The 115,343-nt window shown below is 68.1% G+C and carries 102 protein-coding genes and 1 pseudogene (2 of these 103 running past the window's edge); 50 read left to right on the forward strand and 53 right to left on the reverse strand.

The window, feature by feature from the left end; translation table 11 throughout:
• The 6 genes from HDA44_RS21895 to HDA44_RS21920 form a co-directional block, all read right to left on the reverse strand.
• Positions 1-205: the start of a DUF47 domain-containing protein gene (locus HDA44_RS21895; protein WP_184837287.1), read on the reverse strand. Its footprint begins 428 nt before the window's first position; 205 of the gene's 633 nt are visible here — the first part of the coding sequence; its start codon is at positions 203-205; its stop codon lies beyond the left edge, outside the window.
• A gap of 140 nt (positions 206-345) precedes the next feature.
• Complete coding sequence (locus tag HDA44_RS21900; RefSeq protein WP_184837289.1) at positions 346-654, reverse strand: DUF202 domain-containing protein; 309 nt, start codon at positions 652-654, stop codon at positions 346-348.
• 8 nt (positions 655-662) lie between these two features.
• The gene (locus HDA44_RS21905; RefSeq protein ID WP_184837292.1) at positions 663-1,010 is read right to left on the reverse strand and encodes a YidH family protein; all 348 of its coding nucleotides are present in this window, start codon (positions 1,008-1,010) and stop codon (positions 663-665) included.
• The gene (locus HDA44_RS21910; RefSeq protein ID WP_202887489.1) at positions 1,007-2,230 is read right to left on the reverse strand and encodes a glycoside hydrolase family 3 N-terminal domain-containing protein; all 1,224 of its coding nucleotides are present in this window, start codon (positions 2,228-2,230) and stop codon (positions 1,007-1,009) included. Before HDA44_RS21910 ends, HDA44_RS21905 begins: the two co-directional genes overlap by 4 nt.
• Position 2,231: 1 nt before the next feature.
• Entirely contained in the window at positions 2,232-2,645 is a 414-nt protein-coding gene (locus HDA44_RS21915; RefSeq protein WP_337906236.1) for a MarR family winged helix-turn-helix transcriptional regulator, read from the reverse strand.
• Positions 2,533-3,597: a DMT family transporter gene (locus HDA44_RS21920; protein WP_184837294.1), complete on the reverse strand. Its 1,065-nt coding sequence runs from the start codon at positions 3,595-3,597 to the stop codon at positions 2,533-2,535. The genes HDA44_RS21915 and HDA44_RS21920 overlap by 113 nt, the downstream gene beginning before the upstream one ends.
• 39 nt (positions 3,598-3,636) lie before the next feature.
• On the opposite strand from HDA44_RS21920, the gene HDA44_RS21925 reads away from it, so the two are divergent.
• Positions 3,637-4,257 (forward strand): TetR/AcrR family transcriptional regulator, encoded by a 621-nt coding sequence (locus HDA44_RS21925; protein ID WP_184837296.1) that lies wholly within the window; start codon positions 3,637-3,639, stop codon positions 4,255-4,257.
• Here the strand turns inward: HDA44_RS21925 and HDA44_RS21930 are convergent.
• The gene (locus HDA44_RS21930) at positions 4,254-4,799 is read right to left on the reverse strand and encodes an acyl-CoA thioesterase (RefSeq protein WP_184837298.1); all 546 of its coding nucleotides are present in this window, start codon (positions 4,797-4,799) and stop codon (positions 4,254-4,256) included. The genes HDA44_RS21925 and HDA44_RS21930 overlap by 4 nt on opposite strands.
• Positions 4,800-4,939: 140 nt before the next feature.
• On the opposite strand from HDA44_RS21930, the gene HDA44_RS21935 reads away from it, so the two are divergent.
• Complete coding sequence (locus tag HDA44_RS21935; RefSeq protein WP_184837300.1) at positions 4,940-5,935, forward strand: DUF1444 domain-containing protein; 996 nt, start codon at positions 4,940-4,942, stop codon at positions 5,933-5,935.
• Here the strand turns inward: HDA44_RS21935 and HDA44_RS21940 are convergent.
• The gene (locus HDA44_RS21940) at positions 5,916-6,539 is read right to left on the reverse strand and encodes a flavin reductase (protein WP_184837302.1); all 624 of its coding nucleotides are present in this window, start codon (positions 6,537-6,539) and stop codon (positions 5,916-5,918) included. The two genes, HDA44_RS21935 and HDA44_RS21940, sit on opposite strands and share 20 nt — an antisense overlap.
• Positions 6,540-6,608: 69 nt before the next feature.
• Here HDA44_RS21940 and HDA44_RS21945 point away from each other — a divergent pair, with 69 nt between their 5' ends.
• Both HDA44_RS21945 and mgrA read left to right on the forward strand, forming a co-directional pair.
• Entirely contained in the window at positions 6,609-7,889 is a 1,281-nt protein-coding gene (locus HDA44_RS21945; protein WP_184837304.1) for a phosphotransferase family protein, read from the forward strand.
• Between the two features lie 73 nt (positions 7,890-7,962).
• The gene (gene mgrA / locus HDA44_RS21950) at positions 7,963-9,027 is read left to right on the forward strand and encodes an L-glyceraldehyde 3-phosphate reductase (protein ID WP_184837306.1); all 1,065 of its coding nucleotides are present in this window, start codon (positions 7,963-7,965) and stop codon (positions 9,025-9,027) included.
• Between the two features lie 142 nt (positions 9,028-9,169).
• Here the strand turns inward: mgrA and HDA44_RS21955 are convergent, their stop codons facing one another.
• Both HDA44_RS21955 and HDA44_RS21960 read right to left on the reverse strand, forming a co-directional pair.
• Positions 9,170-10,027: a phosphotransferase gene (locus HDA44_RS21955; protein WP_184837308.1), complete on the reverse strand. Its 858-nt coding sequence runs from the start codon at positions 10,025-10,027 to the stop codon at positions 9,170-9,172.
• 72 nt (positions 10,028-10,099) lie between these two features.
• Positions 10,100-10,555, reverse strand: coding sequence for a P-loop NTPase family protein (locus HDA44_RS21960; RefSeq protein ID WP_184837310.1), 456 nt, complete (start codon positions 10,553-10,555; stop codon positions 10,100-10,102).
• Between the two features lie 4 nt (positions 10,556-10,559).
• Between HDA44_RS21960 and HDA44_RS21965 the strand changes: the two genes are divergently transcribed.
• Complete coding sequence (locus HDA44_RS21965; protein ID WP_184837312.1) at positions 10,560-10,832, forward strand: hypothetical protein; 273 nt, start codon at positions 10,560-10,562, stop codon at positions 10,830-10,832.
• Between the two features lie 252 nt (positions 10,833-11,084).
• Positions 11,085-11,738: a hypothetical protein gene (locus HDA44_RS21970; protein WP_184837314.1), complete on the forward strand. Its 654-nt coding sequence runs from the start codon at positions 11,085-11,087 to the stop codon at positions 11,736-11,738.
• A gap of 256 nt (positions 11,739-11,994) precedes the next feature.
• On the opposite strand, the gene HDA44_RS21975 is transcribed toward HDA44_RS21970, so the two are convergent.
• Together HDA44_RS21975 and HDA44_RS21980 are read right to left on the reverse strand one after the other, a co-directional pair.
• Entirely contained in the window at positions 11,995-12,972 is a 978-nt protein-coding gene (locus HDA44_RS21975; protein ID WP_184837316.1) for a TAXI family TRAP transporter solute-binding subunit, read from the reverse strand.
• The gene (locus HDA44_RS21980; protein ID WP_184837318.1) at positions 12,969-14,993 is read right to left on the reverse strand and encodes a TRAP transporter permease; all 2,025 of its coding nucleotides are present in this window, start codon (positions 14,991-14,993) and stop codon (positions 12,969-12,971) included. The genes HDA44_RS21975 and HDA44_RS21980 overlap by 4 nt, the downstream gene beginning before the upstream one ends.
• A gap of 118 nt (positions 14,994-15,111) precedes the next feature.
• On the opposite strand from HDA44_RS21980, the gene HDA44_RS21985 reads away from it, so the two are divergent.
• Both HDA44_RS21985 and HDA44_RS21990 read left to right on the forward strand, forming a co-directional pair.
• Positions 15,112-15,777, forward strand: coding sequence for a response regulator transcription factor (locus HDA44_RS21985; protein ID WP_012918592.1), 666 nt, complete (start codon positions 15,112-15,114; stop codon positions 15,775-15,777).
• A gap of 36 nt (positions 15,778-15,813) precedes the next feature.
• Complete coding sequence (locus tag HDA44_RS21990; protein WP_184837320.1) at positions 15,814-17,154, forward strand: sensor histidine kinase; 1,341 nt, start codon at positions 15,814-15,816, stop codon at positions 17,152-17,154.
• A 91-nt stretch (positions 17,155-17,245) separates the two neighbouring features.
• Here the strand turns inward: HDA44_RS21990 and HDA44_RS21995 are convergent, their stop codons facing one another.
• Positions 17,246-18,286, reverse strand: a complete 1,041-nt coding sequence (locus HDA44_RS21995) for a TAXI family TRAP transporter solute-binding subunit (protein WP_184837322.1) — start codon at positions 18,284-18,286, stop codon at positions 17,246-17,248.
• 180 nt (positions 18,287-18,466) lie between these two features.
• On the opposite strand from HDA44_RS21995, the gene HDA44_RS22000 reads away from it, so the two are divergent.
• A complete protein-coding gene (locus tag HDA44_RS22000) occupies positions 18,467-21,481 on the forward strand; it encodes a glycoside hydrolase family 38 N-terminal domain-containing protein (protein ID WP_184837323.1) in 3,015 nt (1,004 codons plus the stop codon).
• Positions 21,482-21,575: 94 nt separating this feature from the next.
• Positions 21,576-22,922, forward strand: a complete 1,347-nt coding sequence (locus HDA44_RS22005) for a cytochrome P450 (protein WP_184837325.1) — start codon at positions 21,576-21,578, stop codon at positions 22,920-22,922.
• A gap of 107 nt (positions 22,923-23,029) precedes the next feature.
• Here the strand turns inward: HDA44_RS22005 and HDA44_RS22010 are convergent, their stop codons facing one another.
• Entirely contained in the window at positions 23,030-23,476 is a 447-nt protein-coding gene (locus HDA44_RS22010; protein ID WP_184837327.1) for a DUF5709 domain-containing protein, read from the reverse strand.
• Positions 23,477-23,532: 56 nt separating this feature from the next.
• Between HDA44_RS22010 and HDA44_RS22015 the strand changes: the two genes are divergently transcribed.
• Together HDA44_RS22015 and HDA44_RS38180 are read left to right on the forward strand one after the other, a co-directional pair.
• On the forward strand, positions 23,533-24,687 hold the full coding sequence (locus HDA44_RS22015) for an FUSC family protein (protein WP_184837329.1): 1,155 nt from the start codon (positions 23,533-23,535) through the stop codon (positions 24,685-24,687).
• A gap of 59 nt (positions 24,688-24,746) precedes the next feature.
• Positions 24,747-24,869 (forward strand): hypothetical protein, encoded by a 123-nt coding sequence (locus HDA44_RS38180; protein WP_272956430.1) that lies wholly within the window; start codon positions 24,747-24,749, stop codon positions 24,867-24,869.
• A gap of 217 nt (positions 24,870-25,086) precedes the next feature.
• Here the strand turns inward: HDA44_RS38180 and HDA44_RS22020 are convergent, their stop codons facing one another.
• Together HDA44_RS22020 and HDA44_RS22025 are read right to left on the reverse strand one after the other, a co-directional pair.
• Positions 25,087-25,536 carry an OsmC family protein gene (locus HDA44_RS22020; protein WP_184837331.1) on the reverse strand — a complete coding sequence of 150 codons (450 nt, stop codon included), beginning with the start codon at positions 25,534-25,536 and terminating at the stop codon, positions 25,087-25,089.
• Between the two features lie 4 nt (positions 25,537-25,540).
• Positions 25,541-26,683 (reverse strand): phosphatidylinositol-specific phospholipase C1-like protein, encoded by a 1,143-nt coding sequence (locus tag HDA44_RS22025; RefSeq protein WP_184837333.1) that lies wholly within the window; start codon positions 26,681-26,683, stop codon positions 25,541-25,543.
• Positions 26,684-26,765: 82 nt separating this feature from the next.
• Between HDA44_RS22025 and HDA44_RS22030 the strand changes: the two genes are divergently transcribed.
• Entirely contained in the window at positions 26,766-27,383 is a 618-nt protein-coding gene (locus HDA44_RS22030) for a TetR/AcrR family transcriptional regulator (protein WP_184837335.1), read from the forward strand.
• Positions 27,384-27,422: 39 nt separating this feature from the next.
• Here HDA44_RS22030 and HDA44_RS22035 read toward each other — a convergent pair whose 3' ends face one another.
• Both HDA44_RS22035 and HDA44_RS22040 read right to left on the reverse strand, forming a co-directional pair.
• Positions 27,423-27,824, reverse strand: coding sequence for a DUF3592 domain-containing protein (locus HDA44_RS22035; protein ID WP_238352512.1), 402 nt, complete (start codon positions 27,822-27,824; stop codon positions 27,423-27,425).
• A gap of 195 nt (positions 27,825-28,019) precedes the next feature.
• Positions 28,020-29,888, reverse strand: a complete 1,869-nt coding sequence (locus tag HDA44_RS22040) for a DUF5107 domain-containing protein (protein WP_184837337.1) — start codon at positions 29,886-29,888, stop codon at positions 28,020-28,022.
• A gap of 36 nt (positions 29,889-29,924) precedes the next feature.
• On the opposite strand from HDA44_RS22040, the gene HDA44_RS22045 reads away from it, so the two are divergent.
• Positions 29,925-31,583: an FAD-binding dehydrogenase gene (locus HDA44_RS22045; RefSeq protein ID WP_184837339.1), complete on the forward strand. Its 1,659-nt coding sequence runs from the start codon at positions 29,925-29,927 to the stop codon at positions 31,581-31,583.
• A 10-nt stretch (positions 31,584-31,593) separates the two neighbouring features.
• Here the strand turns inward: HDA44_RS22045 and HDA44_RS22050 are convergent, their stop codons facing one another.
• Together HDA44_RS22050 and HDA44_RS22055 are read right to left on the reverse strand one after the other, a co-directional pair.
• Positions 31,594-32,514 carry a serine protein kinase RIO gene (locus HDA44_RS22050; RefSeq protein ID WP_238352513.1) on the reverse strand — a complete coding sequence of 307 codons (921 nt, stop codon included), beginning with the start codon at positions 32,512-32,514 and terminating at the stop codon, positions 31,594-31,596.
• 228 nt (positions 32,515-32,742) lie between these two features.
• Positions 32,743-33,456, reverse strand: a complete 714-nt coding sequence (locus tag HDA44_RS22055) for an NIPSNAP family protein (protein ID WP_184837343.1) — start codon at positions 33,454-33,456, stop codon at positions 32,743-32,745.
• Between the two features lie 193 nt (positions 33,457-33,649).
• Here HDA44_RS22055 and HDA44_RS22060 point away from each other — a divergent pair, with 193 nt between their 5' ends.
• Positions 33,650-34,447, forward strand: coding sequence for a sigma-70 family RNA polymerase sigma factor (locus tag HDA44_RS22060; protein ID WP_184837345.1), 798 nt, complete (start codon positions 33,650-33,652; stop codon positions 34,445-34,447).
• Between the two features lie 94 nt (positions 34,448-34,541).
• The gene (locus tag HDA44_RS22065; protein WP_184837347.1) at positions 34,542-35,507 is read left to right on the forward strand and encodes a hypothetical protein; all 966 of its coding nucleotides are present in this window, start codon (positions 34,542-34,544) and stop codon (positions 35,505-35,507) included.
• A gap of 101 nt (positions 35,508-35,608) precedes the next feature.
• On the opposite strand, the gene HDA44_RS22070 is transcribed toward HDA44_RS22065, so the two are convergent.
• Positions 35,609-36,280, reverse strand: a complete 672-nt coding sequence (locus tag HDA44_RS22070; RefSeq protein WP_202887491.1) for a hypothetical protein — start codon at positions 36,278-36,280, stop codon at positions 35,609-35,611.
• A gap of 293 nt (positions 36,281-36,573) precedes the next feature.
• On the opposite strand from HDA44_RS22070, the gene HDA44_RS22075 reads away from it, so the two are divergent.
• Positions 36,574-38,664: a thiamine pyrophosphate-dependent enzyme gene (locus HDA44_RS22075; protein WP_184837349.1), complete on the forward strand. Its 2,091-nt coding sequence runs from the start codon at positions 36,574-36,576 to the stop codon at positions 38,662-38,664.
• Here HDA44_RS22075 and HDA44_RS22080 read toward each other — a convergent pair.
• Positions 38,657-39,133 carry a DnaJ family domain-containing protein gene (locus HDA44_RS22080; RefSeq protein WP_184837351.1) on the reverse strand — a complete coding sequence of 159 codons (477 nt, stop codon included), beginning with the start codon at positions 39,131-39,133 and terminating at the stop codon, positions 38,657-38,659. The genes HDA44_RS22075 and HDA44_RS22080 overlap by 8 nt on opposite strands.
• Positions 39,134-39,222: 89 nt before the next feature.
• On the opposite strand from HDA44_RS22080, the gene HDA44_RS22085 reads away from it, so the two are divergent.
• The 3 genes from HDA44_RS22085 to HDA44_RS22095 are packed head-to-tail and all read left to right on the forward strand — an operon-like array spanning position 39,223 to position 42,595.
• On the forward strand, positions 39,223-39,804 hold the full coding sequence (locus tag HDA44_RS22085; protein ID WP_202887492.1) for a hypothetical protein: 582 nt from the start codon (positions 39,223-39,225) through the stop codon (positions 39,802-39,804).
• Positions 39,805-39,833: 29 nt separating this feature from the next.
• A complete protein-coding gene (locus HDA44_RS22090; protein WP_238352514.1) occupies positions 39,834-41,408 on the forward strand; it encodes an aldehyde dehydrogenase family protein in 1,575 nt (524 codons plus the stop codon).
• The gene (locus tag HDA44_RS22095; RefSeq protein ID WP_184837355.1) at positions 41,408-42,595 is read left to right on the forward strand and encodes an NAD(P)/FAD-dependent oxidoreductase; all 1,188 of its coding nucleotides are present in this window, start codon (positions 41,408-41,410) and stop codon (positions 42,593-42,595) included. Before HDA44_RS22090 ends, HDA44_RS22095 begins: the two co-directional genes overlap by 1 nt.
• A gap of 9 nt (positions 42,596-42,604) precedes the next feature.
• On the opposite strand, the gene HDA44_RS22100 is transcribed toward HDA44_RS22095, so the two are convergent.
• Complete coding sequence (locus tag HDA44_RS22100) at positions 42,605-43,333, reverse strand: PT domain-containing protein (protein WP_184837357.1); 729 nt, start codon at positions 43,331-43,333, stop codon at positions 42,605-42,607.
• 179 nt (positions 43,334-43,512) lie between these two features.
• On the opposite strand from HDA44_RS22100, the gene HDA44_RS22105 reads away from it, so the two are divergent.
• The gene (locus HDA44_RS22105) at positions 43,513-44,547 is read left to right on the forward strand and encodes an iron-siderophore ABC transporter substrate-binding protein (RefSeq protein ID WP_184837359.1); all 1,035 of its coding nucleotides are present in this window, start codon (positions 43,513-43,515) and stop codon (positions 44,545-44,547) included.
• Here the strand turns inward: HDA44_RS22105 and HDA44_RS22110 are convergent.
• Complete coding sequence (locus HDA44_RS22110; RefSeq protein ID WP_184837361.1) at positions 44,544-45,950, reverse strand: aromatic amino acid lyase; 1,407 nt, start codon at positions 45,948-45,950, stop codon at positions 44,544-44,546. The two genes, HDA44_RS22105 and HDA44_RS22110, sit on opposite strands and share 4 nt — an antisense overlap.
• Before the next feature lie 158 nt (positions 45,951-46,108).
• Between HDA44_RS22110 and HDA44_RS22115 the strand changes: the two genes are divergently transcribed.
• Complete coding sequence (locus HDA44_RS22115) at positions 46,109-46,822, forward strand: YqeB family protein (RefSeq protein WP_184837362.1); 714 nt, start codon at positions 46,109-46,111, stop codon at positions 46,820-46,822.
• Positions 46,823-46,831: 9 nt separating this feature from the next.
• On the opposite strand, the gene HDA44_RS22120 is transcribed toward HDA44_RS22115, so the two are convergent.
• The 3 genes from HDA44_RS22120 to HDA44_RS22130 form a co-directional block, all read right to left on the reverse strand.
• Entirely contained in the window at positions 46,832-47,218 is a 387-nt protein-coding gene (locus HDA44_RS22120) for a pilus assembly protein CpaE (protein WP_184837364.1), read from the reverse strand.
• A 596-nt stretch (positions 47,219-47,814) separates the two neighbouring features.
• On the reverse strand, positions 47,815-48,186 hold the full coding sequence (locus HDA44_RS22125) for a hypothetical protein (RefSeq protein WP_184837366.1): 372 nt from the start codon (positions 48,184-48,186) through the stop codon (positions 47,815-47,817).
• Positions 48,187-48,204: 18 nt separating this feature from the next.
• Positions 48,205-48,915, reverse strand: coding sequence for a M15 family metallopeptidase (locus HDA44_RS22130; protein ID WP_184837368.1), 711 nt, complete (start codon positions 48,913-48,915; stop codon positions 48,205-48,207).
• Between the two features lie 463 nt (positions 48,916-49,378).
• On the opposite strand from HDA44_RS22130, the gene HDA44_RS37455 reads away from it, so the two are divergent.
• Both HDA44_RS37455 and HDA44_RS22145 read left to right on the forward strand, forming a co-directional pair.
• Entirely contained in the window at positions 49,379-51,148 is a 1,770-nt protein-coding gene (locus HDA44_RS37455) for a sensor histidine kinase (RefSeq protein ID WP_337906245.1), read from the forward strand.
• A 326-nt stretch (positions 51,149-51,474) separates the two neighbouring features.
• Positions 51,475-52,200, forward strand: coding sequence for a response regulator transcription factor (locus tag HDA44_RS22145; protein ID WP_319038537.1), 726 nt, complete (start codon positions 51,475-51,477; stop codon positions 52,198-52,200).
• Between the two features lie 244 nt (positions 52,201-52,444).
• Here the strand turns inward: HDA44_RS22145 and HDA44_RS22150 are convergent, their stop codons facing one another.
• The 4 genes from HDA44_RS22150 to HDA44_RS38185 form a co-directional block, all read right to left on the reverse strand.
• A complete protein-coding gene (locus tag HDA44_RS22150) occupies positions 52,445-55,258 on the reverse strand; it encodes a type 1 periplasmic-binding domain-containing protein (RefSeq protein ID WP_184837373.1) in 2,814 nt (937 codons plus the stop codon).
• Between the two features lie 125 nt (positions 55,259-55,383).
• Complete coding sequence (locus HDA44_RS22155) at positions 55,384-55,728, reverse strand: MmcQ/YjbR family DNA-binding protein (protein ID WP_184837376.1); 345 nt, start codon at positions 55,726-55,728, stop codon at positions 55,384-55,386.
• A gap of 25 nt (positions 55,729-55,753) precedes the next feature.
• Positions 55,754-56,410, reverse strand: coding sequence for a response regulator (locus HDA44_RS22160; protein WP_184837378.1), 657 nt, complete (start codon positions 56,408-56,410; stop codon positions 55,754-55,756).
• On the reverse strand, positions 56,407-57,528 hold the full coding sequence (locus HDA44_RS38185) for an ATP-binding protein (protein ID WP_202887495.1): 1,122 nt from the start codon (positions 57,526-57,528) through the stop codon (positions 56,407-56,409). Before HDA44_RS38185 ends, HDA44_RS22160 begins: the two co-directional genes overlap by 4 nt.
• Between HDA44_RS38185 and HDA44_RS22170 the strand changes: the two genes are divergently transcribed.
• The 7 genes from HDA44_RS22170 to HDA44_RS38650 all read left to right on the forward strand — a co-directional run bounded on the left by HDA44_RS22170 (position 57,517) and on the right by HDA44_RS38650 (position 64,918).
• Positions 57,517-59,325: a protein-arginine deiminase family protein gene (locus tag HDA44_RS22170; RefSeq protein WP_184837380.1), complete on the forward strand. Its 1,809-nt coding sequence runs from the start codon at positions 57,517-57,519 to the stop codon at positions 59,323-59,325. The two genes, HDA44_RS38185 and HDA44_RS22170, sit on opposite strands and share 12 nt — an antisense overlap.
• 147 nt (positions 59,326-59,472) lie before the next feature.
• Positions 59,473-60,513, forward strand: coding sequence for an alpha/beta hydrolase (locus HDA44_RS22175; RefSeq protein WP_337906247.1), 1,041 nt, complete (start codon positions 59,473-59,475; stop codon positions 60,511-60,513).
• Positions 60,473-61,219: an esterase family protein gene (locus HDA44_RS22180; protein WP_184837382.1), complete on the forward strand. Its 747-nt coding sequence runs from the start codon at positions 60,473-60,475 to the stop codon at positions 61,217-61,219. The genes HDA44_RS22175 and HDA44_RS22180 overlap by 41 nt, the downstream gene beginning before the upstream one ends.
• A 9-nt stretch (positions 61,220-61,228) precedes the next feature.
• Positions 61,229-62,467, forward strand: coding sequence for an ATP-grasp domain-containing protein (locus HDA44_RS22185; RefSeq protein WP_184837384.1), 1,239 nt, complete (start codon positions 61,229-61,231; stop codon positions 62,465-62,467).
• A gap of 4 nt (positions 62,468-62,471) precedes the next feature.
• Positions 62,472-63,344, forward strand: a complete 873-nt coding sequence (locus tag HDA44_RS22190; RefSeq protein WP_184837386.1) for an amidohydrolase family protein — start codon at positions 62,472-62,474, stop codon at positions 63,342-63,344.
• Between the two features lie 71 nt (positions 63,345-63,415).
• On the forward strand, positions 63,416-63,814 hold the full coding sequence (locus HDA44_RS22195) for an excisionase family DNA-binding protein (RefSeq protein WP_184837389.1): 399 nt from the start codon (positions 63,416-63,418) through the stop codon (positions 63,812-63,814).
• 99 nt (positions 63,815-63,913) lie between these two features.
• Positions 63,914-64,918: a DUF3039 domain-containing protein gene (locus HDA44_RS38650; RefSeq protein WP_184837391.1), complete on the forward strand. Its 1,005-nt coding sequence runs from the start codon at positions 63,914-63,916 to the stop codon at positions 64,916-64,918.
• Positions 64,919-64,923: 5 nt separating this feature from the next.
• On the opposite strand, the gene HDA44_RS22205 is transcribed toward HDA44_RS38650, so the two are convergent.
• Positions 64,924-65,589 (reverse strand): cation diffusion facilitator family transporter, encoded by a 666-nt coding sequence (locus HDA44_RS22205; protein WP_184837393.1) that lies wholly within the window; start codon positions 65,587-65,589, stop codon positions 64,924-64,926.
• On the reverse strand, positions 65,582-65,935 hold the full coding sequence (locus tag HDA44_RS22210) for an ArsR/SmtB family transcription factor (protein ID WP_184837395.1): 354 nt from the start codon (positions 65,933-65,935) through the stop codon (positions 65,582-65,584). Before HDA44_RS22210 ends, HDA44_RS22205 begins: the two co-directional genes overlap by 8 nt.
• A gap of 309 nt (positions 65,936-66,244) precedes the next feature.
• Here HDA44_RS22210 and HDA44_RS22215 point away from each other — a divergent pair, with 309 nt between their 5' ends.
• The 3 genes from HDA44_RS22215 (at position 66,245) to HDA44_RS22225 (ending at position 69,817) form a co-directional block, all read left to right on the forward strand.
• On the forward strand, positions 66,245-66,508 hold the full coding sequence (locus HDA44_RS22215) for a hypothetical protein (RefSeq protein ID WP_184837397.1): 264 nt from the start codon (positions 66,245-66,247) through the stop codon (positions 66,506-66,508).
• Positions 66,509-66,610: 102 nt separating this feature from the next.
• On the forward strand, positions 66,611-67,921 hold the full coding sequence (locus HDA44_RS22220) for an ankyrin repeat domain-containing protein (RefSeq protein ID WP_184837399.1): 1,311 nt from the start codon (positions 66,611-66,613) through the stop codon (positions 67,919-67,921).
• Between the two features lie 147 nt (positions 67,922-68,068).
• On the forward strand, positions 68,069-69,817 hold the full coding sequence (locus tag HDA44_RS22225; protein WP_337906249.1) for a glycoside hydrolase family 2 protein: 1,749 nt from the start codon (positions 68,069-68,071) through the stop codon (positions 69,815-69,817).
• A gap of 48 nt (positions 69,818-69,865) precedes the next feature.
• Here HDA44_RS22225 and HDA44_RS22230 read toward each other — a convergent pair whose 3' ends face one another.
• A complete protein-coding gene (locus HDA44_RS22230; protein ID WP_184837403.1) occupies positions 69,866-71,029 on the reverse strand; it encodes a YeiH family protein in 1,164 nt (387 codons plus the stop codon).
• Positions 71,030-71,076: 47 nt separating this feature from the next.
• Between HDA44_RS22230 and HDA44_RS22235 the strand changes: the two genes are divergently transcribed.
• The 3 genes from HDA44_RS22235 to HDA44_RS22245 all read left to right on the forward strand — a co-directional run bounded on the left by HDA44_RS22235 (position 71,077) and on the right by HDA44_RS22245 (position 73,145).
• Positions 71,077-71,862 (forward strand): GntR family transcriptional regulator, encoded by a 786-nt coding sequence (locus tag HDA44_RS22235; protein ID WP_184837405.1) that lies wholly within the window; start codon positions 71,077-71,079, stop codon positions 71,860-71,862.
• A gap of 77 nt (positions 71,863-71,939) precedes the next feature.
• On the forward strand, positions 71,940-72,335 hold the full coding sequence (locus HDA44_RS22240; protein WP_184837407.1) for a VOC family protein: 396 nt from the start codon (positions 71,940-71,942) through the stop codon (positions 72,333-72,335).
• A 24-nt stretch (positions 72,336-72,359) separates the two neighbouring features.
• Complete coding sequence (locus HDA44_RS22245; RefSeq protein WP_184837409.1) at positions 72,360-73,145, forward strand: arylamine N-acetyltransferase family protein; 786 nt, start codon at positions 72,360-72,362, stop codon at positions 73,143-73,145.
• 63 nt (positions 73,146-73,208) lie between these two features.
• Here the strand turns inward: HDA44_RS22245 and HDA44_RS22250 are convergent, their stop codons facing one another.
• Positions 73,209-73,361 carry a hypothetical protein gene (locus HDA44_RS22250; protein WP_184837411.1) on the reverse strand — a complete coding sequence of 51 codons (153 nt, stop codon included), beginning with the start codon at positions 73,359-73,361 and terminating at the stop codon, positions 73,209-73,211.
• A 9-nt stretch (positions 73,362-73,370) separates the two neighbouring features.
• On the opposite strand from HDA44_RS22250, the gene HDA44_RS22255 reads away from it, so the two are divergent.
• Positions 73,371-74,069: an ArsR/SmtB family transcription factor gene (locus tag HDA44_RS22255; protein WP_184837413.1), complete on the forward strand. Its 699-nt coding sequence runs from the start codon at positions 73,371-73,373 to the stop codon at positions 74,067-74,069.
• Between the two features lie 53 nt (positions 74,070-74,122).
• Positions 74,123-74,362 carry a hypothetical protein gene (locus HDA44_RS22260; protein WP_184837415.1) on the forward strand — a complete coding sequence of 80 codons (240 nt, stop codon included), beginning with the start codon at positions 74,123-74,125 and terminating at the stop codon, positions 74,360-74,362.
• 374 nt (positions 74,363-74,736) lie between these two features.
• Here the strand turns inward: HDA44_RS22260 and HDA44_RS22265 are convergent, their stop codons facing one another.
• The 5 genes from HDA44_RS22265 to HDA44_RS22285 form a co-directional block, all read right to left on the reverse strand.
• Positions 74,737-75,399, reverse strand: coding sequence for a zf-HC2 domain-containing protein (locus tag HDA44_RS22265; protein ID WP_184837417.1), 663 nt, complete (start codon positions 75,397-75,399; stop codon positions 74,737-74,739).
• Positions 75,396-75,905 (reverse strand): sigma-70 family RNA polymerase sigma factor, encoded by a 510-nt coding sequence (locus HDA44_RS22270; RefSeq protein WP_184837419.1) that lies wholly within the window; start codon positions 75,903-75,905, stop codon positions 75,396-75,398. Before HDA44_RS22270 ends, HDA44_RS22265 begins: the two co-directional genes overlap by 4 nt.
• 39 nt (positions 75,906-75,944) lie before the next feature.
• Positions 75,945-76,346 carry a DoxX family membrane protein gene (locus HDA44_RS22275; RefSeq protein ID WP_184837421.1) on the reverse strand — a complete coding sequence of 134 codons (402 nt, stop codon included), beginning with the start codon at positions 76,344-76,346 and terminating at the stop codon, positions 75,945-75,947.
• 67 nt (positions 76,347-76,413) lie between these two features.
• The gene (locus HDA44_RS22280; RefSeq protein WP_184837423.1) at positions 76,414-77,241 is read right to left on the reverse strand and encodes a hypothetical protein; all 828 of its coding nucleotides are present in this window, start codon (positions 77,239-77,241) and stop codon (positions 76,414-76,416) included.
• A gap of 106 nt (positions 77,242-77,347) precedes the next feature.
• The gene (locus tag HDA44_RS22285; protein WP_184837425.1) at positions 77,348-77,767 is read right to left on the reverse strand and encodes a MarR family winged helix-turn-helix transcriptional regulator; all 420 of its coding nucleotides are present in this window, start codon (positions 77,765-77,767) and stop codon (positions 77,348-77,350) included.
• Positions 77,768-77,819: 52 nt separating this feature from the next.
• Here HDA44_RS22285 and HDA44_RS22290 point away from each other — a divergent pair, with 52 nt between their 5' ends.
• Positions 77,820-78,413 (forward strand): TIGR03086 family metal-binding protein, encoded by a 594-nt coding sequence (locus HDA44_RS22290; RefSeq protein ID WP_184837427.1) that lies wholly within the window; start codon positions 77,820-77,822, stop codon positions 78,411-78,413.
• Positions 78,414-78,467: 54 nt separating this feature from the next.
• On the opposite strand, the gene HDA44_RS22295 is transcribed toward HDA44_RS22290, so the two are convergent.
• Genes HDA44_RS22295 through HDA44_RS22305 form a run of 3 tightly spaced genes read right to left on the reverse strand, consistent with a single transcriptional unit; the run spans position 78,468 to position 91,387 of the window.
• Positions 78,468-90,689 carry a hypothetical protein gene (locus tag HDA44_RS22295; RefSeq protein WP_184837429.1) on the reverse strand — a complete coding sequence of 4,074 codons (12,222 nt, stop codon included), beginning with the start codon at positions 90,687-90,689 and terminating at the stop codon, positions 78,468-78,470.
• Position 90,690: 1 nt separating this feature from the next.
• Positions 90,691-91,071 (reverse strand): hypothetical protein, encoded by a 381-nt coding sequence (locus tag HDA44_RS22300; protein ID WP_184837431.1) that lies wholly within the window; start codon positions 91,069-91,071, stop codon positions 90,691-90,693.
• The gene (locus HDA44_RS22305; RefSeq protein WP_184837433.1) at positions 91,064-91,387 is read right to left on the reverse strand and encodes a YbaB/EbfC family nucleoid-associated protein; all 324 of its coding nucleotides are present in this window, start codon (positions 91,385-91,387) and stop codon (positions 91,064-91,066) included. Before HDA44_RS22305 ends, HDA44_RS22300 begins: the two co-directional genes overlap by 8 nt.
• Before the next feature lie 108 nt (positions 91,388-91,495).
• Here HDA44_RS22305 and mycP point away from each other — a divergent pair, with 108 nt between their 5' ends.
• Positions 91,496-92,680 (forward strand): type VII secretion-associated serine protease mycosin, encoded by a 1,185-nt coding sequence (mycP, locus tag HDA44_RS22310; RefSeq protein WP_337906252.1) that lies wholly within the window; start codon positions 91,496-91,498, stop codon positions 92,678-92,680.
• 43 nt (positions 92,681-92,723) lie between these two features.
• On the opposite strand, the gene HDA44_RS22315 is transcribed toward mycP, so the two are convergent.
• The 5 genes from HDA44_RS22315 to eccCa form a co-directional block, all read right to left on the reverse strand.
• Positions 92,724-93,023, reverse strand: a complete 300-nt coding sequence (locus tag HDA44_RS22315; RefSeq protein WP_184837437.1) for a WXG100 family type VII secretion target — start codon at positions 93,021-93,023, stop codon at positions 92,724-92,726.
• 13 nt (positions 93,024-93,036) lie between these two features.
• Complete coding sequence (locus HDA44_RS22320) at positions 93,037-93,363, reverse strand: WXG100 family type VII secretion target (protein ID WP_184837439.1); 327 nt, start codon at positions 93,361-93,363, stop codon at positions 93,037-93,039.
• A gap of 118 nt (positions 93,364-93,481) precedes the next feature.
• Complete coding sequence (locus tag HDA44_RS22325) at positions 93,482-94,936, reverse strand: hypothetical protein (protein ID WP_184837441.1); 1,455 nt, start codon at positions 94,934-94,936, stop codon at positions 93,482-93,484.
• A 9-nt stretch (positions 94,937-94,945) separates the two neighbouring features.
• The gene (locus HDA44_RS22330) at positions 94,946-95,434 is read right to left on the reverse strand and encodes a hypothetical protein (RefSeq protein ID WP_184837443.1); all 489 of its coding nucleotides are present in this window, start codon (positions 95,432-95,434) and stop codon (positions 94,946-94,948) included.
• A gap of 30 nt (positions 95,435-95,464) precedes the next feature.
• Complete coding sequence (gene eccCa, locus HDA44_RS22335; protein WP_184837445.1) at positions 95,465-99,313, reverse strand: type VII secretion protein EccCa; 3,849 nt, start codon at positions 99,311-99,313, stop codon at positions 95,465-95,467.
• A gap of 114 nt (positions 99,314-99,427) precedes the next feature.
• Here eccCa and eccD point away from each other — a divergent pair, with 114 nt between their 5' ends.
• From eccD to HDA44_RS22370, 7 genes are all read left to right on the forward strand, one after another.
• Entirely contained in the window at positions 99,428-100,768 is a 1,341-nt protein-coding gene (gene eccD / locus HDA44_RS22340) for a type VII secretion integral membrane protein EccD (RefSeq protein ID WP_184837447.1), read from the forward strand.
• A 3-nt stretch (positions 100,769-100,771) separates the two neighbouring features.
• A complete protein-coding gene (eccB, locus tag HDA44_RS22345) occupies positions 100,772-102,187 on the forward strand; it encodes a type VII secretion protein EccB (protein ID WP_184837449.1) in 1,416 nt (471 codons plus the stop codon).
• Positions 102,188-102,273: 86 nt separating this feature from the next.
• Positions 102,274-102,597, forward strand: coding sequence for a hypothetical protein (locus HDA44_RS22350; RefSeq protein ID WP_184837451.1), 324 nt, complete (start codon positions 102,274-102,276; stop codon positions 102,595-102,597).
• A 6-nt stretch (positions 102,598-102,603) separates the two neighbouring features.
• The gene (locus HDA44_RS22355; protein WP_184837453.1) at positions 102,604-103,851 is read left to right on the forward strand and encodes a hypothetical protein; all 1,248 of its coding nucleotides are present in this window, start codon (positions 102,604-102,606) and stop codon (positions 103,849-103,851) included.
• A gap of 509 nt (positions 103,852-104,360) precedes the next feature.
• Positions 104,361-105,083, forward strand: a complete 723-nt coding sequence (locus tag HDA44_RS22360; RefSeq protein ID WP_184837455.1) for a type VII secretion protein EccE — start codon at positions 104,361-104,363, stop codon at positions 105,081-105,083.
• Between the two features lie 247 nt (positions 105,084-105,330).
• Complete coding sequence (locus HDA44_RS38655; RefSeq protein WP_184837458.1) at positions 105,331-106,428, forward strand: LuxR C-terminal-related transcriptional regulator; 1,098 nt, start codon at positions 105,331-105,333, stop codon at positions 106,426-106,428.
• Positions 106,425-108,068, forward strand: coding sequence for an AAA family ATPase (locus tag HDA44_RS22370; RefSeq protein ID WP_184837460.1), 1,644 nt, complete (start codon positions 106,425-106,427; stop codon positions 108,066-108,068). Before HDA44_RS38655 ends, HDA44_RS22370 begins: the two co-directional genes overlap by 4 nt.
• A gap of 27 nt (positions 108,069-108,095) precedes the next feature.
• On the opposite strand, the gene HDA44_RS22375 is transcribed toward HDA44_RS22370, so the two are convergent.
• Positions 108,096-108,653 (reverse strand): hypothetical protein, encoded by a 558-nt coding sequence (locus HDA44_RS22375; RefSeq protein ID WP_184837462.1) that lies wholly within the window; start codon positions 108,651-108,653, stop codon positions 108,096-108,098.
• Positions 108,650-109,210, reverse strand: a complete 561-nt coding sequence (locus HDA44_RS22380) for a hypothetical protein (protein WP_184837464.1) — start codon at positions 109,208-109,210, stop codon at positions 108,650-108,652. Before HDA44_RS22380 ends, HDA44_RS22375 begins: the two co-directional genes overlap by 4 nt.
• A 212-nt stretch (positions 109,211-109,422) precedes the next feature.
• Between HDA44_RS22380 and HDA44_RS38970 the strand changes: the two are divergent.
• Both HDA44_RS38970 and HDA44_RS37475 read left to right on the forward strand, forming a co-directional pair.
• Positions 109,423-110,082 (forward strand): annotated as a pseudogene (locus tag HDA44_RS38970) (protein kinase domain-containing protein); the annotation flags it as partial.
• Positions 110,083-110,775: 693 nt separating this feature from the next.
• Positions 110,776-111,141 carry a hypothetical protein gene (locus HDA44_RS37475; protein ID WP_238352517.1) on the forward strand — a complete coding sequence of 122 codons (366 nt, stop codon included), beginning with the start codon at positions 110,776-110,778 and terminating at the stop codon, positions 111,139-111,141.
• 101 nt (positions 111,142-111,242) lie between these two features.
• Here the strand turns inward: HDA44_RS37475 and HDA44_RS22390 are convergent, their stop codons facing one another.
• The 3 genes in view from HDA44_RS22390 to HDA44_RS22400 are tightly spaced (each overlapping or abutting the next) and all read right to left on the reverse strand, a layout consistent with a single transcriptional unit that may run on beyond the window.
• Positions 111,243-113,279 carry a transglutaminase TgpA family protein gene (locus tag HDA44_RS22390; protein ID WP_184837468.1) on the reverse strand — a complete coding sequence of 679 codons (2,037 nt, stop codon included), beginning with the start codon at positions 113,277-113,279 and terminating at the stop codon, positions 111,243-111,245.
• Positions 113,276-114,403: a DUF58 domain-containing protein gene (locus tag HDA44_RS22395; RefSeq protein WP_184837470.1), complete on the reverse strand. Its 1,128-nt coding sequence runs from the start codon at positions 114,401-114,403 to the stop codon at positions 113,276-113,278. Before HDA44_RS22395 ends, HDA44_RS22390 begins: the two co-directional genes overlap by 4 nt.
• Positions 114,400-115,343, reverse strand: partial view of an AAA family ATPase gene (locus HDA44_RS22400; protein WP_337906260.1) — the 3' portion only. 49 nt of this gene lie beyond the right edge of the window; 944 of the gene's 993 nt are visible here — the last part of the coding sequence; the start codon falls outside the window, past its right edge; it ends in the stop codon at positions 114,400-114,402. Before HDA44_RS22400 ends, HDA44_RS22395 begins: the two co-directional genes overlap by 4 nt.

Consider the following 115,343-nt stretch of genomic DNA (forward strand, 5'->3'; position numbering starts at 1 on the left):
GCCGGATGATCGAGTGCGTGGTCTCGTCGGCCGCGTGTTCCGCGTCCTTCATCTGGGCGGCGATCTGATGGCTGTTGGACAGCCCGGTACCGGCCGTACTGCCGAGCAGCTCCGCCAGAATCCGGGATCCGTCCACGAGGTGGTTGGCGGACTCGGTGAAAAGGTCGTAGAACGTCGGGTCGTTCGGACGCAGACGTAACGGCACTTCAAGCTCCGGATGAACGAGGGACAAACCGTGAACATGCTAGAGGGAACCTGCGGTTGACGTGGCACCCGCGGGGGTCAACGTAGCGCGTCGGGGTGAATTGGTCAGTCAGGGGTTATACAGTCGGTAACTGATCGGTTTCATCGCGTGATCACCGCGTAGAGGTCGAACAGCCCGACGACCAGGACCAGACCGGCAGCCACCCGGAGTACGTGCTCGTGGCCGAGGGCATGCACCGCGCCGCCCTTCGTACGCCGGTAAACGGCGCTCACCGCGGCCCAGCAGCCCAGCGAGAGCACCAGGACGACGATCCCGAGGCCGGTCCGGACATCCGACGAGCCGTGGCCGGAGGCAAGCAGCAGGGCGCTGTTGGCGATCAGCCCGAGCGCCGTACGCCGCCACGCGAGCAGAGTCCGCTCTGGCTGGCGACCCGGATCCGGTGTGCTCATCGCCACAGTTATCGCCACACGGAGAACAGCAGGCCGATCAGGCCGACCACCGCGATGGTTGCCCCCAGCATCAGCGGCAACCTGGTCACCGGGAGCGCGCCGCCGCGCCGGATCGCGCTCTGGTTCTGCTGCCAACGACGGAACGCACCGGCGGTAGTGACGACGCCGGCACAGACCAGAACGATGCCGATGATCCGGGCCGGCCAGCGGTCCGGTCCGAGGTCGAGAAACTGCACCGCCGACAGCCCACCGGCGTAGCAGGCCAGTGAGGTCCGCAGGTACGCCAGGTAGGTACGCTCGTTCGCCAGTGTGAAGCGGTAGTCGGGCTCCTGCTCCTCCGGCCCCGACTCGGTCATCCGCAGCTCACCAGACCGTGGTCCTGCTTCAGTGTCAGCACACGTCGCACGCTACCGGTCAGCTTCACGGCGAAGGCCGGCTCCTGCTGGGCCTTGGCGACCAGCGCGTCGACCATCGGCTCGGTCAGCGCGGACTTGGCGTTGATGACGATGTCCCCGCCGGCCGCCACGAACCGGGTCGCCCGCTGACCGGCCGGGATCGACGCGACCTCCGCGGCGGCGCCGACGTCGTCGGTGATCACCACCCCGCGCCAGCCGAGGTCGCCACGAACCATGCCCTGGACGACGGTCGGCGAGAACACCGCGCGATTGTCCGGATCGATCTTGGTGTACGTGACCGTGGAGATCATCACCATCGACGTACCGGCGGCGATACCGTCCGCGAACGGCTTCAGGTCCGCGTCGCCACGGACCGTGGTGGTGTCGACGACGCCGGCCGCGAAGTCGGTGTTGCCGCGTACCCGGCCGAGCCCGGGGAAGTGCTTCACCGAGGTCGCGACACCGGCCTGGTTCATCCCCTGCACGAACGCCCGTACGGCCGGGCCGACCTGATCGGGCGTGTTGCCGTACTCCCGGTCGAGCTTGCCGATCGGCGCGTTCTGCCCCTTCAGCGACTCGGGTACGACGTCCGCGACCGGCGCCAGATCGACGTTCACGCCGGCCTGCTTGAGCTGCTTGCCCCACTGCCGCGCCTTGGCGGTCAGCTTGCCGGCGGACCATTCGCCCTGGACCGTCGCGGCGGGCATGCGGTCGAAGCCGGAGCCTTTGAGGCGCTGGATCTGACCACCTTCCTGGTCCGCGGCGATCAGCGGCCGGATGCCCTTGACCGTGGCCGCGTCAGTCACTGCGGCCATCGCGGTGCGAGTGTGGGCGAGGCTGCCACCACTGCCGACCAGCAGGATGCTGCCGGACTTCTGACCCTCGACGACCGCTCGCTGGGCCGACGTCATGCCGTCGGCGTTGATGCCGGTCATGATCAGCTGAGCGGCCTGCTCGCGCATGGTCAGCGTCTTCAGCTTCTGGTCCACGCAGCTCGGCTGCTGCGTTGCTGATGGTGTTGAAGTTGGCGTCTGGGTCGGGGCCTGGCTCGGCGTTGTGGCTTCGGTTGTCGGCACCGAGGAGGACGGGATCGTGCTCGGGCCGGCGGTCGGCTGACCGCCGTTGCTGCAACCGGCTACGGACAGGGCAGTCAGCGCGATCAGCGTGACCGGACGCCTCATCTCAGGTCCGCTCCCACGCGGCGCGGTCGACAGTGTCGCCGGAGTGCCGGGCCAGCGTCGCGCAAACGTCGTACAGGTGCTCGACCTGCTCCGCGGTGAGGGCGTCGAAGATCGACTGGCGTACTTCCTCGACGTGACCGGGCGCGGTGTCGACGAGCTTCTGCCGACCGAGCTCGGTCAGGATCGCGACCTGGCCGCGCCGGTCGGACTCGATGCCCTCGCGCTTCACCCAACCGTGCTGCTCGAGCCGGTTCACCGCGTGCGAGAGCCGGCTCCGCGAGCCCAGCGTGGCAACCGCCAGCTCACTCATCCGGAGCCGGTTGCCCGGCGCATCGGACAGCCGGACGAGGATCTCGTAGTACGTATGCGGAATTCCGGCGTCGCGTTGTAGCTGCTGCTCGATCCGGCTGCTCACTACTCGTTGCGCCGCGATGTACGCGCGCCAGGCCTGTTGTTCTCGCTGGTCCAGCCACCGGGGTTCCGCCATCCCCGCAGCGTACTTGTTCACGGCCCCTGATCAGGATCACGGCTATGGCACAAATCAGCATGCCCAGTACGGCGAGTACGCCGATCGTCTCGCCGAAGAGCAGGAAGGCGAACAGCATCGTGGTCGGCGGGACCAGATAGAGCAGCGAACTGATGCGGGTCGCGCCGGAAAGCTTGAGGTTGACGAGGTACAGACCCCAGCCGCCACCGGTCGCGAACAGTACGAGCCAGAACACCGCTCCGTAGAAGGCCGGTTCCCGCGGAACGGTCAGCTCGTTGGTCGCGGCCGCCAGCGCGGTGAACAGTACGGCCGACGCCAGGCTCTGTACGGCGAGAGCGTCGAGTGAACTCGTAGCGGGCTTTCGAAGCCGATCGAGGCACGTGCCGGCGACCAGGCCGAGAAGTCCGGCGACCGGGATCAGGAACAGAAGTGGCTGCACGTGGCCGGCGCTGAGATCGTCCGCGACGACCAGGCCGACGCCGGCGAGCCCGAGGAACAGACCGATCCATTGCCGTCGGCTCACCGTCTCGCCCAGCAGCGGTCCCGCGACGGTCGCGATCACGAGCGGTTGCAGGGAGCCGATGAGAGCGGTGACACCGGCGGTGATGCCGTGATCGATCCCGGTGAAGATCAGTCCGAGGTACACGAACTGCGTCAGCACGGCCATCCAGACCTGGGTGACGAGATCGCGGCGTGAGATCCGCGGCCGCCGTACCGCCAGCACGACCGCCGCGATCGCGCCCGCGACCAGGAACCGCCACGCGAGCAGATCGAACGCGGACGTGTACTCCGTACCCCACCGGGCGCCGATGAAGCCGCAGCTCCAGAACACGGTGAACCCGGCTCCGGCGGCCAGGGCGAGCGCCTTGTACTTGGTCATGCGAGCGAGAGTAACCACACCGGTCGGTATACTGTCAGTATGCTTGACCAGCAGCTGAGACTGATCGTGGACCGTGAACTGGCCGCCGCGCCCCGGTTGACCCCGGCCGGCGAGCGCATTCTGGCCGCCGCGTCGACCCTGTTCTACGAGCAGGGCATCCGGACCGTCGGGGTCGACTCGATCGCCGCGGCCGCGGACGTGACGAAGAAGACGCTGTACGACCGGTTCGGTTCGAAGGACCGGCTGATCGCCGCGTATCTCGAGCGCCGGAACCGGGAATGGCACCTGTTCCTCGATGAGCAGCTCGCGGCCCGGCAGCCGTCGACGCCGGAGGAGGTGATCCTGGCGTTGTTCGCCGCGCTGACCGATTGGCTGGCCGGCTCGCGGAACGGGTGCGGGTTCATCAACGCGAGCGTCGAACTGGCCGCGCCGGACCATCCGGCAATGCCGGTGATCGTCGGACAGAAGCGCTGGCTGCGGGCCGAGTTCGAGGCGCAGGCACGGCTGGCCGGGCTGTCAGACTGCGGTGAGCTGGCGGATCGACTGCTGCTACTGCACGAGGGTGCGCTGGTCAGCTACCGCGTTGCTGCGATGCCAGACGCCGCTGAAGTCGCCACGCGCGCCGCCGCCGGCCTTCTCGAGACCTGGCCTCGCGGCTAGCGGCCTTCGCCAGCTCGCTCCTGATCTGCTTGTGACTGGTCTTCCTGCCGGGAAGCGATGATCGCGGCCCGGCGGGCCAGCCGGTGACTGCGCCGGATCTCCGCCTCCCGCAACCGCCGCCGATCCTCGTCCGTCACCGGAACCACCTGCGGCACCGCGCGCGGCTGCCCAGCTTCGTCCACCGCGACGAACACCAGATACGCCGACGCCACATGCACCTGTGGACCCACCGCGTCCCACCGATCGGCGGTGATCCGGACACCGACCTCCATCGAGCTGCGACCGGTCCAGTTCACCTGCGCGCTGAAATGCACGACATCGCCGACGCGAACCGGCACCAGGAACACCATCTCGTCCATCGACGCCGTCACCGCTGGTCCACCCGAGTGCCGCGCCGCGACCACACCCGCGGCCGAGTCGACCAGCGTCATGATCACGCCACCGTGCACCGTACCGAGCAGGTTGGTCTCGTTCTGCGCGGTGATGTGCGACAACGACAGCCGGGTCTCGGAGGTCGGCCGCGACAACGGGCTGCTGGACATACGTACTCCTTGGCGGCTGCTGGGTCCGCGGCCTGCTGCCGGGACGTGCGCAGACTAACCCGCGTTTATCCACAACTTCGGATTTCCACCCTCCCGCGGCGGCCGATCCTCGTACTTTCTCTGCCGAAGGAGGACTTCCGATGCCCCTCGAAACCACCCAACATGCCCACGGCAACAATCCCGACCACGGCGACCATGCCGACCACGCCAGCCAGGTCCTGCCGCCGTTGTCCCAGCGCGAGTCCGAGCGACTCGTCCAGCTCGCGCTGTCCACTACCGCAGACCTCGGCCTCGCCCTGACCTACCAAGGCGGTTCCACCCTGGTCGCTGCCGACCCATCAGACAATCAGGTGCTCGGCCTGAGCAACCTCGCCCGGGTCCTGGCCGGTCACCCGGAGAGCTTCTGGCCTGACTTGGTGACCGAGCACTTCACCGATCTCCTGGACAAACTCGACAAAGGCACCGCGCCGCTACCCGATGATCCGCAACGCGAGCTCGTTCAACGCCTGGTACCCCGTGCCTCCCTGCCACCCGACTGGAGCATCGACCGTCCCGAATTCGTCCCCGGCCTGCTGTCCGTCCCGGCCACGGCAGCCGACGGCATCATCACCATGTACCTGAAAGCGTCCGACCTCGGCATCAGCTGGGACCAGGCCGAGGCGTACGGTCTGGCGAACCTCCGTCGCCTGACCGACCACGTCGAGTTCTTCGACCATGACGAGTTCCGCCTCGCCGCCATCACCGGAAGCCCTTTCGCGGCGTCCCGCGCGCTCGTCCTGGACACCGTGCTTCGGGAGTCGCTCAAGGTAGAGCACGCGCCCCATGGCGTACTGGCCGCCGTGCCGGCTCGCGACACCCTCATCTTGCACGTGATCAAGGACCTCAGCGTGATCCCGGCGCTCGGCTTGATGCTGAACGTGGCCGGCCGTTGCTACAGCCACGACCCGGGGCCGTTGTCACCAGAGGTCTTTCTGGTGACACCCGATCTCGACTGGCTTCCAGCCACGACCGTGCTGCCGGATCACACCCCGCTGCGAATGTCCCCGGTGCTCGAATCCCTCACCAAGCAGCTGGCCGACCACGAACTCGGAAAAGATGCCCCGAGCAACAAATGTGTCAGTGATCCGGAGGTGTGAAATGCCCAGGCCAATCGGCGTACCTGATCCGCTTGATCGAGCGGATCACGCCCAACGTACTCCACTCGTCCTTGCCGAGCCTGGCCAGCGGACGGAGCCGGCGTACTTCCGGATGGTCGCCGTCCAGCATCGCCGCATCCACCGCGATGTGCCGGACCCGGCCGATCACCAGCGTGCAGTCGCCGAGTTCGAGGGTTTGGTGCAGCGTGCATTCGATCGCCACCGGCGACTCCGCCACCCGTGGTACGCCGACGGTCCGGGACGACTCGGGGCTGACGCCGACCGCTTCGAACTCCGACACCTCCGGCGGGAAATTCGTCCCGGACGCGTTCACCTGCTCGTACAGTGGCTCGGCGGCGAAGTTCACCACGAACTCGCCGGTCGCCTCCACGTTGTTCAGGCTGTCCTTCCGCCCGACCGAGGTGAACTGCACCATCGGCGGCTGCACGCAGGACACGGTGAAGAACGAGTGCGGCGCGAGGTTCAGCACACCGTCGGCCGAGCGGCTCGACACCCACGCGATCGGGCGCGGCACGACCACGGAGTTGAGCAACGCGTAGAACTCACGCCGCCCGACCGCCTCCGGATCAACATCGACACGCACAGTGGCAGTACATCAAACTCGGTGCACGTGAACCGCACCGGTGGCCGACCTGAACGACGGAGAACCAGCTTGGGCGAGCAGCAGGACTTCCTGGACCAAATCACCGCGATCGCGCGCCGGCACGGCGTCGAGCCGTCGCAGATCGAAGAGGTCCCGGGCGGCGTGGCCAACCGCGCCTTCGTCCTCGGCGCCGACCTGTTCCTCCGAGTCTCCCGCCCCGGCTTCGAACAAGATCTCCACAAAGAAACCCAGGTCGTCCCGATCGCCTGCCAGGCCGGCGTCCTCACCCCCGCGATCGTCGACTACGACCCCACCCTCCAACTGATCCCCGCCCCCTACGCGGTAATGCAACGAGTCCACGGCACCGAACCACACACCACCCCCACCACCCTCGCCGCCGAACTGGCCCACCTCCACCAACTCCTCCCCACCACCACCCCACCGTCCCCACGCCCGCACCCGCTTTCGCCCCCGCTCTCGAGCCCGCCCCCGCAACCGCAGCCGCTTCCGCCCGCGCTCTCGGACCTGGCCCCGCAGCCGCTTCCGCCCCCACTCACGAGCCCGTCCCCGCGGCCGCTTCCGCCCCTCCTCCCGAGCCCGCCGCCGCAACCGCCCCAGCTCTCGAGCCCGCGCCCGGCTGACGAGGGAGCCGACTGCCTGCTGGCGTTCATACCCGGCCTGCCTGAGGACGACTGGGGTGATCCGCACCGCACGGTCGACGACCTCGCTACCCGGGGCTACCTGGACCCAGACACGGCCAACTGGCTCACCACCTGCTTCACCCGCCTCGCCGACCGCTTCGACCGAACCGGCCCGAAGGTCCTCATCCACGGCGACGTTGCCACCCACAACCTCCTCGTCGCCCCCGACAACACCCTCCGCGCCCTCATCGACTGGGGCGACGCCGCCTGGGCCCCACCCGCCATGGACTTCGCCAAACTCCCCCTCCCCGACGTAGCCACCCTCCTCCCGCCCTACCTCCACCACACCAACCAGTCGTCCTCGTCACCGTCCTCTTCCTTCTCCTCCACCGTCACCTCCTCCCCAACCACCACCACTTCCTCCTCCACCACTTCCTCCTCCACCACTTCCTCCTCCACCACTTCCTCCCCAACCACCTCCGCCTCCGCCACCGCCTCCGCCTCCGCCTCCGCCTCCAGCCGACCCGTATCCGAGGACGAGCTGGCCGCGGGCATTCTCTGGCTGCATCTGTCCTGGGCTCTCTCGAAACTCCCGGCCGCCCCGTGGCCGAACCAGCGGCACTGGACCGCTCCACCGGCCAGTCGGCTCCTCGGGGTTCTTCGGTTCTTCGCCGGCACCCCACCCGAACCCTGGTCCACCCTGCTCTGACCACACAGATCAAGAAGGCCGGGTTCTTGATGTCAGAGCCACGGTTTCTGCTGGAAAACAAGGGGGTTTGCACATGTTGGGACATGGGGCAGACTGTGGTTCCGTGACTGACTACGTGGCGGCTGAGGGCCGGTATGACGACCAGATGAGCTACCGCCGGACGGGACGGAGCGGGCTGCAACTGCCGGCGATCTCGCTGGGCCTGTGGCACAACTTCGGCGACGACAAGCCGTTCACGACGCAGCGCGACATCCTGCGCCGGGCGTTCGACCTCGGCGTCACGCACTTCGACCTGGCGAACAACTACGGCCCGCCGTACGGTTCGGCCGAGACGAACTTCGGCACGCACTTCGCCCGCGACTTCAAGCCGTACCGGGACGAGCTGATCATCTCGTCGAAGGCCGGATACGACATGTGGCCGGGTCCGTACGGGCAGGGCGGCGGCTCCCGCAAGTACCTGCTCGCCTCGCTCGACCAGTCCCTGAGCCGGATGGGCCTCGACTACGTCGACATCTTCTACTCGCACCGGTTCGACCCGGACACGCCGCTCGAGGAGACGATGGGCGCGCTCGACACCGCGGTCCGTTCGGGCAAGGCGCTGTACGCCGGCATCTCGTCGTACTCCGCGGACCGGACCCGGGAGGCGGCCCGCATCCTGCAGGAGCTCGGTACGCCGCTGCTGATCCACCAGCCGTCGTACTCGATGCTCAACCGCTGGATCGAGGAGGACCTGCTCGACGCGGTCGGCGAGCTGGGCGTCGGCGTGATCGCGTTCTCTCCGCTGGCGCAGGGCGTGCTCACCAACCGGTACCTGGACGGCATCCCGTCCGATTCCCGCGCGGCCCAGGGCAAGTCGCTCAACCCGGACTCGCTCACCGAAGACACCCTCAAGCACGTCCGCGCCCTGAACGAGATCGCCAGTCAGCGCGGCCAGTCGGTGGCTCAACTGGCGCTCGCCTGGACCCTCCGTGACGACCGCGTAACGAGCGCCCTGATCGGCGCCTCCAGCGTCGCCCAACTCGAAGACAACCTCGCCACCGTCCGCAACCTCCACTTCACCCCCGAAGAGCTGGAAGCCATCGACGCCGACGCCGTAGAAGCCGGCATCAACCTCTGGAAGAAGAGCTCCGACGCCTGACAACCACCTCAGGCGGCCTGTCCCGACCCAAACCCACCCGACCCCCGGCGGTGCGCCGAGAACACGCCGAGGGGCGTGGTCCGGTACGCGACGTCCTGCTGCAGGGGGTCGGGTTCGGGCACTGGTCAGTAGGAATGTTGCTTTACCAAACGACCTCATCGAGCGCCGGCCAAGGAGGCCCTTCCCGCAGTACGCGAAGAAACGCCACTCCCGATTCCCGGCCGCTCGGGTGCTGGTCGCCGACACTCCAACGATGCGTTGCGACGATCGCGAGTACGACACCCCTGCACGCGCCGACCAGATCATGATCGGCGTCGGGGTGGTGCCGGCTGACCTCACTTGGCACCCAAGCCAGGTCGTACTCGACGGGCCCGCGGGCGGTGTTCTCGAAGTCGATGAAGAGCGGGCCGCTTTTCGTGTCGAGGATGTTCAACGGGTGCGGTTCGCCGTGCAGTAGCTGTTCGGCGCCGCGCCGGTTGACGATCGACTGACCCAGATCGTGCAGCGTGTCTGCAAGCAGCGTCCGGTCCGGATCCGTGAGATCGGGCGTGATGTCACGGCTGGCAACGTCTCTTCGAGTAGACGCCACTCGATCCATGAAGTGTGGCGTCGTGACCTCGATCCGCCGCAGGCCGGCGTGAAGACGAGCGAGCGTCCGCGCGTACTCGGCCGGTGGAAGCATTCGAGACCGGACAGGTTCGACGTAGGCCCACAGGGCGATCTTGAAACCGTCACGCACGAAGACCCGTGGTTCGACCCGAGGCTCGAGTGGAGCGACCGGGCTGCCCGTACGCGCCAGCCGCCGCACGAGTTCAACCTCTTGCTCCGCGCTGGCGAAATGCGTCGTGGGGGTGACTCGGGCGACGGTGTCGCAGGGCATCAGGCGGATGACGAGCCGGTTGGAGTCGCTCAGAACGATCGCGTCATCGACGGCCAGCCCGAGATCTGAGGCGGTCGACCTCGCCGCGACCACCGCACGCCGCACGTCAGTTACCTCCATCGCCGCATCCCCTTCCCACACGCCGTACGTCAGTTACCTCCATCGCCGCATCCCCTTCCCACACGCCGTATGTCAGTTGCTTCCATCGCCGTGTCCTCTCCCCGCGACGTCGGGCGAGCCGTCCAGGAATTTCCTGATCGCCCATTTGGACTTGAGGACGTGCCGGTTCGTGTGTTGCCCGTGGCTGGCGATGATTGCTTGCTCGTGTTCGAGCTCCCCGTGCCGGTTCCGCAAGATGAGCGGGACGAGGCGCCATTCAGCACGCAGCCGTTGCCAGGCCGAGTACTCACAGCCTTCAGGCAGCGTGTCCGGCATTCGGCAGCCGCGCAGCAGCGCGCGCACGGCGCACCGCCACCACGAGGTGGCCAGGACCACCACGGTGTCGGCGCGTTCAAGCCGGAGATCGAGCGTCTCGGCGTAGTTGCCGTCGACGATCCAGGCGTTGCCGGCCAGCAGAGCGCGTTGTTTTTCGCGCCACTCGGCCTCTGAAGGTTCGGTCCAGCCTGGCTTCCAGAAATGGAGATCCAAGTGGATGAGCGGCAGTCCGGACCTGACCGCGAGCGCCCGGGAGAACGTGGACTTCCCGGCTCCGGCCATCCCGGTGACGATGATGCGGCGTTGCGTTTCGTTGGGGTACATGACACCTTCGCAGGTTTGCGGTGGTGCCAGGTTCGACTACCCGAAGGCTGTCCGCGTCGTGGTGTCGAAGCTGGCAAATGGCCATCTGCGACACGGCAAGTTCAAGGATGCCCAGCTGGCATCGCATTGCTGCATTCCCGCGCAGCACGCGACGACACGTCCGTAACTACCGTGTCAGCGCGTGCCCGGCCGGCCGGGCAGGTCGCGAAGCACCCGACCCCAAACGCCTTGCGTCATGAACAGCCTCTCCAACGAAGGTCTACGGACGGGCCGACAACCGCCAACCGTCCGTCTGCAGTGATTCTAACCGGTCGCGCGGCAGCTGCCAGTGGGTTTGAGGTTACGGAGCGGGGTGGGGTGGTTGCGGGGCCGGGCGGATGGGGGGACGCTGGGAGGAGTACCTCTGGAGGTGGTTCTCATGGCCGCTTCGACGCTGGAGATGGCGCTGGGTTATGAGCATGCGCGGATTCGGGAGTTGGCGGAGCCGGCTCATCATCCGGCGGCGGCGCATCCTGAGCGGCGGCATCAGACGGACTGGTTCTACGCGATCGCGGCGCAGCATCTGGCCGCGGCGGAGGATGTGTTGCTGCCTCGGGTGCGGGAGTTGCCGGACGGGGCCGCGATGGTGGTCAGGTACGTCGGGAACGCGAAGGAACTTGAGCGTTCGCTGCGCTTCCTGAAGGGACGGCAGTACGGTGACAGCCGGTTCCTGCATCTGCATCACGAAGATCTTTGGCAGCACATCGATCGACTACTGACCGAGCACGAGGCGATGGAAGCGTCGTGCAGCCGGCAACTGTGCGAGCACCTGGATGACTCGCGCGTGAACGCGCTGACCGAGGATCTGTTGGAGGCCGAGGAGGTCGCGCCGACCCGCGCGCACCCATCGTCGCCGCATACCGGACGGGTCGGGCGGATCGCGCACCGGATGTGGCGGATGGCGGACAGCGCCTGGGACAGCGCCGAAGGACGCGTCGTGCCGATCAAGTACCACGCCCACCCGAAACGGGATTCCGCGCTCTCCCACTACCTGTACGGAACCCCGATGCCCCGCGAAGAGGAACCCCACTAAGACCCTCAGCGGTGGTGAGAAAGGTGACCGGGCCCGCCCCTTTGGATGCCTCCGTGGGGGTGGGCCCGGTCTGCCGGCTCTCACTGCGCCTGGTTGTGGGGGCCGGCGTTGGTCCCGGCATCGCTGCGCCTGTTGTGCGATGTCGGGTCCGTCGTCCTCTCCCGCTGCGCCTGGTGTGCGGAAAAGGACGGTCTCTGGGGCGGCCGTAGAACCAGCTCCGGTACCCCGGTGCCCGTACGGTACGGCCGGTATGCGGTCATCTCAGTCCATCGATGGCCTTCTTCGCGCCGGGGTGCAGCGGCACCGGGTCGGTTTTGTCGGCGTTGTCGAGCGTGATGCCCTTGGCGGCCGCGTTCACGGCGACCAGCGCGTCCAGGTTGTCGTAGACGACCTTGGTGAGCTGCTCAGCCAGGTCGTCCTTCATGTCCTTGCGGACCAGCAGCACGTTCGGTACGACGATGGTCGGTACGTCGGCCGCCTGCTTGTACGTCGCCGCCGGGATCGGCGCCTGCGCGTAGACCGAACCGTACTTCTCCTCCAGCTTCGGCAGCAGGTCGGCGATCGGCAGCAGTTTGACGCCCTTGCCCATGCTGGTGACCAGGTCGGTGATCCCGCCGGTCGGCAGCCCGCCGGACCAGACCAGCGCGTCGATCGAGCCGGACTTCATCGCGTCCACGGACTCCGGCAGCCCGAGCCGCTGCGCGGTCACGTCCTTGGCCGGGTCGAGTCCGGCAGCCGTGAGCAGGCGGCGCGCGATCACCTCGGTCCCGGAGTTGGGCGAGCCGGTCGAGACCCGTTTGCCCTTCAGGTCCGCGATCGAGTTGATCCCGGCCGAGGTACGTACGGCGACCTGCGTGTAGTTGTTGTACAGCCGGGTCAGCGCGACCACGTCCTGCTTCGAGGTGAAGCTGTGCTCACCCTTGACCGCATCCGAGGCCGTGTCGCCGAGCGAGAACGCGATGTCGTAGTTGCCCGCCACCAGGCCCTGGATGTTCTGGACGGAGGCCCCGGTCTCGCTGGCGGTGGCGCGATAGCCGGACACCTTCTGCGAGATCACCGATGCCAGCGCGCCACCGAGCTGGTAGTAGACACCCGTCGTGTTGCCGGTCGCGATCGTCAGCCGGCCGCCGGACGCGGTACCGGACCCGGAGGGCTGGCGCTGGCCGCCACAGGCGGTGAGCGCGACGACGGCTGCGATCGCCACCGCGGCGGTGGGGAGGCGACGGAGTCTCATGAGGCAACGGTTCCTTCCACGGAAGAGGCCTGGCGCTGCCGCCGGACCAGGTTGAGGACGACGGCAACAAGTAGCAAACAGATTCCGGCCGTGATGGTTACGGGCGCGAGGTAAAGCAGTAGCGCCGCGGCCGGTACGCACACCGCTCGCTCGAGCCAACTGGCCTTCACGAACACCCATCCGCCGGTGACGACCGCGAGCGCCGCGACGGCGAGCATCGACACCAGCGTCGTCCACACCATGCCGACCAGCGAACCCTGACCGAGCAGGTACGAGCCGTTGTCCGTGAGTACGAACGCGAACGGCACCAGGAACGCCGGCAGCGTGTACTTCCACGCCTGCCACATCGTCGGCATCACCTTGCCGCCGGTGATCGCGGCGGTCGCGACGGCGGCCAGCGCGGTCGGCGGCGAGACCTCGGAGAGGACTGCGTAGTAGAAGATGAACATGTACGCCTCGGGCTGCGTGACGCCGAGGTGCACGAGCGCCGGCGAGATGATCACCGCCGCGATGATGAAGGACGCGGTCACCGGCACGGCGAGTCCGAGGATCAGTACCGCGATCGCGGACAGCAGCACGGTCAGGATCAGTACGACGGTGTGGTTGTCCGTCACTCCACGCGCGGCCCCGACGATGATCTCGGCCAGGTTCAGCCCGAGACCGGTCTGGGTGGTGACGGCGACGATGATGCCCGCGGTCGCGCAGGTCGCCGCCACCGGCAGCACCGAACGGGTGCCTTGGGCAAGCGCATTGAACAGCGGCCGCGCGGTCAACCGGTGCTCGCGGTCCAGGAAGGACAGCGCGAACTGGATCACCACCGCGTACACGACTGCCTTGAACGGCGGGATGTCGACCGCCATGAACGCGATGATCACGAACAGCGACAGGAAGTGGTACCCGAACCGCAGCAGCAACCGCCACGCGGACTGCTGCGAGGTCTCCGCCGAGGTGGTGCCGTGTTTGCGGGCGTCGATCTCGATCGCGAGCAGGATGCCCAGGTAGTACAGGATGGTCGGGATCACCGCGAACCCGAGCACCTTCAGGTACGAGACCTGCAGGAACTCCGCGATGATGAACGCCGCCGCGCCGAGCGTCGGCGGGGACAGGATCGCCCCGATCCCGGACGCGGCGAGCATGCCGCCGGCCGGTTCCGGCGGGTACCCGGCGCGGCGCAGGATCGGCCAGGACACGGTCCCGAGCGACACCGCGGTCGCCGTCCCCGATCCGGACACGCTGCCGAGCAGGAACCCGGCCAGCGTGACCGTACGCCCCGGCGCGGTCCGGCTGCGCTTGAACGCGGCGAAGGACAGCTCGATGAAGAACTTGCCCGCGCCCGAGTAGTCGAGCACCGCGCCGTAGATCGTGAACAGCACGATGTACGAGGCCGCGACGTTCAGCGGCGTCCCGTAGAACCCGGCCGTACCCATCGTGAACTGCGCGATGATCGCGTCGAAGTTGAATCCCTGATGCGCCAACGACCACGTGTACGGCAGGTAGCCGCCGTAGTACGCGTACGCGATGAACAGCAGGCTGAACGCCGGAAGCACCCAGCCGGTCGTCCGGCGGCATGCTTCGAGCAACAGGATCAGCAACAAGGCGCCGGTGATCACATCCAGCGTCGTCGGCTCCTGCCGGCGTTCGAGAAAACCGTCGAAGCCGAACAACGGGTACACGCACACCGCGAGCGCCACGATCGCGAGGATCCAGTCGATCAGCCCAGGATCATCGTGCGTACGCGCCTTGAAGGGGTTGAGCACCGCGGGCACCTTGATCCCGCGGTAGCAGAGCAGGGTGATCGGCAGGATCGCTGCGAGAAAGATCACCAGGTAGAACTGCGTGCCTTGTGGTAAAGGGAAGAACACCTGCGCGAGTACGCCGACGCTGATGATCGCGCACCAGACCGAAATCACCAGATTCAGGGCAGGGCGCAGCCGCCGAGCGGGGCGCTCCTGCTCGTACTCGGCAAGTTCCTCCGCGGAAGGCGCCGTCACGCCACTCCCGCTGTCAACACCGACAGTCATCGACCGGCTCCTTCCTGTGCCCGGAAGGCTAATGTTGCCGAACACTGCGTGGAGTCACGTGATTACGTCTTTACCAAGATCTGACACATCGGGCCGTGACCTGGCCTACGATCACCGCATGAGTGGCGCGGTCCGGATTCTGCTGGTCGAGGACGATCTCGATATCGCCAATGCGCTGATACCCGCGTTGCGGCGGTACGGCCTGATGGTGACGCACGTCCGGACGGCGGCGGACGCCCTGGCGGCGGACCCCGGCGATCTGGTCCTGCTCGACCTGGGGCTGCCGGACGGGGACGGCATCAACGTCTGCCGGCAGATCCGGACGGTCTCGGACGTACCGGTGATCGCGGTGACGGCGCGTGGCGAGGCGGCCGACCGGGTCCGCGGGCTGCGCAGCGGGGCCGACGACTATGTGGTGAAACCCTTTGCGATTTCCGAGCTGCTGGCCCGCATCGATGCTGTACTACGGCGTACCGGTCTCTTGCAGCCCCGCCCTCGGGTGACTGTCGGCGACCTGACCGTCGACATCGAGGCCCGAACGGTTCAGGTGGCGGACAAGCCCATCAGCCTGACCCGCAAGGAGTTCGACGTGCTCGCAGTGCTGGCCGCGCACCACGGCCGGGTGGTCCCCCGGGAACAGGTCGCGCTGTACGCCTGGCAGTCGGTGTTCGAGGCGTCGTCGCGGACCATGGACGTACACGTCGCCAGCCTGCGCGCCAAACTCGGCCGGCCGGAGCTGGTCCAGACCATTCGCGGCGTCGGTTACCGCCTCGGTTCGGACTGACCGTTGCGCCGTCGACTACTGCAGTCCCTCGTCCCGATGGTCGTTGCGCTGGCCATCGTCGCCGTCATCCCGCTGGCGAACTTCATCGCCACCAGCACCTCACGCACGCTCTTCCTGTCCCGCAGCAACGACGCGGACTGGTTCGCCACGATGGCGGAGTCCCCACTGCAGACCGGTGACATCGCCAACCTGCGCGAACTCGCGGTCCGGTACCACGAGCTGTACAACACCCCGGTTTTCGTCGTGGACGTCGACTCCCGGGTCGTGGCGACGTCCGAGTCCGGCGTGAACGTCAAGGAAGACGACATCGCGGCCGTACTGCACAGCTCGCTGGCCGGCCGGCTGCCACCCGAGCCGCCGGCGATGTGGCCGTGGCGGACCGGTGAGATGGTCGTGTCCCGTCCGGTCGTCAACAACGGCAGCGTGCTCGGTGCGGCCGTGCTGCGGGTGCCGACCGACAAGGCCCGCGACCAGGTACAGAGCGGGCTGTTGCTGCTCCTGGGCGGCCTGCTGATCAGCATCGGCGCCATCATCGTCGGTATCGTCCGGCCGATCACCCGCTGGGTACTACGCCCGCTGCAGGACCTGGACAACGCTACTCACCAGATCACCAGAGGCGCTCTGGACACCAGGGTGTCGACCGACGGGCGCGCACCGGAGCTCCGGCGGCTGGGCGACAGCTTCAACTCGATGGCGCTGAGCCTGCACCAGGCGAGGCAGCGCGAGCGGGAGTTCGTCGCGGACGCGTCACACCAGCTGCGTACGCCCCTGACGTCCGCGCGCATCCACATCGAGGGCCTGTCCCGGCTGTCGCCGACCGCGCGCTTCGCGCTCAGTGACATCGACCGGCTCGGCCGGATCGTGCAGCGGCTGTCCCGGCTGGCCGGTTCGGACCGTCCGTCGGCCGATGCCGACGGCAACGAAGAGCCGCTGGACCTGGCCCAGGCGGTCAAGGAGCGGCTGGTCGGCTGGAAGGCCGTGTACTCCGCCGACGACCTGGAGCTGATCATCGGCGAGATGGTTCCGGGTGGGGTCGCGCCCGAGCTCGAGGTCGACGACATCCTCGACGTGCTGCTCGACAACGCCTCCAAGTACGGCGCGCCACCGGTCGAGGTGTCGGTCACCCGGGACGGTACCGAAGTAGTGCTGTCGGTGCGTGACCACGGCCTGGGGCTCGGCTCGCGCGATCTGAAGAAGGTCGGCGAGCGGTTCTGGCGCAGCGCGCACCACCGCGAGATGCCGGGTACCGGGCTCGGCCTGGCGATCGTCCGCTCCGAGGCGGCCCGGGTCGGCGGCCGCGTGGTCGCCCGCCCACCGATCGGCGGCGGCCTAGTCATCGAGGTCCGCGTCCCCCTGATCGACGACTACGACGCCTGAGCTTCTCCACTGCTGTTGTGGGTTATCCACCGTCACACCGGTGGAGAACCCACCACACCAGTGGATATCCACCGGTGTGAGCGGCTGGGGGTCAGATGTGGTTCTGGCGGTACCAGCGTTCGGCGGCGGGGTGCAGGGGGACCGGCATGGTCGCGATGGCGGAGCGGGGGTCCAGTGCGCCGGCCTCGGGGTGCTGGGGGATCAGGTCGTTCTGGCGGCGGAAGAGGGTGTTGACCGTCCACCACGCCCAGGAGTCGGACAGGTTCGGCTTGGCGATCAGATAGTTCGGTACGGCCAAGGTAGGCACTGAACTGGCCAGGCCGTACTGCGACGGCGGGATCGACGACACCACGAAACCGCCGAACTTCTCCAGCGCGATCTTCTCCGCCACCGTGCCGATGTCCAGCAGCCGGAAGCCGGTGGACTTCTGCAGCCCGGCGATCGGCGCGGTCGGTACGCCGCCGCTCCAGATGAACGCGTCGATCCCGGACTTGGACGTACCGTCCGCCTTGTTCTGCAGGGAGGTGACCGACTGCTCGAGGGTCAGGTTCACCCGGGTCACGTCCACGCCGGCCGCGTCCAGGATCATGTCCGCGACGATCTGCGTGCCGGACTTCTTCGGGCCGACGCTGACCGTCATCTTCCGGGCCGGGGTGGCCGGGTCCGGGTTCAGGTCCTGCAGGCTCTTCGCCTTGGACGCCATCGGTACGACCACGTGCACGTAGTTGTCGTACACCCGGGCCAGCGCGCTGAACTTGAGCCGGTTGCCGCTGAACTGACCGCTGCCCTCGTACGCCGCCAAGGCCGAGTCCGACGTGCAGAATCCGAGCTCGGCCTTGCCGGTGGCGACGTCGACCAGGTTCTGTACCGAGCCGTTGCTGGGCATCGGCTTCAGCTCCATGCCGGTCACCTCGCTGACCAGCGTGCTGAGCGCCGCGCCGAACTCGTAGTACACCCCGCCCTTGTTGCCGGTCACGAACGTCGCCGCCTCGGACGGCGCGGGCTCGTCGGCGCGGCCGCGCGAGCAGCCGGGCAGCAGCAGCGCCGACGCGGCGGCCGCGCCGAGGCCGAACATGCCGCGCCGGGTCAGCCCGGGTTGCCGGTCAGGGGTCAGCAGGCGGGGGCGATCCATGCAGACAACCTAGACAACAACCGGGCCGTGGGGTAGCCAGGTCCGCGGCCCGCAACCCAACCGCTACTCACAGGCGTGCCGCAAAACTGCGTCTGGACGCATCAGGGGTAGGTGTGACAGCGTTGTCATCCATGCGGCCGAAGGCGGTCGCGGTGAGGACCTTCCCCGGAGGCTGATTTCGTGCACGACGACCGGCAACTCATCGAGGAGCGGCTCAAGCGCGCCCTGCGGGAGCGGCTCCGCCCCGCGATCTACGGCGCGGCGGTCCCGCTGGACATCGAGGTGTGGCACGCACCCGGTGAGCCGGTGTCCCCCGCCGAGGCGCTCGCCCAGACCTACGAGCCGGCCCAGATCGGCCTGCCGTGGGGCCCCGCCTGGGGCACCGCCTGGTTCAAGTTCAGCGGCCAGGTACCGGCCGAGTGGGCCGGCCGCGAGATCGAGGCGGTCATCGACCTCGGTTTCAGTGGCGGTCCCGGGTTCTCCGCGGAGGGCCTGGTGCACACCACCTCCGGCCGGCCGTTGAAGGGCCTGCACCCGCGGCAGACGTACGCGCCGCTGTCGATCCTCGGCCCGGACGGTACGCCGGCCGCGCCGGGTGACCGGATCGAGTTCTACGTCGAGGGAGCCGCCAACCCCGAGATCCCGCTCGACAACGCGTACGCGAAGGTCGACATCGGCGCCAAGCTCGGTGACACCCCGATCTACCAGCTGACCCGCGCCGACCTGGCCGTCTTCAACGCCGAGGTGTGGGACCTGATCCTGGACCTCGAGGCGCTGGACAGCCTGCAGCACGAACTGTCCGCGCAGGAGCCGCGCCGCCGGGAGATCCTGCGCGCGCTGAGCCGCGCCCTGGACGCGCTGGACTACGAGGACGTCGCCGGTACGGCCGCGGACGCCCGCGCCCAGCTGACCGACGTACTCAGCCGGCCGGCGCACGCGAGCGCGCACCAGCTGTCCGCGGTCGGGCACGCGCACATCGACTCCGCCTGGCTGTGGCCGCTCCGCGAGACCCGCCGCAAGGTGGCGCGGACGGTGTCCAACGTCGCGACGCTGGCCGAGGAGTACCCGGAGCTGGTCTTCGCGTTCTCGCAGGCGCAGCAGCACGCGTGGGTGAAGGACAACTACCCGGAGGTGTGGGAGCGGCTGAAGAAGGCCGTTGCCGAAGGCACCATCGTCCCGGTGGGCGGCATGTGGGTGGAGTCGGACACCAACCTGCCCGGCAGCGAGGCGCTGGCCCGGCAGTTCGTCCACGGCAAGAAGTTCTTCCTGGACGAGTACGGGATCGACACCCAGGAGGTGTGGCTGCCGGACTCGTTCGGCTACACCGCCGCGCTGCCGCAGCTGGTGAAGCTGTCCGGCTCGAAGTGGTTCCTGACCCAGAAGATCTCCTGGAACAAGGAGAACCGGTTCCCGCACCACACCTTCTGGTGGGAGGGCCTGGACGGTACGCGGGTGTTCACGCACTTCCCGCCGATCGACACGTACAACTCCGACCTGTCCGGCCGGGAGCTCGCGCACGCGCAGCGCAACTTCGCCGAGAACGGCGCCGCGACCCGCTCGCTGGTCCCGTTCGGGTACGGCGACGGTGGTGGCGGCCCGACCCGTGAGTTCGTCGCGACCGCGCGCCGGGTGAAGGACCTGGAGTCCTCGCCGAAGGTGACGATCGAGTCCCCGACCGAGTTCTTCAGCGCCGCCGAGGAGGAGTACTCCGAGCACGCGCCGGTCTGGTCCGGTGAGCTGTACCTGGAGATCCACCGCGCCACGTACACCTCGCAGGCCAAGACCAAGCAGGGCAACCGGCGTACGGAGCACCTGCTCCGTGAGGCCGAGTTGTGGAGCACGGCGGCTGTGGTCGCGGGCAAGCTCGACACGTACCCGTACGCGGATCTGGACCGGCTGTGGAAGGTGGCGCTGCTGCACCAGTTCCACGACATCCTGCCCGGTTCGTCGATCTCCTGGGTGCACCGTGAGGCCGAGGCGACGTACGCGCGGGTCGCCGACGAGCTGAACGCGATCATCGCCAAGGCGCAGCAGGCGCTCGCGGGTGCTGGTGACGCTCAGATCGTGTTCAACGCGGCGCCGCACTCCCGCGGCGGCGTGGCCGGGCTGGGCGCGGGCGTCGCGGCCGGCGAAGGCCAGTCGGTCACGGTCGACAACGGCGTCATCGACAACGGCCGCATCCGGGTCACCATCGACGAGCGCGGTCTGATCACCTCCCTGTACGACGTGGAGGCCGACCGCGAGGTGATCGCGCCGGGTACGACGGGCAACCTGCTGCAACTGCACGTCGACACCCCGAACCACTGGGATGCCTGGGACGTCGACTCGTTCTACAAGAACAACGTCCGCGACGTGACCGAGCTCGACAGCCTCGACTTCAGCGTGGTCGACGGGGTGGCGACCGTGGTGGTGAAACGGTCGTTCAACCGGTCGACGGTGACGCAGACGCTGCGGGTACGCCCGGGCGCGAAGCGGGTCGACATCGAGACCGAGATGGACTGGCACGAGTCGGAGAAGTTCCTGAAGGCCGCGTACCCGGTGGACGTGCACGCGGACCGGTCGGCGTCCGAGACGCAGTTCGGGCACATCTTCCGGCCGACGCACCAGAACACCTCGTGGGACGCGGCCAAGTTCGAGATCGCGGCGCACCGCTGGGTCCACGTCGGCGAGGCCGGGTACGGCGTCGCGGTCGTCAACGACTCGACGTACGGCCACGACATCAACCGGACCGCCCGGGAGGACGGTGGCACGACGACCACCATCCGTACGTCGCTGATCCGCGCGCCGCGGTTCCCCGACCCGTTGACCGACCAGGGCGTACACACGGTGAACCACGCGCTGGTGGTCGGCGCCGGTATCCCGGAGGCGATCGAGGAGGGTTACCGGATCAACCTGCCGGAGCGGGTCGTGACCGGTACCGACGGGGTCGAGCCGATCGTTGCCGTTGACAACGGCAACGTGATCGTGGAGGCGGTCAAGCTGGCCGACGACGAGTCCGGCGACGTGATCGTCCGGCTGTACGAGTCGGCCGGTGGCCGGGCCCGGGCGACGGTCACGCCGTCGTTCGCGGCCGCGTCGGTGACCGAGGTCGACCTGCTCGAGCGCCGGCTGGCGGACCGGGACCTGAACGACAACGGAGTCTCCTTCGAGCTCCGCCCGTTCCAGATCCTGACCCTGCGCTTCAAGCGGTCCTGACACGCCGGACGGGGACCTTCGCCCAAGCCGCCGCTTGGGTGAAGGTCCCCGTTCGTTGTTCGCGCGTTCATCCGGCTGACGTAGCGTGCAAAGTATGGCTCCGACACCGCTGCTCGGTTCCCGGACGCTCGATCGGCAGACGGCGCGTACGCTGCCGCCCGGTCCCAAGCTGCCCACGCTCGCCCAGACGTTCCTGTTCGCCAGTCACCGGCGGACGTTCTTCCCGCGGATGCTGGCGAAGTACGGCGACGTGTTCACGATCCGGCTGGTGCCGTCCAGCCGGGTCTGTGTCGTACTCAGCCGGCCGGATCACATCCGCGAGGTGTTCGGCGGCTCGCCCGCGGTGATGCACGCCGGCGAAGGAAACACCGTGCTGGAGCCGATCATGGGCTCGCATTCCCTGCTGCTGCTCGACGACGATGACCACGTCCGGATGCGTAAACAGTTGATGCCCGCGTTCTCCGGAGCAGCACTGCGCGGGTACGCCGGGATGGTGCACGAACTGGCCCGGGCCGAGGTGGCGAAATGGCCGATCGGGGAAACCTTCAAGGTGCATCAGCGGATGCGGAACCTGACCCTGGAGATCATCCTGCAGGTGATCTTCGGCGTCACCGACACCGACCGGTTGAAAACGTTGCGGCCGCTGCTGGACAAGATCGTGTCCGTGTCGCCGGTGATCATGCTCGGCGCGTTCTACCCCGCGCTGCTCCGGGTTCGGCCGTGGAAGAGCTACCTCGACACCCAGCGCGCCGTCGACGCCATCTTGTCCGACGAGATCGCCAAGCGCCGTGAGACGTTCGCGGGCCGCACCGACGTACTCTCGCGACTGCTTGCCGCAGGCAACTGGTCGGACCAGGAACTGCGGGACCAACTGGTCACGCTGCTGCTCGCCGGGCACGAGACGACCGCGACCGCGATGGCGTGGGCGTTCCACGAGCTGGCGCGACGGCCGGACGAGCTCGCCTTCGGGCAGCGGGCAGCGGACACCGGAGCGGACGACGAGCTGGAAGCGATCGTCAAGGAGGCGTTGCGGCTGCACCCGGTGGTGTACCAGGTCGGCCGGCGCGTTACCGAAACCACCGACCTGGCCGGCTACCGGCTCCCCCGCGGTACGACGATTATGGCCGCGATCGGCCTGGTCCACCGCGACGCCGAGCATTTCCCGGCACCACGGGACTTCCGCCCGCAACGCTTCCTGTCCGACGACCCGCCGGCGCCGGGTACCTGGATCCCCTTCGGCGGTGGCGCCCGCCGCTGCATCGGCGCCGGCTTCTCGCTGATGGAAGGCACCGAGATCCTCCGCGCGGCCCTCGCGGCGTACGACTTCCACGCCCCACACCCGGCCCCAGAACCCGCCCAGGCCAAGAACGTCACCCTGGTCCCCCGGCGCGGAGCCCAAGTGACCGTCACCCCACGCCGCCCCCACCCATCCGCCATTTGAGGGGTTCACCCCTCAAATGGCCCCTTCACACCCCGTACACCGGAGGTGAAGGGACAAGATCAGAGGTTCACCTCTCAAATGGAACAGCGCAAAACGGAGGGGGTAGGTCAGTTCTCGTCGTCGTTCAGTTCGTAGGTCTCGTCGTCGTTCACGACATGGACGGCCGCTTCTTCGGCGCCGGCCGCGGCGCCGTCGATGCCGACGTCCTCGGCGTAGAGCTCGCTGTCCTCGTCGCTGTGTGAACCCTCGTCCGGCGCGACCAGGCGGCCGGAGCGTTCGGTGCCGACCTCCGGGCCGCCGACGGCTTCACCGTCCTCCGCGTACGGGTCGACGTCGGGGTTCTCCTGGGCGATCCGCTGGTCCAGCGACTCGCCCTGGAGTGCCTCGTCGGCGGTGGTGCCGAAGCCTTCACCGGCGGACCACTTCTCCGGTGGCGAGTAGCCCTCGTCGAGCAGGTCGTCGACGCCCCGGTCGTCGAGAGTGTCGCCGGGCTGCAACTGGTCCTCGTCGTCGACCGAGTAGCTGCCGTAGTCCTCACGGTTGTCGTCGCTCATGGTGCCACCTTGGCGCGTCGCGAGCCGTGGAATCAAGCACGACGCAGAATGGGGCCGTGGATCCGGTCAGGCTGACGTTGGACCAGTTGCGGGAACTGCGGGACGACATCGCCCCGCAGGCCGCCCGGCGGTCACGTGCCTCGATCCGGAAACGGGTGAACCGCTGGCGGGACCGGTCGTTCTTCATCGCCCAGTGCGCGCTCGCCGCCGGCATCGCGTGGGCGCTGGCCCGGTACGCGCTCGGTCACAAGCAGCCGTTCTTCGCGCCGGTGGCCGCGATGGTCTGCCTCGGGTTCAGCTTCGGACAGCGGTTGCGCCGGGTCGCCGAGGTGATGGTCGGTGTCGCGGTCGGGGTCGGCGTCGGCGACCTGTTCGTCCGCGTCTTCGGTACCGGCCTCGTGCAGATCGTCTTCGTGATCGCGCTCGCGATGAGCGTCGCGGTGCTGCTCGGCGCGGGCAATCTGATGACCACCCAGGCCGGTGTCCAGGCAGCCATCGTGACCACGCTGCTGCCGAATCCGTCCGCCGGTTTCAGCCGCTGGCTGGACGCGGTGCTCGGCGGCCTGGTCGCGCTCGCCGCCGCCACGATCGCCCCGGCGGCGGCGATCAGACGCCCGCGGCAGCAGGCCACGGGCGTACTGAACGAACTGGCCGAGATCCTGGTCGAGACCGCCGACGGACTGCGTGCCCGCGACGAGGAGGCGCTCACGGACGCGCTCCGCCGCGCCCGCGCGAGCGAGTCACGGCTGGACGACCTGCGCAGTGCCGCGGCCGAGGGAGTCGCCGTCGTCCGGTTGTCCCCGTTCCGCCGCCGGCATCGCGGCCGGGTGCAGGAGATCGCGGACCTGGTCGTACCGCTGGACCGCGCGATCCGGAACATCCGCGTCCTCGTACGCCGGTGTGCCGTCTCGGTCTGGCGGGACGAGGCGATGCCGACCGAGTACCCGATGCTGTTCGAGCGCCTCGCCGACGGTACGCGGCTGATCGGCGAATCCCTGTTCGAGCCCGCCGCCGACGTGGCCGCGCAGCGTGTACTCGGCGAGCTCGGCCGGCGTACGGCGGAGCTGCCCCTGCCGAGCGGACTGTCCGCGGTCGTGGTGCTCGGCCAGCTCCGGTCCACGATCGTCGACCTGCTCGAGTTGTCCGGCACGCCGTACGAGCAGGCTCGCGAACTGGTCCCGCTCCGGCCGGACGGGCTCGACGAGAAGTAGTGACTCAGGTCACATTCCGGATTCCCGTCATACCTGGCCGACTGCCGCGTCTCACCGGCATGACGATCCACCGACTGATGAGCACGATGGCCACCGAGCAGGTTCGCCGGCTCGAGGACCTCCTCGCCATCGAGGCCCCGATGACCACCGACGACCGGACCGACGCCGCCGCCGAGCAGTAACAGGCGCCAGCCGGACGAACGAACCCGGGTGGCGCACCCGGACGGTCTCGCCCACCGAGCCAGACCGCACGGAAGTCGCACACCGAACGCAGAGGCGCCCAGTGCGAAGCGCCCCCGGATTCGTTACCGGCGTACCGCCACGGAGGTGCGCCGACCCACCACCCGCCGACCGTCCTGACGCCGCTTGCGCGAGGCTCAGGCCGGTCGGCGGGTGGTTTTATTTGCCAGTAGCAACAGTGATCTCGGTGCTCACCGAGTTCGCGATGAAACACTCCTGGTGGGCCAGGTGATGGATCCGCTCGATCGTCGCGGCGTCCGGCTCGGTACCGCCCCAGCCGATCTCCGGGTGCAGGGTCACTTCGGTGATCGCCAGCCGGCCGGCCGCGTTCTTCGCCATCACGCCGACCGCGTGGTCGTCGTACGAGTCGACCACCAGCCGCTTCCGGGCCGCGATCGCCAGAAAGGTGAGCATGTGGCAGGACGACAGCGCCGCCACGAACGCCTCCTCCGGATCGACCGGACCCGGATTCCCGCGGTACGCGGGGTTGGCCGAGCCGGGCACCGTGACGCCGCCGTCGAAGCGCCACTCGTGGTCGCGGTCGTAGTTCTCGTACGTGAACTCGTGCTCGCCGCGGCTCCAGCTGACGTCAACCACATGCTCCGACATCGGATCATCCCTCCGAAACAGCCGCCTTCGCGGACGTTGTCACCGGGTTGGAGCGTACCGGCGTGTGCCCAGGCAGCTTGGCAACGTAGTCACTGTCGTACCGAGCCGCCATGCCCGCGACCGGGAAGTCGGTGGTCACGAACTGGGCGCCACTGGCCAAGGCGATCCCGAGCCGGGTGTAGTCCTTGTCCCGGATCGTCGACATCGGTTCGTCCGAACGGGTCCGGACCAGGTACCCCTTCTTCACCAGGCGCTGGATCTCGGCCTGGTTCGTACCGCGCGGATCGTTCACCTGGGTGATCGCCGCGTCCGGCGCGCCCTCCGGACCGCGAGTGAAGACCGCGCGCCCTTCCAGGCTCGGCCGGCCGGCCGTGTACGTGTCCCGGATCGCGCCCGGCCCACCGTTGTCGAAGTAGAACATCACCTGACCGCGGGCCTGCTTCAGCGTCGGCCAGCCCTTGGTCAGTACGGACTGCTCAAGGGTGAGGCCGGGCTTGCGTACGTCGTCGGGTGTCAGGATCTCGTCCTCGGCGAACACCGACCGGATCTCGGTGTCGACGCTGTCGAGGTTCGCGGCGTCCCACGGCGGCGCCTTCACCCCACCGGCGGCGACCACGTTCGGGTCGGACTGCTTGAGTTCGAGGTTGATCGCGATCGGTACGTGCGACGGGTGCGCGTCCGACCAGGTCTTCACCTGCTGCAGGCACAGTACGAAGGTGTCGCAGGTCGTGTTGTAGTCGAAGTCCGGAATGTGCAGGACCTTGATCCCCGGCTTCGCCATCGCCGGATCGGTCAGCGGTCCCTGCCCGGTCAGCTTCCGGATCAGTGGGTACGTGTACAGGCCACCCTGTGGATCGGGCAGCAGGTCGAGCTCGAGTGCCCGGACGTTCTGGTCCTCGAGCTGCTGCCCGATCGGCGCGTGCGAGTACCAGAGGTCCACCGAGCCGGGGTTCTGCTGCTGCTGGACCTTCTGCTCCGCCGGGCTGAGCTCGCGATGGTACGAGTTGTGCGCGCCGACGACCTGCAGCTGGTTGAGCCGTAAAGCAGACCCGGCGGGCTGCGAGTCGTGCCGGGTACCGATCGCGGTCCCCGAGGCGGCGACCGCGGCGGAAACCAGGCCGGCGACGAGCGTCTTACTGAAGCGCATAAGGAATTCCCCTCCGTCGATTGACGGCAATCTGTCACAAACGAGTGGCAACGATGTCCCGCTCAGCGTGGACAATAAGTGAATGGTGACTTCGGGTGCGTATCCGCTCCGCCGTACTCCGACCCAGGACCGGGCGAACCGCCAGGTCGAGCGCATTCTGGACGCGGCCTGCGCCGAGGTGGTCGAGCGCGGGTACGACGCGGCGTCGACGAGCGGGATCGCGAAACGGGCCGAGATCGCGGTCGGCAGCGTCTACCGGTACTTCCCGGACAAGCGCAGTCTGGTGCAGGCGATCGAGCGGCGGAACCAGGCGCGGTACACGGAGGCGGTCCGGGAGCGGCTGGCGGAGGTGACCAGCTGGCGCTCGGCGGTCGACGTCACGCTGGACACGTTCCGGGACATGCACCGGACCGACCCGGGGTTCAAGGCGGTGGTGCTGAGCGGGCTCGGCGATCCGGACCTGGAGGCGAAGCCCGGCGAGTTCGACGACCAGCATGCCGGTGAGTTCGCGGAGCTGCTGGTGCTGCGCTTCGGCGCGCGGGACACCGCCGAGCTGCCGCTGGCGGTGACGCTGTGCATCGCCATGGGCGAGGCGCTGGCCCATCTGGCCGACCGGCTGCCCGAAGCGGAGGCCGCATACGTGCTGGCACAGGGGCGCCCGGTGCTCTACAACCTGCTCGCCCCACATCTTCCTGCTTGAGCCGGAGAAGGCTCAAGCAGGACGGTCACGCCCGGCTGTTCAGGCCGCCCTGGCCGCGGACTGCGGTCCCAGGGTCGGCCAGTGGCTGACCCGCCCGGCCAGGCGGGCCCGGCGGGGCGTCCGGACGTCGTACGCGACGATCACCCGATCGCCCTTCGCGTAAGTAAGCCGGCTCCCGACCGGGAACTTGCGAGCGACCTCGTACGGTCCCTCACCCCGGCGGGTGTAGTACTCGACGATGACTTCGGTGTACACCGCCGGAGCACCACTCTCCAGTTGACCACGGACCGGGCCACGGACCCGGATCACTCGTCCCGCGGTCTTTTCCTCTGTGCCGGTAGGGAGTTCGTCCCGGCGCAGACCGGCCAGGACCTCGGTCACGACGAAAGCCGCGACCACCAGCACCAGGCCGAACCCACCTAGTACAACGATCGTCAACATGGCACTCACCCCCGACGCGCCGCCCGCAAGCAGCGCGGTCGTCGTTGTCGTAACTGCCTTGCGCGGCCCTTGCCGCACACCGGTGAGACGCCACCGGACTCCACTTGGTTCCACTCGGGTACGGATTCTTTTCTACAGCACCATGGTAGAGCCCGGTGGAGCGGTGTTACTAGAGGTAGAGTTGACCTGAAGTTGTCAGTTTCCGCCCATTCCGAACTGATACCGGGCCGGCACCGGCCGGTTGGTGCCAAGTGCCTCCTCGGCGGCCAGCCAGTAGTCGGCGAGTGGATTCGCCCCTTCACGGACGGTGGCCAACTGGATACCCGCAGCCAGAAGTTGGTGCGCTGCCGCCGGGTCGCCGGTCTCCAGCGCGTACCGAACCCGGAGCAACTGGACGCGCGGGTCGTCCGGCGCGTGCTCGAACATCGGCTCCGCCCGGGTCGCGTCGGTGTCCAGCGCGGCCGTGATCGCCTCCACCACCAAGGGCACGAGATCGGGCCGAAGTTCTACCGCACGCTCGTAGTACGACAGCTCGCCGGTGACTGTTCCGAGGTTGCGCAGTGCCCAGGCGTTGTCGCCTGATCGCTTCCACGCCTCCACAGCACCGGCCTCGTCACCGTCGTAGTGCCGTGCGACGCCACGGTGGTACCAGACGAGCCAGTTGTCCTCCGCTGCCTCCAACAGCTCGCGCCAGGCGACTAGCGTCCCGTCCGGTACGTCTAGCGTCGCCGGCAGCTGTCCGTCGAGCAGCGGCAGCCATGCGCGTTCGCGGGCGGTCATCGTGTCCGCGGTGAACGGTGTACCGGCTGACACCGCCCAACCGGTCCGGGCGAGCTCCAGCGCACCCCAGCCAGAGCCAACCGCCAGTACCTCCGCTGGTGCCGCGTCGGCGATCTGCTGCCATTGCTGTTCCCGGTCACCCAGTCCGTCCAGCAGTGGGCTCAGTGCGGTCGCCCCGGCGGTACGGGCGGTGTGCCAGTCATCTGCATGCGCTGCAGCCGGATCCACGGTCAGCCGGCCGTACGCCTCCAACCAGTGCCAGTCTGTTGCCGCAGGCAGTCGCAAGTGCTCCATCTGCGTACGGGCGAGACCAGCCTGGATCTCGGCGTACCCACCGGCTTCGAGGCCAGGCGACAGCCACTCCTGCCACCGGTGGCCGCCATCGCCCTGACCCCAGACGAACAGCTTCCGGCCCTGTAGCCGTTCGGTCGACGCCTGCACCAGGCCTGTACCCGAGCCGTCAACTGAAGCGATCCACGGCTGTTCGTCCGCACGTGGTTCGAAGAAGAAGTCCACTGCGCGCAGGTGCCGCGCCGGGTAGGTCAGGTCGGTGCCCTCGTAGTGCGGTACGTCGATCAGGTCGAGCCGGCTGCCGTACCCGTACCGCCACGCCTGGTCGGCCGGCACTAGTACCCGCCTGTCCGCTGACTCCGGTACGGCGATGTTCGACCACCAGTACGCAGGTACGTCAGCGTCTGACGGGTTCTGCAGCCGGACACCCACGTACAGGAACTCCGAGTCAGCGGGCAGCCAGAAGTCCAGCTGGGTGACGAGGTTGCGCGTCCGCTCAAGCTCCCACAGCCGCAGTACGGGCGTACCGTCCGGACCGTCTACCCGGGCGGCATGCATCGGCGCGCACGTACCTGTCCAGTGACCAGTGCTACCGAGGTTCCACTCGACGCCACCGGCGAACCAGGCATTGCGCAGCGCGAGGTTCGCGGGCTGGAACACCGGGTTGCGGTAGAGCAGCTCGGTCCCGTGGTGGATCAGCGAGTACAGCCGACCACCCAGACTTGGCAGCACGGTCGCACGGACATGGTCGTTCTCCAGTACGAGCGCGGGCAACGCCGTCTCGACGAGCGTGCGGTCGTACCCGTCCTGGTTCAGGCACGGCAGCGGACTGTGCAGTTGCCCGTACTCGATGTTCGTCCGCAGGTCGGCCGGAAGTTCGGCGAGGTTCTCCACCCGATGCAGTTCACGTTGCGTACGCAACGGCGCGAGCGGGTTCTCCGGACCGAGCGAAGCTGCGGGAAGCACGACGTTTTGCGCAGAAAGAATCGTCACCGCCACATCTTCGCAAGTGCGCTATACATGGTCGACATGGACGCTGATGTGATTGTCGTCGGGGCGGGGCTGGCCGGGCTGGCCGCGACCGCCGAACTGGCCGACGCGGGCCGGAAGGTGCTGCTGCTCGACCAGGAACCCGAGGCATCGCTCGGCGGACAGGCGTTCTGGTCGTTCGGTGGGCTGATGTTCGTCGACTCCCCCGAACAGCGCCGGATGGGAATCAAGGACTCCCGCGACCTCGCCCTGCAGGACTGGCTCGGCTCGGCCGGGTTCGACCGGCTGGACGACGAGGACAAGTGGGCCCGGCAGTGGGCCGAGGCGTACGTCGACTGGGCCGCCGGTGAGAAGCGCCCCTGGCTGCATGCCCAGGGCGTGCGGTTCTTCCCGGTCGTCGGCTGGGCCGAGCGCGGCGGGTACAACGCCGACGGTCATGGCAACTCGGTGCCCCGGTTCCACATCACCTGGGGTACGGGACCGGGGCTGGTCGCGCCGTTCGAACGACGGGTCCGCGAGGCGGCCGCCCAAGGGCTGGTCGAGTTCCGGTTCCGGCATCGCGTCGACGAGCTGACCGTGACGAACGGCGTCGTCGATGGCGTTGCCGGCAAGGTACTCGAGCCCAGCGACGTACCGCGCGGGGTGTCGAGTTCACGCGCCGAAGTCGCGGACTTCCAGCTGACCGCACAGGCGGTGATCGTGACGTCCGGCGGGATCGGCGGCAACCACGACCTGGTCCGCTCGCAATGGCCGCGGCGGATGGGCGAGCCGCCGAAGCGGATGATCAGCGGCGTACCGGCGCACGTCGACGGCCGGATGCTCGCGATCACCGAGCAGGCCGGCGGCCGGTACGTGAACCGGGACCGGATGTGGCACTACACCGAAGGCATCCAGAACTGGGATCCGATCTGGCCGATGCACGGCATCCGGATCCTGCCCGGCCCGTCGTCGCTCTGGTTCGACGCGACCGGGAAGCGGCTACCGGTGCCGTTGTTTCCCGGCTTCGACACCCTGGGCACGCTCGAACACATCATGCGTACCGGGTACGACTACACCTGGTTCGTGCTCACCCAGAAGATCATCGAGAAGGAGTTCGCGCTCTCCGGCCAGGAGCAGAACCCGGATCTGACCAACAAGGACGTCAAGGGCGTACTCGGCCGGGCCCGCGGTGGCGCCACGCCTCCGGTGCAGGCCTTCATGGACAAAGGTGCCGACTTCGTTGTCCGAGGCAACCTTCCGGATCTGGTCCGGGGGATGAACGATCTGACCGGCGAGAACCTGATCAAGCTGGACGACCTGGAACGGCAGATCGTCGCCCGGGACCGGGAGCTGACCAACACCTTCACCAAGGACCTCCAGGTGACCGCACTGCGCGGCGCCCGGAACTACCGCGGCGACAAACTGATCCGGGTCGCGACGCCGCACCGGATCCTCGATCCCAAGGCCGGTCCGCTGATCGCCGTCCGGCTGAACATCCTGACCCGGAAGTCCCTCGGCGGTCTGCAGACCGACCTCGACTCCCGGGTCCTGCGCGCCGACGGCACCCCGCTGCCCGGGGTGTACGCGGCCGGCGAGGTGGCCGGCTTCGGCGGCGGCGGCGTACACGGCTACCGCTCGCTCGAAGGCACCTTCGTCGGCGGCTGCCTGTTCACCGGCCGGACGGCCGGGCGAGCGGCCGCCGCCGCCGTCGTCGGCTAACTGTGTTGATTCAGAACACCATCGATAGGAGGTCGGCGAACAGCTCCTGCTCGTCGATCTCCAGGCCGCGGTTGGTGAACCAGGTGGCCATGTTGTGGCAGTCGCGCAGCAGGAAGTCCATACCCTTGGGGTTACCAACGATATCGACCACCTGCGGGAGGTCGATCATCACGATCCGCTCCCCCTGCGCGAGCACGTTGTACGGCGACAGGTCACCGTGCGCGAGGCCGGCCCGGGCCAGCTCCCGCATCCCGCCGCGAAGCTGCTCGAAGTACTGACCGAGCAGTTCCTTCGACGGCCGTACCTGGGCGAGCCGGGGCGCGGCGCCGCCGGCACCGTCGTCGATGAACTCCATCAGCAGTTCGGTACCGTCCACCTGCACCGGGTACGGCACCGGGACACCGGCTTTCCAGAGCCGGTTCAGCGCGTCCCATTCGGCGTACGCCCATTGGCCGGCCGCGACGCTACGGCCGTGCGAACTCTTCTTCGCCATCGCCCGCGCGTCCCGGCTGTTCCGGGTCCGGCGGCCTTCGACGTACGAAGTACTGCGGTGGAAGGACCGGTGCTCTTCGGTGCGGTACCGCTTCGCGGCCAGCAGCGACGACTTCGCCGGGTTGTCGCCGATCGCCTGGACGGCACGTTCGAGCAGGAAGACGTCGGCTTCCTTGCCGGTTTTGAGGACGCCGAGCTCGGTATCGATCGCGGCCTGTTCCGTCACCACCCAATCGGGTCGTGGTTCCGGGCCGCGAGAGCCGCGCTCGACGTCCAGCCAGGTGGTCCACCGCTGATCCGGGCCCAGTTCTTCGCTGATCGACTGGAACTGGAAGACGTAGGCGTCAGCCGGATCTGGTTGGGACTCGTCGCCGGTGAATTCGGCCCAGCGGGAGTCGAGGTCGGAGAAAGAGTCAGACAGTTCGTACTCGGAAGACAACGGAGATGCTCCTGAACAGAGAGGTGGGACTGACGCGGACATGCCGCAGCACAGTGATAGCCATCCGTCAGCCCTCCTTAGTCCAGGCAGCTCGCGCCGCCGCTCGACCCCCAGAATGCCCGCTGCCGCCGAACGCCGCAACGTATTTATTCCGACCACATCACGGAGCCGCCTGCTGCTCGGCCGCCGCGTTCAGCGTCAGGATCAGCGTCGGGGTCAGCGTCGGGGTCAGCGGAACTGCGAGCGGGTCGTCGGCCGGAGGCGCAGCTCCTGCGACGGCCGTACCGTCCGGCTGACCAGCTCGGGCAGCACGTGCTGCCGCCACCCCGGCGACGCGTCCAGCTGGCGGCGATGCTCGGCGTACGCCGCGTCGTCAGCGAACCGGGCCAGCCAGACGAGCACCACCTCGTCCCGCAACGGCAGCGCAGGAAAGTTGTTCTCGGCAACCAGAGACTCCAGCACCGCGACCGGTTCCGCCCCGGTCTCGGCGAGCACCGGAACGATCTGGTCAGTGAAGAACGCCACGAAACCGTCGTCCGCCGATCCACGGTGATAGACCGCGCCGCCGATGACCGATCCCGCCGGCGCGTCAGGCCGTACCGAATCGAGGCGCGGATAGCCGGCGCCGAGGGTGAGTGGTTTGAGCAATAGTGCGTTGTCGGAGTCGACCATTGCGGCGTTCGCGGCGGCGGCGTGCGTACGCCAGCCGGGTCCGTAGTAGAACGCCTTCAGCGCGTCCGCCCGGGCGGGCAGGTCCCGGAAACCACGAATCCAGACGAACCGGTCCGGGTTGTCCAGATCGCGGAACTGCCCGGCGATATGCATCCCGGTCGCCTCCTGCCCTTCGACCAACTCGGCGTCGAAGAGCTCGATCAAGGTGTCCCGCGCACCGGAATGCAGCGTGTACTGGCGTAAGTCGATGACTGAGCAGCAATCGTTCACAGCTGCGAGCCAATCATCGAAACCTGACAGTTACTGACAGGCGACAGTCGTTTCAAACAGCCGTAACAGGCCGGCCCTTGAAACGACCGCCCGACTTTGGTCTGGTGGAGGTACGTGGTTCAGCCCCTTGCCACCAGTGTCCCGTGCACCTCCGGGCACTTGACCTGCACGACGACACGACGAGGTACCTCCCGTGACGATTGCAGCTGTCAGTACCGAAGAATCGAAGCAACGTATCGCCGATGTCACCCACGACCTGTTGTGCGAGGCCGACGAGGTGCCGGACCCGCGGCATCAGCAGTGCCTCGACGAGGTCGTGCTGCTGAACGCTCCGGTGGCCCGCTCGATCGCGTCCCGCTACCGCAGCAAAGGAGTGGACGCCGACGACCTGGAGCAGGTCGCGTACCTGGGTCTGATCAAGGCCGCCAACGGATACCGGGTGGACGCCGCGACCGCGTTCCTCTCGTACGCGGTGCCGACGATCCGCGGTGAACTGAAGCGGTACTTCCGCGACTGCGCGTGGACGATCCGGCCGCCGCGCCGGGTCCAGGAAATGCAGGGCACCATCGCTGCCGCCGAGCCGGAGCTGATCCAGCGGCTCGGGCACGTACCCAGCAACGCGGAGACCGCCGAAGCGCTGGGCACCGCGCCGGCCGAAATCGCGGAGGCCACGTCGGTCCGCGGCTGCTTCAACACGCTGTCGCTGGACGCACCCGGTACGCAAGAAGGCGGAACGAGTTTGCTGGAAACGGTCGCCGACGCCGAGAACGGGTACGACCTGGTCGAGAACGTCCACACCCTGACACCAGCGGTCGCCAACCTGGCCGACCGGGACAAACGCATCCTCGAACTGCGCTTCTGCAACGGCCTGACCCAGGAAGAAATCGGCAACGAACTCGGCGTCAGCCAGATGCAGGTCTCCCGCCTGCTCCGCGGCATCCTCGAAACCCTCCGCAGCGAGCTCGCAACCGCCCCTAACGACAGGAGGTAGTCCCGGCGACCGGGATTGCTGAGCGTGCGGTCGGTGTGGCGAAGCGTGCTGAAGCCCACTACCTCCTGTCCTTCGGTGCGGTAGCGTCGGTTTCGTGGACTTCGAGGAGGCCGCGGACGCGTTGTACGCCGCGCCGGCCGGTGACTTCATCGCCAGCCGGAACGCGCTGGCCAAGCAGCTGAAGGCCGACGGGGACGCGCTGGGGTCGACCCGGCTGAAGGCCCTCCGGAAGCCGACGGTCGCGGCCTGGGTCACGAACCTGGTCGCGCGGCAGGTGCCGGACGAGTTGGACGAGCTGCTCGCGCTCGGGGACGAGTTCCGGGAGGCGACGGCTGACCTCGATGGGGATCGGCTGCGGGAGCTGACGCCGCGACGGCATCAGCTGCTGGACAACCTGTCCAAAGTGGCGGCTCGGCTGGCTGGGGACGAAGGGCAGAAGCTCAGCGGGGATGTCGCGCAGAAGCTGCGGGAGACGCTCGACGCCGCGCTGGTGGACCCGGCCGCGGGAGCCGCCGTCCGCGAAGGCCACCTGAGCAGCGCCCTCCGTCACGTCGGCTTCGGCGTGGTGGACGAAACCGGCGAACCTTCCAACGTCACCCTCCTCACCCCCCAACGCCATTCCCCTCGTCGGGCCGCGGCGAAAACCACCTCGAAGGACGGCGGTGGGGGCGGCCGACTCACCGGGCGCGGCGCTGCCGAGGATCAGGACACCGCAGCCGAGCAGGACGAGGCAGCCGCCGCTCGTGCGGCGGCGAGCGGCGAGCAGGCTGCTCAGCGCGAGCGGGAAGAGCGGGAGGCAGCTGAGCGGGAGGCGGCTGAGCGGGAGGCGGTGGTTCGGGCTGAGGCCAAGCGGGTGTTCGAGGATGCGGTTGCGGCGGCGCAGGCTGCTGAGGCGACGGTTGAGGATCTGGATACTCAACTGGACGACGCCCGGGACACGCTGACCGAAGCTCAGGCGCTGGTCCATCGGCTCGGCACCGAACTGGACACCGCCCGTCGAGTCGCCCGCGACGCCCAGAAGGAAAGCCGAGAAGCCCGCAAACGCTACAACCGCCTCTGACCTACCGCGCGGGTGATGAACAACAACCGCCGGGCGACCCACGACTCCACGCCGGCGAACGGCCGCTCGGACGACCAACGGCAGTTGGCGGAGGGCAGCAGTTAGTTGGCGCTGGGGCCTTCGCCTGGCATGGGGAGTAAGTAGTGCCCTGGGTTGGCCGGTGCGCCGGCGTCCAGCCAGCGTTGGAAGCCGGACGGGTTTCGGCGTTCGAACTCGTCCAGACAGATTCGGCGTACTTCGGCGACCGCCTGCCGGTCGCGGATGCCGGCGCCTTGCGCGAGCTGGGTCACGGTGTCCGACCACACCCCGCACAACTCCTCGACGCTCAACGGGCACTGCAGTGACTCGATCAGCCGCTCGTCATCAGCCAACTGCGTCTCGGTCAACCGCTGCAGCCGGCGCTGCTTTCGCGACGGTCGCCGAACCACCTCGCGCTCCGGCACCAGCAGATCGATCAGCACGAACAGCAGCGCGAAGAACAGCGCCGTCGTCACACCCAGTGCACCCCACGCGAGCAGCCGCACCAGCCCCGGTAGACACAGCACAGCCCCGGCCGCGGTCGCCGCGACCAGCGCCGCAGACCCGTACGGCGCCTCGTCCGCGACATGCCGGACTACTGCCGCCAACGGCCAGACCAGCGCGAACACCGCCACAAGCAGAATCGACGCGGCCGCCGGCCCGAGCAGCATGACGCCCGCCAGCACCCCGGCCGTCCCGACTCCGAGACTGGCCGCGAGCCCGACCCGCCGAATCACCGCGGAAAGAAGTATCACCGCATCTCACTCACCGTCACCACACCCCACAAGTCCCCCTCCCGGGTTGAACGAACGTCCCGGCCACACGGTTCCCCCACCGGGAACCTCGAACCCTCACAACCTTCCCCGGCCACACCCCGACCAACCGATCAGCCGCAAGCATCACCGCACCCGCACCCGGCGGACCACCTCCGATCAGCTGCCGGAGTGCAGGCGACCTCCGCGCGAAGGGCGCGGCCGATCACCGGGCGCGGGTGTTCGAAGGGTGGGTGCTGGGTGTTCCCGGCCCGATCTTCCCGGATCATGGGCAGATGAGGACCTTCGCCGACCGCGTCCGCGGCCTCGCCCCGGTGCCGTGGGAGCACGATCCCGAGTTGCTCCGGACCCTGTTCGACGCCCAGCTGGGCAGCCGGCACGCCGATCTCGCCGCCCGCTGGATGCAGTCGCGGGGCACCGGGTTCTACACGATCGGTTCGGCCGGTCACGAGGGCAACGCGGCGGTCGCGGCCGCGGTGCAGCCGACCGACCCGGCACTGCTGCACTACCGTTCCGGCGCCTTCTACCTGACCCGCGCCGCGCAGTGCGGTTCGAAGGACGGCCTCCGCGACATCCTGCTCGGCGTCGCGGCGGCGACCACCGAACCGATCGCGGGCGGCCGGCACAAGGTGTTCGGCCGGCACGAGCTCGCGATCATCCCGCAGACGTCGACGATCGCGTCGCACCTGCCGCGGGCGATGGGCGTCGCGTTCTCGCTGGCCCGGTCGGCGAAACTCGGTGTACCGTCCCCGTGGCCGTCGGACGCGATCGTGGTGACCAGCTTCGGCGACGCGTCCGCGAATCATTCGACCGCGGCCGGCGCGATCAACGCCGCGTTGCACGCCTCGTACCAGGGCTTGCCGATGCCTTTGCTGCTGGTCTGTGAGGACAACGGCATCGGCATCAGCGTCCGTACGCCGGACGGCTGGATCCGGCAGGCGTACGGCCAGCGACCCGGCCTGCGGTACTTCGACGCGGACGGCACCGACCTGGACGCCGCCTTCGCGATGGCGACCGAGGCGGCCACCTTCGTCAGAAGGAACCGCCGCCCCGCCTTCCTCCGGCTGCGTACGGTCCGCCTGCTCGGCCACGCCGGCTCCGATGTCGAAACGGCGTACCGATCGCCCGCCGAACTCGCCGCCGACGAGGACCTCGACCCCCTGATCGGTACGGCCCGCTACCTCCTGGGTTCCGGCTACACCGCCGACGACGTGATCGAGCTGTACGAGGACAAGCACGCCGAAGCCCTCCGGATCGCCGCCGACGTCGCGGATTTGCCCCAACTGACCACGGCCGAGGCCGTCGCGGCGCCGCTGCGCTTCCCGGAGCCGGACGCGGTCGCGCGCTGCCTGCCGACACCAACCCCGACCACCGAGCCGCTGACGTTGAGCCAGTCGATCAACCGCGCGCTCGGCGACGTACTGGCGTCCTTCCCGGAGGCGATGGTCTTCGGCGAGGACGTCGGCCGCAAGGGCGGGGTGTACGGCGTGACGCGCGGTCTGCAGAAGTCCTTCGGCCCGGCCCGCGTCTTCGACACGCTGCTGGACGAGCAGTCGATCCTCGGGCTCGCGCTCGGCGCGGGTGTCTCCGGACTGCTCCCGCTGCCCGAGATCCAGTACCTCGCGTACCTGCACAACGCCGAGGATCAGCTACGCGGTGAGGCGGCGTCGCTGAAGTTCTTCTCGCAGGAGCAGTACGCGAACCCGATGGTGCTCCGGATCGCCGGGTACGGCTACCAGAAGGGTTTCGGCGGTCATTTCCACAACGACGACGCGATCGGCGTACTCCGTGACATCCCCGGAATCGTGATCGCCTCGCCGTCGCGACCGGACGACGCGGCGGCGATGCTGCACACCTGCGCGGCGGCTGCCCGTTCCGCCGGCACGGTGAGTGTCTTCCTGGAACCGATCGCGCTCTACCACCGGCGCGATCTGTACGCCGACGGTGACGAGCAATGGCTCGCCCCGTACCCGGATCAGCCGGTACCGATCGGTCGCGGCCGCACGTACGGTGAAGGCACCGAGCTCACCATCGTCACGTTCGGAAACGGCATCCCGATGAGCCTGCGCGTGGCGGCCCGGCTGCCCGGCGTACGCGTCCTGGATCTTCGTTGGCTCGCCCCACTTCCGGTCGACGATCTGTTGCGCGAGGCAACCATCACCGGACGGGTCCTGGTCGCGGACGAAACCCGCCGCTCCGGCGGCGTGTCCGAGGGCGTACTGGCCACCTTGATCGACAACGGCTACACCGGCCGGCTGGCCCGCGTGACGAGCCACGACTCGTACGTCCCGCTGGGCGCCGCCGCGCACCAGGTGCTGCTCAGCGAAGAGACGATCGAGTCCGCGGCCCGCGAACTGCTCAGCTGAACAGCCGCTGCCAGAACGACTTCTTCTTCGGCCGTGGCTCGACCGAAGGTTGCGCGACGGGTTCGCGGGCAGGCCGGTCCATCCGCCACTGGGCGATCACCGCGTCCTCGTTCACCAGACCCGTTGGCACGACCGGCCCGGTGGTATCGCGGATGCTGAGCCGAATCCGCTTGTTCAGGTCCGCCAGGTAGTCACGGACCTCGGACTCGCGACGCATCCCACGGACTTTCTCGTGGATCTGCTGTTTCTCCTTGCGGAGCTGGACCACCGAGGGCAGCAGCGCGTCGGTCTCGATGTTCTCCCGGCGGATGAAGTCCTTCACCCACCAGTCCGGGTCGTGCGAATCGGCCAGCCGCAGCGGCTTCCCGGCACCGGCCAGGTCGTCGAACTCGCCGGCTCGCTGCGCGCGCTGGAGCTGAGCCTCGACCCAGTCCTGGGTCTTCATGCCGGGTGGCTTGCGCTCGGTCATGGTCAGACACCTCGCCTGTCATCATCGACAGTTGCTTCGGAACCTCATCGTACTAGTTTGTGAATGCAATCACAAGGCATACTCGAATCGTGCAGCTGACCGATGAAGAGATCGCGGCGATGACGCCGGACGAGCGCCGGGAGTTGATCCAGCGGCTGGCGCCGCGCCCGCACGGGCTGCCGTCCGCGCGGACGATCCAGCGGCTGCGCAAGTGGCGGAGCATAGTGCTCCTGCTCTGCGCGGTCGCACTGATTCCCTGGACCGTGTACCTCGCGGCCACGTTGCCGTACCACTATGTGGCCCGAAACTGGGGCGGCACCTGGGTCGGGTTCGATCTGCTGCTGGTCACGATGCTGCTCCTGACCGCGTGGGCCGGCTGGCGGCGCAAGCAGTACGTCTTCCCGACCGGGTTCGCGACCGGTGTGCTGCTGGTCTGCGACGCCTGGTTCGACGTGATGACCAGCCAGCACGGAAGCGATCTGCTTCAGGCGATGCTGAGTGCGGTGCTGATCGAGCTCCCGCTGGCCTTCATCCTGATCGCCGGCCCGCTCCGCCTGCTCCGGTTCGTCGCGATCCGGCACGGGATGATCCACGCGGACTCGCACCTGTGGCGGATGCCGATCCCGATCCCCGACCTCTACCCGGACAACAAGGTGCCGCTCTCGCGCTGAGGAGCGAAGTCACCGGACGCGCTCTAGGGTTGGAAACCTACGACGACGAGAGGGTCCGGATGCCTGGTGACGTGGTGTCAGTGGTCGGTGGGACACGAATTGCGGACGTGGTCCGGCGGACGCCGTCGACCAACCCGGCCCGGTTGACCGAAGTCGTCGGGACCGTCGGCAGCGCGGGACCCGAGGTGTTCGTCCGGGCGGCCGAGGCGGCCCGGACCGCACAGCCGGGCTGGGCCGCGACCCCGGCGCCGCAGCGCGGTCAGGTGATCTCGAACGTCGGCCGGCTGATGACCGCCAACAAGGAACGACTCGCGGCCCTCGTCACCCAGGAGATCGGGAAGCCGATCGCCGAGGCTCGCGGCGAGGTTCAGGAGATCATCGACACCTGCGACTTCTTCCTCGGCGAGGGCCGCCGGTTGTACGGGCAGACCGTCCCGTCGGAGATGCCGGACAAGCAGCTGTTCACGTTCCGCCGGCCGGTCGGCACGGTCGCGGTGATCACGGCCGGCAACTTCCCGGTCGCGGTCCCGTCCTGGTACATCGTGCCCGCGCTGCTCTGCGGCAACACCGTGGTCTGGAAGCCGGCCGAGTACTCGGCTGTCGTGTCGGACGCGTTCTACGAGATCTTCGCGCACTCGGGCGTACCGGCCGGGGTCTTCAACGTCGTGTACGCGGACGGGCCGGACACCTTCGCCGGCCTCGAACAGGCACTTCAGGCCGGCCTGGTGAACAAGGTCGGCTTCACCGGATCGAGCGCGGTCGGGACCCGGATCGGCGAGCTGTGCGGCCGGCACCTGCAGACGCCCTGTCTGGAGCTCGGCGGCAAGAACCCGATGGTCATCACCGAGGACGCGAACCTGGACCTGGCCGTCGAGGGCGCGCTCTTCTCCGGCTTCGGTACGGCCGGCCAGCGCTGCACCTCGCTGGGTACGACAATCGTCCAACAGTCGGTGTACGACGAGTTCCTGACCCGTTTCGCCCGGGCGACCGCCGACGCGGCGATGGGCGATCCGACCAAGGACGTGCTGCTCGGGCCGTTGCTGGACGAGAAGTTCGCCGCCGGTTTCGAGAAGTCGCTGGGCTGGATCGCGGCGCACCACCAGGTGATCGGCGCGACCGGACGGGTCACGGCGGACAATCCGCGCGCCGGGTTCGTCGGTGATCCGGCCGCCGGGTTGTACTACCACCCGACGATCGTGGCCGGCGTCCGGCCGGAAGACGAACTGTTCCGGAACGAGACCTTCGGCCCGGTCGTCGGCGTCACCGCGTACACCGAGCTCGACGAAGCGATTGCGCTCGGCAACGAGTCTGGGTACGGGTTGTCGAGCTCGATCTACACCACGGAGCCGACCAAGGCGTTCCGGTTCGCGCAGGGGATCTCGGCCGGGATGGTGAGTGTGAACAACTCGACCTCCGGCGCCGAGGCGCATCTGCCGTTCGGTGGGAACGGGAAGTCCGGCAACGGGTCGCGGCAGAGCGGCATCTGGGTGCTGGATCAGTTCACCCGCTGGCAGTCGATGAACTGGGACTACTCGGGCAAGCTGCAGAAGGCCCAGCTGGATACCGGAATAGTGGAGGCGGACCTCTCGTACGAGCTGCCGTGATGTCCGGCCCGCCGCGATCGCCTTCGCCGCTGCCTCGATCGCCTTTGCCGGAGGCCGCTGACGTGGTGATCGTCGGCGGCGGCGTGATGGGGACCAGTATCGCGTTCCATCTCGCCGAGGCCGGCGTCGAGCGGGTCGTACTGGTCGAGATGAACGAGCTCGGCTCGGGTTCTACCTGCAAGGCGGCCGGCGGGGTGCGGGCCAACTTCTCCGACGCGGTGAACATCGCGCTCGGGGCGCGCAGCCTGGAGGCGTTCGCGCGGTTCCGCGTCCGCCCAGGGCAGGAAATCGACCTGCACACGGTCGGGTACCTCTTCTTGCTGGAGACGGCCGAACAGCTGGAACTGTTCCGCGAGAGCACCCGAGTGCAGAACTCGCTCGGTCAGCCGACGCGGATGATCGACGTCGACGAAGCGGTCGCGCTTGCACCGATCATTTCCCCGGAAGGGTTGGCCGGCGCCTGTTTCTCACCGACCGGCGGGCATTGCACGCCCGAGTCCGTGGTCCTCGGCTACGCGACCGCCGCCCGCCGGCTCGGGGCTCGGCTGATCACCGGCTGCGAGGTGCTGGAGATCGATGCTGCAGGCAACCAGCGTGCCGCGATCCGGACCAGCCGCGGCACGATCCGTACCAGCACGATCATCTGTGCGGCCGGCGCCTGGTCGGCGCGGATCGGTGCGATGGTCGGCGTCGACCTCCCGGTGACACCGCTGCGACGCCAGATCGTCGTGACCGAAGCGATTCCCGACCTGCCGGCCGGCCTGCCGATGACGATCGACTTCGGCAGCACGTTCTATTTCCATCGCGAAGGTCCCGGCCTGCTGGTCGGCATGTCCGATCCGGACGAGGTCCCTGGTTTCGACGTCACGCGCACCGACACGTGGATTCCACGGCTGACCAACGCGATGACGCTGCGGGCACCCGGCCTGCTGGACGTGGGTTTGACCGGCGGCTGGGCCGGTTTGTACGAGGTGACGCCGGACCACAACGCGCTGATCGGCGAAGCGGATCCGAAGCGCTTTCTGTACGCCACCGGCTTCTCCGGGCACGGTTTTCTGCAGGGCCCCGCGGTCGGCGAGACGATCCGCGACCTGTACCTCGGCCGTACGCCGCCGGTCGACATCGGTCCGCTCAGCGCCGACCGCTTCCGGTCCGCTCAGGTCCGTGCCGAGCGGAACATCGTCTGATACATCGTGCTAGTTCGGCGTCTGCCAGCGGTTCGGGTCGCAGTAGGACGGGTCGATGCCGCGGTCGATGCAGTACTGACGCATCAGCTCCGCGCGGGTCGACGGATCCATCGTCGGGTACCCAGTCGGACGTGTCGTCGGACGTGCAGTCGGACGTGCGGTCGGGCGCACGGTCGGACGGCGGGTCGGGCGAGCGGCCGGTTTCTCGCGCTCCGTCGTGGTTGTGCGGGTCGCCTTCGGACGGGTGGCTTGGGACGTTCGCGTTGAGGTCGGCCGGTGCGCCGGCGGCCGGGTCGGCCGGGCGGCGGGTGGGACGGTGGGCGCCAGCGTCGGCATCGGAACGGAGTGCACCAGCTCGGGCGGAAGCACGATGGACGGCGGCACCACAGGCGCGACTGCCGACGAAGTGCTCGCCGGGCCCGGACTTGGTGTCGCGCCGGCCAGCTTCACGGCGGCGGTGTCATCTGACTTGCCGTCGAACAGGCCGATCGTGGACGCCGCCCAGACGTTGATTCCGAGGAACAGTACGAGCGCGCCCGCACCGGCGTACACGACTCGGCGGGACGGTGCGCCGTACTGACCGAACGGGCCGCGGACCGGGTTGCCCTTGCCGTCGACCCAGAACCGCCAGCCCTCCGGCGCCGGCGGCCAGGACGGGTCGGGCCGCCACGTCTTCGGCGGCACCCAGCTGCGCCCAGGCGGGGTCGGCCAGTTCGGCGGAACGACGAACCGCTTCATCAGATGCCTCCACTTCGCCGGGACTCTCACCCAGGGCAACGACACAGCCGAGGGCAGGCTACTTGCTGCTTGCCGGCGACGGGCGGGTCGTGCCGGCTTTTCGACAAACCTGCAATGTAACGGCGACGAGTCAGGTTAGGCTTACCTAAATCAGCCGCCTGTTCGGAGGAACCACCGCCATGGTCTTGTCCCGCATCCGGTCCGTCACGGCCGCCGCGATCGCCGTCCTCGCCCTGGGCGCGGGCCTGACCGCGTGCGGCCAGGACGACACCCAGAACTCCGCCGCGAGCACCGGCGCGGGTTTCCCGGTCACGATCGACCACCTGTTCGGCTCGACCACGGTGAAGGCGAAACCCGAGCGGGTGGTGACGCTCGGCGGCGGTGACCTCGAGGCGTCGATCGCGCTCGGCGTCGTACCCGTCGCGGGCGCCGACTGGTTCGGAAACCCGCAACTCCGAGGTTGGGTGAAAGCCGCGCTCAGCGAGCGTACGCCGCCGAAACTGATCAACGCCGGCGAGCCAAAGTACGAGGAGATCGCCGCGCTGCGGCCGGATCTGATCTTGTACGTGAACACCAAGAACGACAAGTTGGAGTACGAGACGCTGAACGCGATCGCGCCGACGATCGCGGCACCGGCCAGTACGAAGAACGTGTACGGGGTGAGCTGGCAGGACCAGGTCCGTGAGATCGCGAGAGCGACCGGTACGACGAGCGTGGGCGAACAGGTCGTCAAGGACACCGAGGCGCTGCTCACCGACACGGCGAAGGCGAACCCGGAGTTCGCCGGAAAGGTCATCACCGCCGGGGTGTACTCCGCCGACAGCATGAACGCGTGGCTGCCGTCCGACCCACGGATGCGGCTGCTGACCGCGCTCGGCTTCAAGACCAACCCGCGGATCGACGCGATGGAGAACGGCGACTTCTACGTGAAGATCTCGCCTGAGCTGACGCCCAAGCTGAACGCCGACCTGATCTTCCTGGCCGCGCTGGACAGTTCAGGCAAGCTGGACCCGGCCGTTGTGAAGGACAAGCTGTTAAACGCACTGCCTGCGGTGAAGGCGGGACATGTCGCGTACTGGGGTGGCGCGCCGGTGATCAACACGCTGACGCCGAGCGGTGAGTTCTCCAGCGCGATGTCGATCGGTGGGCCGCTCGGGATCAAGTACGCGCTGCCCAAACTCGTACCCATACTGAAGGACGCGCTGGCCGGTTAGAGCACGTCGCGGAGCAGGTTGGTCAGGTCGGCACCGAACGGGCGGTCGGCGTCGATCGGGGGCACGACGGCGTCGACCTCGTCCATCAAGCCCTGCAATGCTCCTGGGAGTTGGCGGCCTGACAGGGCGACGGCTTGGCGTACGGCGAGGAGTTCGCAGGCGGTCGTCTCGCGGGTCAGCCGGATCGCTTCGGCGAGGTTACCGACGGCTTCCCAGGAGAAGGTCTGGACGTCCTCCTGACCGTTGGACGTCTCAACGGTATTGATTGCTGTAGGCAACGTCAGACGGCGGAGCTGGTGGGTGGTCGCGACGGCGCGTTTGTGGACGGCGACCAGGCCGGCCTGTGGTCCTGGATCGCGGGCCAGCTGGGCAGTGAGGCCGGTGACGGCCGGGTCGAGCAGGCGGTGGAGGCGAGCCGCGGAGACTTCCGCCGCGTGGGCCAGCGCGACGGTCAGTTGGTCGCAGTGGGCGGTGAGGTCGATGCCGTGGAATCCCGCGGTGCCGACGAATTCTCCGTCGAGGTAGGCCGGTGAGTCGGATACGCCGTCGAAAGCGCGTTGGACAGCGTCGTCGAGGTGCTGGGTCGCGCGGCGTACGTGCGCGATCACCTGCCCGGCGACGCGGAACGAGACAGGCGCTTGGAGACTCCGCGGGTTGTCTTCTGGGCCGGTCAGTTCGCGAAGGCGGGTCAGCTCGTCGGCCAGTACGTCGTCACCACGGCCGGCGAGCGGGTGGTACGGGTCGCGGTTCGCGCCGATCACCGCGATCCCCGCGGCCGCTACCGCCGTCAACCGATCGGCCAGCTTGCGGACCCGCGCGACCTGCAGCGCGGCGCGACCGGTAGCTCCAGGGATCCCGGCCAGCAAGGCGATCCCTTCCTTCACCCCGAGCTCGAACGGCGGCAGCAGCCCGGCCGCGGAAACCACTTCCGAATCTTTGGCGAGAAGCCAACCTTCCCCGATCAGCGGAGCCATCGCGTGCGCGAGGGGGATGATCTCCCCGGCCGAACCCGCGCCTTCTTCGGGGATCGCCGGAGTGTGGCCACTGTTGATCAAGGCAACCAACTGCTGAACCAGGCCGACCGAGACCGCCGCATCCCCGGTGAGAAAGGTCCGGAGCCGGCCGATCAGCACCGCGCGGGCCTCGTCGGGCGCGAGCCAGGGCGGACCGCCAACAGCCCGACCCAGAAGCAGATTACGTTGATGTACGCGTTGCTCGTCGTCGCTCAACCGGACCTTGCTGAGATTCCCCATCCCGGTGTTCACGCCGTAAACCGCCCGCCCCGCCGCGAGCGCCTCCAGCGCGCTCGTACGAACCGCGGCCACCTGCTTGAGCGACTCAGAAGCCACCCGAACCGGAGCGGCGTTCGCTGGGTCCAACGCCGGCTCGATTCCGTCAGTCACCTTTGCACCGTACCTAGCGACAGGTAGTGGTAGGCCCGATGGCCCGCGGACCGGACCGGCTGAGCGTGCGCCGGCCGGGTACGTACAGGTGTACGTCCAGTCCTTCGGTTCGCTGCATCGATACCAAAGTTCCGGGTCGGTGACGCTACGTTCGGATCATGGGTTCGATGTCTGGCACACCGGAGCGCACCGTGATCGGGCACTCGGCCGGTGACAAGCTGATTCTGTTCGGCGGGCTGCCGCTGGGCGGACTGGTGGTCGGGTTCTTCCTGCCGCGGATCGCGCACTGGGCGTCCGGGCGGCAATGGGTACCGTTCCAGGGGCCGCTGAAGCTGATCGCCGAGTGGGACAGCTGGTGGGTCGTGGTGATCTGCGTGGTGCTCGGCCTGCTCGGCGGACTGCTGCTGGCCGCGATCGCGCTCGAAGACATCCTGAAGGTGACGATCACCAACCAGTCGGTCGAGTTCCTGAAGAAGCAGAAGACAGTGAAGGTGCCGCGGGAGAAGGTGTCGGTTGCCTTCCTGGACGGGAAGGAGATCGTCCTCCAGGACTCGACGTCGCGGGAACTGGTCCGGGAGAAGCACGACGAACTGAAGTCCCAGGCGAAGAAGATCCCGGCGGCATTCCGCGCCCACGGGTACGCGTGGTCCGAGGCAGGCGATCCGCACGAGTCGGCGTTCCGGCGCTGGATCGAGGACGACCCAGAACTACCACCCGCCGTGAACGCCGTCCTCAAGGTACGAGCCCGGGCTTTCGACGACGGCGACAAAGGCAAAGCAGACCTCCGAGACCTACGAGCCGAGGCAACAAAACTCGGCTACACGGTCAAGGACAAAGACAAGAAGCAGTACTGGCGCCAGACCACGCCCTGAACTGTGTTGTCAGGCGCCGAGTAGGTGGATGACTGCGTCCGCGTACGCCTGCTCGGCGTCTGGTGCGGTGTGGGTGGTGTCGAGCAGGACGACGCGGAACCCGTCGGGGACCGTTTCCAGGGCGCGGAAGTGCGGGCCGAGGAGCGTACGCAACTGCTCCTCACGCGGCAGCCAGATCACCTCACGCTGCTCGATGCTGTCCAAGGCCCATTCAGTGGTGCCGTTGAAGCCGATCACCTTACTGCCCTGGTAGTCGTGCACCTCGACGGTCATGTCGCTCACCACGAACACGTCCTCGTCCATGTCCCGGTCCGGCACAACAAAACGATCCCCGGCCACCGGATTCCACAACACCCCAGCCTTACGCAGCCGCCCAGCCTGCTCGATCGTGATCACACCCCCATCCTCCCCACACCCCCAAACCCCCGCAGCCCCACGGCGCGCCGCGCACATGCTCCACCGCGTACTACACCCCGCGTGCTCCGCGGCCGCTAACCTCGTCGGTCCGCTCCTCAACGCATCCACCCCGCGCGCTACCCACCCAACCCCGGCTCAGCGCCGGCACATCCCTCCCAGCTACCGCTGCCACTCCCCGGCTCCCGCCGGGGATTTCGGCTCCCGCCGGGGCTGCGGCTCGCGGCGGAGGTTGCACCTCGTACCGGATCTTCCGGCTGCCGCCGGGGGCGCTGCGCACGCAGGAGGATGCAGCTCGCATCGGATCTACCGGCTCCCGCTGCAGGTTTCGGCTCATCCGCAGGTTTCGGCTACCGCCCGCCCAGTACGCGCTTGTCGCACAGGCATCCGCCAGCCCTACCGGCCGCGATCCAGGAGCAGCGATGAACTCGGCCGGGAAGACCCCCGCGCGCGTGATCGCGGCCCACGTCTCCCCAGCGCACCATCGGCCTTCTCCCAAGCACCGGCCCCGAGTGGTTCCGCTCGCCGCGTGGACTTGCGCCGGGTGAGAGATCACCCGGTGCAAGTCGGGTGTGGGTTCAGCGGTGTAGGGCGGTGCGGAGTTCTTCGGCTCGGCGGGCGATTCGGTCTCGGCACTCGGTGGTTAGGGGTAGGTCCAGTAGTGCGGTCGCCTGTAGGTGGCTGAGGGTGAACTCGGCGCGCAGTCGGCGTACGGCGGTCTCCCGATCCGCCGACGCCCGCAGCACCTCGGACACCTCGTCGCGGCGTTCGAAGGCGGTGAGGATGCCGTCGTAGATCTCCAGCTGGGTTTGGGCGGACCGGTCCGGCTCCCGCGCCGTCGTGTGCTCTCCCTTGTCGCCGGTACGGATCACCTGCCGCCACAGGCTGGGGACGGCGAGCCGGGCGCGGGTGTAGCGCCGGGTCAGCGGCTGGGCGTATGTCATGGTCATATCGGAAATCCCCCTTGTTCAGTCTGACTTGGCCACCGCGTGCGGTTCGCGCGGCGGGCACTTCTTGCCGGGCGCGGAGAGCGCCTCGAAGTGCCATGGTTCGTTGTCGTACCGGCGGCACACGCCGTACCGCCAGCCGTTCTGGTTCAGCCACGTCATCGCGGCCGTCGGGCCGATGTCCACGGCCTTGCCCTGCACGTGCGCGGAGTACTTCGGCGGCAGCACCCAGCGCGTCGCGACCTTGTACGAGCCGTACTGCTGGAGTGCCTCGTTGAACAGCCGCTGCTGCTTGGTAGAGGTACGGCGCGCGGAGGTGATCCGGATCGTCACGCCGTCCCGGTCCGCGGCCGTGATCGCCTTCTTCAGCCGCGACCGGAGCTTCGGCGACAGGCCTTCGATGCTTTCCTCACGCACCGCCGGCTTCTCCGTGGTCTCGGTCTGCTCCGATTTCTCGGTCGTCTTCGGCGACGTGGACGGCGTACGCGTCGGCTTGGGGGTCGGCTTCGGCGCCCTGGTGGCCGGTGTACTCGCGGGTGGCTCGCCAACCGCGGGCGCACCCACCGTCGACACCACCGGCTCCTTGTCCGCGGCCAGCCCGAGGAACTCCCCGAGCTGCGCGTGCCAGAGCAGCAGCGATCCGCCCACCAAACCCACCCCGGCCACACCGATCACACCCAGCAATCGGCTCCGCGCCATGCCTCGACGACGTGGCGGCAGGGGGCTGGTCATGGGGCCTCCCGGCCTGGACTGAGGAGTGGAGGGAGCAAAGCGACTGGAGTGACGAGGGAAGGCCGGGAGGCACAGCCCCATGACCCGCCGCGACGGAGTCGTGGCATGTGCAGAGTCATGGGGTACAGCCTCTCGGATCGTTTCGTACGGCGCATCGGTCCCAGGGACCGTCCTTGCCCACCACAAGTAGCCCCTGAGTATCAGTTCGGACGCCGCGCCTCCTCCAAAAGTTGGAGAGCACACCCGTCCGCGCAGATGAAGCTTGGGGAAACAGGAACTGACTACGCTGGGCGAGTGACCCCTCGACGCTGTGGCTCGAGTGATGCTCGTGTTCAGGTGCGTGCATCACGGTGCTGGGCGAGTGGCCTCGATGCGGAGCATCGTGGGCGCTCGTCCAGTGCCGGGAGGTGCGTGCCTGGGCGCGAGCAGCGCCGAGCCACAGCGTCGAGGGGTCACTGAGGTGGTGGGAATCTGGCGTCGATTGTCGCAGGGGCAGCAGGACCTGCTGCTCGCCGCGGTCATCGGGCTGGTCTGGTTCGTGTCACTGAACCTGATCAACGGCACCGGGCTGCGGCCGCACAACCCGGCCGTGTCGGTCGTGACCGGGGTGTTTCTGGTCGGCACGGTCGCGTTCGTACGGCGGATTCCGCGGTCCATGCTGGTTGTCGTCTCGGTGCTGTACCCGTTCATGTACGCGGCGGTCGGCACCGGGCTGGCCGCGCAGCTCGGTCTGACGATCTTCGGTCAGCCGGAGATCAGTGACGCCGCGCTGCAGTCGGAGATCCATCTCGTCCCGCTGCTCGTGGTCGGCTATCTCGCGGCGTCGGCGGGCGTACGCCGCTTCACCTGTCTGTTCTTCACCATGGGCAGCCTGGCCGCGCTGATGATCGGACTGCCGACCGTGGTCGCGATCGTGCTCAGCCATGTGAACCGGGACGTGCTCCGCGGCGACCGGTACCAGAGCTTGCCGCGGAACATCGGCAGTCTGTACAGCTACATCGATGTGTCACTGTTCGTGTTCGCGGAGGCACTGATCTGTGGGATGGTGCTGCTCGGCGCGGATTCGCGGCGGCGCCGGAAGTCGGTCGCGCTGCTCGAACAGCGGAACGCGGAGCTGGTCCGGCTGCGCGCGGTCGAGGCCGAGCGGGCCGTGGTCGCCGAACGCACCCGGATCGCGCGGGACCTGCACGACGTGATCTCGCATCACGTCAGCGCGGTGGTGATCCGGGCACAGGCAGCCGATCGGGTCGCGGACCAGCGACCGGAGGTACTGCGGGAGGCGATCCGCTGGATCATCACCAGCGGCAAGGAAGCCCTGACGGCGATGAGAGAAACAGTACGAGTACTGAACACCGCCTCCCCCGGCAACGGACCAGACGGCACGGGCGGGACGAACGGCGCGGGCGGGGCGGGCGGTGCAGGCGGCACTGGAGGCGCCGGCGGGACGAACGGTGCTGCGGGCGCAGGCGGTGCTGGCGCGGGCGGTGCTGCTGGCGCAGGCGGTGCTGCTGGCGCAGGCGGTGCTGCTGGCGCGGGCGGTGCTGCTGGCGCAGGCGGTGCTGCGAGCGCGGGTGGGGCTGGCGCGGGTGGGGCTGGCGCGGGTGGGGCTGGCGCGGGTGGGGCTGGCGGGGGCGGTGTTGGGGGTACTGCGCCGGCCGAGTGGGGCGCGGACGGGATGAACGGCGTGGGCGGCTCGGGTGGGACGAACGGGAACGGGTTTGCGGCGGGTGGGGTTGCGGCCGGTGGGGTTGCGGTCGGTGGGGTTGCGGTCGGTGGGGTTGCGGGTGGGCGGGCGGATTCTGGGGGTGGGCGGGCGCCGGTGCCGGATTTGGCGGATGTGGCGCGGATGGGTGAGCGGTTGAAGGCGGTCGGGATCGACGTCGCGATGGAGCTGCCACCGCGGCAGCGGCAGTTGACGACGGCGACCGATCTGACCGCCGTACGCATCATCCAGGAGGCGTTGACGAACGTGATGGTGCACGCGAAGGCGAGTGCGGCGCGGGTGACCTGGCAGAGTGGACCGCAGGGTGAGCTGCTCACCATCGACGACAACGGGACCGGCGGGCCGCCGCCGGTGAACGTGCTGGAAACCGCCCGGCGGAGCGAGAGCGGCCGCGGCAACGGACTGATCGGGATGCGGGAACGGGCCACAGCGGTCGGCGGCACCCTCGCCGTCGCGGCCGGCCCCCTGGGTGGATGGAGAGTACAAGCATGGCTACCGCCGCAGAACTGAACACCCCGAACCACCCCGGCCCCTCCGCCGGCACACCTACTACAACTGCAGGCGCCGCCACCCCCGGAACCGCCGGAGCCAGTGGAGCAGCCGCCACCCCCGGAACCGCCGGAACCAGTGGAACTGCCGCCACCCCCGGAACCGCCGGAACCAGTGGAACTGCCGCCACCCCCGGAACCGCCGGAACCAGTGGAACTGCCGCCACCCCCGGAACCGCCGGAACCGGTGTGACTGCCGCCACCCCCGGAACCGCCGGAACCGGTGTGACTGCCGCCACCCCCGGAACCGTCGGGGCTGGTGGAGTTGCTGGTACGGATGGTGGGGCGATCCGGGTTTTGGTTGTGGATGACCAGGGGGTGATTCGGATGGGGTTGGCGATGATTTTGGATCATGAAGCTGATCTGACCACGGTCGGGCAAGCGGAGAACGGGGCCGAGGCGTTGCGGCTGATCGATGAGTACGACCCCGATGTCGTCTTGATGGACATCCGGATGCCGGTGATGGACGGGCTGGTCGCGACCGAGCGCATTACCGCCGCCAAGCGCGAATCCGGTCGTGCGCGGCCGGCCGTGCTTGTCCTCACCACCTTCGACGACGAGGCGTACGTACTGGCTGCCGTCCGCGCCGGAGCATCCGGATTCCTCCTGAAGGACACCGACCCGGATCTGCTCGTCTCGGCCGTACGCGCGGTCTACCGCGGCGACTCACTCGTCGACCCCGCATCCACCCGCGTCCTACTGGAGCGCTGCATGGAGTTGGAGCGGCAGGTCGGCGGTACGGCAACAACGGCGGCCGCCCCGCCCGACGCCCGCTGGGCGGGGCTGCTCGGCCAACTGAGCGAACGCGAGCGCGAAATCCTGGTCTGGATGGCCCGCGGTCTGTCGAACCGTGATCTGGCCACGAAACTCTTCGTCAGCGAAACCACCGTCAAGACGCACGTGAGTTCGGTGCTGTCCAAACTCGGCCTGTCCAGCCGCGTCCAGGCGGTGGTCGTCGCGTACGAGGCCGGGGTGGTCCGGCCCGGCGAAGCCGACGTGCGGTGGGACTCCTAGTGTCCCGTCAAGCTACATCGCTGACGGGACACTAGAGGAACAACCAGAGCCCGACCGCCCCCACGGCAAGCAGAATCCCCACGGTCAAAGCCTGGCTGAGCGTCGACGCCTGCCGGCGTCGAGGTAGAAAGTCCCCGGTCATACTTCAAGAGTCCCTCGCGAACCGCCGCCGCCCATCGGCCGTCAGGACGGTTCTTCAGTACTACCTGAGGATGACTCCGTTGCCCGCAGCCCCGACCTTCAGCTAGTTGGGAGCGGCGTCGACCGGACACCACGCCGGCGAACCCGCCCGGGCACCACAGACCACCGTCGCCGTCGGCACCGGCCGTCCGTGCTGGAAGGTGACCACGGCGACGGGCTTGTTCACCGGCACCCGGCGCAGGACGCTGCCGCCGTAGTCGATCCGCCCGGTAACGCCCTGGTACGCACGCTGCGCGCCGGCCGCGTCCGTGATCGACTGCAGCGCGGACCAGACCGTGCCGCCGTTCACTGCGATGCTGTCCCGGCGTAAGTAGCTGACGGCGAGCACCACGGAGTACGCGGCGTCGTAGCTGAGCGCGGCGTGCCCGTCGAGGCTGCGCCCGCGATCGGTCGTCTCGTACGGGAACAGGTCGGCCAGCCGCCCGTAGAAGTCGCTCGACTCCGGGGGCGCGTCGGCCAGCAGGTCCGGCGCCAGGCTGAGTGCCAGGTACTGGAAGTCGACTGACCGGTTCCGCGCGCTCACCGACCTGTCGGCGGCCCATTTGGTGACGTCGTCGCCGGCCAGGATGTACGGCGCGTTGGTCCGGCACCGGTCCTGTACGCCGCCCAGGAACGACTCGAAGTCGACCTGGCCGCGACCGGCGAAGAACACTATCCCGCGCCGGTCGCAGGCGTCCCGCCCGGCCCGGTTCGCATCCAGCTCCGTGCCGCTGGGACTGTACGACTTCAGCGCCACCGGTACGCCGGCCGCGGTCAGCTCGAGCTGCACGTCCTTGGCCAGGTTCTGGCTGTACGTGTCATTGGGATCGTCCGACTTGTACACGGTCGCCCGCCGGGCGAGCGGACGCCCGAACGGGTCTTTGCCGGTCGCCAGCAGGTTCCGGACGTGCGCCGCGGCGACCGCTGCCTCGCGCCGGTTCAGCGGGCTGATCTGCAGGTACATCCGGCTGACGTCGACCATCGAGTCGGCGGTCAGGGTGGCCGCGACGGTCGGCAGTCCGGCCGCGGCCAGCCGCTGGATCATCTCCGCGGTGGACCGCCGGCTCTCGGTCATTCCGACCACCGCCACGATGGTCGGGTCGCCGGCCGCGAGCCGGCCGATCTGCTCCGCGACCCGGGCGGCGTGCTTGAAGCGCGGTCCGGCGTTCGCGATCAGCACCCGCAGGATCGGCTCGTACCGTTGCTGCGGCTTGTTGAGCTGGACCGCCTGCGCCACGGCCAGGCCGGCGAGCTGTTCGCGCTCGGCGGTGAAGACCCCGGCGTCCAGCGATCGGTCGTCGGCCGATGCCATGAAGATCAGCGTGGCCACCGGCCGCTCGGGCTGGGCCCGGCTGAGCTCCGCGGCCCGCTTGTTCTGCTCCAGGATCTTCGCCCGCACCGGCGCGAACGACTGGCTCGGGAACAGCAGCGCGTTGGTCCCATCGGTGACTCCGACGCAGTCCCCGTCGACCTTGGTCACGGTCGCGGTCGCGGATTCGTACAACTGCCAGCTGAGTTCGCCACCGCCACAGTGGCGGCGGTCCTGCAGTACGCCGAGCCCGAGGTAGCTGCCCGCGATCAGCATCAGTACGAGCGCAAGGGCCGGCCACCGGCCACGTGGCTTACGCAGCAGCGGACCTGGCACGTTCTCCAGCCGGTCCGGCAGCTCGAGCTGCGTGGCGGGCCGCGCATTCCGGCGCGGCCGCCGGGCGGTCCGCGGCGAGCCGATCGAGAAGATCAACAGCCACGCGCCGATCCGGCGGCGCAGGCTCTCGCGATGTTGCCGGGCCCGCCACTCGGCCAGGCTCTCGCTCGGGCTCGACTCCGGTTCACCCGCGAGCGGCGGCACCTTCCGCCCGGCCGTGACCAGCAGCAGCGGGTCGAACCGTTGGGTGTCGTTGCGTACGGCGGCCACCATGCGTACGAGCAGGTAGCCACCGTTGGTCCGGCTGATCGGCCCGACCATCAGGATCGGATGCGTCGCCCGGTACCGACCGATCCACACCGCCGGGCGGAATCCGGAGCGCAGATCCTCAAGGAACGCGCCGACCAGCAACCCGGCCAGCCATTCCGGATCCTGCTCCTCCCAATGGTCCGCGGTGAGCCGCAGCGCGAGGTCGAAGACCCCGTCGTCCCCGCGCGGGACGTACGACTGACCGCGCAGCCAGCGGTACGGGCCACTGATCAACGGCACCCGGCCGCTGTGCCGCAGCCAGAAGAACGCGGGGATCAGCCAGAGCGAGAGGACCTGGAGCCAGCCCGGCAGCTGGTCCTGCAGCTTCGCCCAGAGCCCTTCCGCGCCCTCGCCGTCTCCACCCACCGCTCGGCGGTACAACGCCCGGCGCAGTTGCGTACGCCGCCGCGGCTTGGGATCCGGGAACGACGCCCGCATCAGCCAGCGGACCAGGTCGTAGCGCGCGAAATCGTAGCCACCGGCCAGACTCACGTTCAGGCCCACGGTTGCCCGATCGAGCAGCTTCACCAGCTCGCCGAGGTCGTCGAACGACACCTCCTTCAAGGCCGTGTCCGGCCCATCCGCCGGCGACTTGTCCTCCAGCGGTACGACGGCGTGGGGCACCTGTCGTTGCGGCGCGGACTCGCCCGCGGGCTTGAGGTGGTCGGCGAGCAAGGCCAGCACCACCGGAAGCGCGTGCTGCCCCGGCTTCGCGGTCCGGTCCCGGGTACCGAGGTCGAGTGGGTCCTCGACACAGGCGAAGATCGGCAGCGCCTCGTCCCGCAGGTACCGTCGGGGCGGCAGCAGGCGCCCCGACTTCCACGACAGACCGCGCCGTCGGGTCAGGCTGCGCCGCCGGTACACGGCTGCCAGCTCACTGACCAGCCGGTCGAACCCCTGCGGCGGGCGACGTTCGTCGGCCATGTCCCCCAGCTCCTCGCCTCGGCAACCACACCCATGGCGGAAGGCGTCCGGGCGCGTGCGGTCGAAGGGCCACACCTTAGCTGCTGTCCGTACCACCGCGGCAGCAGCCCGTGAGCGCCGCGTGATCAGCTGTCGCCGAAGTACTCCGCCCGGACCTTCTTCGGGACGCACATCGACCAGGCGTCGAGGATCAGTTCGCGGAGTTCGGTGAGGTCGAGGGCCGCCAGCCGGACCTGGATCCATTGGTAGCGCTCGTCGGACGGGCGGGGTGGGAAGAACTTGTCCGGTTCGGCGGCCAGGGCGGCGGCACGTTCCTCGCGGGGGAAGCCGATGCCGATGCTCTGTTCGTCAGGCGCGACCGACAGGTACACGATCTGACCGACGCGGAACTTGATCCGGTCCCGGACCAGCACCTCGTAGCTGCGCGGGAGGTCCGCCGTTACTGCCCGGATGTCCTCTAGATCGACCACGACAGCAGGCTATCCCCGATACCTGTCATGCGATGTCAGCGTTCTTCATCCGGCCGGTCTGCCAGGCCCAGGCCGCGAGTTCGACCCGGTTGCGTACGCCGAGCTTCGTGTGCAGGTTCGCGACATGCGTCTTGGCCGTACCCGGGCTGATCACCAGCTCGGCCGCGATCTCCGCGTTGGTGAGGCCGCGCGCGACCAGGCGGATGACCTCTTCCTCGCGGTCGGTCAGTGGCGACTTGGCCGTACGCCCAGGCGCCCGCGGTGTCAGTTCGCGGAGCAGGCGGGCGGTCACGTCCGGGCTGATCAACGCATCCCCGCGTACGGCGGCGCGGACGCCTTCGACCAGTAGCGCCGGACCGGATCGCTTCAGGAGAAAACCACAGGCGCCGTTGCGCAACGCTGTGTACACGTACTCGTCCAGGTCGAAGGTGGTCACCACGACGACCCGGAGCGGGTTCGGTACGCCGGGACCGGCCAGTTGCCGGGTCACCTCCAGGCCGTCGAGCCGTGGCATCCGGATATCCGCGACCACCACGTCCGGACGCAACTCCCGAGCCAGCCGGACGGCGGTCTCCCCGTCCGCGGCCTCACCAACTACGTCGAGGTCGGGCTGCGCGTCGAGGATGATCCGGTACCCGCCGCGTACGTCGTCCTGGTCGTCCGCGATCAGCACCCGGGTCACGGGAACACCGCCACAACCCGCCAGCCGCGCCCATCCACAGGCCCAGCAGTGAGCTCGCCCCCAAGCGCATCCACCCGCTCACCCAAACCCACCAACCCCAGTCCACCACGCCGACCCCGCGGACCGCTCAGACCACCGCGCTGACCGCGCGGACCGCTCAGACCGGTCGACCCACGGCGCCGGCCGCTTGGGCCCAGTCCACTGTGCCCGTCGCGCTTCGGTTTCCGGGCGGCTGGGCCGTCGTCCGTGACGGTCAGGCGTAGGCCAGTCGAGGTTTGTGTCACCACCACCTCCACCGTGCTCGCGCCGGGCGCGTGTCGTCGGACGTTCGTCAACGCCTCCGCCACCACCCGGTACACCGTCGCCTCGATCGGCCCCGGCGCGCTGTCCACCGCCAGTTCGAGCGTCGCCCGCGGCGCGGTGAACCGTTCGGTGAGTGCACGCAGATCCGCGAACCCGTACGGCGCCTCGGCCGCGTGCAGCAGCTGTACGGTCCGATCCATCGATTCCATCGCCCGCAACCCGGCCGCCTCGATTCGCCGAAGCGCGTCCTGCGTGACGACCGGATCGGTGACCAGCAACGCCGCCTGCGCCTGCACCACCATGCCGCTCACGTCGTGGGCGACGAAGTCGTGCAGGTCCCGCGCGAGCTCCAGCCGCTGCGTCTCGCGGGCGGCCAGCACCGCGCGCGTACGCCGCACCTCGATCGACCGCAGGTACCAACCGATGCCTGCAGCAACAATCGCCAATCCACCACAGAGCGCGCACCCGATCACCACGCCCCGCGCCGACACCGCCGGTACGAGGTGCAGCGTCAACCGCAGCGGCGATGCCCCGATCGCCACGACCAGCGCGACGCCACCGGCCAACGCACCACGCCGCGCCAGTACACCGACCACACCAAGCGACACGACGAACTCAGCCAGCCACCACGCGCCCGTACCGTTGTCCGCGGGCCCGCGATAGAACATCGTCCCGATCAGCGACGCGGCAGCCAGTACTGCCGCAACGAGATCCGGTCTCTGCCGAATGGGCGACAACCAGCGCGCCGAGATCTGCCGTTCAGCCGATGCGCCGGGCAGGCGTACCCCCGTTGACTGACTGCCATGACTCACCACGCCAGCATCGTACGCATCGCCGTACTCACTCTCGCCCTGTCAGCGGGCGCCCTGCCGGCGAGTGCACTGCCGACATCCACGCCAATGCTCCGCGCCGACGCCAACCGGGACGGTGTCCTCACCGCTGCCGACGATGCCCGCCGCGCTCCGGCGATCATGATGGCCAACCTTGACGACGACCAGTCCCGCTGTACCAGCTCGGGTCCGCGCCGGCTGTCCGACGAAGTACTTGCCGCCTGCAACGATGCCGCCGACGAGGTGGTGAACGGACCCGAGGATCTGAAAGATCTGGCTCCGGTCGAGATCCGGCCGACCGTGAACAGCGCCGGCGGTACGCTCGCCGTCGACCGCCCGGACAAGGTTCGCGTCTTCGTCCAGCGGGCCGGCCGTTTCGTCGTACTCGACGGCGCCCTGACGCGGGCCGAGCTGCGGCACGGGGTCCGGCTGGCGGTCGAGGCCCGCGACATCGTCCGCGACCGCGCCGAGTGGTCCGGACAGGCCGAGCTCCGGCTCCGGGTGGGTACGCGAACCGATCGGCTCCGGCTGCAGGTGGCGCCGGTGCTGTTCGAGAACGACACGATGCCGCTCCGGCGCGTGGTCGTCGCCGATCCCGCGGCACCGGCGACGCTCGAAGGACAGCAGGGCGCGGGTACGGAGAAGCCCGGCCAGGCCGCGTACGAACGCGATCTGCGCAATGCGCTTGACGCGGAAGGGCTGACCCGGCCCTTCGTACGCTGGCCCGCGGGCGGTGATCAATGGCTCGGCGACATGTACAAGACGGCGTACATGTCGATGCCCGCGCCCGGTGGAAAGGAGCACCGGATGGCGGTGAACCTCCGCGCACCGGGCATCCCGCCGCAGCCGCCGGCGCCGGACCGCCCGCTGCGTGACGCTTCGCGACCGGTGTTCACGTTGCTCCGCGGTCCGGACGTCGCCGGCATTCAGGAGTACGACCCTGAGCGCGCCAACGACCCGGAGAGCCTGCAGTACTACGGTTCGGCCAGCTCGGCCAGCAACTTCGGCACGCTTCCGCCTGACCGCGACAATCCGCTCGGGCGCATCCTGTATGGCGGCGCGGGAAGGTTTGTTCCGGATGGGCGGTTCACCGGGATGCTGGCGGCACAGGGGTACCAGGATCCGATCATGGTCGACACGACCTGGCTGGGGGTCGGGCATCTGGACGAGTTCCTGCACTTCGTACCGTCGAACGGGCCGCGTGGCTGGTCCGCGGTCGTGGCGGATCCTGCTTTGGGTATGGGCCTCCTGCGACGGCTGGACGCGACCGGTCACGGCGGCGATCCGCTCGTACGCGGTGTGGACCCGGCGAAGACCGATCATCCTGGACTGACTGTCAGCGCGGCGCTTCGGCTGCCCGAACTTGTCGACGGCACCCGGATCGCGACGGCCGGGGTCGCGAAGGCGCTTCGGCAGTTGCGTGATCAGGCTGGTCTCACCGAGCGTGACATCGTCCGCGTGCCGGCCCTGTTCAAGCGGTTGGAGATCCCGGCGGGGTACCCGCGCGACAACCTCACCGTCACCGCGCTGCCCGACGCGGCGAACGGTGTCAGCACCGGGACCGGGGCGTACCTCGCGCCGCGGCAGCACGGGCCGCGGCGGAATGGGCGGGATGTGTTCGAGTCGGCGACGGAGCAGGCGCTGGGCCGGGCCGGGGTTCGGGTGCGCTGGATCGAGGACTGGGAGTTCGCGCATCACGTGGGCACCGCGGGCGGTGAGATCCACTGCGTCACCAACGTCGAACGGGATCTGAGCGGCACCAGGGCGTGGTGGAAGGAGTAACCGGACGTCAGCAGACGTGACTGGGGCGGTGGAAGGAAGGTGGTGCCGGCGACGAGCAGCGCGTCGCGGTGGGAGGCGTTGTGGGGCGGGGTGCGGCGGTACCGTGGGCTGGTGGTTGGGTTAGCCAGCGGGGTTGAAGGGGCTGAGGTGGTGTTTCGCCTTGGTGACACCGGGCATGCGTTTGCCGGGGTGCGGTTGTGGCAGGAGCTCGGGTTGCCGGCCGAGGTGCTGGAGTTCAAGCCGGTCGACTTCGGCTGGGAGTTGCGGTTACCCCGACCCTCGGTGTGGCGGATGGAGTACCTGTTCGACATCGCCGACCTCGGAATGCGGACCGATCCAACCAATCCACGCGTAGTCGGCGGCGCATTCGGCGACCACTCCTGGCTCCCGATGCCGGGATACGTGGAGCCCGCGTGGATCGCGGTCCCTCCGATCGCGTCCACGCTCGCCCCGCTCACGGTCGACTCCCCAGTCGGACCGGTCGACGTACACATCTGGGCTCCGGAAGGCATCGCCCCGACGTTCGAGCTCCCGTTGCTGCTCGCGCACGACGGGCCCGAGTTCGCCGCGTACGCAGGTCTGACGCACTACGCCGGCGCGATGATCACGGACGGCAACCTGCCTCCGTTCCGGCTGGCCCTGGTCCATCCGACTTCACGGAACCTCTGGTACGCGGCTAACCCCCAGTACGCCGAGGCCCTGACGCAGTACGTCGTCCCAGCCGTGCAGAGGCAGTACGCGAGCCGCCGGCCCGTGATGATGGGCGCGAGCCTCGGCGCACTGGCGGCACTGCACGCGGAGTGGCAGTACCCGGGCACCTTCGCCGGGCTGTTCGTGCAGTCCGGGTCGTTCTTCACACCGGAGACCGATCCGCAGGAGTCCCGATTCGAGTACTTCGCCCAGGTCAGCGGCTTCGTCGCGGAGATGCTGACGGCAACCACGGCACCCAGTACGCCGCTGGTCGGGATGACGGCCGGGACAACCGAGGAGAACGTGCACAACAACCGCGTACTCGCGGCCCGGCTCGCCGAACTCGGGCTGTCCGTGACGCTGAACGAAACCCCCGACATGCACAACTTCACAGCGTGGCGGGATGTACTGGATCCTGAGCTCACTGAACTACTGCGGCAGACCTGGGGTGGGGCGGATGGAACGAGTGCAGGTCGAGTTGGAGGCGCCGGGGCTTGACCGCCGCGGCACGCTGATCAGGTACGGGCACTTCGGCCGCCCGGTGCTGGTCTTCCCGAGCGAGCAGGGGCGCGCCTGGGACTACGAGAACAACGGCATGGTCGACGCGGTCGCGCACCTGATCGAGGCCGGCCGGGTGAAGCTGTACTGCGTCGACTCCTACGACCACGTCAGTTGGTCCGATCGCAGCATCCAGCTGGAGGTACGCGCCCGGCGGCACGAGTTCTACGAGTCCTGGATCGTGAACCAGGTGGTGCCGAAGATCGCGGCGGACTCGCCCGGCGTACGCGACATCATCACCACCGGCTGCAGCCTCGGGGCGTACCACGCGCTGAACTTCGCGTTCAAGCGCTCCGATCTGTTCCCGATCGCGATCTGTCAGTCCGGGAACTACGACGCGGCCAGCTGGCACGCCTGGGGCGAACGCGGCGACGCGACGTACTTCAACAACCCGGCCGACTACCTGCCGAACCTGTCCGGTGAGCACCTGGAGTGGTTGCGCAAGCGGCTGTTCATCCTGCTCACGGTCGGTCAGGGCGACTGGGAAACGCATCCGACCGGCTCCTTGCCGTCGGCCCGCGCCACCGCCGCCGTACTGGAGAAACAAGGCATCCCTCATGAACTGGACCTGTGGGGGTACGACGTAGCACACGACTGGCCCTGGTGGCGGCAGCAGCTTGCGCGCCACCTACCCCGCTTCTGCTAAGGAGATCTCGTGGCTGACCGCACCAGGCATTTGATCGGGTTGTTGCTCGGCGCCGAAGAGGACTGGCCGCGCGCGTTCGAGGCGTTGCTGCAGCGGGTCGGGCCGGTTCGGCTGGCCGACGGGCACGAGCACGAGTTCGGCTCCCGGCGGCTGACCATCGAGCCGTTCGACCTGAACGATCCGGTCCGCGTCGGGCTCGTGATCGACCGGCTCGCGTACTGGTACTACCACCCGCGCGAGTGGCTGAAGAAGGCCGCGCTGATGAACGGTACGTACCTGCTGAACTCGCCGTTCACGTTCCAGTCGATGGAGAAGCACTCGGCGTACTGCGCGATGCTCCGGCTCGGTCTGAAGATCCCGCGGACGGTGCTCGTGCCGTACAAGAACCCGGTCGACAACGTGCGCTGGGCGTACACCTCGGCGACGTACAACCGGCCGTTCGATCTGGACGCGATCGCCGACGAGCTCGGGTACCCGCTGTACATGAAGCCGTTCGACGGCGGTGGCTGGCGTGGCGTGTCCCGGATCCGGGATCGCGACGACCTGCACCGCGCGTACGACGCGTCCGGCGAGATGCTGATGCATCTGCAGGCCACGATCGAGTACGACAAGTTCGCCCGCGCGCTGTCGATCGGCGCCGAGACGATGGTGATGGACTTCCGGCCGGACGAGCCGATGCACGACCGGTACGCCGTCTCGCACGACTTCCTCTCCCCGTCGGCCGGTCACCAGGCGGTCGCGATCAGCCGGATCGTGAACGCGTTCTTCGGCTGGGAGTTCAACTCGTGCGAGATGCTGGTGAAGGGCGACTCGGTGCACCCGATCGACTACGCCAACGCCTGCCCGGACGTCGCCCTCACCTCGCTGCACTACTACTTCCCGTGGGCGATCAGCGCACTGGTGAAATGGTCGGTGTTCTCGCTGGCGACCGGCCGGCGGAGCACGGTCGACCTGAAGATGGAGCGGTACTTCGAGATCGCCGACGACGACTCACTCGACTACGACACCAAACTCAAGGCGTACCTCGCGCTGGCGGACGAGCACTTCGAGACCGCGAAGTACCACGAGTGGTGCGCTTCGTACCTGGGTGATTTCGACCTCCGCGTCCGCGACTGGGTGGCCGGCCCGGACTTCGAACGGCTGCTCCGCGAGACGGTCGCCGCCACGTACCCGGCGCACGAGCAGGAGCGGTTCCTGGCCCACTTCAAGGGCCTGACCGACCTGTGGCTGGCGGATCAGGCAGGCTAGTAGGGTGCGTGACGCGGAAGTACCGGCATGGTGGCGGCGACTCGGGCTCGACGGTTTGGTGGACGTGCATGTGCATTTCCTGCCGGACCGGGTGATGAACGCGGTCTGGGCGTACTTCGACCAGGCGGCGGAGCATTACGGAACGGAATGGCCGGTCACGTACCGTACCTCGGTCGAGGAACGGCTGAAGACCCTTGACGCGTTGGGCGTACGGGCGTTTCCGGCGCTGGTCTATCCACACAAGCCCGGGATGGCCGCATCCTTGAACTCCTGGGCCCGCGACTTCGCCGCCGGCACGCCGGGTTGCGTCACCAGCGGCACGTTCTACCCGGAACCATCGGCCGCTTCGTACGTACGCGAAGCCCTCGAACTGGGAACGCGGATCTTCAAGGTCCACGTCCAGGTCGGCGACTACGACCCGCGCTCCGGCGAACTCGACGACGTCTGGGGTCAGCTCGCCGAAGCCCAGGTCCCGGTCGTGGTGCACTGCGGCTCCGGCCCCATCCCCGGCCGCCACACCGGCCCCGGCCCGATCGGCGAGGTCCTCCGCCGGCATCCCCGTTTGACCGCCGTGATCGCCCACCTGGGCATGCCCGAGTACGCCGAACACCTCGCCCTCACGTCGTACCCCAACGTCCACCTCGACACCACGATGGCCCTGACCCCGTTCGTCGAGGCCATGGCCCCCTTCCCCCGCGACCTGATCCCCCGCCTCGCCGACCTCCAGGACCGCATCGTCCTCGGCACCGACTTCCCCAACATCCCCTACGAGTACGCCGTCCAACTCACCGCCCTGGAGTCCCTCAACCTCGGCGACCCCTGGCTCCGAGCCGTCTGCCACCACAACGGCACCCACCTCCTCGGCCTGAAGTCTTGAAGCATTCACAGCACCCAGGTAGAGTCATCTGTGACATCTGAGCTATCTATGACACCTGTCAGGTGGCAGCTATGAAAACCTTTGAGACCGCCAAGATCCCCTCCGAGCAACTGGACGCACTCGAGCAGTTCGCCGAGTCCGAGACCGGACCAGAGCTGCGTGCTGTCCTCTTGAGTCTGAGCCACTACGCTCGCGAAGCCGACGCGCTGATCGTCGGCGACAACACCGCGACAGTTACACCTACTCAAGCCGCCGAGCGACTCGGCATGAGCCGTACGCATCTGTACAAACTGCTCGATCGTGGCGAAATCGCCTCTCATCGCGTTGGCCGGGACCGCCGGATTCGGCTGCGCGACCTGGCCGCCTTCGACGCACAGCGCGACCGTGATCGCAGCGAGCTCGCCGAGCGTTTCGCGCATCAGCACAAGACCACCGCCGACGCGGCCAACGAGATCGCCGACCTGCTCTGACCACCGGGCCGACCGGCCAATATCGACAACAGAGCGTCCGTTCATCGGGTGATTCCGGCCGATTCCGGACATCATCCGGCGTACGGGCATCATTGGCTGGTGCACAGCCGTCGCGCCCGTCCCACCCTTCGCGTTCTCGTCGAGGACCTCACCAGCAACTGGGCCTCGCCCTATGCCCCGCGTGAGCTGGCCAAGGGCGAGTACGACAACCTCCACCCATTGAGCGAGTTGCCGCACCCAATCATCGCCAAGGCAGCGGAGTCGTTCGGCGCCGACGCATCCAACGACAACTACGTCGGACAGATCGCCAGTTCGACCGAGCTCCGTCTGTTGGAGATCAAGAACTCACAATGGCGCGGCGGCGTCTGGGAAGATCCCGATACAGGCGTGTGCTGGTTGCTGGTGGCCGGGCTCGCCAAGGGTGGCCACGAAGATCGAGACGACTTCTACCGACGAATCCAGCGTGAGAACACCGCCGGAGCGTCAAGCCGCTGGCTGCCGACCGACGACGATCGCCGTCTGTTGCGGAGGGAGACCGCGGCTCGCCTCCTGACCGAATGGGAGCTCAGAGTTCAGCGACAGGTTTTCGAAGCCCTTCGGGCCGTCCAGGCCGGCGGGAACCATCGAAGCGCGATCACTCATCCGGTACGCACGCGCGGAACGCTCGCTGAACTGGACCTGGCCGTCGTCGCCGTACGCGAGGACGGGTACGAGGCCGACGAGATCCTCCTCGAAGTCATCCCAGCCCTGGGGTGCGCCGGCACGGAGTTGCTCTGGCAGCTGAGCGTGCGAGCCCTGATCACGCTCAACCCGCCGGAACAAGGCTGGGACCGCTTCAAGGACACGTACTCGAACATCGCCGAGCCAGGTTTCTGGACCGCCCGCGTCGACCAACTCGCAAAGCTCATCGACCTCAACGAACTGGCGGTATCCCAGCCGGGAACCACCAGCCATTACGCACACCGCGAGCATCTTGCCGGACGCACCATCGAAGGTCGCGCGGTCCGCGGGCTGTGTGGCGTCTACTTCGTACCGCGGCAAGACCACGCCTCACTCGAACCATGCACCGTCTGCGCGGCGCGCTACTCGAAGCTCCCCGGATAAGACGCCTACGTCGCGGCGTCGCAGGAGCTGCCGGGTGTGCAGCATGCCTTGCCGTGCCAGGCTTGCAGGCCTTCTTTGGTGGCTGCGGCGGCTATGACTAGGCCGGCTAGGGGGTCGGCCCAGGTCCAGCCGAGGGTGGTGTTCAGGAGGAGGCCGGCCAGGAGGATGGCGGAGAGGTAGGTGCAGAGGAGGGTTTGGGTGGAGTCGGCGACGACCGCGTTGGAGCCGAGGGCCTTGCCGGTGCGGCGCTGGGCCCAGGAAAGGAAGGGCATCACTGCCAGCGAGGCGATGGCGATGCCGATCCCGACCGGGGAGGTTTCGGGATGGGCGCCGGTGATCAGGGCGCGGATCGATTCGAAGCCTACGTACGCGGCGAGGGCGAAGAAGGAGAACGCCAGCATTTTAAGGGCTTTGCGTTCGCGGGACTCCGGGAGCGGGTGCCGGAACTGCCAGAGGATGATCAGGCCGCTGGACACCTCGACCACCGAGTCCAGCCCGAATCCCACCAGTGCAACCGAGCCCGCGACCAGGCCGGCGGAGACGGCGACCACGGCCTCGATCACGTTGTACGCAACCGAAGCGCCCGCCAGCAACTGAGCCCGCCGCCCGAGCCGGGCGCGCTTTGCCGGATCGACCACCCACGTGCTGCCGAGGTGCAATCCTTCACTCATCCGCGTTCCCGTTCGGGAGGCCGTACACCGGGCAGAGCGCGACCGCGTCGCCGGTGAGGGACAGCAGGCGTTCGGCGGCCGCGAGCAGGTCCATGGTCGCCTCGGGATAGGTGAGGCGGAACAGCGAAGCGCGGCCCTGAGGGCGGGAGTCAACCAGACCGCAGTCCCGCAGGCAGGCGAGATGCTTCGACACCGTCGACTGCGCCAGCCCGAGATGCTCGGTCAGCTCCACGACCCGGTGCTCGCCGAGCGCCAGATGCCGCACGATCGCCAGCCGCGAAGCATCACTGAATCCATGGAACAGACACCCGGCCACGGCCAGCGCCTCAGCCTCTTTGATCGCCATTCAGCGATGTTATCGCGATTTGGCTCGCTTGGATATCCGAGTCAGCACGTACGCGGTCGGCGCCGCGCCGCTGTACCCGAGCAGCCGCTCCCGCACGACCTTCAACCCACGCTCCCGTTCGACCACCGCACCCAAACCCGGAACCCCGAACGCATCCGGGTTTCCGGCTGCGGTCTTCGCCCGGCCGCATAGGCTGGTTTTATGACGGGTGATCGGACGCTTCGGTTGGATGTTTTGTACTGTGCGGTGGCGGCTGTGGGGTTGGTGGGGTTTGCGGGGCCGTTGGCTGAGTTGGCTGGGGTGCCGGTGGTGGCTCTGGTGGTGGCGGGGGGTGGCGTGCTTGGGTGGGCCGGTTTCCTGGCGTACTTGACCGCGAAGGCGCCTCGGCGGGAGGCGCTTCGGGTGGTGCTCGGGGTCAACCTGGTTGCTACCGCGGGGATCGCGGTTGCGGCGGTGACGAGTCAGCAGGTTGTGCTCACGGTGCTGCTGGCGGCTGTTGCCGTGGAGGTCGGCGCGTTCGCGGTCAGCCAGGCACTCGCGCTCAAGGCAATCAGCCGGCAACCCGCCAACTGACCGCCCCGACGACGCCGGCAGCCCTGGAGGGATGCACCGACGGAGGGCCAACGCCTGAAGTGATCCACCGGCGGGGGCCAGGGTTCCTGCAGGGATGCAGCGGTGGATGGCTGGCGTTTCACCAGGGATGCGGTGGCGGATGTGGGTGTGGCATGCTCCGCCGTCATGAATCTTGACGGTTTGCTGCAGTGCTTGATTGAGGCTGACTCCGGACAACTGCGTCCCGAACTGTGCGGTGGTTCGTACGCCGCGGTTGTCTATGACCCTGAAAGTGACGCGGCGCTTCTGGTCGGCGAGGCCTCATCCGTCTATGCGGCACTCGACCTGTTCGCTGATGACATGGCTACTGCGTACGAGGACGACGTCGCCGAAGAGATTTTTGAAGAGTACTGGGATGAGGCTCTCGAGGACGCGCCGCGAGTTGACGAGATCCAGGCGGTCGGCCGGCGTCTGCTGGCGCTCGCGCTGCTCGGGCACATCTCGTTGCTGGACATCGTGACCGTTGATCACAGCAACGACCACTACCTCGGCGAAGCGCCTGCTCTCTTTCCAGGCGCACGCTTCGTGTGCCTCGCCAGCGCGGCTCCGCCGAACCATGATGAGGCGTACGCCGTACTGGAAATGCAGCCGATCGGCGACCCGACGCCCGCGGATCGTGCGCTCCTGGGCGCGGCCGACGAGGCGGCCGTTGTCGCGGCTCTCGACGGCGGCGCCACGATCGGTGTACTCGACGAGCGTGGCATGGCCCCGCTGCACCATGCCGTCGCGCATCGTCGCGTCGACGTCGTCACGGCCCTTCTCGCCGCCGGCGCGGACCCCAGCCAGCAGGCCGATTTCGGCAACGCCCCGCAGTTCGCCACGCTCGATCCCGACGGGACCGTCAGGGCCGCGGCCGACTGCATTGGTGACGAAACCCACTGGCAGATCATCCGCGTACTGCTTGCGGCGGGGGCACCGGTGAACGCCGGCGATCTCACCGGAGCGACCCTGCTCGACCTCGCAGCCGCCGTGCGCCCGTACCCCGAGGAAGCGATCCGTTTTCTGATCGCGCGCGGGGGTCGCGTGTCCCGTCGTACTGGAGATCTGCCCGAGCTGCTCCAGACGCTGCCCATCGGCTCCATCGATGACCTGCAGATCCGGGTCAATGAGGTGGGGCTCCTGCTCGACGCGGGCGCCAGGGCCGACGACCGTGCCATGTACGCACTGCTGGGTACCCGCGGGTACTCCGAGCATGAGGTGCCCAGCGAAATTCTCGTCTCGCTGGTCGACCAGCTGCTGCGGCACGGCGCCGGCGATTCCTCCGGCGGCGGCCGGACGCCTCTCGACCTGGCCGAATCCTGGCTCGCCGACGACAAGCACCCCAACTACGTGCCGGTCGTCGAACATCTGCGCGCCTTCCAGCAGCAACCGTGAGTCCGGCGCTCGGCGTGAACAACCCGTTGCCCACGTCATTTCAACGTTGTAAAGTGCTGCTGCCACTACCAGATCAGCAGCACGGGAGAGAGCATGTCGCAACCTCGGGCCGAGTATCCGCGTCCGCAGTTCGTTCGATCGCGGTGGGTGAATCTGAACGGTGAGTGGGGGTTCGAGATCGATCGTTCGGACTCGGGGCTGGAGCGTGGGCTCCGGGAGCGCGGGCTGGAGCGGCGGATCGTCGTACCGTTCGCGCCGGAGACGGAGTTGTCGGGGATCGAGGACGTCGACTTCATGGAGGCGGTCTGGTACCGCACCACGGTCACGATCCCGGCCGACTGGGACGGCAAGGACGCGGTGCTGCACTTCCAGGCCGTCGACCACGACGCGACCGTCTGGGTGAACGGGACCGAGGTGGTCCGGCACCGCGGTGGGTTCACGCCGTTCAGCGCCAACCTGCGCCAGGTCGCGAAGCCGGGCGAGGAGGCGACCATCGTGGTTCGCGCGCGGGACACCCACCGGGGTCCGCAGGCGCGCGGCAAGCAGAGCCAGCTGTACGCGAACCACAGCTGCCTCTACACCCGTACCACCGGCATCTGGCAGACCGTCTGGCTGGAGGCCGTCCCGCCGGTACACCTGAGGCGCCCGCGCATCACCCCGGACGTGGCCGGCGCCAGCTTCCACCTCGAGGTGCCGGTCTCGGCGAACCAGCCCGGCCACACCGTCCGCGCCACGCTGAAGGACGCCGACGGCGAGGTGGCGACCGCGACGGTCCGCGCCGACCTGGACCTGGCCCCGCGTCTGACCCTGCAGATCCCCATCGACCGGGTGCGCCTCTGGGACACGACCGACCCGCACCTGTACGACGTACGCCTCGAGCTGATCGATGCCGAGGGCAACGTCCTGGACGAAGCCGACTCGTACGCCGGGCTCCGGTCGGTGAGCATCAACGGCAAGGCGATCCTGATCAACGGCAAGCACGTGTTCCAGCGGCTCGTACTGGATCAGGGCTACTGGCCGGAGAGCCTGATGACCGCGCCGTCCGAAGCGGCGATCGTCCGCGACATCGAGCTCAGCCTGGCGGCCGGGTTCAACGGCGCGCGGCTGCACCAGAAGGTGTTCGAAGAGCGGTTCCTGTATCACGCGGACCGGCTCGGGTACCTGGTCTGGGGCGAGTTCGGCGACTGGGGTTCCGGCGTCGGTGACACCGGCGACGACAACCAGCAGCCGACCGCGTCGTACGTCGGCCAGTGGCTCGAAGCGGTCGAGCGTGACTACAGCCACCCGAGCATCATCGGCTGGTGCCCGCTGAACGAGACGCACCAGCTGCTGCACGACCGGATCACCCAGCTCGACGACGTCACCCGGGCGATGTTCCTGGCCACCAAGGCCGCGGACACCAGCCGGCCGGTACTCGACTCGTCCGGCTACTCGCACCGCGTACCCGAAACCGACGTGTGGGACTCGCACAACTACGAGCAGGACCCGGTCGAGTTCGCGAAGCAGATGGCCGATCTGGTCGACGACAAGCCGTACGGGAACACCCGGGACGACCAGGCGCTGTCTCTCGCGTACGACGGTCAGCCGTACTTCTGCAGCGAGTTCGGTGGCATCTGGTGGAACGCGGAGAAGGCGGCCGCCGGGAAGAGCGGGAACTCCGCCGACTCCTGGGGCTACGGCCAGCGGGTCGCGAACGAGGAGGACTTCTACGACCGCTTCGCCGGCCTGGTCGACGCGCTGCTCGACAACGAGTTGATGTTCGGCTACTGCTACACGCAGCTGACCGACGTGTTCCAGGAAGAGAACGGCATCTACAACTTCGACCGCGGCAACAAGCTCGACGTCCCGCGGATCAAGGCGATCCAGGAGCGCCAGGCCGCGTACGAGAAGGACTGAGCCACCAGCAGCTACCAGTAGCTACCACTAGCCCCGAGTAGGTCCGGGCTACGAGACGGACTGGAGCGCGAGGCTGCCGGCCGCGACCAGGATCCAGAGGATCGCTCCGAGCAGGAGTGGCCTGGGTCCTGCGTCGCGCAGCTCACGCGGCCGCAGCGATAGTCCGATTGCAACTAGTGCGGATGTGATTAGTACGGTGCCGACTATGCTGAGCGTCGGCAACCAGGACTCGGGTACGGCGCCGGCCGACCGAAGACCGGCGGCCGCGATGAAGCCGATCAGGAACAGCGGGACGAGCTTGCGCCACGGCAGCGGCCGCCGGATCGACGCCGTGGCGCCCTCGTACGAACCCTCGGAAGCCGCGTCGAGCGCGCGGGCCGCACGGTCCTCGCGGCGGATCTTCAACGCGACCAGCGTGAGCACGATCGGGATCAAGGTGAGCGAGCGAGTCAGCTTCACCACGATCGCCTGATCACCGGCGGCCTGGCTGTACGCGTAACCGGCCGCGACCACGGACGACGTGTCGTTGACCGCCGTACCGGCCCAGAGCCCGAACGCCTCCGAGCTCATCCCGAGCAGATGACCGAGCGGCGGAAAGGTCAGTACGGCGACGATGTTGAAGGTGAAGATCGTCGCCATCGCGTACGCGACCGAGGACCGCTTCGCGCCGATCGCCGCCGTCGCGGCCGCGATCGCCGAACCACCGCAGATCGCGGTACCGACACCGATCAGCGTCTGCGTGTCTCCGCGTACGCCGAGCAGCCGCCCGAAAACCCAGGCGCCGCCGAGAGCGAGCGCGAGCGTACCCAGCATCACCGGCAACGACGAGACGCCGACGCTCGCGACCTGCTGCAACGACAACCCGGTCCCGAGCACGACGATCGACAGCTGGAGCAGCGTCTTCGAAGCGAAGTCGTACCCGGGCCGCCGCACCTCTGCCTGAAGCGCAGGGATGAAGACGCCCGCGAGTACGCCGAGCAGGATGCCGAAGACAGGACCGCCGACCAGCGGCACCAGCCGCCCGAGCGGCACGGCCACGGCCGTGATCACCAGCACGATCAGCAGCCCCGGCAGCCGCCGCCGGACGGAACCGAGGCGACGCTGGACGGACGAAGCGACGCGACGACAGGTGACTGAGGCGGGGTGAGTGTGACGTGCCCTAACCTCGACCTGCACCACCAGCCGGTCCCTTCCGTCGAAATGTGCGTACATTTACGGTAGGAGATGACCGGACATTTGGCAACCGCGGAAAGGGACGGATGGGCGTACGGAGGCTTGACCGCAACGGTGGTGAGTCGTTGTGGAAGCAGTTGCAGGCGGATCTCGTCCGGCGGGTGCGGTCCGGGGAGTTCGACGCGGCGTTCCCGGGCGAGCTCGCGCTGGTCGAGGAGTACGCGGTCAGCCGGCACACCGTGCGCCAGGCGCTCGGACAGTTGCGTACCGACGGGCTGATCGTCGCCGAGCGTGGGAGGCAGCCGCGAGTCGCCGCGGTGCCGGAGATCCGGCAGCCGATGGGTGCGCTTTACAGCCTGTTCTCGTCGGTGGAGGAGTCCGGTCTGCCGCAGCGCAGTGCGGTGCGCGTGCTCGACGTACGCGCCGATGGGGTGATCGCCGCCCGGCTGAACCTGGAGGAGTCCATCCCGCTGCTTTACCTCGAACGCCTCCGGTACGCCGGGGACGAACCGCTCGCGCTCGACCGGGTCTGGCTGCCGGCTGCTATCGCGGAACCGCTTCTCGAAGCCGACTTCACGCATACCAGCCTGTACAACGAGCTCGCCGAACGTACTGGCATCAACCTCGACCACGGGCGCGAAGACATCCGCGCCGTCAACCCGACCGCGGCCGAACGCGCCCTGCTGCACTGCCCGTCCGACGCCGCCGTCTTCGCGATCACTCGCCAGGGCACGGCGCAGAACCGGTCGGTGGAGTGGCGGCACACGGTGGTACGCGGCGACCGGTTCGCGTTGTCCGCCGAGTTCTCCGCCAACACCGGCTACCGCCTCACCCCCGCTCCGAACACCACAGCCCTCACCCAGGCCTGGTAACCCAGGCACACGACGGCTGGTTGTGATGTGGACAACTGCGAAGAAGCGGTGGGGGTTGGCGTGGTGATACTTGGCGCATGACGGTCAAGGAATTGCGGTTGGTTGTGACGGCGGATGACTATGCGGAAGCGGTGGCGTTCTACCGGGACGTGCTCGGCCTGCCTGAGCGGGCGTCGTACTCCTCGCCCGACGGCCGGGTGACGATCCTCGAGGTCGAGCGGGCCACGCTGGAGATCGCCGACCCCGGGCAGGCTGACTTCATCGACGAGGTCGAGGTCGGCCGCCGGGTCGCCGGGAAGTACCGGGTCGCGTTCGAGGTCGAGGACTCGGCCGCCACCACGAAGGAACTCGCCGCCGCCGGCGCCACCGTCGTCGCCGAGCCGACCCGGACGCCGTGGAACTCCCTGAACTCCCGGCTCGAAACCCCGGGTGGAATCCAGCTCACCTTGTTCACCGAGCTTGACCTCAAGTGAACTTGAAATGTTGAGGTAACCAGCATGTGGAACCTCGAAAACCTCGACCTGGACGCCTATCTCGACCGGATCGGCGCCGCCCGGGTGGCGCCGTCCGCGGCCGCGCTACGCGACCTGCATCGGGCGCACGTACTGGCGATCCCGTTCGAGAACCTCGATGTCGTACTAGGTACGCACCCGGGGATCGGACTGGACGCGATCCAGCACAAACTGGTCGGCCGCCAACGCGGTGGGTACTGCTACGAGCACGCGCTGCTCTTCGGTGCCGCGCTGGAGCAGCTCGGGTTCGACGTCGTACGCCGGGTCGCGCGAGTGCAGCCGCACAAATCCGGCCCGCGTACGCATGCTCTCTTGAAGGTTGGTGTGGATGGGCAGGAGTTCCTGGCCGATGTGGGGTTCGGCGCGGGACAGCTTTACCCGACTCCGTTGAAGGACGGGATCGTGGTCGATCAGGCCGGCTGGGATCACCAGCTGACGCAGGACGGCGAGCTGTGGACGCTGTCGAAGCGGACCGCCGACGGCTGGGAACCGCAGCACGCGTCGAACGACGAACCGGTCCGGCCGATCGATTACGAGGTCTACCACCACTACGTCTCCACGCATCCGAACTCCCCGTTCACAGGTCGCCCGGTGGTGATGCGCGTCGCTGACGGCGTCGTCCGCCGCCTGGTCGGTGACACCCTCACGATCGAACACGCCGACGGCGAAACCACCACCCGTACGATCCCACCCGTCGATCTCCCGGAAACCCTGGCCGCCCTCGACGTAGTCCTCAACGACGAGGAAATCGACCGCCTCCGGCTGCTGTAGGCGTCTCCGTCCGGAAGGACTCGCCCAACTGGGAGCCGAGGGAGAAGTAGTGGCGGAAGTTTGTCACTTGGCGACCCGGGGTGGGGCGGCAAGCTCCGCGGAAACCGGCGTCAACCCGGCGGCCGCGAACTTCTCCCGTTCGTACCGGAAACGCCCCTGCTTGTGCTCCGGAACCGGGCGGATTGTTCGGCCGGGGCCGGACTGTCGGCGCGGCATGATGGGAGCATGACCACCGAAGGCGAGGAACTGGCCGGCTGGGCGCGGATGCTCGCCGACGGGACGCGTGCGACCGTCTGTCTGGCGTTGCTGGACGGGCGGGCCTGGACGGCGACCGAGCTGGCCAAGGTCGCGAAGGTGTCGCGGTCGACGATCAGCGAGCACCTCAATATGCTGGTCGCCGGTGAGCTGCTGACCGAGGTCCGGCAGGGCCGGCATCGGTACGTGAAACTGGCCGGTCCGGATACTGCCGAGCTGATCGAAGGGCTGGCAGCCCTCGCGCCGCGGCGTACCGAGGTGGTGAACAGTCTGTCCGCGGTGAGCCGGCGGGACGCGTTCGCCCGGGCGCGGACGTGTTACGACCATCTGGCCGGCAAGCTCGGCGTCGCGCTCGCGGACGCGATGACCGAGCGCGGCCTGATCGACTGGTCGGACGGGATCGCGCTGACGCCGGAAGGCCAAGCCTGGCTGGAAGATCTCGGCGTCGAGGTCGAGTCGCGGCGCGGGCGACCGGCCGTACGCTCCTGTCTGGACGTGACCGAGCGCCGGCCGCATCTGGCCGGCGCGGTCGGGGCCGCTTTGTGCGCACATGCGTTGCGGCACGGGTGGGTGACGCACCTCCCCGGCGGCCGCGCGCTGAAGGTGCACGGCGCGGTCCAGGAACTCGGACTGCCGACCGGTGTAGTCCGGAGTTTGAGACCTGGATGAGGGGAACACGCTTTCAACAGGCGAGCGGCCGCGATTGCCCCTAGCCTTCGGCCATGACTGAGTTCGAGTCCGGCACCGAGCTGGTGTCCAACCTGCCTCTGCCCAGCCACGTGATCGTCCTCGCGGACGGCCAGTGGCGGCGCGGCTGGCTGATCGGCCGCGAGCACGAGGAATCGGGATGGACCGCGATGGTGCAGTACGAGGGTGACGACGGCCAGGAGCGGACGGAACGCCTGCCGGCGGACCGGATCGCCCTGCCGGAGTCGAGTGGCCCGACGGAACAAGCGTCCTAAGGGAGGGAACGCGGCGCGAGGGCCCCCGGGTGAGCATCACCGGGGGCCCTCGTGCGTAACGCGCTGCCGGGCGCCTCGGGCGGCCTGGAGGATCCCGGCCCAGGCCCTTCGGGCGGATTGACCTGGGACGGGAGCCTCAGTGGCGTTACGTACGGTGTATCGGCGATCGACGGCCAGCTGTTACAGGAACCACGTGACTTTCTTCCGGAATGAAATGCCCGGCTGCCGGAACGACCTCGGCCGGTGGACGTACGGCGACCCCGGTGCACGTCCCTGAACACCGGGGTCTCGATCGATGACCTCTCGAGCGGCCACCGCTCTTCATCGTCAGGTGCCCCACCCGGCGGTAGTCATTCGTGCTCACCCGGCAACAATCAGAAATGCACCGCGAGCAGCACCCGTCCGGTCTCCGAGCTGCGAATGTCCAAGGCCCGGATCTCGTCGCGCCGCAGCTTGGTGGTGGCGGCCGGCTTCACCGTCGTACCCGGCGCGGACGTCCAGCTCGCGATCAGCTGGGCCTTGCCCGAGGTGTCCGTGACGTACAACTCGTACCCGCGGGACCGTTCGTTCGGCGTCGCGACTTCGCTGTACCCGCAGCTGACCTCGATCGTCGTACCCCATCGCTCCGGCACCAGGCGCGCGTCCGCGGTCAGCTTGGAGTTCACGGTCGACGCGAGTACTACATAGTCGCCCTTGGGCTGATCGCGGGTAAGGGGGATCGCGACGATCACCCCGATCGCGGCGGCCGTGACCGCGACGCCCGTCATCAGCGCGCTCAGCCGGATCCGCCGCTTCCGCCGGTCGCGCTGCACGCTGCGGGTCAGCCCAGGCAGCAGGTTCGGCGGGTCGGTGGTGATCGTCGCCAGTGCACGCTCGGCCGGCAGCGCGGCCAGCGCCCCTGGTACGCCGGCCAACGACGCGACCTCCGCGGAGCATTCCGTACAGCCATGCAGATGTTCCTCGTACGCGCGCCGGTCCGTTGCCGACAACGCGCCGAGCAGGTACGCCGCGTCCCACTCGCGGTACGGGTCACTCACTGGCTGGTCACCCCCTTCTCCTGCAGCGCCAGCTTCAAGGCGCGAAGACCGTAGTGCAACCGGGACTTCACGGTGCCGGAAGGGATGTCCAGTTCTTCGGCGATGTCGGTGACGGTACGGCGGCCGTAGTACGCGCGGACGATCACTTGCCGGTGCTCCTCGGACAGTTGCGCGAGTGATTCCGCGACCAGCCAAGCGTCCAGTACGGCGTTGGCGTGATCGGCGCTCGGGTTCTCCGGGAGGTCGTCGCTGGCGACCTCCCGGCTGACGCGGGCGCTGCGCCGGTCGTCGATGACCAGGTTGCGGGCGACCGTGTACAGCCAGGCGCGGGCGCCGGCCTCGTCCTCGGTGAGGATGTGCGGCCGCCGCCAGGCCCGGAGCAACGTCTCCTGGACGACGTCCTCGGCCAGCCGGTCGTCGCCGGTGAGCCGGACCACGAAACGCCAGAGCGCGGGCGCGTGCACGTCGTGCAGCTCACGCAGCATCGCCGCCCGGTCATCGGCCATCGGCGCTCCTGCTCGGTGGGACTGCGGCTCGGACATCGGTCACTTCGCGGCGGGTACCGGCTGCGCTGCTGTCCGCTGCACCGACCAGGCACCACTGCCCAGGAAAGCGATCAGCAGGAAGGCGAAGCAGAACATCGCCGCGAGTTCGCCACCATTCTGCACGGGCAGCAAAGCGCTGGTCTGGTGCACGGTGAAGTACGCGTAGGCCATCGATCCGGAGCAGAGCAGCGCGGCGTACCGGGTGCCGAACCCGAGCATCACCAACGCGCCGCCGATCGTCTGGATGAGTGCCGCCCACCAGGACGGCCAGACCAGCAGGCCGAGCCGCTCGGTGCCGAGGACGCCGAACAGCGCGGCCGCGCCGTGGGTGGCGAACAGGAATCCGACGACGATCCGGAACGCTCCGGTCACTTCATGCTGAAAACGCTCGAGCACCTGCACAGGGCCTCACTCCTCGCGGTGGGTTTGGTCTTGTGCCCGGTTCAAACGATTGAACGCTCTACTTGGTTCAACTGTGCGTGATGTGAAGATCACATTCCGGATCGATTGTTTTCTGGCGGCCGAGTTGGTAACCGCGGGTCGCGATGACCAGGCCGGCGCCCCAGGCGACGTACGCGGGGACTGCCACCCAGAAGAAGCTGTCCGGCAGGCCGACGTCGGCGTACACGGGATCGCCCTGGACGGCGGCGGTGATCATCTGGACCAGGCCGACCCCGAAGTACGCGGTGATGCCGACACCCAGGGCGTACCCCGGCAGGAGCAGCATCCAGCGCGGGAAATGTTTGCCGAGCGGATGCACCAGCAGGAACGGCAACAGCGTCCCGACCAGGAGGAATCCGCCTTCGAACAGGATCAGCGAGAGGTTGCTTCCGTACGGGGTGTGCCCGAAGCCGACCACTGCCTGCGCGCCGATCCTGATCAGGCAGCCGGCGACCGCGAGGGATGCGCCCGCGACCGGAACCCAAGCCGGCCAGGGTTTCGCGGCGGGCTGAGCTTTGCGGGCGATCAGGGCGAGCAGAACGGCACCGGCGACCGCGGCCAGGCGGCTCAGCATGCCGAGTGGGTCGAACGGGATGCCCAGGCCGGGAAGGACCGCGGCGACAAGGTCGAGCAGGAGGAACGCGGCGGCGGCGATCCAGGCGGCGGCCAAGATCCACAGCAGGCGCGGGCGGATCTTCAGCATGGCCAGGGCGGTGAGCAGGCAGCCTGCAACCGATACCCAGTTGGGGACCAGCAAGTCGTGACCGGGGAGTTTCCAGGTGGGGGCGTGGCCGGTCGCAAACCAGCTGCGGACGGCGCCGTATGCCATTGCCCAACCGATGACCGCGCGTTTCATGCGGCCAGTCTGTTCGGGCGTGCCGCTGGGTGGATCACCCTACGGAGGGATCCGGCTCCATCGTCAGCGTGAACCGGCGCGGGGGGGCACCCTGGGCGTGCGGATCTCAGGAAGCGTTGCGGATCTCGAGGAGGAGGCGGATGAAGGTTTTGCGGTCGGCCGGGGAGAGCGCGGTCAGCACGCTCTCCTCGCGGGACTGGATGTCCTTGCGGACGGCACGCCGGACCCGGCGGCCCTGCGCGGTGATCGACAGCAGCCGGACCCGGCGGTCGTCAGGATCCGGCGTGCGATCGATCAGACCGGCCCGCTGCAACTCGTCGAGCGTGCCAATGATGCGGGACTTGTCCGCGCCGATCGCCTGCGCCAGCGCGGCCTGGGTACGGACCGGGGTGTCGTCGAGCGTACTGAGCACCGAGTAGCCCCACATCGACACCTCGTGCGCCGCGAGCACGGGCAGTTCGAGCGCGATCAGTTCCCGCACCAGCGGGTACAGCATCGCCGCCAGATCCGGACGCTCGGTTGCCATGTCCGGAAAGGTAGCACTGGCGCAATCATAGGCGCATGCATATGATGTGCGCATGCCTACTATTGACTACGTACCGCTCGACGCCGAAGCCGTCCGCACCAGCATCGAGCTGGTCGGCGCGGTGACCGCGGACGACCTGGCCCGGCCGACGCCGTGCCGGGCCTGGACCCTCTACGGCCTGCTCGCCCACATGGCCACCCAGCACTACGGTTTCGCCGCCGCCTCCCGTGGCGAGTCCGACCCGGCGGTCTGGAAGCTCGTCGACCTCGGCGACGACCCGGCCAAGGCGTACATCGCGTCCGCCGAGCACGTGCTGGACGCCTTCGGTCAGGACGGGGTCGCGGAGCGGTCGTTCCCCCTGCCCGAGTTCGGTCCGGGGCTGTCGTTCCCCGGATCGCAGGCGATCAGCTTCCACTTCATCGACTACGTGGTGCACAGCTGGGACGTGGCGAAGTCACTCGGCGTGCCGGTCTCGTTCTCCCCCGAGGTACTCGCGGCCGCCCGGGGCGTGACCGATGCGATTCCGACCGGCGAGATCCGCCAGGCACCGGGTACGCCGTTCGCCGCCGATGTCCCGTGGTCCGGCGACGACGTACTGGACGGCATCGTCGCGCACCTGGGCCGCAACCCGGACTGGAAGGCCTGACTCAGCTTGCTCCGCCTTGGTCCGACCACCTGGTGCGTACTGGGTGGCCGGGTCTCAGCTGGGGCCGGACGGGTCGGCCGGGACGTAACTGCCCGCGGTGTGGGTGTTGCTCTCGGCAACCGTTCGGCCCGGTGTTGACGGCCGGCCCAGCAGGGCGTCGTACTCGTGCCGGAACATGGTCAGGTACGCCGTACCGGTCACCGTCCCGTCGTCGGTCCGATCGACCCGCGCGCTGCCGTCCCGATCGATCCGCCGGCGCTCGTACCCGAGGTGATAGGTGACACCAGCCCGCACCGTAACGATCTCCGCGGTCTCGAACACCGAAGTCTCGTTGCGGTTTCCGGTTGTGTCAGTGACCTTCTCACCAGCCTGCTCACCGCTCGACGCGCCGACCTGCGCGCCAACCGCCGGCGCCGCGCCACCACCGGACCGCGCGGCAGGCAGCGTCCGATTGCTCTTCGTCGTGAGTTGGGTGATCCGCTGCTGCCGATCGATCTGACCGAGCTGCGCGGTCCCGTCCGCGACCAGCTGCAGGCTGGTCAGCTCAGCCCGAACCCGTACGGCGATCATCCGCGCCGTACGACCAGGCACCGGCAACTGCACCATCGTGTGCCCTTCCGGCGAAGCGATGCGTTCGAACGCGGCGAGCCGGGCCGCCGCGGACAGCATGTTCTCCAGCGCGACCCGATGCTGCGCGACACCGGCCGCGGCGAGCAGGTCGGACTGCATCAACCGGTTGGCGACTGTTTCGAACAGTTCGTCCGCGGTTGTTCCTTCGACAACAGTCCCGCTCGGCAGCGGTACGCGCCCGGTGTGCACGGTCTGCGACGGTTGCGCATTGATCACCGACGCCGGTACGAGCTGCGTCATCCGGCCGGTCAGCGTACGCGCCTCGACGCCGTCGATCTCCACGCTCAGGTGGAAGGCGCGGGAGACCCGTTTCGTCTTGCTCCACAGCGATCTGGTCATTCTGGTGTTCTGTTCGGTGCTCGACGCGGTGGTCGCCGTACCGAGATCGGTGCCGAGGCCGGTGGTGGCCGATGCGCCTTGTGTCATCGCCGCGCCGGCCTGACCGCTGTACGTCGTACTGCCCGTGACGCTGCGACCGGTTTCGTGGTAGTCGTAGTTTTGGATGATGTTGAGGACGTTCTCCTTGCCACCCTCGTCCGGTACGCCGTCGATCGTCACTGGGCCGTCGTACCTGAATTTGAACCGGATTGTCCGCTGCTGCTTGCCGCCGGTCGGGTAGTACGCGGCGAACCCGTTGGCGCTCAGCATGTCGTCAAGGTGACCGTGCCAGCGCAGCCCAGCCAGATCACCACGCAAGGCAGCTGACAGAACTGGGTCATCCAGCGCCGACTGTCCGAGCGCTCCGTCGACCTCTACGAACAGGTCCGCCTCGTTGCCGTCGGCATCGAACAACAAGCTCTCGTCGACGACGGCCGCGCCCATGGAGTTTGTGTAGTGCTCTGGCAAGGTCACCTCGGTTCCTGTCGCCGCAATCAGGTCCGCTGCGGGTAGGACCTGGTCAAGCGTTGGGTACGCGACCTCGTCCAGTCCGGTCAGTCCTCGTAGCTTGGCCGCCAACTGTTGCTGGAGGTTGGCTGATGTGTCGTTGGCTGATGTCTTGTTGGTGTAGCGGCGGAACAGGGCGACGACGGTTTGGCGATCCAGGTCCAGTTCACCCGCGAGTACACGGTTGACGGCATCAGCCAGCTTGGTCGCGGGCAGGTCGAGTTCACCCCGGCCGTACAACCTGAGTGCGTTGCGCTCCGGGATGGTCAGCATGATCGCGCCGGTGCTCAGCTGAACCGCCCGCGGCGCGGCGCCGATCGCCTGCAGCTCGGCTTCCAGGACCAGGTCACCCCAGAACTGGTACTGCTGACCGTCCCGAATCCCGAGCCGCTCGATCCCGCCGATCTGGGTCTCGGTCGCGCCAACCGATCGGTTTCCAGACCGGCTGCCGCCGAGCGATCCGCCCGCCGAGTCGCCGTCCACACCGACCGCGCCGAGGCTGCCTGCGAAACCCGCCGTGTTTCCGGTCGAGGAGCCGATCGAGATGCCCGAGCTCTGCAGGGTCAGGTTGATCTCGCCGTTCACCGGACGGCCGGCACCGACGTACTGGAGGTTCTCCAGCGCCGACCTGATCGTCAGACTGGCCTGTCCGGTCGTCACACCGTGCTGCAGCTGGGCCTGCGCCGGGTTGGACGGCGCCGGACTGATCATCAGGTTGGTCCGGTACGGCGCCGTCAGCAGCTCCGGGCGCGCCGCCAGGTTGCGCGGGTTCAAGAACGCGCTCAGGTGATGCAGCGCCGAGCTGTCAGCACGGGCGAGCTCCGGAAGTACGGCGGTCAGGCGCCTTACCGGATCACCGGCGTCCACCGCCTGAAACGTTGCCGCCTGCAACAAGAATGGATTGGCTCGCCCAGCAATAGAAGGCATTGGCGCGCCTGGGCTGCAGAACTCACGGTCGATGGAGAGTCGGGCGGCGCCTTCTACTTCGGCGATCGGGGCTGAGTCGCCGGTGGTGGTGACCTCGGTGACGACGAGCGTGTGCGGTACTTCGAAGACCGCGACCTCGCCGGTGCTCTCGGTCAGCGAGACCCGGTTGACGGTGCTGCCGGTCGACCAGCTGATCGAACGACCACGCGACGACCGGCCATAGCTCGGTCCCCCATCAGGCGTCGCGCCGGCCTGACCAACCGCCGGTTTGTTGCCGAATCCAACCATCGCCGACCACGGCAAACTCCGCGACCATCCACCCGAGCGGCTCGTGGTGTTCGTACCGATATCGAGGTTGACCACGGTCTCGCCCGTACTCACCCCCAGCAGCCGCGCGTCGCCGGTATGCGGCCGCAGCACAATCCGGTACGTGTGCTGCTCCGGCGGCAGTCCCGCCCGATGCAGATCCAGCCGGAACAAGATCCCTTCCTGCGCCGCCGGGTCGTACCCGGTCTCCAGTCGATGCCGAGCCAGTTGCTGCCCCACCCGCTCAAGATTCGCCAACTGCGCGGCCGTGGGCGCTTGCCCCGGCGCCGGGACGAGACCTTGCGCGGCGAGGTGGGTCAGAACCTTCTGCAGGGTCTCATCGGCACCCGTGAACTCCTGAACCAGCGCCGGCCCGGCCCCACGGATCTGATGGCGAGTCGGCTGCATCCAGAGCGGCAAGGCGATCGGCTCGGTCGTCGGCTGCGGATCGCCCCGGAGCAACAACCGGCCGTCGACGCCGTACCGTGGCCGGCCGTCGGGATCGAGGACAAGGGCATCCGCCGGCACCGGCAGTCCGTACCGGAATGCGTCGTTCTCCGGCATCCGCAGGATCGCGTCGCCGGCGGTCGTCAAGGTGAAGCCGGCTTTTCCACCGAGCGGCTGGACAGTCAGCCGATGCTCAAGCCGGAGCTTCACTCCCAGCGTCGGCTGCATCCGCTGCACGCTGGGGTGAATCGCCGTATCGCCGGTGCCGATCGTGACCTCCTGCCCGGTACTGCGACCCGCTTTCGCGCTCGGCCCGGCATCCCAGCTGGACGTACCGAGATCGGTCAGCGCGGTCCCGGCGTAGCTCACCGACCCCGCGACCGACGTCCCGGCCGAGAAGGTCTGGCCGCCGGACGTACCCGAGAATCCGACCCGAAGCCGCTCGACCTTGTGATCGCTCGAACTGTCGCTGAGCAGCGTCGCGCGATCCCACACCGCCACGGTTTCCAACCGCGCGTACGCGACCGGCCGCCCGCCGTTCGTGATGACCCGCGTCAACCCACCAGGGCGGGTCGTCTCGACCAGCCGACCGGGTCCGTCCTCGGTCAGCAGCCCACGCAACTGATCGTGCCCAACCCGATCAAGCGACCCAAGTCGTTGCCTCAGGCCCGCAATCGCCCGATCGGCGAGGTCGCTCAGCCCGTCGACCCGCGAGGCCACATGTTCAGGCAGCTCGGTACGCCGGCTGTCCCCGAACCTTTCAATCGTCACCGTCTCGTTGGGCGCGCCAACCGTGTACGAATGACTGAAACCGAGATCCAGCGTCGAACCAGCACCACTCACCACCTGAGGCGCCGACCACGCGGCGACGGCCGACGTACGCATTCGCCACGACCAGGCCGGTCGCACCGAACGGAACCGCAGCACCTCACCCTGAATCACCTCAACCGCTCCCGGCAGCCCGTACTCCGTCGCTCCACCGGTCAAACTCCGTCCGGTACTCCGCGCGTACTCGACACTCGGAGCCAAGAGATGCGACATGGCCTTCATCGGGTTCGTCTCCGGAAGCGCCGCCAGCGCCGGGCCCAGGCTGAGCGAACCGTTGTGCCCAAAGGTCGTGGTGGTGGTCGTACCGACGTTGAACCCGCCCTGCACCAGCTGACCGAGCTGCGCCTCCTCAAGGGTCGCCGGAGCATCCAGCACTTCCTGCAGCTCGCCCGGCTGCAGCGTGATCTCGAACTGGATCAGCCGACTGACATCCGCCTGCGGATCATTGCCGACAGTCAGTACGACACCGCCCGGCGCAAGTACACGACGCGTCTCGGCGCGCAGCGTCCGGTGCAGCATCTCCGGTGTGAACCGGTACGCGTTGTGCTGCGCGGCGAGCGCCTCGTTGAGCTGCTCCGTCAGCGCGGTCAGGTGCGGCAGCCGACCGGAGACAGTTGCGGTCTGCAATACGTCCTTGGACGGCAGGGAAGCTGCAAGACGCTGTTGGTACCGGTCCTCCTCGTGTCGGGCACTCTGCAGTGTCGCCTGGCTCGGCTGCGCGCGGAACGCGTCCCACGCGGCGCGGGCGTGCTCTGCCTGGCGCGCGGCCGCCGTACACGCCGCAGCGATCGCCTGGTGGCGCTTGGCCTTCGCCGTGTCATCCGTCGCCGCCGCACTGGCCAGCCGAGCAGCGGCCCGGTCCATCAGACCGGTCTGCTGCTGGTGCAGTGCAGTGGCGTGCAGTCCGGCGTACGTGGTCCAGTCGAGCGGGACACCCTCTTGCTGGATCAGCCGCGCGGGTACGGCACGTGCCTGGTCGGCCGTGAGGGCACGGTGGAAACTCACCCGAGCTGCCAGGGCGCGTGCATCCGCAGAGCTCCAGATTGGCGTACGGCGTCGTTCCGCAGTGCCGATGAGATCCGCAGCGATGTCTACGATCCGGCGGCCAGTACTGGTGTGTGCACGGACTTGCTCCAGCGACAGCGGGCCGTAGCGGTCGTTGGTGGTCTGCTGGATCTTGGCGGCGATCAGCGCGGCGTTCTCCGCGTTGACACTCGGTAGGTGGTGGCGGCCTGCCCAGGTCAGGTCGGTGAGGTTGCGGCCGTTCAGCGGGTCGTGGTGCAGGACGGAGGCACTGACCGGACGGTTCTCCGGTCCACCCAGGCGCACATGTGGGTCGAGCCCGACCTTGTGCGCAGCGTCCGCGTAGTCGGATAGCGCGCTGGAGATCGCGACGTACACCTCGGTCAGCTCGTGCAGCTCAGTAGGTAGGCCCTGGTCGAACCGATTCAGTAGGCGTCGGCGCTGCTCGTCCAGACCGGTCAGGCGCGTCAGCAGGCGGCTGAGCTCGGAGGACGGCTGTAGGTCCAGATCGCGCCGTTCGGACTCGATGAAGCGGCCCAGGTCGGTGGTCGGCTCCGGGCGGTTGCGCGGTGCCTTGCCGTCGATCACGTCACCGACGCGGTTGACCTGGTGTACGGCGTCGGTGGTTGCCGATCGCTCCCGGTCGAGCTCGGTCGCGGCGCGCTGCTCCGCACTGCGGTCGCGTACGTCAAGGTCCGCTTTGACACGCATCCGGCGGCGCAGGTACTTGGCGTAGTAGCTGACCGGCTGGAACGCACCCGCGACCGCGGCCAGGTCCAGGTAGATCGGGTCCAGGTGGAAGCTGTGCACCATCCAGGCGGCGACCCCCACGCCGGTACCGCCGATGGCTGCTGCACCGACCGCGTACCAGCGCCGATTGGTGGTCGCTTCGCGGTCTGGGTGGACTACTGGTGACCAGGGTGGGACTGGTGGGATCTGCAGCTCTGTCTGGGGTGCGGTTGGGTTTGTCAGCAGGTGGTCGAGTTGGTCGAGTACCGGGTCGGCGATCGCCGCGGAGCGGGTCTGCACCTCCATCCGAAGCAATTCGAGCCAGTTGTGTACGCGGCGATCGAACGCGTGGCGGTTCGCTTCGGCGTGGAAGGCTTCTACTACTCCGGACACTGCACCGATCGCACCTAGGCGAGTCATTGCTTCGAGTACGGTCGCGGTGGCGGCGGCCAGTTGTTGCTGGACGTACACGCTGGCTGTGCGGTTCGCGAGAGGTACTACGCCGAGCAGCAGCTCGCGGATCGCGAAGAGTGGTTTGGCGGGGATGACGCCGCGGCCGGTGTGGTCTGTTGGTGCGTCGAAGTTCCAGGTCGGAAGGTGGATGCGATCGCCGGTGAGGTCGTTGCTCAGGGCGTTCAGTCTGGTGAGTACGTCGGAGGCCCGGCGCAACTCACCGACTAGCTGCCGCCAGCTGCGCCACTGGTAGTCGCGGACACGCCGCTCGTCGTCGAGCGTCGCCTGGTGCTGGGCGAACCGGTAGTGCGCGTAGCCGACGACCGCTGCAGCTATCCCGATGGTGGCGCCAACAGCCAGAGGCGGAACAACCAGCGCCATCGGCAGCGCGGCTCCGGCTAACGGCACCGAACTACGCAACGGATAAGTCCACCAGGATGCAGTCAGAGGAGGCGCCTTCACCTCAGGCACCCCCAGCCCCGCCCGCGGCACCACCGCACTGGAGGTGGGAGTGGTCGCTGTTTGGAGGAGTTGTTGGTAGGCGGTGCGGATGGTGGTGGTGATGGTGGCGTGTTGGGGAGCGCGGGAGTGTTCGTCCAGGTCGCGGCGGTAGTTGCGGCGGTTTGACTTGGTCTGTTCGTCGCGTGACTCGACGTACCGGTTGACTACTGCACGGACCGGCCAGGCGAGAGTTGCACCGGCTAGGACAGCTGCTGCCAGACCGACCTTGCCGTGGTTGGCGAGTACAGCAGCCGACACCACCCCGGACGGCACGGTCTCAGCGAAACCGAGAATCAGCTCCGCGCGCAGGCTGGGCAACGAACTCACACCATTGTCGATCGCCCGGTTGATCCGCTGCACCAGACCCGGCTCCAACTCGGCAACAGCTGCAGCCAGCTCATGCGGGAGAGCAGCCCGCAAGTCACGGTTGTCGATCACCCCCAGCGCCTGAGCCAGCTCAGCAAAGTGCCTGGCCGCCGTACGCCGCTGCCGCCACGAGCCGGCATGCTCCCGCTGATCCACCAACGCCTGAAGCTTCGCAAACACAGCAGCCACCGCGTACTGATCAGCCGGCGCGACCTGCTGAACGAATTCATCCACTCCAAGCGCACCGAGTACCGCAGCCTGATCCGTCCCATGACGCTCAACCAGTTGCCGGAGCAACGGCTGTTCACGAAGCACCTTCTGCTGACTGGCCGACAGCCCGCCACCAACAGCAACCTCCGGTTGCTGTGCAAAGTGCTGAAAAACCCTGTGGACAAAGCGATCCACGGCATCCGGCGGCGTACCATTGACCGCGAGGGCACCGTCTGGGAGGTCAATTGCACGAAGTACGCCAGGATCAGTGATCCGATCCTCCACGTGGTCGACCCGCGGCATGACCTTGTCCGCCAACCACGTGAACGCCAGGTTGCGATGCAGCGCATTTCCAACCCGTCGACGCAGCCCACGCGGCAGCGGCGGCAGGTCGCGGATTGCCGGTGCTGTCGTTGCCCCAGGTGTCGCCACCGCGTTCTCGAACTTGTTCAGGTGCCGCAGCAGTAGCCGCAGCTCCTTTCGTACGTGGTGTGGCGACTCTCCCGCGTCCAGGCTGTCGAGCAGGTATCCGATCTCGGCGCGCCGGCCGGCCCGTACCTGTCCAGCTGGCGATTCGCCGCGGTACGCGGCCAGCACGCCGGCAACCGCGTTCGCGACAGCTCGACCTACAACTTCATCCCGTGCCCGTGGCGACACGGTGATCCGCGCCCAGTCCGTGGCTCCGCTCGTACGTTCCCAACGCACCGGGCCGGCATTCGTGAAATCACCGGACACGTCGAGCAGCGCGGTCACCTGCTCGCCCGAGTCCAGCGTGATCGTCACGCGTTCGGCCTCAACCGTGACGTCCGCCGCCTCACCGCGCGCAGCCGCGACCGCACTGCCGATTCGCGGCGCGGCAGCCTGCGCGGCAGCCCGTACACCCTCGGCATCTGGCGTACGGCGGCCGTCGCCGCGGAACTCACTCCGGTGAATACTCCCCGCCCCACCACGCGGCTGCTCACCATGCACGCGGGGCCGCCGATCCAGCTCGTGCTGCTCAGTGGTTGCTTCCGGGTGCGAAAGAGCGCGGGAGCGGGGTGGATAGTAGGCCGGGTGGAGCGGGCGGTTCTGGCGGATGGCTCCGACCAGGGCGCGGATGATCTTGTACAGCGGTTCCATTTGCTGGTGGTAGCGCGCCTGCTCGAGTGTTTCGTTGCTGATCGCGCCGATCCGGTGCAGCGCGGTGCCGAACTGCGCGGTCAGGAAGGAGTTCCAGGCTTGGCGCAGACGTGACGGTACGCCGCCCTCGGACAACCAGGCGAGGAACTCCTCGTCGCGGACATCGCCCGGTTGGTCCGCGTACAAGCGGTCGATCTGGTTGGCCAGGTCGGGGTCGAGATGCCGGAGTTGCCGGACTACGTCGAGCAGCTCGTACCGTGTCTCCGGACTGAACAGCCGCCAGCCGAAGTGCCCGACTATTTCATGCCAGACCGAGGCGGCGACGTCCGCGGGTGAGACGTGTTCGTTGGCGGCCAGGTACGCGACGCCGATCCCGTTCTCCATCCGAAACCGCGCCTGCCACGGCCCGGTCCGCGACAGACCGTACTGCTGCGTCAGCGTTTCCGCATCCGGCCCAACCACAACCCGTACCCGAATCCCCAACGGCAACCGCATCCGCCGCCAAACCGCCGCAACAGCCACCTCCACCTCCGAGACACTCATCCCCGTTGTGCCGTCGGAATTCGCCAACCTGGACGTCTCGCCGCCCGTACCGTCCTCCCCCGACTTCGCCTGCCCACGCTGGATCTTGAACGGCTTCGCCTGCCCGCGTTGGGTGCCGCCCTCGGGCGGCTTTGCTTGCCTGCGTTGGATCTTGAACGGCTTCGCGGCAGGAGCTTGTGCGGTTCGGCTGTCAGTTGCGGGCGTTCCGAGCTGGGTTCTCGCCCAGGTGATCCAGGCATCGAGGGTGGTCAGCGCGGGATCTTCCGGGCCGGTGATCGCGCGGATGCCATCCACGTCGTACGCGCGGAACCGTCCGTCCGGACTGATCGCGAACTGAAGATCTCCAGGCAGCACCTTGTTCTCGATCGCGAACGTACGCAGTGCTTCCAGGCTCTCGAGCGTCGCCCGCGTCGGCAGGCCGGGCCGGCTCAGCCGCGAGTCCGGATCAGGCGCTTCCTCGTCGAGTACGTCATGACTCGCCGCCGCGAACCGGTCCACGACGATCGCATCACGCCCGAACAAGCTCGTCCGCGCATGAATCGGCGCGATGACGTCGGCACCACCCGGCAGCGTACGCAACTCATTCGTCCGATCCACCTCGGCCGCGAGCGAAACACCCGGATGCGCAACCAGTACCACCTTGTCGTAAAACGCGAACGCCGACTTCGACCGCCCAACCCCAACCCGCACCCCAAGCTGACCCTCGGTAACCTCCACCTCCATCCCAGACACGGCCCCCTCCCGCGGCTTCCGAACCCACTTCCCCCCTTCCCGCACCACCACCCCCTCCACCGACAGCCCTCCACCACCCACCGGCCGCACCACAACCCCAGACCCCGCACCTTCCTCCAACCCCACCCCACGACCACCCCGCTCGGGGCTCACCCCATGACCACCCCGCTCTGAGCCCACGCCACGACCACCCCGCTCAGAGCCCACCTCACGTCCGTCCTGCTCGGGGCTCATCCCACGACCGCCCTGTTGCGAACCCCCATCCGGTTCCTCTGCTCGGGGCGCGGCGTCCTCGTCCGGGCGCTGGTCTTGGTCACCTACTCGGAGCACGACCTCTTGGCCCGTAACGTTCGCCAGCTTCTGCACCAGGGCGACGATCTCGGGGGTGCTCTGGGCGACAACAACCTCCGGGTTACCTGCCCGTACGAGACTTGCGAGCTCGTGCACACCCATCTCACGCCCGTCGAGCACGAACTGGTTGTTGTCAGCAACAGTCACCCGAGCCGGTGCACTCGGCTCACTCAGGCGACCAGGCTTCCCCGGAGGTCGCGGAGGTTCCCCACCACGCCGCAGCCGTGCCAGCTCCAGCCCCGGACGAGCAGGAGCCGACCGAGCACTGTGATCGATCACGTCGTTGGTGGAGTGGCCGGCACCACCGCGCGTACCCGGCCGAGCCACAGCACCCACCCGCGGCCCGGCAACCACCCCACCAATCAGCCCAGCCCCACCCCCGTTCACCGCCGGCAGCACGGGTTGTGTGGAGGGTGTTGCCGCCACCTCCCGGGCCCTTTGCGACATGAGTTGGATGGCAGGTGAGGCGACCACCTCCTCGTCCGCTGACAGCACGGGCCGGGTGGCAGGTGTGGTGTCCAGCTCCTGGGCGGTTGGTGGAGTGGCCTGGGATTGGGTAGCCGGCTGGGTGGCGGTGGCTGGGGTTTGGCTCGGGGTTGTTGGGTCAGCTTGCGCGGAGGGGGTCGGTTGGGCGGCTGGAGTGGCCGGTGTCGTGGGCTGAGTTGTGGCGTCGGTGGGTTGAGTTGTGAGGTCGGCGGTGGGCTGGGGTGTGGGGTTGGCGGGCTGTTGGGTTGTTGGGGTGGTGGTGGGTTGCTGGGCTTCGGTGGGGTTGGTGGTGGGGTCGGTGGGTTGCTGGGCTTCGGGGGGATTGGTCGTGGGTTGGGGACGGCGGAGGGGTTGGAGCTGGTCGGGGCGGGATTGTTGGGTGGATTGGTTGCCGGCGGGTTGAGTCAGGGTTCTGGTGGCCTGGGGTGCGGTGTTGCTGAGAGACGGAGTTGATTGGTTCAGGGCGCCGCCGATGAGGCCTGCCGTCGGCTGGCTGCCGTTCTGAGCAGCGTTCTGGGCAATGCTCTGGGACGAGTTCTCGGACAAAGTTTGGGAAACGTTCTGGTTGGCGTTCTGCGCCGCGTTCTGGGGCGTGTCCAGGGTTGTGCTCTGGGTTGTGGTTTGCGTCGCGGGTGTCTGGACTGGGGTCGGCTGCGGACCGCCGGGGTCGGCGGGTGCGTGGCCGACGATCTTGTGGCCGAGCCATTCGCCGGCCTTTTCGCCCAGGGATTCCAATGGCCCGTGCGCATCACTCGGCGTACTGTTCCGCGCCGCCCCGTGCGCGCCCGCGATCCAGATGTCCTGGATCGACGGATTGTGCCATCCCTCCTGAAACCCCAGCGACGTCAGTGAACTCGCCAACGGCGAAGTGATCGCATTGTTCACGAACGTCTTCGCCAGCTTGGAAACCGTCCCGACCCCAGGCACCTTGGAAAGCCCGATCCCCACGCCGTGCGACAGCGGTACGCCGACAACCGCGCCGACCGCGGTCATCGCCGTCCCGCGCCAATCCCAGTCGTCGGTGGTGACGAAGTTCCCCTTGTCATCGCGTACCGGCTGACCGTGACTGTCCACGACCAGGCGGCGATCCTGTCCGGTCGCCTGCCCCCACAATCCCGCCAGCGCGTACGGAATGACCTCGTCCGCGAGCTCCGCCCCAACCACACCGAGCGCTTTCGGCACCATCTGCTTGCTGAACACGAATTTGCCGGTCTGTTTCGCCGCCTGCGCTGCAAGCTCGGCAATCATCTTGGCCTGCAGTTTCCGCGCCTCCCGATTCACCAGCTTCTTGACCAGCTGCAGGATCAGCCGTTTCACGCCTTCCTGCCCGAGTTTCCGGATCAGCGTTCCCGTGATCGGACCGAGCCCGAACAGGATGGTCGCGACACTGACGATTCCGATGATCAGCAGTTCGCGTTTGGTGCGTACGATCGTGTCGCCCATGGTCCGCAGGAACTCGGCCAAATGCGTCGCCCCGTCGGCCAGCGTGGCCGGGCCCGACAAACTGGCATCATGCGCGTACCGCCGCAGGAACGCCTCCAGCGCGACCCCAGCTTCACCGTGGTACGCGGACCCGAACCCACCCGCCGCCACATCGATCTGCCCGGCGAGGGGGCCGCACAAGTACTTGGCGCACGCGTCGTACTGATCGGCCAACGCGTACAGCGCGTCCTCGTCGGCCTGTGGTTCGTACCCGCCTTCGAGGATCGCCTTCAACCATCCCGGCAGCTGGAGCCCCACGCTAGACCGCCTGGTCGGGCGGAAGCGTCGCCCAGCCCTGCGAGGTCTGGGTCAGGCCGAGGTCGGTCGCGCGGACCTGCTGAGCGGCCGCGTCGTCGGTCGCGCGGGCGTTCTCCCCGCAGGACGACATCTGGTCGCCACGCCCGATCAACTGCTCCTCGATGCCCTTGGCGAAGTCGGGAAACGTCTCGGCCTGGCTGTTCGCCCACCCGTCGGTGATCTGCCGGCCGTAGTCGTCACGTCCGGCGGCGGCCTCGATCGCGCCTTTCGTCAGGCCGGCCAGCAACCGCGCGAGGTGCGTACCGGCGTCGGTTCCCGCTGTCCGGCAATCGTCCGACGCCCGCGCGACGCCGAGTTGGTCGACCTCGATCCGTTCAGTCATCGAGGTGCTCCCGGAACGCGTCGTACGCCGTGGCGAGCTTGGCTTCCGCGGCGGCCTGCGCCTGGCCGAGGGTGGTGAGGATGGTCGCGGCGAGTGCTCTTGGGTCTCTCCTCGAGTAGATCCCCTGATCGAGTTCCAGTTCGCGTACGTCGCCGCGGCCGGTGACCGTGATCTTGACCAGGCGATCCGGTGAGACGGCGGTCGCGACCACCTCGTCGAAGGCGCGGTCCAGCGTCTCGGCCGCGGCGGTCACGCGCTCCAGGCCGCTGTCCAGGCCGAGCGCCGCCAGTTCCTTGCCCAGGTCGAGCTTCGACATGTCCACCTCCGGGTTCCAGCGTCGGCGCTCGGCGGGATCATGGTCAGTCCGTGGCCACAAGGGGTCAGAACCCGTGGCACGATCGGGCCCCGCCGTACGGTCCGGATCGTGAAGACAGTCAGAGCAGCAGCCGCGGCCGTCGTCCTCGGGGCACTGGCCGCCACCGCGACACCCGCGACCGCGACGCCGCCGGCCGGCCAGTGCCAGAACGCCGAAGGCGGCGGGCCGACGGTCAGCAAGATGCCCTGGGCAACCACTTGGCTGGCGCCGGAACGCGCCTGGCCGGTCAGCACCGGCAGCGGCGTGACGGTCGCGGTGATCGACTCCGGCGTCGACGCGGACCATCCGCAACTCCGTGGCGCGGTCCTGCCCGGCAAGGATGTACTCACGCCCGGCGACAAACGCGCCGACTTCGACTGCGTCTCACATGGCACGGCGGTGGCGAGCATCATCGCGGCCCGTCCGCTCAACGGGGTCGGCTTCCGTGGCGTCGCACCGGGCGCACGCATCCTGCCGATCCGCGTCAGCGAACGGGACGCGAATGAGCAGCAAGGTGCGGCCGTCGACGCGACCGTGTTCGCGGGCGCCATCCGGTACGCGGCTGACGCGGGCGCCACAGTCATCAACATCTCGTTGTCGCTGTACGTGGACCAGAAGCCCGTCCGCGACGCCGTCCGGTATGCCCAACGGCACGATGCACTGATCGTCGCCGCGGCCGGCAACGCCCACAACCAGCAAGGACCGGACCCGGTCACGTACCCAGCGGCGTACCCGGGTGTGCTTGGGGTCGGCGCGATGACGATCGACGGCAGCCGCCTGTCGAACTCGCAGGTCGGAGCGTACGTCGACATCTCCGCACCTGGCGGGGGCGTACTGGCCGCAACCCGCGTCAACGGTCACCGGTACTACGACGGCACTAGCTTCGCTACTGGCTTCGTCAGCGGTACGGCGGCCCTGGTACGCGCTGCTGACCCACATCTCCCGGCAGCCGAGGTAGCGAAGCGCCTGATGGCTACTGCGACACCAGCGCCTGGCCCGTCCGACCAGTACGGCGCCGGCGTGGTCAACCCGTATCGGGCAGTGCGGGACGTACTCAGTACGTCGAAACCCGCCGCTCTTCCACCTGTAGCTCCGCCGAAGTCCGATCCGGCAGCAGACCGTACTGCTGCCTGGAACCACGCTGGACTCGCCGGACGCCGGATCGCCTTGCTAGCAGGGGTGTCAGCGCTTCTGGTACTGCTTGCTGCTGCTGTCATTCCACTAGGCCGACGCCGCGGTTGGCGCGTCAACTGAAAGCGCGCCCGGCCCTCCACTCGGGGCCGGGCGCTTCGTGTGTTCAGGCTTGGATGGTGATAGCTGCGGAGTGGTCGGTGCTGCGCATCTGCAGCATCGAGTCCTCGACGGTACTACCGCGCTTACTGAGCAACAGGTTCAGCTCACCGGCCGCCTGTGCCCACAGCTGCTGTACCTGCTGTACCTGCGGAGCCGCCTCCTCGCTCTGCCAAGCGGCCAACAGCGCCTGGATCGCGCTCTCGAACTGGGTCTTCAGCTCGGTCGCCTCCTTGCTGGCCCCGGCCATGTCGACCGCTGCCTGTGCCATAGCGGCGTACGGATAGTTGATGTGATCTCCGGGCATCGTTTGTCCTTTCTCAGAGCACGGTGATGTCGAGTACGGGGTTGGTGCTGCCTACTCGGGCCAGTGCGGTCTGTGCGTTGTCGTCTGCCGACTGGTACGCGCTCTTCGCGCTGCCGATGCCATCCGCCAGCTGGTGCAGGCGATTGCACAGCTTGGTCATCGCGTCCAGATGGCTGTGGTGCCCGGACCAGAACGCGTTCTTGATCATCCCGTCCATCGGAGCCAGTACGCCCATCGCGTTGTCGAGCCTGCTCATCACGTTCTTCAGGTTGTCGCCGATCGTGGCGGCGTCCTGGGCGGTACGGTGCATTCGCTGGAGTTCGGTCTCCACACCGGCCATGGTGTTTCCTCCTCTGGGGTTGCCGGCGCGTGATCACCGGTCGATGTCACGCTAGGTCTGTGGACGGCGCCGTCCGGGGTGTGTTCCGGTTGCGGCCAGGGAATGGCCAGTTGTGCCGTCAGAGCTTCCACAGCTCGTCGTCAAGCACCTCTTCGGTACGTTGGGTGCGCTTCGCGGCCCTGCGCTTTCGCAGTGGCGGCGCACCGGACGGCGTACGCTGCTCGCCGCTGGTGCGGCCCTGTAGTTCGGACTGGACGCCCTGGCGGCTCAGGCGCTCGGCGGCGGTGGATTCTGTTGGGACAGTGAAGCCCTGGCGGTTCGGGGCGGCGCCGGAGCGGATGTCGGCCCGGGCACCGGCCGCGCCCGCACCGGCCCCGGCGCCGTTCATGGGCGGGTACATCGGGGACGAGCTCTGCTGCGTGCCAGTTGAGCTGGTTGGTTTGCCGGCCAGCGTTGGCTCGGCACCAGCTCCACCTGCTGTTGCTGCTGCTCGCGGCGATGAGGAGTTTCGTTCTGATGCTCCAGGGCTGCCGGTCGGGAGGCCGCCGCCTGTCGCTCCGCCACCGCCTCCGAACGGCACATCGATGTTCGGGAGACCGCCACCACCTGAACCACTTCCGCCTAAGCCGCTTCCGCCGTCAGGTGGAGTGAAACGGGTTGGATCGAACGTGGGCGGTGTGGTTGTGACACCGCCTGCTAGAGCGGGCTGGTCGGACGGGTACCCCTTGGGGAGCAAACCACTCGGGTCCGGAGTGGTGGTCGGGGTGCCACCGCCAGTCAGGTCCTTTGCGTGCTGGGCGAGCGTCAGCCACTTGTCCAGGTTCTCCGGGACCTTGCCGGTCAGGTCGATGCCCTTGCCGATGACGTCGATCGCCTTACCCGCTTCGTCCCACGGGTCCTTCTCATCCTTGGGCGCCGTAGGGTTGGCGGCTGGCTTCTCACCGGGCACCTCACCGGGCGTCGCACCAGGCGCGGCGTTCCCCGGCGCGGCGCCACCACCGCCGTCGGCTTTCGCGCTCGGATCGCCGTTGTGGTCGCCCGGCTGCTCCTGCGTAGGCTTCGGCGTCATCGGCCCGCCGTACTTGGCATGCGGGAAACTGACCCGGTCGAAGGCTTGCTGCATCAGTCCCGACAGCACACCCATCACGTTGGCGGCCCGAGCGCGAATGTCGTCCATGTCCCGCTGCGCCGCATCCCGGTCGGCCTGCTCGCTCGCCGTCGCCTTCCGGGTCTCCGCCTGGGCGTACGGGGGTGCGAGTCCCTCGACGATCTGCCGGGTGGCAACGATCGTGCCGCTGATGTTCGTCAGCTGACTGCCGACCTGCTCGGCAAACATCCGCCACTCGTCCGCGGACTGCCTGCTCTGCGTGACGTTGGTGTTGATGCTGCTGAACACCTCGCTGTCGCGGAACTGCTGCGTGTTGTTCCAGGCGAAGTCGAGGTTCTCCTGGGTGTTCTTGATGGCACCTGCCATCGAGCCCCAGGTCTCGCCCGCGCTCTGCCAGGTACCGGCATCGGTGGCCTGGATCTGGCCGAGCATGTCCGCCATCGAGGTCTTGGTGTAGTCAGCCATCGTCGGCTCCTATGCGGTCGGCTGCGTCGAACCGCCCGAGGTGCCGAACTCCCCGGGCGCCAGGATCCGTACGTGCGGGTCGGGTTTCGGCATCGGCGGGTTGCTCACCGACGGCGGTGCCGGTGGTGGCGCGATCGGCGGCAGGCCGTCGCCGTCGGTCCAGTCCCGGACCCGGACCGGGTTGAGCTCGGTCGCGATGATGTCGCGGGCGTCCCGGTCGTTGACCTCGAACCGCCCGGCCGCGCCCCGATCGGTGGCATCGAACCGGTCCGCCGCGTTCCGGGAGACGGTCCCGAAGGCGTCGATGCCCCGGGCGAGGTCGTGGCCGAACCCGGCCAGCTGCGGCGCCCACTGCTGGAGGAGACCGTTCGGTTTGTCCGAGTCCGGCATCCCGCCATGCAGGTTGAAACCAGGCAGCGCGTCGCAGACCGTGGTGAAGTCGTTCGGTTTCAGCATCGCGGCGAAGTCGCGGAGTTGCTGGGGTGTGACCTGGACCATGGGTGGCTCCTGTCGGATCGAGCAGTCGACTCAGCTGGTGCAGTCGACGAGGTGGACGAGGCTGGTGTCACCGCGGCGGGCAACGAGTTGGGCCCGGCCTGGCGGCAGCTGCTGCGGCCGGGTGGCGCCGAGCAGGGGGCCTTCTGCTTTGTCGCCGCTGAACAGCAGGCCTGGCGTCCCGACATCGCGCAGCCGGGCGATCAGCGGCTCGAAGATCGCCCGTCCGGCACCGCCGCTGCGCCGGACAACCACAATGTGCAGGCCGATGTCGCGGCCGTGCGCGAGGTAGTCGATCAGACCGGCGAGCGGGTTGTTGCTGCCGGCGACCAGGTCGTAGTCGTCAACCAGGACATGGATCCGCGGACCGGTCCATTCGCCCGACAGGCGGCGGTCGAGTACGGGGATGAGGTCCGCGACCATCGCTTCGACGCCACGCGGCTCGGAGAACGTACCCATCAGGTGTTCACCGTCGATGGTGAGTGAGCGCCGGTAGTCGACCAGGATGATCCGCGCCTCGGTCGGGTCGTAGCGGTTTACCAGTGAGCGGGCGATCCAGCGGAGGAAGCTGGTCTTGCCAGACTCGGTGTCACCGAACACCAGGAAGTGCGGGTCGGCGTCGAAATCGACGTGCACCGGGCCTAAGTCACGCTCGGACAGTCCGACAGGCAGTCCAGGCGGTTGGTCCAGCTGTCGTGCCAGTACGGCCGTCAGCTCGGACTCTGCCAGCAGCAACGGGAGTAGGCGTACGCGTGGTGCACCGGACACCGGCCAGGCCGCGGCGAGCTGTGACACCAGGTCGGTGTCTGGTGTGGCTACAACGAAGTGCTGCGCGTTGTCAGTGAGCCCGCGGCCCGGTTGGTCGGCCGGTACGCTCATGGCTGCTCTACGGTCCACCATCGAGTCGGACGGGTCGCCCAGCCGCAGCTCGATCCTCGTACCGAACAGGTCGCGGATGGTGCCGCGCAGGTCGAACCAGCGTGCACAGGTCGCCACCACGTGCACGCCGTACGCCAGGCCGCGGCTGGCGAGGTCGGCCAGGGTCAGCTCGAGCTCCTCGAAGTCGGACCGCAGTACAGACCAGCCATCCACTACCAGGAACACGTCACCCCACGGGTCACCGGCGAACTCACCGGCCGTACGTCGCTCCCGGTACGCGGCCATGCCTTCGACACCATGCTCTGCGAAGAAGCGCTCCCGGTTGCTCAGCAGCTGCTGCACTTCCGCGACAGTCCGGCGTACTGCGCCCACGTCCAGGCGGGAGGCGATGCCGCCGACATGCGGTAGGTCCCGGAGCGCGGCGAGTGAACCACCACCGAAGTCGAGGCAATAGAACTGCACCTCGCGCGGGGTGTGGGTGATTGCGAGTGCAGAGATCAGCGTGCGGATCGCAGTGCTCTTCCCGCTGCGCGGACCACCGACGATGACGACGTGGCCGGCCGCAGCGGACAGGTCTACCAGCAGTGGGTCGCGGCGCTGATCGAGTGGCTTGTCCACTAGTCCGATCGGCACCCGCAGCAGTCCTGGTACGCCAGTAGTAGTGAGTCCACGGTCCGGGTCAACAGTCAGTGGCGGTAGTAGGTCAGTCAGCGGCGGCGGAGTGTCGAGTAGTGGCAGCCAGATCTGGTGAGCCGGTTTGCCCTTGTTCTCCAGGCGATCCACGAGGATGTCGAGCAGCTTCTCACCGACACCGTCCTCCTCCGGTGGTTCCTCGACCTCGGTGACCGGCATCGACACGTACGCGCTCGTGAACGGCGACACATCGTCCGCGTCAGTAGCCGTTGAACTGACAGCCGGTCGGTGTACGCCCGACACGTACGCGGACCGGAATCGCACCAGCGTCTCCGTACCGATCTGGAGGAACCCGTGGCCGGGCGCGCGCGGCAGTTCGTACGCGTCGGGGATGCCGAGTACTACGCGGCTGTCCATCGCCGAGAACGTCCGCAGACCGATCCGGTATGACAGATGGGCATCCAGCCCACGCAGGCGCCCCTCCTCCAGTTTCTGGCTGGCCAGTAGGAGATGTACGCCCAGTGCTCGGCCGACGCGACCGATCTGGACGAACATGTCGATGAAGTCGGGCTTGGCCGACAGGAGCTCGGAGAACTCGTCGCAGATCACCAGGAGCGTCGGTACCTCGGGTAGGTTCGCCCCAGCCGCCCGCGCCATCTCGTACGCTCGCAGGGACTCGTAGTTGCCGGCCCGGCGCAGCAGCTCCTGCCGGCGAATGATCTCGCCCTTGATCGCATCGGACATCCGGTCAACCAGAGTCAACTCGTCGGCGAGGTTGGTGATCACCGCGCTGGTATGCGGCAGCCGGTCCAGCTTTGTGAACGTCGCGCCGCCTTTGAAGTCGACCAGCGCGAAGTTGAGGCTGTCCGAGGAGTGCGTTGCGGCCAGAGCGAGTACGAGCGTACGCAGCAGCTCGCTCTTGCCCGAGCCGGTCGCACCAATCAGCAGACCGTGTGGACCCATGCCGTCCTGTGCGGACTCCTTCAGGTCGAGCTCAACTGGCGTACCGTCCGCTGTGACGCCGAAGCGCACGCGTAGCCGGTCCCGGTTCGGCCGTGGCCCCCAGTGCTTGGCCGGGTCGAAGTCGTACGGGTCACCAAGGCTGAGCAGGTCGGTCAGGCCGAAGGCGGACGCGAAGCTCTCCTCGCCATCAGTTGCAGCAGACAGCCGGAGTGGTGCAAGCAGGCGGGCCAGCGCTTCCGCATCCGCGACAGTGAACGTGTCTGCCGTACCTACTTCTGACTCGCCCTCCATGGTGATGCTGGTCAGTACGCCGTCGTCAGCCACATCGAGCAGTACGGTCGACCTGTCGAGCAACCTGGGCGGCTGGGTGGTCAGGTCGACGACGCTGACGCCTTCTACTCCTCCACCGGACATCAGGTGATCGGACCCGGCTACGTCACCACCATCGACCAGTACGACGATGTGCGGGCCGTCGACTCGGGTAGTGGATGCCGGATCGAATCTAGGCCGCTGAGCAACCAGATCGTCCAGCACGGACTCCAGATCCGGAACACTCTTGCTGATCAGGCGGATCGGTCCGAGTGCGTCGGACTTGTCCGGGTGGTGTGCGTGCGGTAGCCACTTCAGCCACTCCCACTCCGCTCTGGTGTCCGGACCGACCACCGCGGTGATCAGGAGGTCGTCCGGCGAGTGGAACGTGGCTAGCTGCGCTACGAGAGCACGGGCCAAGCTACGAGCCCGGTCCGGTTCACCGTCGAGGTACACATGCGCGAACCCGCGTAGTGCCATTGCCACGGGCAGTCCGGGCACAGCCGAGTACGTCGTGATGAAGCGGCGTAGTGCACCGGCAGACAGCGGCTCCAGCTCTTCCAGCGGGACTGTGTCGGGCGGAGCGACTGGTGTGGCGAGCGGCTGCGCACCCGTACCGACACGGACTATCGCGAAGTCGGCGTCGTTGCGGCGTCGTTCCCAGAGCCGGTAGCTCTCCACCAGAGTCCACAGCTGCGTCGGATCAGGATGCAGGTACGACAACGCCGTACGCTGCTGGCTGACCGCCCGGCGCGCACGGATGCGCTGCTGGGACAGGTGGCGAAGGTAGCTACGCCGGGCACGGGCCATCTCGCGCCGCGGAGCACCCTGGCCGGCGAACGCGACAGCGGCCATGCCCAGTGCGGACAGGCCGAACAGTCCGCCGACGATGTAGCTCATCTTGCCGCCACCGCCGAGGGTCGAGTACATCAACGCCATCGCGGCACCACCCGCGAGCATCGGCACCATCATCACGTACTGCGAGAGCTGCCGGGCCGCGGGTTGTGGCAGCGCCGGCGGCGGATCGAGGGTGACGTCGCCGGTCGGCAAGGCCGGGCCGTCGCGACGCGGCGGTCTGCTGACGATGACTGTCGACATGTCTCCGGACGTTATGCGGCGCCGGCACCGGACAACGGCCGGCGGCCACTAGCTGACTGTCCGCAAGCTGCAAGCCCCGGTCACTCGGCAGCGCCCGGTGCCACCGTGGCGAAGGTGAGCATTCGTGGACTGGTCAAGGTCACCATCGACGCACCGGAACGCCGGATCGACCTGGCGCTGCCGGAGCGCTCGACGGTCGCCGAGGTGCTGCCCGGCATCCTGCGCCATGCCGGTGACGGGCTCGCCGACGAAGGGGCACTTCAAGGCGGCTGGGTCCTCCGCCGTCCTGACGGCGAGACGCTGGAGACGCACCGGGACCTGGCTGGGCAGGAGGTTCGGGACGGCGAGGTCCTGCACCTCGCTACAGCTCACCAGCACTGGCCGGAGCTCGAGTACGACGACCTGGTCGATGCGATCGCTACCAACGCACGCTCCGGTGGTCGCGCCTGGACACCTACAGCGACCCGCTGGTGTGGACTGGTCGCCGGTGCGGTTGCTCTGCTGACCGCGCTCGGCCTACAGCTGCGCAGCGGACCGCCTTGGGAGGACGTGGCGCTGTTCGCGCTGGTCACCGCAGGCGTACTGATGACAGCGGGCGTCGCACTGTCGCGGGCCGTTGGTGACGGAGCAGCGGCTGCTATGGCCGGTGCGGTGGCTGTGGCGTTCGGATTCGTCGGCGGAGCATTGTTGCCAGCTGCAACGTTTCGGCTGACGGAGCTGGGAGCGCCACAGCTCACTGCGGGTGGTGCGGTGGTCCTGTTGCTCGGACTGATCGGGTACGTCGGTATCGCTCGGCACACCGCCGTTTTCGCCACTGCAGTGACCGTTGGAGGGCTAGCACTGGTCGCAGGGGCGCTTGGCGACTGGGGGACTGGTACGCGGTCGGCTGCTGTTGTCGGTGCGCTGGCGATCGCGCTGGTACCGGTGGCGGCTCCACTCGCCATGCGGATCGGACGGCTGCCAAAACCGGTGCTACCAACCAGTACCGCTGATCTACTCGCTGATGCACCGCAGCCGCCCCGGCGGATCGTGTACTTGGCGGTGCATCGTTCTGCTGCGTTGTACACAGGCATCCTGGCCGGGCTGTCCATCGGCTTGGGCTGTGCGCTGGCTGTGCTGACCTGGTCCACCGCTACGCCAGCACGTGTACTAGTGGTGCTGCTAGTCGGGATCTGTTTGCTCCGGGCGCGACTGCTTCCTGTAGTCGCGCATCGGTTGTCCCTGATCGGTGCAGGTCTCTTTGGACTCGGCTGGTTGCTGGTGCAGTCGCCGTACATCTTGCTGGTGTTCGCGGTTGCGGCCTGGTTCCTTGGGCTCTGGTACGCGAGACATCGGCCCGGCGCGTACCTGGCCAGGTACGCCGAGCTGGCTGAACTCGTACTGGTTCTGCTCGTCGTACCGGTGGTGTTGTGGGTGCTCGGACTGTACGCGTACGTCCGCGGACTGGGCGGTTGACCGATGGCATCCAAACGGGATCAACTGCAGTCGTATCAGTTCGTACAGCAGCGGATGACCCATGCGCTGTTGCTGCGCGAGACCGATCCGGAGTACCCGCCGTTCCGCCGTGGCATCGTCGCGATGCTCGTTGGCATCGGCCTGGCCGTACTGGTGCTGGCGGGCGCCGGTGTGTACGGGCAGCTGTCGCCGGGTGGAAAGACTTCGTGGAAGTCCGGTGACCACGTCATTGTCGAGAAGGAGACTGGCACGCGGTACGTGTACCGGGACGGCGTGCTCTATCCAGCTGCGAACTACGTGTCAGCGTTGCTACTGGCGAACAAGTACAGCACGCCGCTGATGGTGTCGGCGAAGTCGCTGCTCGGCGTACCTCGTGGGCAGCGCGTCGGAATAGCTGACGCACCGGACTCCCTGCCCGCAAAGGGACGGTTGCTGGGGAATGGGTGGTCGTTGTGTGCGCAACCTGGTGTCGACTCTGCAGGCAGTCCGATGGTTCGGTCGGTTCTACTGGTTGGAACAGAGCAGTCCGGTGCTGCAGCCGAGTCATTGCTGGCAGTGGGACCTGATGGGCGTCGGTACCTGATCTGGCGCGGCTACAAGCATGCGATCCAGCAGCAGGCGACAGTTGCCGCGGCACTCGCGCTGAACGACGAGGCGTGGCTGCAGGTGCCGTCGGTCTGGCTTGACCTGGTTCCATCCGGTCCACCACTCGGGCCGATCTCAGTACCTGGTGCAGGCACACCGTCAGTCTTGCTCCGACCAGGGCGAGTCGGGACGCTGTACGTCGTACAGACCTCCACCGGGCAGGGACAGTACTACCTACTGCAGCGGGATCGGCTAGTGGCGATCAGTTCGTTGCAGTACGACGTACAGCGCACTGCGCCCGCGACCCGGCAGGCGTACCCAGGCGCGGTACCGGAAGCCGTACCGCTCGATCCGGCTGTGGTGGCGCAGGTGTCCGGTGGTGTGGGGACGCCGGCATCGGACTCCGCGCTTCCAGCCACTCGACCGACGTTTTCGCGACCAGAGTCGTCCGGGGACTCGGTGTGCGCGGTGTTCTCCAGCGGTGAGTTCCGGCCGCGCTTTGTGTTGGCTGGTGAGCTGCCGTCGGCTGGGGACGCCGGCGTGACCGCAGGTCGTGGTCCTGGCGGACTGCCGCTGGCTGAGCTGGTTGTCGTACCGCCTGGCCATGGAGCAGTGGTTGAGTCGATGGCTTCTCCTGCGCAGCCAGCCGGGTCCGGGGCGCTGTCGTTCGTGAGTGATCTCGGCCGGCGCTACCAGCTGGCGACTCGCGACGTACTCGGCGTACTCGGCTACGACCAGCCACCCGTAGTACGGCTGCCGGCCGAGCTGATCAGCCGACTCCCGGCCGGCCACGCACTCGATCCAACAGCCGCGAGCTATCCGATCGGCCCGTAGCTGACGTTCGGTGGCCTGATCCGGTCTACGACCGGACTGGTCCGCGAACCCTGATGTGGTGCAGACGACGAACCCGAGGAGGAACAATGCACATCGGCACACTGACCTTGGTGCCCGACGAACTGCGTCAGTTCGCGGCACTCGCGCCACTTGCGACTGTCACACCGGTCTCCAGCACTGTTGGAGCTACACCGCTGCTGATGGGAACGATGCCGGAGAGTGCAACCGTCGAGGCGCATGTCCGGTTCTGTGTGGAGCACACCGGCTCGGTCACGCTGCAGGCCACCAACGGCATCGCGGCACTGATCGACTCCGCGCTCTCGGTCGCCGCGCGGTTCGAGAGCACCGACCTGACGAACGCGACAACGCACCGGTCCCTGACCGACCAACTCCCGACGGCGAGGGTCTGACCGGACATGGGCGCGTACTTCGGGATGGAACTGAACGCGATGGCGGCAATGCTCTACGGGCAGCGCGCCGAACCCTGGCACGCCGGCGCCGACCTGTGGGGTTCCGCATGCCAGCAACTGCTCGCCACGCACGGCGACCTCGGCGCGGCGAACGCCGTCATCACCACCTGGCCGTTGAGTGTCGGCTCCGCATCGCAGGCAGCGTTCAGCGGACAGGTGGTCGGCAGTCTCGCGTCACTCGGCGAGTGGTCCGCGTACACGGGTGCGATGTCCGCTGCGCTGCGACTCGGCGGTACCGCGCTGAATGCGGCGCAGGCGGTCATGCCGGCGCTGCAGAGTGGATACGACACAGCGGTGGCGCTGAGCGCGGCACCGCTCATCGGGCCGTTCGCGGCGCAGGTCGCGCTCGGGCTGCAGACCGCGGGCGCCGGGATGATGGAGGCAGTCGGCACGGTGATGCAGGCACCGACCGCCGTACCGCCGCCGTCTCAGGGGTGGCAGGGCCCTGGCGGTGGTGCGCCGACGCCGGCTTCACCGGTGCCCGCCGTACCTGTGACTGACGTGCTTGACGCGACGGACAAGCTGTTCAGTGCGATGGACAAGGGCGTCAGCTTGGTCCAGAAGATCACCAGCCTGGCCCAGTCCGGGAGTGCCCAGGACACCTTGAACAAGCTGCCGTTCAAAGACCTCCCCGGTACGGTGATCCACCCGGACCTCCCCACGCTGGCCGGCAGCGCCACCAACCTCCCCGCCTCAATCGGCGTCCCCACCACCGGTCCTGGCGGTCTCGGCGGCGGCGTCGGCGTCGGCGTCGGCGGTGTCGGCCTGAGCGGCCTCCCAGCCGCCGCGCTGACCGGCACTCTCGGCGCCCTCACCAACTCCCTACGCCCCAGCTCTCCAACCAGCGCGCAGCCCTTCGGCACTACCAGCCGCTCTGCCGCACTGGGCGCCCGCATAACCCCAGGCACCGAACCCGCTCTAGCCGACGCCACCGCCCGCCCCACCCCCACCAAACCAACCCCCGCCATCGCTCCCCCCACCGCAACCCCCTCCGGCGGCGGCGGCAGCACCACCGACCCCCGCCCACGCAAACGCCCCACCAAACCCAACTCCCAAGCTCCCCTCCACCCCGCCCTCCAACCAACAGTCCAGGCAAGCCCACAAACCCCCACACCCCAATTCACCCTCCCCCCAACCCCACGCCCCACCCCCAACCCACCACTCGACACCGAACTCTTCACCCCCCACCCATGACCACACCCCCACCCCTCACAACCCCCCAGCCCCCGCCCCACACCCCGCCGCCCTCCCGCGCCGCGCTGCCTCCTCCCGCCACGCCGCCCTCTCACGCCACGCCGCCTCTCAACGCCGCGCTGCCTTCCCCAGGCACCGCCTCCTCGCGCGTGCAGCACCCTCAACCACCCCGCGCCCCGGCCCCCGCACCACCAGCGACCCCTACTTCGGCACTACCCACGACGGCCCCATCAACCACCACCGCGCGCGCCAACTCACCAGCCCAGCACTCCGCTTCACTCACCTACGGGCCCCGCATACAGCCCGCGCCCCACACCACCAGTTCCACCACCCCAGCACCCACCTTCGCCCCCAGTTCACCCACCTCGACCGCACCATCAGCCATCACCACCGCACCAGTCGAAGCAGGCACCCCGGGCACGGAGCAACGCCCCCGGGTAGCTGTCGGACAGGTCGTTTGCTGGCAGGTCGTGGTCGCTCTACTGGCAGCCTCGGCAGGACACAGGTGGGTGCTTGAAGCAGCAGCCGGACTGGTAGCGCTACTAGTAGTGGCAATAACAGCAACCTGGCGACACGGGACCTGGACCTACACCTGGGCCCAACGAGGCATCAGCTACCTGATCCGTGGCACCAGCTTCACCGCACTGGACGGCGTACGCGGCCATCTCACCCTGGGTACCAACGACCTAGGCACGATCATCCGAGCCGACGGCATAACTGTCCTACTGGAAAGCGACCTCCCCGCCGACCTCACCCCAGCGGACCTACTGGATGAACAGCCACCCCCAGGAGTTCACCTGAAGCTGATCCGGCGCCCCGGTCGCGTGTGGATCGGAGTGACAGCAGTGCGCTCACAGGAGCGGTCGCAAGACACCGACCTGGAGCTGCTGCTCACCAACACGATCCGCCGCCTCACGAAACGCCTACACCGCCGCGGCCTCCGAGCAGAGCCGCTCACACCGGACGAGCTGTCCACCCTATTCACCACCCTCACTCCCAAGCGCCTGACCGAGGAATGGGACGCCCTGGTCCTGGACCAGACCAACAGCCGCTACCGCATGTACGCGGTGCCGACCGCCCTGGCCCTGCACCAACCCGGAGCAGTCACCGTGACAACCGCCAGCAACCTCGACCACGCCCTGGTGCTGGCCCACGCCGCCGCCCCACAGTCCCCGGCCGCAACCGCCCAAACCGGCCGCCACCGCGCCGCCTTCACCGCCGCCCTCCCCTGATCCAGCCCCCGTATCAACCGGCCACCCACGCCGTACCAGGCCGGACCCCCGCCGACCCAACCGCCGTACCAGGCCGCACTCCCCGCTGGACAACCGCTGTACCAAGCGGCAAATCACTCCGCTGGACAGCCGCTGTATCGGCTGTATCGGCCGTGGACAGCCGCAAGACCCCCGCTGGATGACGGTTCGCGATGGTTCTGGTGTTCACACCGAGTCCATCGACTCACCGAATCGAGCGAGGTGTCCCGTGTACCACTCAGAGCCCGCCGAAGGCGCTTCGTACCCCCGCGCGGCGCGCTACCCCCGCGCCGTGAAGACCGCCCCGCAGGTCCGCACCACCGGACTGCGGCTTGCCCACCTCGGCGTCGACCCGACCGCCGAGCGGATGTACCTGGTCGTACTCGAGCGCCCCTCCTGGACTGCCGCCGAGCTTGGCGAACGGCTCGGCCTGGACGAGGTCTCCACTCGCCAGCTGATCGAGCAACTGACCAGCCTCGGCCTGCTCGCCCGCGGCAGCTCGGGTGACGTGGTCCGTCCGCTCAACCCACGGCTCAGCCTCACCGCACTGCTCGCCGAGCGCGAGGCGGACCTCGCCCGCGTCACCCGCGACCTGGAACGCAGCCGGGTCGCGGCGGCCGAGATCGCCGGTGAGTACGCCCGCCGACACCCCGCTCCGCTCGGCGACAGCAACGGTGCGGTGGACTGGGCGACCAGCCCGGCCGCTGCTCAGCGCACCATCGAGGGTCTGCTCAAGGCAGCGACTAGCGAGGTCCTGGTGAGCACACCGGCTACAGCAGCTCTCTCCGACCCCATCGCCGGCCTACGCGAACTCGGTACCGGTCCACTCGCTCCACCGGTTCGCTACCGCATCCTGGTACCGGACGCCGCGCGGACGGACCCTCTGCTGTCCCGACGGCTGCAGCAGCTGACCCGCAACGGCGCACAGGTCCGTACGGCAACCACTGTCCCGCTGTGCGCGATGATCGTCGACACTGCGACCGTAGCGCTGCCAGCCGACCGGACTGGTCGCGGAGCCGTCAGCATCCTCCGGCTGGCGTCTGCAGTCGGCGCAGTGACTGAGCTGTTCGAGCGGGTCTGGCACACCGCCACTCCGCTCCGCCAGCCGGCCGGTCTGGGTGACGCGTCTGGTCTGACTGTCCGCGAACGCGAAGTGCTCTCGCTACTGGGTGACGGCGGCACCGACGCCTCGGCAGCCGCTCAGCTCGGTGTATCGGTCCGGACCGTCCGACGGATGGTGTCAGAGATGATGGCGCGGCTCGGTGCCCAGAGCAGGTTCCAGGCCGGGCTGAAGGCGGCCGAGCGCGGCTGGGTGGGTCCGCGATGAGCCGTACTCTCCTGGTCGCACCAGGTCGTCCAGGCGCCTACCCGAGCATCGCCGCGGCCGTACTCGACGCTCCCGTCGACGCGGTCATCTCAATCGCAGCCGGGGTGTACCACGAGACGGTCAACGTCGCAGACCGTTCACTGACCTTGGCTGCTGACAGTGGCGAGGTCACCATCGACGCCACCAACGCACCGGTACCCGCGCTGCGCTCCTCTGGTGGTCGACTCGCGCTACGCGACCTGATCATCCGCGCTGGTGACGCACCGGCCGTACAGCTCGACGGCGGCACGCTGCGAGCCGAGCACTGCGCTCTGTCCGCTGGGTTCGGGCCAGTGCTGCTGGCAACCGGTCCGGCCGAGCTGTCCGTCTCGCACTGCCAGGTCGACGGCGGCGAGCACGGCCTCGTACTGGAGGACTGCACTGCCCAGATCGAGCACACGAAGGTCAACGGCGTGTCAGCAGACGGAGTCATCGTCCGTCTCGGTGCAACAGCAGTGCTGCGCGACTGTCAGCTCACCAACTGCGGACGCCGTGGCGTGTACGCCTACCAGTACGGCCGCCCGACTCTGGAGAGCTGCGAGATCTCCGGTACGGCAGAAGCGGGCGTACTGATCGCCTCCGACTCGACCGCGGTACTACGCCACACACTGGTCCGCGACACCGCCGGACCGGCCGTCGTGTACGGGCGTCGTTGTCGTGGCGAAGTGGTGTCATGCCGGTGGGAGAACACCGCCGAGCCGCCACTGGAGGTGGCCGAGCCGGAGCTGGTGTCCGTGACAGAAGCACCACCGGTCGAGGTACACGACGTCGAGCCCACCGCAGCGGATGTGGAGTCGCTGCTGAAGGAGCTGGACGCAATGGTCGGTCTGGCGAGTGTGAAGGACGAGGTACGCAGCCTGATCGACGAGCTACAGGTCAACGAGTGGCGCCGGAAGGCAGGGCTGCCGATCGGCAGTCTGAGTCACCACCTGGTGTTCGCGGGTGCACCTGGTACCGGCAAGACAACAGTCGCCCGCATCTACGGCAAGCTGCTCGCGGCGCTCGGCGTACTCCCCAAGGGACAGTTCAACGAGGTCGCCCGGCGGGACCTGGTCGGTCAGTTCCTCGGGCACACCGCGGAGAAGACCACGACGGTGTTCGAGAGCGCGACCGGCGGGGTGCTGTTCATCGACGAGGCGTACGCGCTGTCCCGGGCCGGCGCGGAGAACGACAGCTTCGGTCAGGAGGCGATCGACACCCTGGTGAAGCTGATGGAGGACCATCGCGACGAGGCAGCGGTGATCGTGGCCGGCTACAGCGACGAGATGGTGCGGTTCATGGACGCCAACCCCGGTCTGGCGTCGCGGTTCTCGAAGACCATCGACTTCGAGAACTACGCCCCGGACGAGCTCACTCTGATCGTGCAGCGGATGGTCACCGCGCAGCAGTACGACTTGGACGACGACGCCGCGCCGATCCTGGAACGGCACTTCGCGGTGGTCTCACAGGCCGCGAACTTCGGCAACGCGCGTGACGCCCGCCGCCTGTTCGACCGGGTACGCAAAGCTCAGTCGCAGCGCCTGCGCCGGCTGGGCGGTATGCCCAGTGTCAGCGAGCTGCGTACATTCCACCTCGACGACGTGATCACGGCGGTGTCATGAGAGCAGGGTGCTATCGGAGCAGCGGTGTCATGAGACCGGTTCCAGGACGGCGACGAACTCCGAGAGCAGTGTGGAAACCCCGTCCAGGACGATGTCGAGCTGGGTGTTCGGTGCGCCCGACTCACCCTCGTCCTGTTCGCCGATGGTCGCCAACACCTCGCAGTGCGCCCATAGCGAAGGCGCAACCCAACCCCACTGCCACAGCTCGTAGACCGTCGCATTCACCACGGCAAGCGGGTCCAGCCCTGGTACGCCGATGGCGAAGCGGTCTGGGTCGCCACGCCGGTTGCCGAGTCCAATGAACAGTGGCAGCAGCCGGTACCGCTGCGCGAGCGCCATTGCGTCGTCAGCCGGCACTAGTACCCCGCGGTCCAACAAACCGTGTACATGTCGCTCGGCGTCCTCGATGTCCGCGTCAGTGCACTCTGACATCAGCTCAGGCAGATTGGGCCAGCGGTGCGCCAGTACCCAGACGCCGAACTCGGACTCGGTCAGCTGCTCGGCCGTGCGCCCTATGCGGACCATGTACTCAGCAGACGCGAGCGGACCGGCGCCGTGGCCGACTGGAAACACTGTGGTGGTCATGGCTGCTCCGGTGCGGCGAAGTCGAGGCATGCGGCGTTTGGCGTCAACAGCGCGTGCAGCGTGTTCAGTACGGCCTTGAGGTCGATCTGGTGTTCCTTGCAAGCAGCCAGCAGGTTGGGAGACAGATGAGCCCACAGCCACAGGTCGTACAGCACGCGGCTCATGCCGGCGAGCGGCAGGTCGGTAGTACCCGATCGGAACATGGCTGGGACGTCGGTGGTGTTCCCGAGACCGAGCTGCAAGGGCAGGAGCCGGTGGCGGACCGCGAAGGTTGTCGGATCGTCCATGTCGACTTCGGCCAGCAAGTGCCTGTCCAGCAAGCGGTCGATCACCTCTGCCGGGAAGTCGCTGGTCAGCAGGGTCATGATGCGAGTGCGGTCCCAGACAGCCTGGCCGGCCTCGTCGCTCATCCCATGGGCCAGCGACCAGACGGTGAACTCCTCGTCGGACAGTTCGACGATCTCGCCGCCGAGGCGGACCTGCTGCACGTGGTCGTCCGCGCTGTCCGTGTAGTACGTCCCGAGGCAGTGACCGATCGGGAACATCAACGTGGCCATGGGACTCACAGTGGCAGTACGCGTCCCTACCGCGCCGCTGCTTGCAGCATGCGGCCAGACTGTGGCCGCAGCAGCCGGTGTCGCGGCGGACGACCTGTTCGCGCGGGAAGATGTGACTTGTGACAGACAAAGGACCTGACACCGTCCCGGCCATCTCAGGCTGTACGGACGTGGTGCTGGTCCGATCTGGAATCCCCAGGGTCTACCGGTGTATGCGGCAAGGTACGGCGGCTAGCGCACTGGTGTATCCGGTGCGGGTCGATGCTGGTACTGCGGCAGCTTTCACCAAGCAGGCGAAGGTTCTGCAGGGTGTGGATCATCCTGCGGTCGCGCGGGTGTTGGAGTCCGGGCTGGCCGACGGGTACCCGTACCTGATCAGCACCGCGGACACCGGGACGCTGGCGGAGCAGGTCCGCGATCAGCTCCGGTCGCCTGCTGAGTTGGCTGTGTTGGGGCAGCGGCTGGCGGAGGGGTTGGCGGCGGTACACGCGGCCGGTCTGGTGCATGGTGGGCTCACACCTGGCGCTGTGGTGCTGCTGCCGGACGGTCGACCGCAGCTGTCCGCGTTGACGCTCGGACTCGGGCAACACACCGGGCACGCCGCGCTGAACTCGCCGAGTCAGCTGTACGTCGCACCGGAGACGCTGCGGGACGGGACTGTCACTGCGGCATCAGACTTGTACGCACTCGGCGCAGTGCTACACGCGGCGATCAGCGGCAAACCCCCACTGGCCGCACGGATGGGCGAGACCGCCGGCGAACACATCCTCCGTGTACTGAACGAGGCGCCGCCGCGGCTGGATGTACTTCCGGACGCTTTCGCGGATGTCATCGCCCAGCTACTGGAGAAGGCACCCACCAACCGCCCCCAGTCCGCCACGGCCGCAGCCCAGTCACTCGCCGCACTAGCCGCCCGCACCGCCCCACCCATGCCCGCCGTCCGCCCCGTAACTGCCACCCCTGCAACAACCCGCACCCCCACTCCATCCCCCACGAGTCCTCCACCCCGCCCCCGCCCAGCCCTAATGACCCGAACCCACCTAACAACGTGGCCCCCAGCAACCATCCCCACTCCCCACCCCACCACCTCCCCAACAACCACTCACACTCCACACCCGCCCAACTCTCCAGCAACCACCCCCACCAACAACTCCCCCAGCACCCCACCACCACACGCTGCTCCACCCAGCACGAACCCGCCCGCACCCAACACACCACCCGACCAGCCACACATCCCCACCGCACGCACCCAGCCGACCGCAACAGCACCCACCGCACCCCCACAACCGGCAGCGGGAGCGACACCGCACACACCTGCTCGGAGTGCGCACAGCCAGCCAACAGCCGGATCACCGGCTGTGCATTCCGCAGCGAGCGCGCCCGCAGCTCCGGTCGGCTCGGCACAGGGTGCATCACCTTCGGTTTCCGCACCGGGTGTGCATGCACACCCGGTGCAGGGTGCAGGGGCCGGGCAGGGGCGTGTGCAAGGGCGGACGGGGGCTGGGGGTCGGGCGAGTGGGAGAGGGTGGCGGCGTGGGTGGCTGTTGGGGGTGGGTGGAGTGGTGATGGCGGCTGTGGTGGTTGGTGCGTTGGCGGTTGTCAATCGGAAAGATCAGAGCGACCACCAACCGATCTCCGGCTCGACCCCATCCCCCGCGTCTACCCCGGCGCTCGTCGTCAAACTGCAGCCGCCTGCCGACCACAGCACGTACGTCGAGCTGACCTGGACCGGACCCCCCGACGTGAACTACGCCGTCGTCGTCGCACAGGTGGGCAAACCTGCTGACCTGAAACTCGTCTACAAGCGGACCAAGTACAAGGTCGCGGTGGTCCCGGGTGTCCAGTACTGCTTCGCCGTGCAAGCCACCGACGGCATCAACACGACCGAAACCGACCCCCGCCCGGTCCGCGACGCCCAGTGCGCCCACTGACCCAACTCGCCCGCGCAGACCAACTCGCACCGCGGACGCCGCCACCCCGGCAGCCAACGTCCCGGAATCCGCCACCGCGGCGGCCAAGCGCCTCGGCCCGCTCAGCTGAACAGGCTGCGGGGGCTGAGCGTTGTCCGGATTCGTTGGGTGAGCCGACCGTCCGCCAACCCCCGGCGCGCCTTGCGCACAGCGGACCAGGCGAACTCACGATCCGGGTCAGCATCCTGACCTGACCACAACGCGCGGTCCAGACAGCCGGCCAGCAACGTCATCGCCTGCGATACCGGTCCGTCCGACTCACGCGCCAGGTCGCGCGCGGTAGCAGCCGGCGACACCCGCATCCCGTGGTCACGCAGTAGGTCACGCGCCTCGGCCCAAGCACCAACCGTCCCCCGCCGCCGACGCCGCCGACGCCGTACGACCTTCACCAACGGCACCCCGACCACCCAAAGCAGCAGCACTCCACCCACGCCAACACCAGCGACGATCAACAAGACCCACCCCGGCCAGTGGTGGTCAGCACTGCTCTTAGCAGCTGGCAGAGTCGGTTCAGCCTGGTGCTCCCGCTCAATCTCCTTCGTAGACGGCATCTGCTTCCGCACCGCCTCCGCCGCACTCGCCAACCCGCCGCCGCCCGTCTTCGACGTGGCCGTCCCCGTCGGATCGAGTGGCACCCATCCAACTCCCGCCACCGCAACCTCGGGCCAGGCAAGCACGTCGCGGTTGCGCACCACGTACGTCCCGTCCGGACTCGCCGTATCGGGCTGCTTGAACCCAACCACCAACCGCGCCGGCAACCCCAGCAACCGCGCCATCACCACGTACGACGCCGCGAACTGCTCCGAAGTACCCCGCTTGCTCCGCAACAGGAAGTGGTTGAGCTGCGGGTACCCGTGCCCCGTCGGCAAGTCGTCACCGGCAGCAAGCTTGTAGTTCGCCCGCAGGTACTTCTCAAGCACCAGCGCCAACTGGAACGACGGCCGGACGTCACCGGCAATCTCCCGCGCCAGTTCATCGATACCAACTGGTACCTCGCCCAGATCGGCACCAGTACTCAGATCCGAGTCGACTCCGGCCGAAGCAAGATCACCAACGTCAACGGCCGGTTCAGCCCAGTTGATGCGGTACTGCGACGGACGCGACTGCGCAGCCAGCAGTGCACCAGACGCCGGGTCAACCAGCAACGGCTGGTCGTCCACCACCGACAGCGTCCGCGTCTGACTCGGCAACCAAGGCAGGGACCAGTCAGCAAGAGCTACATCCGCGGACTGGCGACGTACCTGCACTGTCACGTGTGAGTTGAGCGGCAACTCCCGACCAAGCCGCTGGAACTTCGGTGCGGCCGTCCAGGTCACGCCATCGAACGTATCCAACGCGATAACAGGCCACCGATCCACCGGACCATCAGCTCGAGCAGTGAACACCACCGTGTCGGGCGAACGCAGCCGTGCGGCGATCTCGGTGAGCGGATTGCTCAGCACAGTAGGGGAATCCGGTGGCGCCGGCTTAGACAGGTGTACGGATGCACCGCTCGGCAGTGTCAGTCCAAGTGTGGTCGCACCAACAGCCATCGCAGCCAGTGCAGCAACCAGCCGAAACCAGGCACCCCGGTCACCAGGCCAATCCAGCAAGACCAACGCAAAACAACCAGCCAACGCCAGTCCGGCCAGTAGTGCATCCACTCCGGCAACAGTGACGTACGCCTGCGACAGCCCGGCGACCAGAACAGCAGGCAGCAACGCCAGCACCCGTGAGCGCTGCAGCACGCGCACCCCGACCAGACAGGCAAACAGAACCAGCACAGGCACGAACGCAACCAAGTCGGGCACCGGAGAGGCGGGCCAGGTCGACTCCAGCGTACGGCGCCAACCGGATGTCACCGCCTGCCACAAACTCACCGGTCGCCGCGCCGCGCCAGGAATGACCGCGAGCAACGCGATCACGCCGCCAACCAGCGTGAACGGCACCCGCCAGCGCGTCAACCGTGGTCGCCGCAGGATCGCTTCTTCCACCAGATACACGACTACGACAACAGCAAGCATCGGCCAAAGAACAGCAGCCGTGCCGAAGACAGGTGCGAACAACGAGCCCGCCACCACGGCTGCAGCAAGCACTCCGACCACCGAGAGGCGTCTCATGCCGGTACGGCGTTCCAGGCGTCGACTGCGTTCTGTGCTGAGTCAGCGTGCACGACATGTAGGCCGAGAGCAGTGTGCACCGCCGGCTCCTCATGCGTGACGTCAATACACACAATGGGTCGGTAGCTCGACCGGAGCTTTGGTACCTCGGTCAGACCGGCAGCATCACCAGTCAGTACCGCCAGCGCACCACCGTCCGGTCCGATCGGCAGGAACTCCAACAGATTGGCGGACTGCTGCGACTGCTCGATCTGAGCGAGCTCGTCAAGCAGGTCGCCGACCGACTGCACGTCATGGTCCGTACCGCACGGCGTGGTAAGGCGGAGCCGCTGACCGGACCGTGCGGCAACCACCGCAATCGACGCCGCCACCGAAACCGCAGTGTCGAACTGGTCCGGCGTCAATGCACTCGTACGAGTATCGAGAAGCACCTGCAGCCGCGGCTGATCCGGATCGACGTACTCACGGACCATCAACCGACCAGCACGCGCCGATGCCTTCCAGTGCACATGCCGTACCTCATCGCCGGGCACGTACTCACGCAACCGTCGCAGGTCGATCGAGCCACGCAACGGTCCGGCCGACACCGGTCCTTCGAAGTGATGCCGTTGCCGGATGCCGGTGGCAGGACGAGCAGCGTAGCGGCGTGGATGTACGAGCAGCGTGGCCGCTGTACCGATCGACACCCGACAAGCCACCAGGCCGAACGGGTCGGACCGGCGCAACACCAACGGACCGACCGGCACCGGACCGCGCCGTGAGGTCGGGAGCTCGTAGTGGTACGTGGCAACACCATTCGGTGCAAGCGCCGCGACCGATACCTCGGACTGGTGCGTGCCCACGCTGTCTGCAGCCACAAACGCCGACTGTCGCCGTGTGGACTCGTTGCGTACGACCAGCCGAGCCAGCGCGGGTTGTCCGCACTCCACGCGATCCGGGTACAACACCCGCTCCACGGCGACTTTAGGACGCCGTACGACGGTCAGCACACTCACCAACACCACAGCGATCCCCGCACCGGCCAGCACCTGCAGCAACGGGTACCCGAGCAGTTGCCCAGCTACGAGCAGAGCAGCCGAGCCGGCCAGCACTGCCCAGGCTCGTAGCGTGAGCCGGGTGTTCATGACACGACGCCAAGAGACCGCTTGAGGTCGCGGCGCACCGGGTTGCCAGGCGCCGGAGTGTCTTCGAGTACGTCATCAACAACGCTCTCCGCCGTACGACGAGCCAGCGAGGCGTCCGCGGTCAGTACCAGCCGATGCGCCAGTACTGGACGCGCAATGCTCTTCACATCGTCCGGCGTCACGAACGACCTGCCATCGGTAGCGGCGATCGCCCGTGCCGCACGGACAAGTGCGATGCTGCCGCGCGGACTGGCGCCGTACCGAACCGCACTGTGCAGCCGGGTCGCGGCGGCGAGCCGGACCGCGTACGCCATCACTGCCTCGTCCACGTACACGGACCGGACCGCTGCCACGACACCGCTCAGCGTCTCCGGGTCGATCACCGGCTCCAGGTCATCCGGAGTCGGACCGGCACCGTCCAGCGCGACCACCTCGACCTCGGCGTCGTGGTCCGGGTAGCCGATCTCGATCCGGAGCAGGAACCGGTCCAGCTGCGCTTCCGGCAGCCGGTACGTACCTTCCATCTCGATCGGGTTCTGGGTGGCCAGCACCATGAACGGATCGGGGACCCGGCGCGTCTCCGCGTCGACGGTGACCTGCCGCTCGGCCATCACCTCGAGCAGTGCGGACTGCGTCTTCGGCGTACCGCGGTTCACCTCGTCGGCGAGCACGATGTTCGCGAAGATTCCACCCGGGTGGAAGACGAACCGGCCCTGGCCCTGGTCGTACACGACGACGCCGGTGATGTCACCGGGCAGCAGGTCCGGTGTGAACTGAATCCGGCTCCACCGGCCGCCGATGCTGCGGGCCAGGCTCCTGGCCAGACTGGTCTTGCCCAGACCCGGCAGGTCCTCGATCAGCAGGTGTCCACCGGCGAACAGCGTCGCGATCGCCAGCCGAACCACCTGCGGCTTGCCGCGGATCACCCGCTGTACGTTGG

The sequence above is a fragment of the Kribbella solani genome (assembly GCF_014205295.1).
GTDB classification, from domain to species: domain Bacteria; phylum Actinomycetota; class Actinomycetes; order Propionibacteriales; family Kribbellaceae; genus Kribbella; species Kribbella solani.

Coding starts and splice junctions, on each gene's coding strand:
- HDA44_RS22260 (WP_184837415.1), top strand. CDS start 74,123: ATGACTGAGTTCGAGTCCGGCACCGAGCTGGTGTCCAACCTGCCTCTG.
- HDA44_RS22030 (WP_184837335.1), top strand. CDS start 26,766: ATGGTGACTTCGGGTGCGTATCCGCTCCGCCGTACTCCGACCCAGGAC.
- HDA44_RS22025 (WP_184837333.1), bottom strand. CDS start 26,683: ATGCGCTTCAGTAAGACGCTCGTCGCCGGCCTGGTTTCCGCCGCGGTC.
- HDA44_RS21985 (WP_012918592.1), top strand. CDS start 15,112: ATGAGTGGCGCGGTCCGGATTCTGCTGGTCGAGGACGATCTCGATATC.
- HDA44_RS22105 (WP_184837359.1), top strand. CDS start 43,513: ATGGTCTTGTCCCGCATCCGGTCCGTCACGGCCGCCGCGATCGCCGTC.
- HDA44_RS22330 (WP_184837443.1), bottom strand. CDS start 95,434: ATGGTCCAGGTCACACCCCAGCAACTCCGCGACTTCGCCGCGATGCTG.
- HDA44_RS22095 (WP_184837355.1), top strand. CDS start 41,408: ATGTCCGGCCCGCCGCGATCGCCTTCGCCGCTGCCTCGATCGCCTTTG.
- HDA44_RS21995 (WP_184837322.1), bottom strand. CDS start 18,286: ATGGATCGCCCCCGCCTGCTGACCCCTGACCGGCAACCCGGGCTGACC.
- HDA44_RS22075 (WP_184837349.1), top strand. CDS start 36,574: ATGAGGACCTTCGCCGACCGCGTCCGCGGCCTCGCCCCGGTGCCGTGG.
- HDA44_RS22250 (WP_184837411.1), bottom strand. CDS start 73,361: ATGCCGCGCCGACAGTCCGGCCCCGGCCGAACAATCCGCCCGGTTCCG.
- HDA44_RS22355 (WP_184837453.1), top strand. CDS start 102,604: ATGGGCGCGTACTTCGGGATGGAACTGAACGCGATGGCGGCAATGCTC.
- HDA44_RS22205 (WP_184837393.1), bottom strand. CDS start 65,589: ATGAGTGAAGGATTGCACCTCGGCAGCACGTGGGTGGTCGATCCGGCA.
- HDA44_RS22080 (WP_184837351.1), bottom strand. CDS start 39,133: ATGACCGAGCGCAAGCCACCCGGCATGAAGACCCAGGACTGGGTCGAG.
- HDA44_RS22325 (WP_184837441.1), bottom strand. CDS start 94,936: ATGGCTGACTACACCAAGACCTCGATGGCGGACATGCTCGGCCAGATC.
- HDA44_RS22315 (WP_184837437.1), bottom strand. CDS start 93,023: ATGCCCGGAGATCACATCAACTATCCGTACGCCGCTATGGCACAGGCA.
- HDA44_RS22320 (WP_184837439.1), bottom strand. CDS start 93,363: ATGGCCGGTGTGGAGACCGAACTCCAGCGAATGCACCGTACCGCCCAG.
- HDA44_RS22280 (WP_184837423.1), bottom strand. CDS start 77,241: ATGAAACGCGCGGTCATCGGTTGGGCAATGGCATACGGCGCCGTCCGC.
- HDA44_RS22290 (WP_184837427.1), top strand. CDS start 77,820: ATGCCTACTATTGACTACGTACCGCTCGACGCCGAAGCCGTCCGCACC.
- HDA44_RS22045 (WP_184837339.1), top strand. CDS start 29,925: ATGGACGCTGATGTGATTGTCGTCGGGGCGGGGCTGGCCGGGCTGGCC.
- HDA44_RS21930 (WP_184837298.1), bottom strand. CDS start 4,799: ATGTCCAGCAGCCCGTTGTCGCGGCCGACCTCCGAGACCCGGCTGTCG.
- HDA44_RS22230 (WP_184837403.1), bottom strand. CDS start 71,029: ATGTACGCACATTTCGACGGAAGGGACCGGCTGGTGGTGCAGGTCGAG.
- HDA44_RS37475 (WP_238352517.1), top strand. CDS start 110,776: ATGGCGGCTGTGGTGGTTGGTGCGTTGGCGGTTGTCAATCGGAAAGAT.
- eccB (WP_184837449.1), top strand. CDS start 100,772: ATGGCATCCAAACGGGATCAACTGCAGTCGTATCAGTTCGTACAGCAG.
- HDA44_RS22305 (WP_184837433.1), bottom strand. CDS start 91,387: ATGTCGAAGCTCGACCTGGGCAAGGAACTGGCGGCGCTCGGCCTGGAC.
- HDA44_RS21935 (WP_184837300.1), top strand. CDS start 4,940: ATGCCCCTCGAAACCACCCAACATGCCCACGGCAACAATCCCGACCAC.
- HDA44_RS22020 (WP_184837331.1), bottom strand. CDS start 25,536: ATGTCGGAGCATGTGGTTGACGTCAGCTGGAGCCGCGGCGAGCACGAG.
- HDA44_RS22115 (WP_184837362.1), top strand. CDS start 46,109: ATGGGTTCGATGTCTGGCACACCGGAGCGCACCGTGATCGGGCACTCG.
- HDA44_RS22270 (WP_184837419.1), bottom strand. CDS start 75,905: ATGGCCGATGACCGGGCGGCGATGCTGCGTGAGCTGCACGACGTGCAC.
- HDA44_RS21970 (WP_184837314.1), top strand. CDS start 11,085: ATGGCCGCTTCGACGCTGGAGATGGCGCTGGGTTATGAGCATGCGCGG.
- HDA44_RS22125 (WP_184837366.1), bottom strand. CDS start 48,186: ATGACCATGACATACGCCCAGCCGCTGACCCGGCGCTACACCCGCGCC.
- HDA44_RS21910 (WP_202887489.1), bottom strand. CDS start 2,230: ATGAGGCGTCCGGTCACGCTGATCGCGCTGACTGCCCTGTCCGTAGCC.
- HDA44_RS22130 (WP_184837368.1), bottom strand. CDS start 48,915: ATGACCAGCCCCCTGCCGCCACGTCGTCGAGGCATGGCGCGGAGCCGA.
- HDA44_RS22300 (WP_184837431.1), bottom strand. CDS start 91,071: ATGACTGAACGGATCGAGGTCGACCAACTCGGCGTCGCGCGGGCGTCG.
- HDA44_RS22195 (WP_184837389.1), top strand. CDS start 63,416: ATGAAAACCTTTGAGACCGCCAAGATCCCCTCCGAGCAACTGGACGCA.
- HDA44_RS22170 (WP_184837380.1), top strand. CDS start 57,517: ATGACTCACCACGCCAGCATCGTACGCATCGCCGTACTCACTCTCGCC.
- HDA44_RS22245 (WP_184837409.1), top strand. CDS start 72,360: ATGTGGAACCTCGAAAACCTCGACCTGGACGCCTATCTCGACCGGATC.
- HDA44_RS22375 (WP_184837462.1), bottom strand. CDS start 108,653: ATGACCACCACAGTGTTTCCAGTCGGCCACGGCGCCGGTCCGCTCGCG.
- HDA44_RS22240 (WP_184837407.1), top strand. CDS start 71,940: ATGACGGTCAAGGAATTGCGGTTGGTTGTGACGGCGGATGACTATGCG.
- HDA44_RS22255 (WP_184837413.1), top strand. CDS start 73,371: ATGACCACCGAAGGCGAGGAACTGGCCGGCTGGGCGCGGATGCTCGCC.
- HDA44_RS22005 (WP_184837325.1), top strand. CDS start 21,576: ATGGCTCCGACACCGCTGCTCGGTTCCCGGACGCTCGATCGGCAGACG.
- HDA44_RS22210 (WP_184837395.1), bottom strand. CDS start 65,935: ATGGCGATCAAAGAGGCTGAGGCGCTGGCCGTGGCCGGGTGTCTGTTC.
- HDA44_RS22370 (WP_184837460.1), top strand. CDS start 106,425: ATGAGCCGTACTCTCCTGGTCGCACCAGGTCGTCCAGGCGCCTACCCG.
- HDA44_RS22180 (WP_184837382.1), top strand. CDS start 60,473: ATGGAACGAGTGCAGGTCGAGTTGGAGGCGCCGGGGCTTGACCGCCGC.
- HDA44_RS22285 (WP_184837425.1), bottom strand. CDS start 77,767: ATGGCAACCGAGCGTCCGGATCTGGCGGCGATGCTGTACCCGCTGGTG.
- HDA44_RS22395 (WP_184837470.1), bottom strand. CDS start 114,403: ATGAACACCCGGCTCACGCTACGAGCCTGGGCAGTGCTGGCCGGCTCG.
- HDA44_RS38180 (WP_272956430.1), top strand. CDS start 24,747: ATGACGATCCACCGACTGATGAGCACGATGGCCACCGAGCAGGTTCGC.
- HDA44_RS21925 (WP_184837296.1), top strand. CDS start 3,637: ATGCTTGACCAGCAGCTGAGACTGATCGTGGACCGTGAACTGGCCGCC.
- mgrA (WP_184837306.1), top strand. CDS start 7,963: ATGTTGGGACATGGGGCAGACTGTGGTTCCGTGACTGACTACGTGGCG.
- HDA44_RS22150 (WP_184837373.1), bottom strand. CDS start 55,258: ATGGCCGACGAACGTCGCCCGCCGCAGGGGTTCGACCGGCTGGTCAGT.
- HDA44_RS21980 (WP_184837318.1), bottom strand. CDS start 14,993: ATGACTGTCGGTGTTGACAGCGGGAGTGGCGTGACGGCGCCTTCCGCG.
- HDA44_RS22035 (WP_238352512.1), bottom strand. CDS start 27,824: ATGTTGACGATCGTTGTACTAGGTGGGTTCGGCCTGGTGCTGGTGGTC.
- HDA44_RS21955 (WP_184837308.1), bottom strand. CDS start 10,027: ATGGAGGTAACTGACGTGCGGCGTGCGGTGGTCGCGGCGAGGTCGACC.
- HDA44_RS22380 (WP_184837464.1), bottom strand. CDS start 109,210: ATGGCCACGTTGATGTTCCCGATCGGTCACTGCCTCGGGACGTACTAC.
- HDA44_RS22235 (WP_184837405.1), top strand. CDS start 71,077: ATGGGCGTACGGAGGCTTGACCGCAACGGTGGTGAGTCGTTGTGGAAG.
- HDA44_RS22100 (WP_184837357.1), bottom strand. CDS start 43,333: ATGAAGCGGTTCGTCGTTCCGCCGAACTGGCCGACCCCGCCTGGGCGC.
- HDA44_RS21965 (WP_184837312.1), top strand. CDS start 10,560: ATGAGCGGCAGTCCGGACCTGACCGCGAGCGCCCGGGAGAACGTGGAC.
- HDA44_RS21990 (WP_184837320.1), top strand. CDS start 15,814: ATGGTCGTTGCGCTGGCCATCGTCGCCGTCATCCCGCTGGCGAACTTC.
- HDA44_RS21905 (WP_184837292.1), bottom strand. CDS start 1,010: ATGACCGAGTCGGGGCCGGAGGAGCAGGAGCCCGACTACCGCTTCACA.
- eccCa (WP_184837445.1), bottom strand. CDS start 99,313: ATGTCGACAGTCATCGTCAGCAGACCGCCGCGTCGCGACGGCCCGGCC.
- HDA44_RS22350 (WP_184837451.1), top strand. CDS start 102,274: ATGCACATCGGCACACTGACCTTGGTGCCCGACGAACTGCGTCAGTTC.
- HDA44_RS22390 (WP_184837468.1), bottom strand. CDS start 113,279: ATGAGACGCCTCTCGGTGGTCGGAGTGCTTGCTGCAGCCGTGGTGGCG.
- HDA44_RS21920 (WP_184837294.1), bottom strand. CDS start 3,597: ATGACCAAGTACAAGGCGCTCGCCCTGGCCGCCGGAGCCGGGTTCACC.
- HDA44_RS22010 (WP_184837327.1), bottom strand. CDS start 23,476: ATGAGCGACGACAACCGTGAGGACTACGGCAGCTACTCGGTCGACGAC.
- HDA44_RS21900 (WP_184837289.1), bottom strand. CDS start 654: ATGAGCACACCGGATCCGGGTCGCCAGCCAGAGCGGACTCTGCTCGCG.
- HDA44_RS21975 (WP_184837316.1), bottom strand. CDS start 12,972: ATGAGACTCCGTCGCCTCCCCACCGCCGCGGTGGCGATCGCAGCCGTC.